This is a genomic window from Hahella sp. NBU794 (assembly GCF_050749805.1).
Taxonomy (GTDB): domain Bacteria; phylum Pseudomonadota; class Gammaproteobacteria; order Pseudomonadales; family Oleiphilaceae; genus Hahella.
The window spans coordinates 4,837,524-4,952,866 of record NZ_CP192738.1; the positions used below are offsets into that span (position 1 = coordinate 4,837,524).

Consider the following 115,343-nt stretch of genomic DNA (forward strand, 5'->3'; position numbering starts at 1 on the left):
CTGATCGCCCCTTTCATCGTACGCAAAAATTTCTATAGGTTTCTGATCTGCTGTTTTGGGTGGAATTAGTGTTCACTTTATTTCCATTATTCAAAGTCTCCATCATCAGAGTCTTTAAGTTTTTTAGCCATTTTTTCAGCTATTTCATCGAGATCGATATCATCATCTTCCATCTGTGACGGTATATCATTGACCTCAGTATCTCCCCGTCTCAAATAATCCAAGACATCTATCATCTCTTCATAGTCGTGCCTTTCAGAGGCATAGAAAACGATATTTCCATTAATGGTTATGGCAATCGCACTACAATTATATTTTTGAAATGCACCCACAGGATCTTTTGCAAAATCCTCCACCGACATAGAGTGTTCTGCGTACAATTTATCCAACATTAAATTACCTCTCTTCCAGCATCAGGAATCTGCGCACTTAATTTAAAACAAACTACGAATTATTAGATTTTCATATCTGACTAAAATTATATATTCAAACAGACAGAAAATGCATTCTTTTTAACCCCTAGCTCACACCAAATATGCTACATACTGTCTCGTAATTTATAGCTACTCTCATAAAAGGCATTTACCACTGTTTATATAGTGAACACGAAACAATAGCTACCATATCACCAATACAGTCGATACAATCGCTGAGTAATGACTAACCTTCATTTCTTACACTAACAATAAAGCCCGGAAATTGAGTCAGAGGCGACTTTCGCCCCGTACACGTCAAGGAAGTATCTGATATTTAACATCCATTCTCAGGAGGAGAATCTCAATGTCAGGATGCTTAGCCACCCTATTCCCAACGTCATTAATCCGGGCCGTATTTGCCCTCCCGTTGCTGTTGTTCTTCTGCGCAGAGTCCCCGCTCTGTCTGGCGGAGGCTTTTGGAATCAGAATCAAGGATTCCGCCAAAAACTGGGGGATGACGCAGAACAGTTATTATTCCTTCAGTGTCCATAAAGACGCGCTCTTCGCCGGCGGACGCGCTGTGTATGGTTCTGGAGGCCCCACCGCGCGCCTATTGCGCAGCGAGGATGGTGAGAATTGGGCGCAGGTGGACGTGCCTTTCAGCACAGATGATAACGAAGTCCGTCGGGTCTGGTCCGCCCCCGACGGATATCTCTATGCGGTAACACAAAGCGAAACGCCCAAAATCTATCGCTCGCTGAATGGGCGGCATAACTGGACGCGGGTAAAGACACTATCCGAGGCGGATGAATACGGTCGCTGGTTTGAATCATTTCAAGGCTGTATTTATCTGGCGGGACGCAGCGACAAACACACTGAAGCCAGGCTTTATCGTTCCTGCGATGGCGTCACGTGGAACGTAGCCGCCTCCTTCCCCGGCGTCACCGGCATTTTTTCCTTACTGGCTCACGAGAATACGCTGTACTTGACGACAGGACTCCCGTACTCAGGTGAAGTCAGCGTAATGGCGTCGAATAACGGATTAAATTGGGCGCGCGTGAATGAAACGACTTTCGCCAGCGATGAAACGCTGCATTCTCTGGTGGAGTGGCAAGGCGCATTTTGGCTGGGCACATTAAACAGCACGACTGGCGGAGCTGTCTGGCGCTCAGAGGATATGCGCGTCTGGGAGAAAGTCACCGGTGACGGCATGGGAGTGGGTCTTGATGAAAAAGAGGTGTATCGGCTGTATCCCTGGGGAGATCTGCTAGTCGCAGGAACCTACAATCCGGTGGATGGTGGTCGCTTATGGGCCACGGAGAACGGTCGCGACTGGGGCCAGATAGGCAGCCCCGGCGGCAACTCAGGCAGCGAATATAAAGGCGTATTTGATTTCATCGAGTTTCACGGAGCGCTTTACACCGCACACAGGGTCAGCTCCATCGCAACGAATATCCCGACTTTCCCGCAAGTCTTGTTGAGGCAGTAAGTCCTTCATAATAAAGGCGGTTTAGATGTCCGCCTTTATCTCCAGCCGCTGACTTCAGCGCACAATCTCACTGGGACAAAATACTCGAATTCTGTGTCCGTCCGGGTCCTGAACGACAAAGGTATAGCCGAAGTCCATTTGCGTGGGCGCTTGTATCACCTTCGCCTGCATCGCGCTCAAGTCTTCCAACGCTGCGTCGACAGTTTCCTTGCTATCCAGCATCAAGCCAATCTCCGCGCCACCGCCGGTCATATCCGCTGCAGGTTTCACTTCCTGTTTTGCCCACAGTCCCAGCTTCCAGCCGGACTCCAATACAAACAGCGAGAAGCCCGGGGAGGATTCCACCGGGGCTTTCCCCAATACATTTGAGTAAAACGCCGTACTGACTGGCATATTGCTGACATACAAAATGATATAGCTAGGTTCTTTCATAATCGTTCTCCAAATTCGATCTATCACTGAATCCCGTTATCGGGCGAAGCTGAAGCGCTTGCTTAGCTTCCATCGCTTCGTTGGAGGTCATCTTAGGCAGGCATACTGCCAGTTTCTGGCAGTAGTGTTTTATTGCGGCTCCACGCCTTTGTATTCACGCCATTCCTTCAACAAGTCATGACGACGCCGGGGAATGCGAGCCTCCAGACTGTGGAGTTCACCGATACGGTCAGTGCGAAAATGGCGGAACCCTTTGCGCAGTTCGCACCATGCAACCACGACTCTGATGGTGTCGAAAAAGCCAATCGCGAATGGCCAGATGATCCGAGTGGATGGGTTACCCTCGCTGTCGCCGTATGCAATGCATAGTTTGCGCTCAGCCCGAATCGCCGCCCGCACTCTTTCCAGTATGCTGTCGTCCTCGGGTTGCGTCGCTGCGGGTCCAATCAATAGCGTGGACGTCTCCAGCTCCTGGCGCAACTCAGCGGGAATCACCGCCGCAATTTTTGCAATCACATTACGGGCAGCTTCTCCCAACTTTGCATCGCCCCGCCGGGACACCCATCTGGAACCCAACACCAGGGCCTCAATTTCTTCATCGGAGAACATCAAAGGCGGCAACATAAAGCCAGGACGCAACAGATACCCCACGCCCGGCTCCCCCTCAATATGCGCGCCCTGAGCCTGCAACGAAGCAATGTCGCGATACAACGTACGAATACTGACGCCCAACTCAGACGCCAACTGCTTACCGCTCACCGGATAACGGTAGCGACGCAGAGTCTGCATGAGTTCAAGCAAACGTTCAGCTCGTGACAATTTTGGTGTTCCTATGAGGGGAATCTGAAAGCATGAAGCACATCCTGCCATAAACTGGCAGCTTGTGCTTAGGAAGGAAGAGATTTAGGAAGAGCTATTTGGCGTTGTTGTAGCGCGTAATCTCTTCGAGAGTTTCGGGGGGATATTTGATATTGACGTGTTCGAGGAACTCTTCGAGCAGCTTTTCCTTATTCGATTCCCATTCAGAAGCTGATGGAAATTCGTTATCTCTGAAACCGGTAAAAGAAACCCTAAAACTCAGGAAATGATGCGCAGTAATAGCTGTGTCTACAATATAGTTAATGCCTGTACTTGGGTGGCCAATGCGTCCCATTAACAAAGGCTCTTCCTTCAGGGAAAGTGTGCGGAAGTCGCCTCTTTCTTTCGGAAATACCCAATAATCGTCCTGATTCGGTGTACCGCCATTTTGAAGGAAGCTATTTTCCACATCACGATCAAGTTCTTCGTAGCTCCTGTATACTACTTCAATTAGCCAATCCTCAAACGCATTCTTGTCTAATAAAGAGCTAGATTCATCCTCAGATTCAAACTTGTAATATAAAGCCAAGTTAAGACTAAAGAAGCCTGCTGGATCTTGGCTGTCAGAATAAAAGCATTTCCAGTCACTGTCTGACAAAACTATTATGCCATAGAGTGGATTTGACCTTTTGTACAAGGATGCATCATAAATATCCATATCACCAAGAAGTAGAGACTCACATGATGCCTCATGCTCAGGCAGCCTCATAACAATGTCTGTTCCAGACAGAGCAAAACTCACAATGGGGCTAGTCTCATAGTCAACGCCAGATACTATATGTTTTTTCAGCATGGAAATCGCCACTAGCTCTGTAGTCTTTCTCTAACTCAATTACAAATCTAACATTGTAGCAGCGAAAGACCGAACTGTGTATTTTTGCTTTCTAGCTATGCTGATTATCAATAGTAAAACTACCTTGAAGATCTCTTATAACCATAAAATAAATCGACTCTTCGTCAAATAGTGTTGTAAAGGCATATTCCGCCACCCCATCATCATTTACCCAAATTCCAAACATACAAGGATCATTTTCCTCCAAAGGCTTTGAATTATCATAAATTTTAGGGTAATGGCTTCTTACGTAGGCTATACCAAGTTCGTTAGCTTTCTCTATATCTTTTAACAAATCCGCCAAAATGCTTTCCAAGAATTTTATGCAACTTTCACGCTCCTTAATATTTTTATTCTTCAAACAAACTCGAAAATTTCCATAACCTCGAACTTTGACATACCATTCAATGGTTTCGCCCAATCCATCAGCCCACGGAACAGTGCAAATAATAGTTTTTTCTATTTCATAGATAATGATATTTGAAAGCACTCCCAGCGCAGCAAAAAGCTCAGTCCTGACCGGACGGTTATACCTGGCCATGCTCAATTATCTCGCTCACAGCGCGTCTTCAACCGAGGAAAATTAAGAATTCAAGCCACTCATCGCCCCTTCTCCAATAGTAGACAACATCAGATGGTGCGCCAGCTAAGAGCTTCTTCTTATGTATATTTTAGCAATTTGGTAGGCGACGATTGCGCTCACAATAATTGCGACAGGGTTTGTTGACATAATGGCGGGGACGACGATATTAAAATAGTAACCGTTTGCACAGCCGCCAAACCCTCTGCAATCAGTAGCGACGCCCCAGAATGTATGGGTTGGAAAGACCATTATAAAAACAAATATTAATATCCGATTAGAAAAAGTTGAGTCAGAAAACTTTTTTTGTATTACTAACAGAACCCAAGACACCAAGAAGAACACTGTCGCATACAGAGAGTATGCCACGACCTGTAGCTTGATATCCCACTCGAATTTGCAGCATCCAATGTTTTTAGCTTGGCTATGAGTAATATGCAAAGCAAGAAACCGAATAGTATCTTTAGCTAAGAAATGCACGCCCAAAAACGTAATCAGCCATATCAGCGCACCAGCTACGAAATATGCGCCGTACTTAAAAGTCTTCAAGTTTTCTCTACCATGGCCGACGCCTAGCCTCTTGCTAAACAGCGCAGTAGTAGCCGCGTCCAATTGAGGCCACTTTTTCTGGCTGAAGCGGTGATTAACCTATTTATTATAGGATCTAAAATCTTATTTAAAAATATAGTCATAAACAAAAATCAGAACCAGGATAACACTCACTGCCGCTCCCTGACTCGCCGCTAGTTTTGTGGCCTTTCTCCAACTCAAATACAAAGTTAACACCGTGGTAAGGAACACATAAAGCGCGGCCTCGTGTTCCCAAAGAAATGGCGTGTACTTGACTACTTTGTTAGATGTTTGATGCTAATTGCGCGTAGATTGGAATCATGAGCCAGAAGCCGCCGAAGATACCGTTTTTTAACACCGAACCATGTGCATATTTTGAGCTTGAACCGAAATAGGCTGCAAAGAGCAAAATAATAGCAGCCAAGAACAAAACCCAAAACATACTTAGCCACATGCCGATACCGAGAATGGATATGCAGAAAATGCTGCCGAAGAAAAACCATTTTGATTCGGACTTTTTATTGGTGCGTAAACAGGTATACCAATACAACCCTGTATAGAGAAACAAAGCTACTACAGATAGGATGATAGTTTCCATTGGAAGGCGCATCACGTCTGGCTCAACGGTGGAGTCGCAAAACTCATTGGCTTATCCAGGGTTTTACTCGACCCGGCAAAAGTACTCATAGAATTCCCACTTATCATCCTTGATTGAGTAACAATCACCATCCAGGGTAATAATTCGAATTGAATGCTCAGGTGCGCCTTCTCCTGGGTATTCCATACTAAATTGCTTATCAGAAACCTTATGAATTACGTGAGGAATGAATTCAAGATTTTCTGGCTTTTCGTCAACAAAATACGCTATAGATTCGTTTTCCCTGGATACCACTATCAATTTCCCGAAAAATCCACTTCTAAAGAACGCACGAGTTTTTTCCGGAATTCCAGGTGCGGCCTCCATGCTACGCAGCGTCATCTCTTCGTTTGATTGCCATGTTCCTACTAAATCGCTAACTTCGTAGGCTGCCGCCAGCGGAGAAATAATAATACATAGAACTAGAATTGCGCTTCGCATGCTTTTACTTACAACGCTTAGGTTAAAGGAAGAAATAAGGTTTTAAGATTACAACGAGCAAAGCGAACGACTTTAAATTCTTTGTTAATTATTTGATTCATGTAACCTCTCTTTGCAGGCCTTGTAGTACCATGAAACACTTTCGAAATCCACGATTATATTCGTCACTACCAAAGTTTTCATGAATGAAGGGAAGCAGATAGAAATCTGCGGCGAAAGCGATTCAGAATAACGGCCTCTATTACCGCATCTCGAAAAATACGACGACGTTCTGGAGGCGCCTGAAGGAAACTGAAGCATGCAGATTCCTTCAGGCGTTTGTAGGCGAGAAAGGCGTTCTATAGACGCTTGCGAATGATGTCAAAGAGCGCGCTGGATTCGCGCTTTATAGGATCGGGTTCACCCTTCTCCATGGCGTCCCAGTATTTCCAGTTCACCTTCTTCGTTCCGAGTTCGTAATCCATCTGATCCCAGCTGTCCTCCCGAAACGCATAGAAAGCCCAATGCAGATTAAGGCTGTCAGCGGCTTCAAGAACATCCTTCAGATATTCGCCACAACCGGGAATCGTTCTGGCGCAGCCAAATTCTCCCATCACCATCCGATTAATCGGGATTCCCGACTTTTTCGCCCAGTTAATGGGTTGTGAAATATAGGCGGCTAGTTGCTGCGGGCCCCAATGCGACGTTTTCTCCCCAAATGGAATATCGCCTGGATACACATAGCGGTCTTCTCTATTAATGTTGGGAGAGCTGGTAAAGTCATAGGGCTCATACATATGGAAGGAATAAAGAATGTTTGAATCTTCGAGCCCGGATGGCCAATAGGAAAAAGCATCCGCAGCAGCGTACCAGCCGGCATCCAGCATCACCGGCACGCTCTGATCAACCTGTCGTATCGTTTTGACCAATGATTGATAGAACAAACGCAGGTCACGCGAGCTTCCCTGACTCTTCTTATACCACTGCGCCATTGCGTCAGAATCGGCATGCTCTTTCAGGTCGCTATTACGTTCCGGCGCGGGTTCGTTGACGAGGTTGAAGGCTGCAATGGCCGGATGCCCTTTCAAGGCTGTCGCGAGATCTTTCCAGAAGCGATTGGCGTCGTTCCAATGATTTTTGTCCGACCAGATCCTGTCATCAAAAACGTCATTATTGTTCTGCGACCAGCGCATATTGGGCAAAGACAATGGAGCAATGACCACTTTCAGATTCGCCTTGTGCGCCCGGTCCAGAACCTGCTTCAGTTGCGCCAGATCGGCGCTGTTCAGGGATTGGTAATGATCCGCATCGCCGATCAGAAAGTCCCGACCTTCAGAAGGCCACTTGTCATATGCCAACCTAACCCAGGTCGCGCCATAGGCAGCGAGAGCGTCAAAGTATTCCTGAGTCGGTGGAAGCCGGTTAAAGCTGTTTGCGCCATGCTGTGGGGAATCCCAGAAATTCGCCGTTTCAGCTCTGATGAAACAGGAAAATAGAATGAGTGAAATAAATACAACGCGTCGAAGCACCAATTAAAATCTCCATGTTTTTAAAATAGGGCGACAATAAAGAGCGAAAGATAGAAGAATTCTCCCTATTTAAATATCGGTATTTCTGCTGCTTCTTGGCGAAAATTCGCCAGGATCTACTCATTTTTATTAACTGTCAGCAATAAATGAAAACCGGAGGAAGAATTGAAACATAATGTCATCTTTATCAAGTCGGGAATGCTTGTCAGGGGATTACAGGAGAGGATCTAGCGGAATGACTACGGTTGGAAATGCTTTATGACTTTACTCTATCAAGCCCAACCGTTTATTTGTCGCTTTTTTTCCCAAATTTAGGCTTTCCAGCCTTTGCAAGCAAACCGACGATTGTTATCACAAGCATCGCAACAAAAGTGTATTGCCCTAATACCTGAAAGATCCCCCAGGCCAGAGCCGCCGCCACTAGACAGCCCACCAGGAATAATAGATTTTTCGCCATTATGCATATCTTGTTGATGAAACTTTCGCCATTACATAAATAATATACGATAAGGATTCCAGAGGCTGCCGTTATCGACGTTGAAAAAGTAGAGCGCCTGCGCTTGGAAGTATAATCTTCAGAGGTCGAACAGCCATTTTATGATAAGATCGGAAACTATAGAATATAACAGATCAATTAAGTAACTAAGACAGGTATCGGATGGATTATTCAGAAGAGAGAGCAACGCTTCATGATAAAGAAAAACTAGCCGCTCTCTATGTGAGATCACTCAAAGAAAGCTTAACGACTATAAACCGTTTCAATCCAGAAAATTTAAACCAACAATTTCTGGAATATTATGATGACTTTTGCTTTACAAAAATACTGGTAAAAAGTGAAATTGTTGGCTTATATAGCACTAAAAACATGCCCGACCACATTTGGCTAGTTCACTTATATATTGATCCTAAATATCAATCGATGGGCATTGGGACCAACATTCTGAACAACATCATTCGAGAAGCTAAAGAAAAAATGCTTCCTGTGCGACTAGCCACGATAGAAAAAAGCCCTGCCAATAATTTTTACATCAAAAATGGCTTTAAGCTGGATTATTCGGAAGACACCAACAATCACTACATCTATGAAGATTTGTAGGCCGTAAACGTCGCGCCTCCCAAAAAGCAGATCATTTGCAGCCATTCCTTTGGTAAACGCATTACCTGTTTTCAGAACATGCGGGAGGCCGTACGCAAGTACGCCACTCGGGCCGCCGAAAAGCTCCGAAAGAAGCAGCGTGCCTCCTTCGTTACCACGTTTATCCAAACCGGCATACTGAACCGTGCCACACCAATGCAGCAACCGTAAACCCGCCTTTTCCTTCTGACGATACCCGCGATTTTATTGAACTTGCCAGAATGTTAGTGGAAAGGACCTGGCAGAATAGCTACCACTATTTGAAAGCTTGAGTTCTGGAGGGGGCGTCAGTGTATGAAGAAGAAATAAGGTGCTGTTAATCGCTAGATTTAGTCGTTTCAATTATTACTATTGGAAGTTGCTGCAACTCTAATAAATCCTAAGACCGATAGTATATTTTTTCTTTCAAAGTAAAATGCCTCCCGCCCGCGCTTTGTCTTCAATAAGCGCCCAGGATAGTTGTATAAAGGAATCACTGCCTTCATGGCTAAGAACACAACACTCGTAAATTTGAGAAGCCCTGTTACTAAAGGAAGTAGCGGCATCATCGCTGGATTTCCTGATGTTCTGGTCAAATCCCACCGGACACTTTCTTTAGAGAGTTTTCATAATTAACCGGCGACATATCATTGTTCGCCGTATGCAGTCTTTCGAGGTTGTAATACCTCATGTAGGCTGCGACATCCTGCTTCATGTGTTCCCGGGTGGGCTGGGGGATTTTTAATATCCAGTCATGCTTAAGGCTACCAAAAAAGCGTTCAACCACCGCATTGTCCCAACAGGCTCCTACATCGCCCATACTTGCCCTGATTTCATACTTTTCCAGCAGTTTTCGATAATGTCCGCTGGTGTACTGAGAGCCCCGGTCACTATGGAATACCAGGCCCTTGGGCGGCTTCCGCAAATTGTAGGCCTTGATCAGCGCCTGGCTGACCAGGCTCGTTGTCATGCGCTTATCGATGCGCCACCCGACGATCCTTCGGGAATATAAATCCATGACAATGGCCAGATATATCCAGCCTTCTCCTGTTTTCAGATAGGTCACGTCGCCAGCCCAAACCTGATTGGGCGCGGTAGGATTAAAATTCTGATTCAACAAGTTATCCGCCACCGCATGATGGTGTTTGCGCCTTGTAGTGGCTTTGTAAGCAACGCGTTGCGTGACCTGAAGACCAAGCCGCCTCATGAGCTTGCGAACCCGGTAGCGTCCCACCTGAAAGCCTTCTTCGCGTAGCTTCTTCATCATCTCTCGACTGCCCAGACTGCTTCGAGAAGCGTTAAACAGTCGCTTCATTCGCCGATGCAGATGCAGCTCATCAAACCGGATCACCGGCGCGGAGCGCCGTCGCCAGGCATAGAATGCTGATCGACTTGCACGCAGAGCCCGGCAAAGCACTTTCACAGGGAAGCGATTCGACTCTGCCTGAATGAAGGCGAACTTTATTTCATTTCTTTCGCGAAGAAGGCCGAAGCCTTTTTTAGAATTTCCTTTTCCATGCGCAGCTCTTTGTTTTCTTTGCGAAGCCGTTTTAACTCGGCGCGCTCGTCTTCAGCCAGAACCTGATTTTCAAGTTGAGCTTCAATCTTTTCCTTCCACTTGTAGAGCATATTGGCGCTAATGCCGAGGGATTTAGCCGCTTCTGGGACGGAATAACCTTGGTCGCGCACCAAGGAAACGGCCTCTTCTTTAAACTCTTTTGTATACTGCTTATACGACTTTTTCTGACTCATGCTGACACCTTAATCGTTGACGGGTATTGTCTCTTATTAATGTGTCCGGGACTATTAGACCACTACATTCCCATAGCTTCGTGGTTTCCCTTTCAAGAAACTCATGCGCTCCTTCCCAAACCATCGCAATGAGAAAATAGTGATTATCAAGAATGGCCCTACGGGAATAAATCAGCACAGGAGAATGATGCGTAGGTGGTTTTCTCCTGCTTATATTACTCAATCGCCTGATATTCCAGAGGCTATCTAGTTAAAACAACAATCGTCCGTATGGAGATACAAAGAAATACGATTATTAGTAGAAAACAAAGCCAATAACGGAATGGCCTTTGCCTTCTTTCAAAGGCGGCAGAAAAAAAGTATGCCTTCCCAGATTTATGGGTAGAGTAAAGATCATAAAGAGAAACGAAAAAAACAACTACTGCTGCAGGAATGTAGGCCATAGTCACTGAAGCGCTGCCCATATTCACCGCCCCAAAGGCTACATTATAAGAAACGACAAAAGCGATATTGGCTGTAAGCAGCGGTTTTAGCATAGTTTCAAGCTTGCATTCAGATTAGGGCTCATCGGTACATCAGTCGATTATAGCCAATCATAGCTCCACGACTCTGGGGATTGCTGTAGCTCATACTGATAAGGCCACATAGTGTCGAAGTCAGGCAAATTGCACTATATGGTGAGTAATTGAGCCTATTTTTCTGCCATGAGAGCTGGAAATGGCACTCAATATCTCAAATTCGCTGCAATACCCACAATGCCATGGTTTCCGGGAATTATCTGCTACAGAGTATTTCCCTAAGATCGTATTTCAAGCAATTTCCTGCCGCTTTAATAAAACCTCAAGCAAGAAACGAAGGGAGATTCCCCCTAGTGCCCGGCCCTCTGAATGTTTGCCCAAGAAAGTCGAACGCGTCTTTCAGCAACTTATATAGATTACACATATAATCCCTCTAACAAACAGGAGGATGCGTGATGCCTGAATATCCTGACATTACCGTGTATATCGATGCGTTGGAGCGGCGGGTTCTTGGGCGGGTGTTGGAGTCGGTGGAGTTGCATAGTTATTTTTTGTTGCGGACGGCGGAGCCGTCTTTGGAGACAGTGGTTGGCGCGCGAGTGACGCAGTTGCGGCGGATTGGTAAGCGTATCGCCATTGGCTTTGATAATGACGTCTGGATGGTGTTTCACCTGATGATCGCGGGGCGGTTGCATTGGCGCGAGGCGGGTAAGAAAGCGCCGGGGAAAACTGCGTTGATCAGCTTGCAGTTCTCTAATGGCGTTCTGTTTTTGACGGAAGCAGGAACGAAGAAACGCGCTTCGCTGCATCTTGTCAGAGAGGAAGCAGGCTTGGCGCAGATCAATCCGGGCGGTCTGGAGATATTGGAGTCGGACCTTGCCGCGTTCCAACAGGCGTTGACTCGCAATAACCACACATTAAAAAGCGCGCTGACTGATCCGCATATTTTCAGCGGCGTCGGCAACGCCTATTCCGATGAAATTCTGCATGCGGCCCGACTGTCTCCCATCGCGCAAACACAAAAGCTGAGTCCAGAAGAAATTGAGCGGCTGTATCAGGCGTGCCGCACTTGTTTGACCACCTGGACGCAACGCTTGCGCGACCAGTATGGCGACGCCTTTCCGGAAAAAGTCACCGCCTTTCGCGAAGACATGGCGGTGCATGGTCGTTACAACCTTCCCTGCCCGGTCTGTGGCGGGGCCGTACAACGCATTCGCTATGCGACCAACGAGACCAACTATTGCCCCGACTGCCAGACGGAAGGACGCTTACTCGCGGACCGGGCGTTGTCCCGTCTGTTGAAAAAAGACTGGCCCAAAAGCGTTGAAGAGCTGGAGAAAATTCGCGGCAATAACGATCACTGATTTAAGCCGCCATGGCCGCCAATCGGTCGTTGGGGTCATTGCCAAAACTTCTCGGTCGGCTAAACTTTCGGCATGGATTCACCATTAACCAGGCTTCGCCCGTCTCCGCAGGGCAATGACCCAATAACAAGGACTCAGTATGCTGCAAGACCAGTTCGCGCCCAATTGGACGCTAACCCCTACATCCGGACTGCAAATCAACACCACCGCCATTTCCGCCAACGGCGCGCAACTTATCACCGGCACTTCCTCCGAATATGGAGAAAGTAGCGACTTCGCCATTTACAGCTACGCCACCGACGGCTCCGCGCCGTCACTGCAGTGGAGCGATCCACTGGGCGACAACGTCACCCAGGGCGTGTTCTGGGTCGCGGTCTCCGGCAACGGCGCCTATGCGGCCGCCGGCGGACAATACGGCAGCGGCAACGGCTTTCTGCGCACTTACAATGTCGGCGTCGGCGTCTCCAGCCGTCAGGAATTCAGCGTAGACAGCCGCATCAACGAAGTGGAAAGCAGTTACGACGGCTCCACCATTATCGCCGTGGAAGGCGCCAACGCCTTGCTGCTGACCCTCAACGGACAAAGCTATAGCGACTCCCAAACCAACGTCAGCGAATCCTATTTACGCAGTTGCGGCATCTGCAACACCGGCGAAATTGTGGTGGTGGGCGGTGAGCTGGACAGCTATTCGGAGAGCGTCGAATTCGCCCGCGGACGCAAGCCGGCGAAACGTGCGGAGGTCAGCTCCACCGGACTGGTTATCCTCTACGCCAATCAAAGCGGAACCCTGGTGGAATACGGCCGCTTCCATACCGCCACCGGCGTTCTGCGCGTGGTCATCAGCGCTGACGGAGGCTACTTCGCCGCTTCCACCAAGAACGGCTACGTTTATCTGTTCGCCACCCCGGACAGCCCTGTCAGCGGCCTCACGCCCCTCTGGTCCTACACGCCTTCCGACCAGTCTCTGGGACTGACTTACGCCCTGGCCATCGCCAATGTCAACGGACAGGTCTATGTCGGCGCCGGCGGCAATTACGACGGCTCCGGCGCGACCAAAGCCGCCTCTGACAGCCCCGGCTTCGGTTTCGCCTATATGTTGAAGAACGCCGGCGATTCCGGGGAATATTACCCGCAACGCCTGTGGATCAATCAGCTGGAGTATTGCCCCAACCCGGGCATGAATATGGACGCCAACGCGCAGTATGTGACCTCCGCCGACGGCGAGCCCATCTTCAGCGACAGCAACTCTTCGCCGCAGGAAGAAACGCCCGGCAACTTCTATCTGTTTAACGCGCAAACCGGCGAGCTGTACTGGAAATACGCCACCTCGCTGATGAACTGGCCCATGTCCATCAACGCCGAAGGCACCGCCGTCTTCGCCGGCAGCGATGACGGCAGCGTGTATTACTGGGGCAGCCCAGCGCTCTGATTGTTTGAGAAAGGAAGATCAGACCAGCTCAGGGAGTGAGCTTCACCACATTGGGGGCGCTGAATTTCCCGATGATTTCATGTAGATCGGCAGCTTTGGAGAAATAGAATCCCTGAGCGAGGAAGCATTGGTTTTCCTTCAGGAATTTCACCTGTTCGGCGTCTTCCACACCCACCGCCACCACCTTCAGCTTTAGATTATGCGCCATGGAAATCATCGCTTTTACGATTTCCGCATCATCGCCTTTCCTCAGCATGTTGTGAATGAACGACTTATCGATCTTGATGCAGTCGATGGGTAGTTGCTTGAGATTGCTCATGGAAGAATAACCCGCGCCGAAATCATCCACGGTGATACCAAAGCCAAGCCTATTCAAATCGTTGATGCTGCGGTTGCTTTGCTCCAGCTCTTCAATAATGGTGGATTCCGTCAGCTCCAGTTGAATATTGCAGGGCTCATTGCGATGGGCGGCGACAATGCGTCCGATATCCGCGATCAGTCCTTTATCCCGCAATTGGCGCGCCGACACATTAATCGCCACGCCGACATCAGCGAACCCCATCTTGCGCAACTCCTGGGTGGCGGAAATGACTTCGCTGATCACCCATTTCCCCAGCTCCACAATGAGGCCTGTCTCTTCCGCCAGGGGAATAAAATGATCGGGATAAACGATGCCCTGGCTGGGATGATTCCAGCGCAGCAGCGCCTCCAGCCCCACCAGTTTTTTGGTTTCCAGGTCAATCACCGGCTGATAGTCCAGGCGGAACTGCTTCTTGGACAGCCCCTGGATCATTTCCGCTTCCAGCGCCTGCTTCTTCTTGGCTTCCTCATTCATGGAATGAGAGAAAAACTGGATATCGTTGCGGCCATTACGCTTGGCCTGATACATGGCGGTGTCTGCGTTCTTCAATAACTCATCCAGCTCCACGCCATCGTCAGGCGCAATGCTGATGCCGATACTGGCGCCGACAAAATATTCTTTTCCGGCGAACTTGAACGGCTGGTTCAAGGTCCGCCGAATGCCCTGCGCCACACGCCGGGCGTCGGCATGCCCCCTAATATCCGACAGAATCACGGTAAACTCATCGCCGCTGATGCGCGCCACCGTATCGTTCTTGCGCACGTTCTGTTTGATGCGCGCGGCCACGGTTTTCAGCACTTCGTCACCAGCGTCATGGCCGTAGTTATCGTTGATCTCCTTAAAGTGATCGATGTCGATAAACATGAGGGCGATCATAGACTTGTCGCGCACGGCCCGGGTAATGGCGTTTTCCAGGCGCAGCTTGAACAGCAGCCGGCTCTCCAGTCCCGTCAGGTGGTCGTAAAACGCCAACTGCTCCATCTCATCCTTGCTCTTTTTCAGCAGGGTAATGTCTTCACAGGTCACCACATAGTGGCTGACTTTTTCCGGCGCGGGACGAAATACGCCATAGTTGCGCGCCGCCTGTTCATAAATGGGGAAAATGGAGATCTGCACCCAGTACTGATTGCGCGAGGCGTCGTAACAGTGCAACTCATCGCGGATCATTGGTTCCGGCAACTCACGGAAATTGATCTGATCAAGACGCGGAAAACAAACACGCTCTTCCAGTGAGGATATGTGTTTGTCGAACACCTGCATGCGATCGTAGCCGGACATCGCCAGAAACGCGTTATTCACGTAGACGATAATGCCATCCGCATTGGTGATGATGACGCCGCTGCGACTGCTATCCACCGCTTTGGACAGAAGACGCAGAGACAGCTCGCGCTGCTCCCTCTCCGCTATCTCCAGCTTCAATTCCTGATTGGCCTGCGCCAGGGCCTCGGTTCTCTCCTCCACTCGGGCTTCCAGCGCATGGTTCAGTTTGTACAGCGCCTGCTCTTTTTCTATCAGGGTTTGCGTCTGCTCGTACAGCGCCTCATTGGCCTCACGCAGTTGATGAGTGTGCAGCTCAACCCGGTTTTTAAGCCGGTTGTTAAACGTCACCAACAGAAAGATTCCCACCGCCCCGGCGATCACCACCAGACCGCCAATCCACAGCGCCGTGTGCAACACCAGCCTGGCGTCATTGCGGTCAGGTTCGAAGACAAACCCCTCCAGCCTGTAATCTTTGGGCGCCATGTCCAACGCGACGAAGGTGTCCGCGATATGCCGCCAGCGCCCCGGGTTCATATGCCCGACCTCCACCAGCTTGGGCACGATCAGATCAATGGTTTCCCGGGCTTCATACACCAGTTCATCGTATTCTTTGCGAGAGTTATATTTGCCTTGCAGCAAACGAATGATCTCTTCCGGGTTGTCCACCGCATAACGCCAACCTTCAATCGTGGCTTCGCGGAAACGCGCCACCTCTTCGGTATCGCTCATCGCATGATTTTCAGTGGTGAAAAGGGTGTCGCCGTAGAAATCGATGCCGTAACTGCGCGGGTCCATGATGTTGTAAGCGATCTGACGTTTACGCAGCTGATACGGCAGGTCAGTCACGTAGCCCACCATGGCGTCCACGCGGTGCTCCACCAGATCGTTGATATTGAAAGACAATGGCATCTGTTTGATCTGAGAGAGCAGCACGCCTTCTTTGCGCAGGATGCCAATGGTGTTGGCGCCGTATGGCCCATGGGGAAACATGACGCGTTTATCGATCAGATCCTGCGGACTGAGTATCTCCGACTCCGCCAGACTCACCAATACCAGAGGCGAATGCTGGATCATCACCGCTACGGCGGTAACCGGCGCGCCCTGCAAGCGGTAAAGCAGCAGTTCAGAATTGGCGACGCCGAAGTCCGCCCTGCCCTCCACCACTTCGTCGATAGGATTAATGTCCGGCGCCGCCTCGCGCAGGGTCACGTCAAAACCGGCTTTCTGATAGAAACCTTTTTCGATGGCGGCGTAAAAGCCGGCGAATTGGAATTGATGCAGCCACTTCAACTGCACAACGACAGGGGTAAGTTCTGATTCCGCCGCCCCACTGATTCTCGTGATCAGGCAAAGAACCAGAAAGCATATCGTCCGGACACGGCCAATAGGAGAAGATGAGTTCGGCATCTATGGCATTACCACCGGTTGTTTTCGGATGAAACGCGACGCCCGAAAAGCTGCTGTAACGCAACCCAATCACGGTTGACCGGAATTATCTCTTTAAGCTTAGTAGATAATGTTCCCGAGCACGTTGGATTTCCATATCTATGACACATTTTTTCACCTGTGGGGCGAATATTTTACTTCCATGATCGCCCTCATACTGTTTCAGTCAGTTTGATTATTATCCCAACAGCAACAAAAGTCCGGTCTATAGTTAAATTTCAGGCGATATTTTTTCATTCAACTCCCACATGGAAACGAAACGCCACTCCCTCTCTCTTGAAGCCGCCTGATCCGCAAAACAATAAAGCAGAGGTATATATACGATGAGCGTATTAAAACGGTTGTCTTGGCTAACATTCCTTTTAGGTTTTTCTCTCTTCGTCGGCGCCAAAGAACTGGCCTTTCTCATTCCCGGGGGCGAAGGCGGCGGTTGGGACACTACCGCCCGAGAGACCGGCGCGACGATGCAGACTATCGGCCTGGTGGATGGCGTCAAGTTCACCAACCTGTCTGGTGGCGGCGGCGGACGCGCCCTGGATGATCTGGTGCGTAACGCGCCCAAGTACTCGGAAACCCTGATGGTGCAATCCACGCCATTGATATTGCGTAGCCTGACCGGGGTGATCGACAAAGACTTTCGCGACATCACGCCCATCGCTACGGTGATTGCGGAGTATCAGGTGGTGGCGGTGAAAGCGGACTCGCCGATTCAATCAGTGTCGCAACTGGCGGACCTGATTCGGGACCATGCCGCGAAAAATCCGATTATCGGCGGTTCATCCAAGGAAAGCCTGGACCACATTACCGCCGCGCTCCTGCTTAAATCCGCCGGCATCGGTATTGATCAAATGCGTTATGTGCCCAGCGACGGCGGCGGCGACGCCCTGGAGAAGCTATACAAAGAAGTAGGCGTCGCCCTGGTGACCGGACTGGGAGAAGTGGTCAACGATTATAAGTCAGGCAAACTGCGCCTGCTCGGCGTCACCAGCGACGAACGCCTGGAAGGCTTTGACATCCCCACCATGAAGGAGCAGGGCTACGATCTGGTTTTCGCCAACTGGCGCGGCTTCTTCGGAACCCCCGGCATGCCCGCGCAGGACATCGCCCAATACGCCGATATGCTGGAGAAACTGTCGCAAAGCGATCAATGGAAGCAGGTGAGAAGCAAATACGGATGGTCCAACTTTTATCATCGCGGCGACGCCATGCAGCGTTTTCTGGAGAATCAGGAAAAAGATATCCGCGAAGTGTTGCTGAGCCTGGGCGTTAAGGTGCGCTGATTTTCCCGATCGGGCTTATTCAAGCGCCGACAAACGTCGGCGCTGTAGCGATGGAAATGTCTCTTTAGCGACTATCTATCCTTGGCGACGGACTTTCGCCACCGCCTCGATTTCCACCAATGTGCCCGGCGACGCCAGTGAGGCGACGCCCACGCCGGTCAGCGCTGGCCTGACGGTTCCCAGATAGTTGGCGAGAATAGGCGCCACTTTCGCCATGTGATCCGCCAGCTCTCCTCTGACATAGATGCGCACTTGCAGCAGGTTATCGACGGAAGACCCCGCTTCCTTCAGCACGATGTTCAGGTTCTCCAGCGCATTCGCTGTCTGGGCTTCAATCGTATCGTTTTTCAGTTCGTAGTCCGCGTCCCAGTCCACTTGTCCGGACACAAACACCCATCCTGACTCCGTATCAACCGCCGCCTGCGACAGCCCAAAAGGCGAACCGTCATACAGCGCGCTGGGGTTCACTTTATTAATGCTCATAAAGACCTCTAAAACCGACTAATAGTGTGCAGTCAGAGTAGAGCTTCAGAGGCGACCGAGCGATCAAGCTGCCGTTGTAACCGATACAAGCGCCAATGGATTGACCGATACGATCAGGCGCGGGAAAGGCGCTGTTTCACGGTACCGAGCGCCCACATGATCAGGGGATCGTTCCTGGCGCTGGGATGATAGGCCGCCACCACTTCGTATCCCGGCGGATATTTGCTGAGAGGAATTTCGAATAAGCCTGCACAAGGCAGCAGCCGCGACGGCAAAAAGGCCACCATATCCGTCGCCTGCAAATATTCCTGGGCGATGTGGAACGACGGCGCTGAAATCGTCACGTTACGGCGCAAACCCTGCTGCTCAAACCAGGCGTCCGCCGACCCGGCGAAACCGCCAGTTCCTGGCGAGGTGACAATAAAGTCACGCTCCACCAGCCGCTCCAGAGCAATCTCTCCCTCGCCCGCCAACCCCGCGTCGGCGGAGACGCAGAGATATCTTTCCGTGAACAATGGCTCAGACTGCAGGCCTTCCGGCACATAGCCATGGGAGGTGAACGCCAGATCAATCTCCCCTTGCCGCATTTTCCGGGTCAGACTGGCGCTCTCGATATTGGCGACCACGACTTTCACCTTGGGCGCGGCTTCTCGTAATTCCGCGATCAGCCCTGTCACAATCACTTTCTGGGTGTAATCCGTGGCGGAGATCACCAAGGTTCTTTCCACCTTCGCCAAAGAAAACGCCTCCGGCGCCGGAATCGCGTGCAGATGGGTCAACACCTGCTGGATATGCGGCTCGATCAGTTTGGCGTAAGGCGTCGGAGCCATGCCATGGCCGGTGCGCACGAATAACGGGTCGCCCAGAATGTCCCGCAGTTTTTTCAGCTGTTGACTGATCGCCTGCTGGGACAAGTCGAGGGACTCCGCTGCGGCGGAGATATTGCCGATGCGATACAATGCGTCCAATGTCCGCAGATGGTGGATTTCCAGTTTTTCGATCATGCATGCCTCAACAGAATCCGGGACGCCGTCGCCTGAGCAACGGATCTGAAATACCTGCCTGATTGTATGTGCATGGCGCGGGGTTGGCGACGCATAACTCGAAAATCCCCCAAGAACTGGCAAACTGAAATTGAGTTTGTCCCTGTGATCGTTTAGCTTCGTCCCAACTTTCACAGAGCAGTACGCACCGTGATAACGCACCTTTGGGTCAAAGAAGGATAAGTGTTTGAAAGATATACTGTCTTATCTCAATGAAGAACAGTTCAAAGCCGTTAGCGCCACCGAGGGAGCCACTCTGGTTCTGGCTGGCGCCGGCTCAGGCAAGACCCGCGTGGTCACCTACAAAGCCGCACACCTTATCCTGAATAAAAAAGCGCCGCCGAAATCCATTATCCTGGTGACCTTCACCAACAAGGCCGCGAATGAGATGCGATCAAGGCTCAGCGAGCTGATTGGCCCCATCGCTAAAATCATCCATATCGGCACCTTTCACAAGCTGTTCCTTGAGTTGATCCTGAAACCCAGTTCCGATCGCCCCGTCACGCAGAAATATGGATACAACCAGACAACGCGGGTGATCAGCGAACATGAGGCCAGAAGCTTCATCGAGTCATTCTGGTCCAACCTGGGCGAGGAACAGCAGCGCTTTGTCGCCCGCAACGGCATCTCTCTCAATGAAGTTCTCGCCTGTCTGTCCCGCGCCAGAGCCAACGGTTTCGGCTCCAACGACTATGCGCCGCCCATGGAGCTGACCAATCGTGAACGCATGATCGATCGCATCATGATTGCGCTGTGGAAAAACCTGGACGAGGAAAAAAGAAAGCTCAACGCCATTGATGCGGACGATATTCTCTATATCGCCTGCCACGTGCTGAAAGAAGACGCTGAGTTGCGAGACGCGCTGCAATACCATTTGAAGCACTTCATCATAGATGAGTTTCAGGACTGCAATTACCTGCAGTTTGAAGCCATACGCCTGTTGGCCTCTAACTCCGTTTCCATCACCGTCGTCGGCGACGCCAAGCAGTCCATCTACCAGTTCCGGGGCTCGGAGCCGTCGGTTTTCCAAGCGTTCCTGGAAGCGTACGAATCTCCCAGCGTCTGCGTGCTGGACACCAACTACCGGTCCTTGAACAAACTGGTGCAGCTCAGTAATAAGCTGGCTGACAGCATGCCTCATCGCCTGCAGGAAGACATCGCCATGCGCGCCCACAGAAGCGGCGACGGGACGGTGCAGTTCGCGTCGCCTATCAATGTCGTGACTGAGTCAAACGAAGTCGCCGCGAGTATTCAAACGCTATTGAACGCAGGGACGTCGCCTGATGAGATCGCCGTTCTCTACAGGGAGAACAGCCAGCGTCTGCATATCGAACAGGCGCTGATCGCCCGCCGCATCCCTTACTTGGTTAATGAAGGCGTTCCGCTGTTGCGCAGGCGCGGTCCGCGTATGCTTTTGAGTCTGTGTCTTGCGCCCTCCAGCAGCGAAAGTCCGTTGGAGGAGAAGAACCTGGAGTACGTCCTCAATAACAGCCGGATTAATCTGCAATGGCGACACAAGAAATCCGGCAAATATAAAGACGAAGCGATCTTCAAATATCTGCAGTTTATTTCCGACGCCGATGGCAGTCTCGGCGAAAAGGCGACGGACATCATTCGCGACGTGCGCCTGATCAAAAAGCTGAATCACTGTCCGCCATCGCAAGCGGAAGAGCAGTTATGGGAAATACTGCTGCGCCACACTTATTTCAGCCGGGAGGGCATGGAGAGCCTGCCCGCCAAAGTGGTGATTCAGCAGTTATTGGACGGCTTGAAGAAAGGCGTCCCTCTGGAACAAAGCGCCGAGGAACTGCTGAAAATAAACAGCGATAAAACCGAGTCGGATAAAATTCATCTGATGACCATTCATGCCTCAAAAGGCGCTGAATTCGATACGGTCTTCCTGATCAATGCAACCCAATCCGAGCATAAAGAGAGAGAGGAAAACAGGGAGGAGGAACGCCGGGTTTTCTATGTGGCGCTGACACGGGCCAAAAGCAGACTGCATATCTCCTGCCCGCAATATAACGAACGTGGGCTACCTCTGCAGCCTTCGCCCTATATTGCGGAACTCAGGCGCGTTTAGAAGCCCTTCGAGGTAATGGATAGAGGCCTGCGGCTTATTTTCGTTAAATTCAGGAATAACTATGTCATACGAAATTTTTTTTCAGAAATTCAAAAACGGTGAGGCCGGTGTCATTCCGTTTGAAGAAATAAATGCCGTACTAAAAAATTATGGTGAGATTATCGAAGACGATGGCGACTTTGAGTTTGTCTCGAAGGTTGGCGAAATCTGTGAAAGTGCATACTTATTCGGTGAATCCCGCGACGCCATTTCCGGGATAGTTTTTTTAAGACCCATGCAGCATGAACTCCTGCCCAAAATTATTTTTGATTTACTATCCATAGAAAACACCTGCTTTTTTGGTCCCGGTTTAGACTATCTTCAAGCAAGAACTGACATTTCTTCCCAGCTGCCTGAGTCATTACTTGAAGGCGCAGAGTCAGGCCTGCAAATCATAGATTCGGCTTTCAATTCATGGCCGTTATCATAGAGGGGCTATTTTCTATTCTTCAGTCATTCGCACTTTAAATGCATACGTATACCTAAACATAGCGCTCCCCATCGAACTTTCGCCGTCCGGGGGATACACTGATGCTTTCGCAGAGATCCAAATTATCCATTAGTAGTTACAGAGAAACGCGCCATGTCGACGCCTATCGCTTTGGACCTGCGGCGTTATTCGCCGGAAAAGCAATGCCATAGCCATGATTATCACCAGCTGGTGCTGCCGCTCAGCGGTCGCCTGGAGCTGGATGTGGCGGGCCACGGGGCGATGGTGGACCGGCGCACTGCGGCGGTGATCGAAGCGGGACGGGATCACGCTTTCGCCGGCGGCGAGGATAACCGCTTTGTGGTGGCGGATCTGCCGGTGGCCATGGAGCCTGCGCTGGGGCGTCTGCCTGCGTTCATCGAGCTGGACCCAGGATTGCGCTCCTATGTTCACTTTATCGCGATGGAGCTGGGTCACGGACACCTGGGCGAAGCATCCCGCGAGCGCATACTCGGCTTATTGCTGCAGTTGCTTCGGGAGCGCTATGGCGCGGCGTTGAATCTGGACAAGCGTCTGCACGCCGCCCGCGACTTTCTGGACGCACACCTGGGCGACACGATCACCCTCGATCAAGTCGCCAGCGCAGCGAACCTGAGCCGCCGCCACCTCTCAGATCTATTCAAAAACGCATTCGGTATGACGCCGATGGATTATCTGCGAGACAAACGTATGCGACTGGCCCTGGCGCTGTTGGAAAACAGCCAGCTCAGCATGCAACGGATAGCGCTCGATACCGGTTTTCAGAATCAGGCCGCTTTCAGTGACCGTTTCAGACGTCACTTCGGTAAATCCCCCAAGCATTTCCGCCCGCGCGAGAAAAACTAGCGCCGCAGCGACGAATTTTTCCCTGCGGCAAAACGCTAAGCTGACGTTTCCGAACCTTTTCTCTTATTCAACGAAAAACCTCATACAACGGAAAAAAGAAACGTCATGAACCGACAAGCCGCTACGTCCATAGGATTCACCGCCGTCGTCTTATGGGGCGCACTGGCGCTGTTCACGCGCTGGAGCGCAGGCATTCCTCCCTTTCAGTTATTGGCGATGACTTTTGGCATCGCCGCCTTACTGATGCTGGGTAAAACCGTGGCGCAGGGAGGCAGTCTGCTGCGCCTGTTGCGCCAGCCTGCGCGCGCCTGGTTGTTGGGCGTGGGCGGGCTTTTCGGATATCACCTGTTTTACTTCATCGCGTTGAATCAGGCGCCGGCGGTGGAAGCCAGTCTCATCGCCTATCTCTGGCCGCTGCTGATCGTCTGTTTCTCTGCAGTGTTGCTGAAAGAGGCTGCGGGAAAAGCGCTATGGCTGGGCGGACTGCTGACGCTGGCGGGCTGCTGGGCATTACTGTGGCGTCCCGGCGCAGGCTTCGATGTGCGTTACTTGAGCGGCTACGGCGCCGCGCTGCTCTGCGCCCTGATCTGGTCGCTGTATTCGGTGTTGTCCCGCACTCTGGCGGCGGTCCCCTCTGATGCAGTGGGGTTGTATTGCCTGGGCGTGTCAGTGCTGGCGGCGTTGTGCCATGGCGCGCTGGAAGAAACCGTCTGGCCGCTGAGCGGCGGACAATGGCTCGGCGTGATTGGTTTGGGGCTGGGCCCGGTGGGGATTGCGTTCTTTACCTGGGACTATGGCGTCAAACGCGGCGATATTCAGCTATTGGGAGTCTTATCATACGCCGCGCCGCTGATTTCCACGCTATTGTTGATCGCCTTCGGCGAAGCGGAATTCACGGTAACGGTGTTGCTCGGGTGCGGTCTGATTGTCGGCGGCGCCTTGCTGGCGTCCCTGGGACCGGCGCTGCTGCGCAAGCCGGCCCCGCAGACTTAGGCGCGGACTGCCCACGCCCAGGGCGTCACCATTTTCCGGGAGGCGCCTGATAAGACAAAATTGCGTCGAGCAGCTGCGCCGGGTTTTCTTTGATGATCAGGGCGTCGATATAGCCCTGACTCAGGAAGCGTTCGTCCTGCATGTGACGGATAAAGTCGAGCAGTTTGTCGTAGTAGCCAAAGGCGTTATAAAAACAGCTTGGCTTGCTGTGATAACCCAACTGGCTCCAGGTCCAGACCTCGAAGATTTCCTCCAGGGTTCCGGCGCCGCCGGGCATGGCGATAAACGCGTCTGACAGCTCCGCCATTTTCGCTTTGCGTTCGTGCATATCCGCCACCACGAACAGCTCGGTCAAACCGGTATGCTCGATTTCCTTTTCTTTCAGCGCCACGGGGATGACGCCGGTCACCTTGCCGCCCGCCGCCAGCACCGCATCAGCGATAACGCCCATCAGGCCCACATGGCCGCCGCCGTACACCAGCTCGATGGTCCGTCGCGCCAGCTCTTCCCCAAGCGCTTTGGCGGCGTCTTGGTATTCCTCTCTGGCCCCCATACTGGAGCCGCAAAATACTGCTATTCTCACCACTTTCCCCTTATAAATCAGATCGACAGCCAAGCGCCCACACTATAACGCCGATAGGCGCCTCATGCTATTAAGACAACGGCGTAGAAGGCCCGAAATGCACGAGCGCGCAGTGACTAACGAACAGTCAATATAAAGGCGAAAATCCGACGCGGCGGACAAGGTCGACGATCAGGTCTCAATAACGAATGGCGGAGTCCTGCTCATACAGGGCCAACGCAGCTTCCGCCGGCAACGGCGGTGAAAACAGATAGCCCTGCGCCAGATGAATGCCCAGGCTTTCCACTACTTCCAGTTGCTGAATCGTTTCAATGCCTTCCGCCACCACCGCCATGTCCATTTTTCTCGCCATCGCGATAATGCTGGAAAGGATAGCCTGGCCGGCTTCGTCGTCATGCAGGTCGCGCAGGAACGAGCGGTCAATTTTCAGCGTGTTGAAAGAGAATTTTTTCAGATGGCTGAGGGAGGAATAGCCCACGCCAAAGTTGTCCAGAGACACCCTGAACCCCTGGTTGCGCAGCTTGTCCAGGGTCATCGCGCAGCCTTTGCGATCTTCGAACAACGCGCTTTCCGTCACCTCAAACTCAAAGATGTTGCGGGACATGCCGGAATCAACCAGCAGTTGATTGATCTTGTTGAAGACCTCCCCCGTCACCAGTTGCCCGGCGGTGATATTCAGGGAAACGCTCGGTTGCAACTGATACTTCGCTTCCAGAGATTTAACGAACGCGCAGGCGTGTGAAGCCACCAACAAAGTGATGTGATCGATCATGCCGCGCTTCTCCGCCGCCGGCACAAAATCCAGCGGGCTGATCCAGCCGTACTGCTCCGAATACAGACGCGCCAGCGCTTCAAATCCGGTGAGATGACGGGTGCGCAGATCAATGATCGGCTGGAAGCAAATCGTGAACTCATCCCTATCCAGGGCTTTGCTGATCAGGTTATCCATCGCCAGACGGGCCTGCTCGCTGTGCTCCAACTGCGGCGAGAAAAACTCAAAACGCATCTTGCCGTGAGCCTTGGCGGAGTACATGGCGGTGTCCGCATATTTGATCAGATCACTAACGCTGTCGGCGTCGTCCGGGCACATTGCGATGCCGATGCTGGCGCCGATAAAGGTTTCCTGCCCTTCCACTTTGAACGGGGGCCTCAGCTGGTCCAGCACCCGTTGCGCCACCGCCGCCGCGTTCTTACGGGCGCCGATGTTGGGAACGATAATAGTGAACTCGTCGCCGCCAAGGCGGAACAGAATATTGCGCTCCTCATCCGTTTCCTCCAACGCCTCTTCTTCCGAAATCTGATAAATCACATCGGAGGGACGCAATACCGATGAGAGACGACCGGTCACTGCGGTCAGCAAGCTGTCCCCCACCTGATGACCGTAGACATCATTGATCTGCTTGAAGCCGTCCAGGTCGATAAACAGCAGCGCCAGCGATTGATCGCGTTCTTCATTACGCCGCATCAACAGCGCCAGCATATGCGCCATGGCGTGGCGGTTGGGCAAACCGGTCAGGCTGTCGGTGTAAGCCTGGGTTTTCAGCTCCCGCGTGTACTGACGAATCTGTCCCTCCATTTCCAGAAACGCCTGCTGCAGACGCCCTATTTCGCCGCTTTGCAGGCGCAGCGACTTGGCTTTGTCCGGCGCATGGAGAATGTGATAGGTGGCTGTGGCCAGTTCTTTCACCGGTCGCACGATCATGCGATCCATCTGCACGTAGATAAACCAGCCCAGCAGGACGAACACCACCACCAGCACCACGATGGCGGTGAACAGCAACCGATGAAACTCGCTGCGCGCCTCCGAAAACGGCATCGCATTATAAAGACGCCAGTCCCCGAGCAAGGGACGCGAGTCCACCAGATAATCTTCTCCCATCATCCGCGCCATGTATTGACTCGGCCCATCCACGCCTGCGCCGGGAATATTCGACAGCCCGCGCGCCTGCGTTTGGGACAGGCCCGAGGCATAGATCACGCCCCGCCCCCGGCTGGCGATAAAGGTGGCGTCCACTTCCGCCGCATCGCTTCCGGGGTCATGCCGCATTAACCAGTTCATGTCCACGGTGAATTTGAGCACGCCTTTCACTACCTTGTTGTTTTCATAGGCGCCCAGGGAGCGGTCGATCGTGTATAACGCGCGGTAAAACGTCAGGTGGGGTCCGTCGAAGCGTTCCTGGTTGATAAAGTCATAGTAGGTGTTGTAGGGGTCTTGCAACGCCTGCTGGAACAGACTTTCCCCGGCCGGCTCCGCTTCCGGGGAACGGATATCGTCGGCGATGCGGATATCCTCCACGCCGTCAGGCAACAGCAGGACGATCTCCAGATACTCGGGGAACAGCGTGGCGTAACGGCTCAACGCCTTGGCGGACAAGTCATACATGAGGGTGTAACGTTCCTCCCCCATGGACAAATATCGATCCAGCACATCCTCGGAAACCAGCAGGCGCATATTGGCCAGGGTATGCTCCACCGAGCCGTTCACATTGGCCGCCGCCAGGGAGGCGGATTCATCCAGCAAATGTCGGCTGCGGCCTTCCCAAAACGCGGTTAGCTCCACATACAGCGCGGTCGCCAGGCTCAAAAAGCAGGTGAAAGTCGCCACTACCAGCGTAATGATCAACCGCGCGCGTAACTTCATTGCAGAATCTGTTCGAAGCCGAGATTGTGCCAGATGCTCATCATGCGCCGCTTGTATAGCGTGCTTGGCGCTTTATGGGTTCCCATCCTGGGATTGATGGCGGGAAATACGGTCTGATTGGCCAGCAGTTCCTCCGGCAAAATTTTCAATGCTTCTTCATTATAGGTGGCGGAATAGGTGAATTCACAATTGCGGGCGGCGTTGCGGGGTTCGCTGATGAAATTCAAAAACGCATAGGCGGTTTCCGGGTCGGAGGCGTAACGGCTGACGATGAAGTAATCGAACCAGACAATACCGCCCTCTTCCGGCAGACGGTATTCAATATTCGGGTTGAACTGTTTCAGCATCAGCGCATCCCCACTGTAGGCCACGGCGGCCACCGCTTCCCCCGTCACCAGAAGCGATTCGCCGTTGGTCTTGAGCGAACGATAGGTCAGCACATGGGGCTTCTGGGCGGCGATCAGCTCCGCCGCCAGGGTCAGCGCCTGGGGAGATTCGTCATACATGTCGTAGCCCAGGGTTTGCAGGGCGATAGGCAGCATTTCCGTGGCTTGCGGCGTCATCACAATCTTGCCTTTCAGCTCTTCCGCCGGACGAAATAACTGCATGAAACGGGAGATCGGCCGCACCAGATCAGAGCGATAGGCGACGCCCTGCGTGCCCCAGGCATAGGGCGCGACATAACCCACCAACGCCGGTTGATGGCTGCGCCACAGATCATTATTGAATTTGAGATTGGGAACTTCGTTTTCGCTTAACGGCGCGGCCCAGCCCAGCTTGATATAGGCTTCCGCCGTCAGACCGTCCATCAGAATCAGGTCAAAACCCTGGCCGTTGCGCGTAGCCATGACGCGATCGCGCTTCTCTTCGTTCTGGAAATAGCTGAACTTCAGCTTGATATGGTGGGTTTTCTCGAACTCGGCGACAACCTCCGGGTCCAGATAGTCTTCCCAGGTGAAAATGTGCAAAACAGCGTCCGCGTGACTGACGAAACTGAACAGCGACAGCACACTGAAGAAAAAAAGCGCAACCATAGACCGTTTCATCAGACACACGCCTCCCCGCACAAACAGGCTGCATCAGTTTAAAGCAAGCGCACGAGGACGTTAGGGGGGCTCCTGTAAATTCGTGCAAAATCTGCGGCGCATAAATTTGGATGTCCGGCTGGCCGGACAGCTTTCAGGCGATGCATCCGTAACCTGTCAGCTCTTCTGAACATTTATTGAACACGCCCCACCCGCTTACGCGCAACCTGCTGAATTCACGGCGTTAATCATTCTGGCGCAGGATTTGATACGCCCTGAATGCGTTCATGGCAATGACACATACAACACAGAAAAATCCGGCGTGTCTTGTTGCGCGGACAGTCGCGACCAACAGACAACGCTCACCAGGGACGCACGACAACAACTCAAGGGGCCGACTATGAACAGATTCATGACGCTGAAAGGCGCAGTCGTTCTGACTTCCACACTGGCCGCCGGCGGCGCCGGACTGGCCGTGTCTCCCGGGCAGGAGAGCATTGATTTACGCAGTCTCAATGTCGACGCCGCCCAGATCTCCATCTCCGGTTTATCTTCAGGCGCTTTCGCCGCCATGCAGGCGCATGTGGCCTACTCCAAAACCTTCATGGGAGCCGGACTGGTGGCGGGCGGCCCTTATGGCTGCGCGGAGGGCAGTCTGACCCAGGCCGCCGGACGCTGCATGAGCCAGGGAGATTTGCCAGACGCCGACGCCATCGTCAGGCTGACTCAGGCCATGGCGGACGCAGGCAAGATAGATAACGTGGCGTTTTTGCGCGACGACCGCGTATGGATCTTCCATGGTAAGAGCGATCATCGGGTTAGGAGTTCGTCATCACAGCGGGCGGCGGAGGTGTATCAGCGGTTAAGCGGAACTCAGAATGTCTCCGTCAATATTGACCTCGTAGACGCCGGCCACGCCATGCCGACGCAAAATTTTGGCGCCGACTGTACGCTCAGCGACTCCCCCTACATCGGCGACTGTCAGTATGACGCCGCAGGCCTGTTGCTGAACCACATCTACGGCCCTTTATCGCCCCCTGCGTCGGAAAAACCGGAAAACCTGCTGACCTTCGATCAGAGCCTGTTGAGCTATTCGCAGTATCTGGATGAAACCGGCTATATCTACGTTCCCGACGCCTGCCGGGGCGCCCAGGCGGCCTGCCGCGTGCATATCGCCCTGCATGGCTGCAAACAGAATCGCTCGACGTTGCAAGACACCTTCGCCCGCCACGCCGGCTACAATGCCTGGGCGGAGAGTAACCGCATCATTGTGGTGTATCCACAAACCAGCAATGAGCCAATGAACGGCTGTTGGGATTGGTGGGGGTACGCAGACACAGGCCATGACACACTGGACTACCTCACCCAGCAAGGACCGCAGATGCAGTTCATCAAGCGTATTGTCGACCGCTTGACTGGCGAGGAGACAAATGGGTCCGGTTCTGTGGCGGCGGCCTGTTATCGAGAAGAAAATCTTAACCACTCGCTGGCTGGACGGGCGCAGTATTTCTGGGGGCTTTATTACGCGGTGGGGTCTATGGACTATCTTGGGTTTTCACCTTCTCATCGCACCAGTCTGCGTTGCGATAAAAAGGATTACTGTCGATCGATCAATACTTGCATATAGCGAAAAAAAAGCGGCGGCTTCCGTGAGAGGCCGTCGCTTGATGCAAGACTAATTGGCGTCGCATTTCACTTTATCGATATCGCACCAGAACGCATCGATTTTAGACTCGCATTGCTGCGCCGCCTTCCCCGTGGCTTCCAGCTTGGTCAAGCCAATGCCGGTAAAAGTGCCTTTATGGGTTTTCAGGATGCAGGAATATTGCGTCTGCGGCGTCGTAACTGGAGGAGGCGTCGGCTCGGCGTTCTGTAAATCGTAAACCGTATCCTGTAACTGCCTCACCGCCAGCTCAAGGTTCCTGACCCGCTCTCGAAGCTTGCGATTGGCGCGGTAGTGGGATTCATAGTCGTAGCCTCGCTCACGCATATACTGGTCGTAATCACGACGGTCAAATTCCTCGTCTCTTGAGGTTTCAATGTAGATGATCTTTTCACCGCCCATCTGCACTCTGAATTCTTCCGCCCCTGCGTTTTGCATTAGGCTTCCCAGCGCCACCGCCAACAACATCGCTTTTTTCATTTTTAATGGTTTCCCCAGTTGAAACGCTTCGTTAGTTATAGGGAAGCCATTGTAACGGCAAATCATGAACTTAAACTGAATAAATATCCCTTTTTCGGTTCAGCGTATCAGTCAGGCGACCCAAGAAGGTCTCAGGCCGCCATGCTGAAAAACAGAAGGGACGCGCTCTATTCAAAAGAGTCCATGATGACCCGGCCCATGGTTTTGTCGTCCGCATCAGTGATGTAACGGTATTCCCGGAACCAGTCCCACCATGCGTAGACAGAGTGATACTCCACGTCCAATCCGATAGTGCGCGCGCCAGCGTTGTAGCGATCAGCGCCGCTTAACGCGAAGGTCATATCCCGGCCGCGTTTGTTGGCCTGCATCTCGTTGTGGGCCATCTTTTCGCTCATGATGATGGGATAGTGATAGTCATACAGTTGACTCAAGGAAGGCGCCTTGCTGACGCTGGTGACGCGGCCGTCCACGCGCAAATCCCGCACGCAGGAATCCAACGCTCCGTCATAAGCGGCGCCGCAGGCGCTGTGCAGTGGCACAACGCTGTCGTCCCTGCCTTTAATGATGGGGTGCGTCGCGAAGCCGTAAAACTCGCTGCCTGTAGCGGCGATTCTCAGACGGGGAATGGCGGGCAGATTAGTGACGGCGGTGTTCCGCGCAACGGAAGTCTGCAGATCAATCATCACGCCTGGATTGATGCCCAGCGGAATTTCATAACCCAGAAACTTCAGCAGCGCCTCCAATACCTCTGCGCCATGGTTGACGCCATTAATCAGGTCCACCCCGAAGTTAGCCAGTTCAGTACCGCCGCCGGCGCCCGCCATGTCGATCACCGCGGCGACTTTAAAACGCTGCGCCAGGGACGAACCCAACAGCGAGTTCTTGTTGGACAGCACATAGCGCATCACCAGGTCGCCGGTGGAATGGGTAATAACCACGCATTCGTGATCACAGAAACCGGAGGACAGGATCGGCTGCAACTGATTGGCGATCAATGCGGCGATACCGCCCGCCCCCTGCAAACGATAGTGCGAAGGCCAATAAAGAATGCGGGTGGTGGCGGGGTCTTTCAGCGAGGCGTCAAAGCCGTCCCAATAACCAATGCCATCCGCCCGCCCCTGGTCGGTGGGGTTGAACAGAATATGCTGGGGTAAAAAGCCCTGAATCAAGAGGACGTTCTTGCCCGCCAGTTGCGCCTTGGCGGCGCCGCAGGCGGCGAACATCAACATTACAGTCAGCCATAGCTTGAGTGTTTTCACGTTAAATCTCCTTTTTTATCTTTGTTTTCGAGAATCGGTGGCGCTGCGGGCTAAACGCCCGCAACGTCGCGCCCGTTTACTGCACGCTTCCCAACTGGCGCAGAAACTCCAACCGCTTTTGCGCGTCTTCATCGACATAGGGAACATCGTCATAGTCAGAGAAAGGAAAACCGTTCACCGCAAAGGACGCCTGGGCGACGCTTCCGTATTCGGTTTGATAGGTGGGAGGGGCCGGCATCCGGGTCAAGGAAATGTCCCGCAGCCGATATGGTCCGGCGTCGCCTTTCTGTTTCAGCGCCGCTATATGAGCCCGCAGGTACATCAGGCCGTTTTCCACCTGAATCTCTTCCTGGGCGGATAAATGCACTAGAGGCTCATTGGCGTCAGCGCTGAAAAGAATGGCTGAGATCTCGTGAAAACCGGGGGCGTTCACCTGGACATGCACAGGAATATACAAATAGGCGCCGCGCACTTCCGCCGCGTCCACATAAGTCACCTGCGCCACGCTGGGGGTATAGGTAACCGGCGTTCCGATTTCGAAGACGCGGCCATTGATGGTCAGATTGGCGATGACGCGTAAATCGCTCCCCGCTTCCGCCAGCGCAGGATCGCCGCCGGAGAAGGTTAAATTGAACACGGAGCCGCTGCGCTGCACGCCCTCGGTGACGGCTAAGGTTTCAGCCTGCTCCACCAGACGTCCGTCCGCTTCCACCGTCGATCCGGCATTCAGGCCGGTGACGCTCACCGACGCGACAATGTCCTCGCCGATGAAGTACTGGCTCTTCGTGGTTTCGAGGCTGATGCGGGGACTGTTTGGATCTTTGAAATCCAATGGCATGCCTGCAGGAACGCTTTTATTGGGGAGATACTTGACGAGCGCCTCTTTATCTCGTATCGGATTGGAAAAACTTGGGTACTGAATCTGATCCTGATATTGATCAGCGACCTGCGTCAGGCGCGCTTTCACTTCCTTTTCAAAGAAAGGATTCTCGCCTGCTTCTGCCTCTTCTTCGGCATCCGCCGTCATGGATGGCGACGGCTGCGATAGCGCGACGACGCTCCCGGTTGGCGCAGCGGTCACAGCGGCGACAGGCGGCGTCTCGACGGCGGGCGTCACCGCCGCTTCAGCGTCAGGGATATCCACGCCCTGACCGCCAAAGAAAAAATAACTCAAAGCTAACGCGGCTATTGCGCCGCAGGCCAAAACAAGGCCCTGCTTTTCCTTGAAAAACATAACGATGAACCTTTGTCCTTTGTTATTTTTGTTTTAACGTTCGGCGGACCCTGTCTGCGCCAAACGCGGATATTTTTATTTCCTGTGGGCCACTATAAGCGTTAGAAAGCGGACGCGAAACCGCCCAAATAGGTGATTTCAAGCATTAGATATTAGATAAAAAGAGAAAGGGAGCTGACCGGAGGGTCAGTTTTTTGAGGCAGGAGAAGAAGAGGAACAGTCTTGATCAGCAGCGGCATGAACGGCGTTTGGGGAACAGTCATCCTCCGTCAGATATTGTTTCAGCTTCGGTATCGCCATCACGCCAATAATGCCCAGCGCAAACAAGATAACCGGAAACAGCAACATCATTTTTGCTTCGCGGGAATAGTGTTTACTCATCGTTTTAATTGCCTTGTAGATTGTCGATATCTATTTTGCGCATGAATTCGCCCAGGCTCTGCGAGACTAACCGAGGCTTATCTCCATCAAAGCAGTCGCTGTACACTTGAACGCTATATTCATCTTTAGGCTTTATCCGAAAGAGCTCGCTTTCCAAGAAAAAATCAGCGAAAAGCACGCCGAATTCATTCGTGTACTGAGCGTTTGCCTCAATCTCGGCAAGCGGCCAAAAACGCACAAGCCCGGCGCCACAATCGCTCATTCCATCGCATTCAAGGTAGAACTCCAAAATATCCTGTGTCGCAGCCATTCCCAGTCGGGAAAATACGAGTTTGATCGCCTCGCTTGTGGTGGGAGGATGGAATTGATGACCTTGTTCACGCCATTTCTGAATGAAGTCGGCAGGTTTGCTCAAGCCGATAATCTCCTGACAAATAACAATTCATGCAGCGGCTCGCCGGCATGCCCATAGTCCACCTTGGATCTGCCGTCGGGCAGAAATCCCAAGTTTTTATAAAACGCCATGGCGCGCTGGTTTCCGTTCAACACCCACAGGTATATGGCCTTGGCTTTTTTCTGCAGATAGTAGTCGCTCACATACTCTATTAGCCCTTTACCCAGGCCATGCCGCCAGTAGTTGGGGTCAATATTGATGGAGTACAGTTCGACGCCCTCTTCCCTGGCGAGTTGCTCGTCGCGAAACGCGCCGCTGCTGCAGAACCCGGCGACACATCCCTCATGCTCAATCACCAAACGCAATATCGGGCTGTCTTGCGCTAACGCCGCCGTCCATTGCTGCGTTCTTTTTCCACAGACAGAGACGCCAGAAATTCACTCGACATCAGCCCGCGATAGGCTTCCCGCCACGCCGCCACATGAATGACGGCGATGGTTGGAGCTTCTTCCACTGTAGCGGGGCGGATACGCATACCGGAGTCTTCCGACATTACACGGGAGCAAGGGGCAGATAGGGCTCCGGCGGCAGCGATACGGCGATGGCGTCGCCTTCTTTGATGACGCCGCCGGTCAGCACAATCGCCATCACGCCGGCCTTGCGCACCAGTTCGCCCTGCTCGTCCCGATCCAGCACCGCTGCGGTCAGCCCTTTTTGACAGTTATCCAGTTGTGCGCAGGGATTGCGTAATCCGGTGATCTCGACTTCAACCTGCTCTCCAATCGTTAATCTGGCGCCGGTTGGCAATGACAGCAGATCAAGTCCTTGCGTGGTGATATTCTCGCCGATAACGCCGGGCGCCACCTGAAAACCCTGCTGGCGCAGACCTTCCAACAGCTCATTGTGCACCAGATGCGCCTGCCGCAGATTCGGCGCCTGCGGATTCTTTTTGACGCGGGAACGATGTTTGACCGTCACGCCACGATGGGCGTCGCCTTCAACGCCCTCACCCGCAATCAGTGTGATGGAAGGAGTCTGTGTTTTGGAAAACACATGTTGATCACTCTTGCTTACCGCTACCATGACAGCCATGTTGCAATCTCCTTGCATGACCCAGGGAACCTCTGAAAAATACTGAACGCCTCACACTGGAACCAAAGGAAGATGGGGCTCCGGCGGCAATTCGACGTTGATGGCGTCGTCAACGCTTACGGGGCCGCCATCCAGCACAATCGCCATCACGCCGGATTTGCGGATCAGGTTACCCTGTTCGTCACGGTCCAGCACGGCGGCGACGAGTCCTTTCTGATGCTTATCAAGCTGTGAACAAGGGCTGCGCAATCCGGTCAACTCTATACGGGCGGTCGCGCCGAATTTAAGAATCGTCCCAACCGGCAACGACAACAGATCCAAACCGCTGGTGGTGATGTTCTCTCCGATCACGCCGGGGCTGACATTGAATCCTTTGCCTTGCAGTTCTTCCAGCAACTCATTATGAATCAAATGCACCTGACGCAAGTTGGGCGATTGCGCGTCTTTCTTAACGAGATGGATATGCTTCACCATGGCGCCGCGGTGGGCGTCGCCATCGACGCCTTCACCGGTGACCAGCTGAATAGTGGGGACCTGTTTCTTGGTAAACGTATGTTCAGCGCTCTTGCTGACAGATAGAACTTTAGCCAACGTAAACTCTCCTTTTACTCACTCAGTTCGGCAGGATAATCCTGCGCTCGTCAGCATACCAGCGCCCCTGCCTGAAAGTTAAGTCGTTGACCTGATTGCGATTGCGCCTTGGTCAAAGCGGGAGCTTTTACCAGCGTTGGATCAGGCTTTGCACCAATCGATTTTGGTTCCGCCTTCATAGGGCACAGCGAGCTTTTCCTTGATCAGGGACTGACCCAGACTTTCACCGTCGGCCACGACGTCCGCCAGCACCCGGAAATATTTATCCCGCTGGATATTTTCCAGTTTCACCTCTTTCGCGCTTCTCAGCTTCTCCACCAGAAACTGTTTGGCTTTCAGCGCCAAAGCCTTTTCTTTCTTGCAGGAACCACGCAGCTCAGGGGTATCGATATGTTTGATGCGCACGCCGATACGCTGCCCCACAATCGCCGGCCAGTCAGCGATGTCGGCGCGAAAGGTGTCGCCATCATAAATACTGGTGACCTGCGCAACCGTTGCAGAGCCAAAATTTTCATCTTTGATCCCTGCATTGGCGAGCATTGGCGCCGCCAGAATCAAACACAAAGCCAGACGTAACTTCATATGCATAACACCCTATTTATCAACAAGACTAGGGCGAATGCTAAAGTTGAGTTGTAGATTTATCCAGTAAATATTTGTTTAGACTGACTTCTCTCTATCAGCCAAACAAGAAGTCGCGCACTTCCTGGTAGATGCGCTGTTCGCTTCTCCAAGCGCTGGAGGAGAATATTTCACTGGGAAACAGAGTCTTGCTCTGCATAACAAAACCCAGACGGGTGGCGTCGTCATTAGTTTCCAGAATCACGTCGCTAATTTCATGCAGCGGACATTCGAAATGCTCCACGTCGCGCCACAGTCGTTTTCGCGTGCAGACAAACAGACCGCGCTCTTTGTCCAAGGTAACCCTGGCGTTGGCGGAAATCATCGCGAACCAGACAAACACCGGAACGGCCAGGCCCAGACCTGCTACGCCCACCCAGTTGAATGATTGGTACAGCAGAACGGAAACAAGCGCGGCGGCGACTGCAAACAAAATCAGCAACCAGCGCACTTCACGGCATTCCAATGTCATCAGATTGTTGGTTTTGCGCTTGATTAACATGGTTCGGATTTCTATCTATCAAGATGCGCTAATAAGCCGGCGCAAAAGCACGCTGCTGCCTCGACGGCTCTCACTTTTCAACGACCGCCGTTCCATAAGCCAGCACTTCGACTGTGCCCAGGGCGTTTTGTAACCCATTGGAAATGGTCGAGGTTTCCAGTTTTACGTTGTAGATCTCTTTGGAGCCGAGGGAAATGGCCTGTTCCTTCATGCGCAGAATCGCTTCTCGACGCGCTCTTTCCATCAAGGATTCATAGCTGAACAAACGGCCGCCGATCAACAGTCGCAACATGGCGAAGAAGCGTTTGAAATAATCAACGGACACCACCACGCTGCCGGTTACCAGTCGCGCCTCCACATTGGCGCGAGTCGGAGGAATATGCCGCCCCATGGATAAGATGACCGCTCGATGCTTCGCCTCGCGAATCCGCAATGACTTGAAGTGGGCTTTCTCAGCGCGACGCCCAAATCCATAGCCCAACGTCATCAATAGCAAAAACAAGCCAATATTGATCAGGATTTCCATGGGCGTTACTCCATGACCACCGCCGTACCATAGACAAACAGCTCCGCTGCGCCCTGCGCCACAGACGAAGTGGCGAAACGCACGTTAATCACCGCATTGGCGCCCATGCCGCGCGCCTGTCTTTTCATGCGCTCCAGCGCTTCGCCCCGGGCGTCTTCCAACAGCTCGGTATAACCGCGCAGCTCACCGCCGAATATATTCTTCAAGCCCGCCATGATGTCGCGCCCCACATGCTTGGAGCGAACAGTACTACCCTGCACCAGACCAAGATGTTTGACGATATTTTTACCAGGAATTGTTTCGATATTAGTGATCAACATAACTAATCCACAGACCTCTTGTTGGAAACACCTGCGGACATAATATGTCACAAATATTCAAAAAGGGAAGGACAAATATTTGCGTTGGGTAATTCGGGAGAATTGCGCTATCTCACCCGCCGCCAATCTCCTTCACTGCACCCTATTCCACATAGCCGTCTCCATTCAGCCATATTGGCGAGGGGTCTTTTTCGTCGAGAACGATGGCTCTGTATCGGGTCTCGCCGCTATCGTATCGGAGGGTCAGTAGATAGCCGTCGATTTCGTATTGGCCCTTTTGCTCAGGGGACACATGGTTGAAGGTCGAGCTGGCGCCAGAGATTTCCGTGCTGGCGTAGACCTGCGCGCCGCTGATAAATCTGCCGTCTGAGAAAAACTGAAAGTTTTTGATTGTCGCCACGGTGCTGTCGCCAGTGCTGGAGCCGCCGACATAGTGGAATTTATTGTTAATACGAAATCCTTTTGCTATCGGCGGATATTCCTCATCGTAAGCGAACGCCTTCCACTTATCCCCTTTCAGCCACTCATAATCGCCCCAGCTCTTGCGCCATTGGGTCCAGCGTTTGGGATATCTGGCTTTATGGGCGTCGACGCCGCCCGGAAATACTAACGCTCGAATATCCTTGCAGGCTTCGCCATTTTCAAAAAGTAATATCGGGTAGGCTTCCTTTAGGATCATTCCATAACTGTGGACGACCTTCTTGTCAAAGAGGACGGTCTCTATTTTGGCGATGTCTTTCTGGATCACCGCAGGATCAAGGGGCGGCTCCTTTTCCTTTTCCTTTTCCTTTTCCTTTTCCTTCAAAGCTTTGGCCTGGGGGGCGATGGCGAGCAACTTATCCATCAGGCCTTTGTAACGGGTCGCAGGCTGATACTCTTCGCTGGTCAGAATTTCTCCCAGAAGGTCGCAGCTCTTGGAGTCGAGACTGCTGACTTTTTCCTTCATCGCCTTGTCCGCTTTCACGACATTGTTCTGAAGTTTCTTATCCTTCGCTAACAAGGCCTGCATCACGATATCGATATCATCGATATGATTGCGTTCGCGCCAGGACTGATACTCTAAAACATGCTCAGTTGGGCATGCTTTGGCCAGTTCTGTGGCGAATCGGATATTCGTATATAGGTTGGGAAATTTTTCAAACCCCGAGCCGCCTAGCACAGAAGTAGAGAAGGCAGTGGTGGAGAAAATAATCCCGGACAGGAGTCGCTTCATTCATGAACGCCTTTGTTTGATCTCCTGATACCACGAGGGGGGGTCTGCATCAGCATGCGACCTACTCAGGAGAGATAATCAAAAACGTTATAAAAAACATAACCCTGTCCAGGTTACAACTATGATTTACCCCAGGTAATAATCGCCCCAACTCATCCTAAAGCCGACGGAATGCTGACAGTATGAGGCTCGGGAAAAGCCGTTTATTTCACATACTCATTCCCATCCAGCCAGGTGGGCGATGGGGCGTTTTTGTCACGCACGAGGGTTTTGTAGACGGTTTCGCCACTGTCAAAGTGCAACGTCAGCAGATAACCGTGGATCTCATAGCGCCCCTCATCCTCTGGATAATAAAAACTAACGGAAGAACTGATGGCGTCGTCGTGAGTCGGATATGAGTCCAATTGGCGGATGAACTTGCCGTCAGAGAAAAACTGGTAGCGGATGACGTTGGTGATGAGAAAGGCGCCGCCGTCGGTCTCCTGCTGAAAACGCAGGTCGCTTTCTAAGCGATAGCCTTCATCAAGAGGCGGGAGGGCTTTGTTAGAGACAAACTTTTGCCATTTCTCGCCGTTCAGCCACTCGCGTTCGCCATTGTTTGTTCGCCAACGCGTCCACTTGGAAGGGTTCTTGGCTTTGTGCTTCGCGACGCCGCCGCGAAATACCAGCGCTTGCATATCCGTGCAGAGATCGCCGTTTTTAAACAGCAGCTCAGGCGCATCCACCGCCGTCGACTTTCCAGCAACGCGCAGGGTGCGACGGTTAAACATCACCGCTTCTACTTGCGCGATATCCTGCTTGATCAGCTCCGGATTTATCGGCTGACTGTCGGCGCGCTCCCTTTCGCTGGTGAGCGCTTCCTGGGGTATTTCCTCAAGCAACTTCTGGCTTAACTCATTGAATGCGACAAAAGGCATAAAGTCGGGATTGCCGAGGACTTGCCCCAGATGAGCGCAATAATCCGCGCTGTGCAGTTTAACTTCCGCAGCGGCGTCCCTGGCGATCTCCGTCAAACGAACCTGAAGCTGCGCATCATTCACCGATAACACATTGACGGCGGACTCAATATCGTCGATGCGATTGAGTTTTCGCCAATTGAAGTATTCCGATTGATAGTTGTCAGGACAGGCTTCTGTCAGCTTGGCGACATACTGGATCTTCGCCAGCATGTCCGGAAGACGCTCAATACTGGCTTCATCGCCGAAAGCGAAAGCCGACAGACCAACGGAAAACAACAAGGATCTAGCCAGGATATTCTTCATTTATTCTCACTAACTTTGGTGGGATTCCTATGGTGCGCGCTCAAGAGCGCAACTGTTTTTACGGCCAGGAATATCGAGCGAATATATATTTTTTACAGCAAGTTACAACCATTCTTTAACAAACCTGAACCCACCCTTACAAAAATCAATTTGGCTATTTTTTGAACCATGCCTATGTTTTTTATTACTTGAAGAACGGAATAAAAAGTAACGTTTCGCTGACAAGGAGTGGGCTGATGGAAAACGCTGCATTGACCTTGGATGTCGCGATTGTCGGTGGAGGAGTTTCCGGCGTATACAGCGCCTGGCGCTTGCAGTCGGAATTTGGCGACAAGCAGGCGATCGCATTGTTTGAGTACAGTGACCGTATCGGCGGTCGCCTCTACAGCATCACGCTGCCCGGTCTTCCCAATGTGGTGGCGGAAGTCGGCGGCATGCGCTACATCCCCGACGCCCATATTCTGGTAGCCAATCTGGTCAAATACCTGCAGTTGCCGACGAAGGATTTCCCCATGGGAGCGCCCGAACCCGTCGGCTCCCAAGACAATCTCTTTTTCCTGCGCGGCGTACGTTTCCGCTATCGGGACTTCAGCAGTCATCCCGACAAGATTCCCTATAACCTGGCGTGGAGCGAGCGCGGTTATGGGCCCGAGGATCTGCAGGTCAAAATCATGAACTACCTGTATCCCGGTTTCGCCGACTTGTCTCTGTGCGATCAGATGCGGGTGAAAGTATTCGGCAAAGAGATCTGGAAGTACGGCTTCTGGGATCTGCTCTACCGGGTGCTCAGCAATGAAGGCTATATGTTCATGAAGGACGCCGGCGGCTATGACGCCAACGTAGCCAACGCCAATGCCGCGACGCAGCTGCCGGCGACAGAGTACAGCGATGAGACGAAGTTCCTCACGCTGAAACACGGTTTCCAGTCGCTGCCCCTCACGTTGTGCGAGCAGTTCGTGCAGGCGCCGGGGAGCCTGCTCGGAAGCAAGCGTCTCTACATGAATCATCGTCTGGCGGAGATTCGCTACACCGGCGACGACGATTATCCCTACAGTCTGCATTTTCAACATACGCATACGGTGGATGGAAAAACCACGGACCACCCCGGCGAAACCATCGTGCGCGCCAAGCGCATTATCCTGGCCATGCCGCGTCGCTCTCTGGAGCTGATCAAGTCGGAGTTTTTCGATGATACCTGGCTGCAGGAGAACCTGCCGTCCGTGTTAATCCAATCCGCCTTCAAGCTGTTTCTCGCCTATGAAAAGCCCTGGTGGCGCAGTCTGGGATTGGTGGCGGGACGCTCTGTCACGGACCTTCCGGTGAGACAGGTTTACTACATGGGAACCGAATGCGAGCAACCCGGCGGCGAGCCTTTCCTGAACTCTCTGCTGATGGCCTCTTATAACGATATTGGCACGGTCCCGTTCTGGAAGGGGTTGGAAGACGGACTGCCTTTCATCGGCTACAAACCGTCCTGCCTGGAGGCGGATATCAGCGCCGACAAGATCGTGCCCCGCACCCGCTATCAGGTCAGCGAAGACATGGTGCGCGCGGCGCAACAACAAGTGCGCCAGGTCCATGATCAAGTGGAGCTGCCGGAGCCATACAGCGCGGTGTATCACGCCTGGGACGACGATCCCTATGGCGGCGGCTGGCATGAATGGAAAGCCAATTATCGACTCGACAAAATCATGTGCCGCATGCGCCACCCGGTGGAGGATCAACAGATTTTTATTGTCGGCGAAGCCTACTCCTACGATCAGGGCTGGGTGGAAGGCGCGTTGACCGTCGCCGAGTCGACCCTGGAGGATTTTTTCGCCATGACGCGCCCCTCCTGGCTGCCCCCGGAACAAAAATTCTCCCTGATGCCGGTCCCCTGCCCCGACGGTTGCGCTGACGAATGCGACTGTCTCACCTGCGATGACTGCAAGAAAGTGTTGGATGAAGTCACTCAATTTGCGTACAAAGGAATCGACAATGTTGAAGGATAACTCATTTACCGTCGCCGACTATCTGCTCACCCGCCTGCGCCAGCTTGGCCTCGGCAAAGTGTTTCAAGTGCCCGGCGATTATGTTTCCGAATTCATGGAAGCGCTGGAAAAATTCGATGGCGTGGACGCCGTGGGAGACATCAATGAGCTGGGCGCGGGTTACGCCGCCGACGGCTACGCCCGTTTCGCCGGCATCGGCGCGGTATCCGTCCAGTACGGCGTCGGAACCTTCAGCGTGTTGAACGCCGTGGCGGGGTCTTACGTAGAGCGCAATCCAGTGGTGGTGGTCAGCGCCAGCCCGTCCGCCCAGGACAGACTGATCATTCGCGACAAAGGCGTGTTGTTTCATCATTCGACCGGCAATCTGAATGCGGATAAAAAGGTCTTTGAGCAAGTCACCGTCGCCGCGGAAGTCTTGAGCAACGCCGCCGAGGCCCCGCTGCAGATCGACCGCGCCCTCACCGCCGCCATCAGCAAGCGCCGTCCCATTTATCTGGAGGCGTGGCAAAACGTATGGGGCGAGCCCTGCCGGGAGCCGGAGCACCCACTGCGACCGCAACCTCCGGTCAGCGACAGAGCGTCATTGCGGGCGGTGGTGGATGAAACCCTGCAGAGACTGGTCAACGCCAAACGCGGCGTGATCATGCTGGGCATCGAGATCGCCCGTTATGGCCTGCAGGAACAGGCGCTGCGCATGGTCGAGGCCAGCGGGCTGCCCTTCACCACCACGCTGGAGGCGAAGTCCGTCCTCGATGAAAGTCATCCCCAGTTCATCGGCACCTATGCGGGCGCCGCGTCCTGTCCCGGCACGCGGGAATACATGAAGAACGTCGATTGCATACTGGCCCTTGGCGTGATTTTCACTGACGACTACCTGGACTTGATGCAGAGCGATTTCTCCGAGATTATTCTGGTTAACGATGAACAAGTGCGCGTGGGCTATGAATACTTCCGCAACGTCGCCATGACCGATTACATTGATGGCCTGTCAGCGCAGATCAAAAGCAAAAACGGATTCCCGCACCCATTGATAAAAGTCCATCTGGACGATGGAGAGTGCGCCGGCTGGAATACTGAACTGGGCGCACAGCTCACCTACAACATTTTCTTCGATCAACTCACGCACTTCTTCCAGGAGCGACGCTTACAGTCAGAAATCGAACTGATCCTGGGCGAAAGTTCTTCGCTTTATGTGGCCAGCAACATAAACGGATTGCCTCAAAACAGCTTTATCGCCGACGCCGTTTGGGGATCGCTCGGACATGAAACCGGCTGCGCCATCGGCGTCGCCATGGCCAGCGGCAAGCGGCCCTATGTCGTCGCCGGCGATGGCGGTTTCATGATGATGTGCCAGTCTCTGTCCACACTGGCGCGCAATCGCATTAACGCCGTCGTTTTCGTGATGAGCAATGGGGTCTATGCGATCGAGCAGGCCTTTGTCGATATCAAGGCGTTCACGCCGGAAGGACGTTTTGCGCCTTTCGACATCCTGCCGCAATGGGACTACCAGTCCCTCGCCAAAGCCTACGGCGCCATGGGATATCGGGCGCAGACCATCGACGAGCTGCAGAAAATATTATTGGATGTAGAGTCCCTGGTGGACTGCCCCGCGCTGGTGGAAATTGTCATTCCGCAAAAAGATCTGGCGCCGCAAATTCGTCGTCTTGCCAAACCGTCCTGAAGATAAGACCCGGAAGATAAGATAAGGAAGCTGAGTGCCGTGAGAGCAAGGCGGGCGTCTACGCCCGCCCGCTGACAATCACTAGGGCAGGTAATAATCCGCTGAGGAGACAAACTCAACCGTCGCGTCGACCGTCCGAGCCATCTGAGCGGAGACCCGACCAGGAAAGACAGATTCCATCACATCGATGCGATCGCCGCCGCTATGCCAGATTTCTCCCCACTTCTCCTCGGCGTCTTTATCGCAAGAGCCAATAGTCGCTTCGTCAAAACAGGTCCAGAACTGCGGGTTAACGGTTTGTGAGTATCCGTTTTTTCCATCTCTTCCGTTTATATCGAAATTAGTCGCTTCAACATAAGCGATGGGGATACCTCGGCAGGCGAACGCAACATGATCAGACCAGGAACCGGTCTCTCCAGGCAGAAATTCACCCTCCACCTCTGGATGGATAAGAAAATCGTTATCCCCTTCGAGAGCGATAGAGGCATTTAACATGGCCATACGCAGGGTATCGCCTGCTGCATAAGATTGGTTAGCGCCTTTGCACGTGTACGGCGTAACACTATTGGCGGAATGCACATACAGGTAATCGCCGCCAGCCACCGTATCATAATTAACCATACCAACGATTTTGCCTAAATCCTCAACTGGCAAATTTTCTACGTAATAGTAAGAGCCATAAAGGCCGACCTCTTCAGCGCCGAAGAACACGAAACGTAAGGTATACGGTAAGGTTTTATCTTTGACCCGCTTGGCTACTTCCAACAAGGCGGCGACGCCTGTGCCGTTATCCGTCGCGCCGGTGGAGCCATGATCTTCGCCGGTGGTGTCATAGTGAGCCCCCAGCACCAGTATTTTATCCGGGCTGGTCCCAGCCTTTTCGAAAAAGACATTGCTGGAGTTAAATTCGGTATCGCTTTCATGGTAGGTAAACGCTTGCGCGCTTGGCGTGTAGCCCAATGACTTAATCTCAGCCAGCAGATAGGCTTCCGCCTTACGTTCACTCTCGGTTCCGGCCACTCTGGCGCCGATGCCTTTGGTGGGATGAGCCAGATCGACCAGAAAGTCGTCCGCGGTTTTGTTGGCGTTAGCGCCGCCGTTGTTGGAATCATTATTATTGGAACAGCCAGTCACTAACATCAGGCAAGCCAGTCCAGGCAATAGTTTTCTTGTATTTATCTCGGAAAACATCAAATTTCTCCTATCGTAAAAAGATGCGCAAGGCATCAAAAACCCCGTCCGGCGATAAGCAAATATCGTGGAGAAGTCATTATTTTTATTTGAAAAACATCAAGATAATCGATGCAGCGACAGTTCACGGCGCACCTTGGCGGCGATGCTGATCACTGTCGTCGCACCATACTGCAGCATTCAACTCTGGCCGGATATCCCTCTTTTGCCTTAGGAACCGCTCCCACTGCTTCCGTCAACTACAGCTTCGTTATGCTCAGTGCTATAGTTTTTTAAGAGACTGTATAAATATCACCCAGCCCATTTGAGAAACTCATGCGCGCCCACATGACGTCTCCATGGTCGAAAATCCTGCTCCTGATCTTCGCGCTGATGGGAGCCGTCGGAGCGGCTCGCACTGAATCCGACATCGTTGAAATTAATGTCTGCGGCATTGATGTCGCGAACCCGCCCATTTATCGACTGACCATGGCGGAGACCACGGACACCACCGAATACAAAGGCGTCGCCTATGAGTTGATGGACGAGATTGAGCTGCAGGCGCCCATACGCATTATCTTTGAGCGCCGCCCCTGGAAGCGCTGCCTGTCGCAACTACAGACAGGTCAGTCGGATGCGGTGATCGGCTCCTCCTATGTGCCGGAGCGGGAGCAATACAGCCATTACCCTCGCAAACTGGACGGTACAGTGGACGCATCCAAGCTGGTGTACAGCAACACCCTGTGGCTGTATGTCTCAGACCCCGCAGTGCAATGGGACGGCGTGTCGCTAAAGCTGCCGCCGGGAGCCCAGGCCGCCGCCGGACTGGGCTACTCTTCCGCTGACTTGCTGCAACGCATGGGGGTGGAGGTCATTGAGCGCTACGAACCCAAACACCTGGCCAATCTGCTGACCAGCCGTCGAGTGGCGTTAGTCGCCAGCTACGCCATGCAGGTGGAGCCGTATCTTGACCTGAACGATCCCAACACCCCCGTACAACGTCTGCCCACACCTTTAATGCAGGACGACATGTTCATGGTCTTTTCGCGCCAGTTCTACGCCCGTCATCAGCACGTGGCGGAGCGTATCTGGGAAGTTTGCGCTGATATTCATGAGTCCGGCCGCTACAACGAAATCATGGCGTTATACTTCTCATTTCTGGACTCTCAGTAGCCTCAAGCCACTTCCGAATGAGCGCGGGCCAGCAACTGCTCCGGCGACAAAGGCAACAGGCTTTCAATCGCTTTACGTTCTCTCACCAGCTCTTCTTCCGTCACCCGCACCATACGGCGGCAGAAGTCGTCCAGGTCCAGCCCCTCCACCACTTCTACCCGACCTTGGCGACAGGTGACCGGGTAGGAAAAGAACAGACCCGGCGTCACGCCATATTCTCCCTGGCTCAATACGCCCATGCTGACGAAATCCCCTTCTTCCGTGCCGAAGCGCCAGTCTCTCAGGTGATCGATAATCGCCTGCGCGGCGGAGCTGGAACTGGTTTTCCCTTTGCAGGAAATAACCGCCGCCCCTCGCTGCTGCACTTGGTCGATCATAATGTCCCGATACCAGTTCATATCCAGCGCCATGCGAATGGGCTGGCCATCGATACGCAGATGAGAGGCGTCCGGAAACAAAGTGCTGGCGTGGTTGCCCCAGATCGTCAGGCGTTTGATGCGGCGGGGATTGATGCCGATTTTGCGGGCGAGAAAACCCAGCGCCCGATTGTGGTCCAGCCGCATAAGAGCGGAGAATTGCTGATGAGGCAGATAGCGCGCATTCGCCCAGGCGATCAGGGCGTTGGTGTTGGCGGGATTGCCCACGACCAGGGTTTTCACCGTCTCTTTGGCGACCTTGCCCAGGGCTCTCCCCTGCTCGACAAAGATGGATGGGTTTTCCTGCAATTGCTGCATGCGATCCATGCTGGGCGTACGAGGCTTGGCGCCGGTCAGAATCGCGAAGTCCACATCCTTGAAACCGCTGACGGGATCATCGTGCAGACTCACGCTCTCCAGCAAAGGCAGCGCGCAATCTTCCAACTCCATCGCCAGGCCTTCCAGGGCTTTCATGGACTCACTCTTTTCTATCAGTTGCAGACGGATGCTGGCGTCAGGTCCAAACGGCTCGCCCGCCGCCAGGCGGAACAGCAATGACTGACACACGTTGCCGGCGGCTCCAGTGACTGCGACAGTGACGGTTTGACTCATAGCGCGCCCTCCTTGAGGTGGATAAAAGATACGGCGACACTTTTATTCTAATCAGGGCTATCCTGGCGCGACCTCAGCAATAGGTCGTAATTTGTACAATCGAGACTTAGACTTCCGGCTAATTTTTAACGAAGAGATGCTCAGGGGTTTCATCCCGCGAGAAAATCTGAATACTTAATTCCCTTATCGCCAAGTACTTAGGCGCATTTGTATATGACCACGACTGAGTGAGGAGAATGCTATGAGTAAGCCGGGAAACCACAACGGAAAAGTTGCGCTGGTCACAGGCGCATCCGTCGGCTTGGGCGAAGCGATTGCGGAGCGACTGGCGCATGAGGGCTACGACTTGATCCTGCTGGCGCGCCGTCAAGATAAACTGGAGGCGCTGGCGGCCCGCTTGCCGACCAACTGCCATATCATCGCCTGCGATATCTGCGATCAACCAGCAGTGACGGCGGCGATCGAAAACCTGCCGCCCGCATTCGCCGCCATAGATCTGCTTATCAACAACGCCGGGCTGGCTTTGGGATTAGGTCCGGCGCAAAGCGTCTCCTGGGAAGACTGGAGCCGTATGATTGAAGTGAACTGCACCGGACTGGCGTTCATGACTCATTTGCTGTTGCCGGGCATGGTGGAGCGCAATGCCGGACATATCATCAATATCGGCTCCATCGCTGGTTCATACGCTTACTTTGGCGGCAATGTCTACGGCGCCACCAAAGCCTTCGTCGAGCAGTTCTCCCGCAACCTGAAAGCCGACCTGTTGGGCACGGCGCTGAGAGTCACCAACATTGAACCCGGCATGGTAGGCGGCAGCGAATTTTCGCTGGTTCGTTTCAAAGGCGATGAAGATAAAGCGAAGGCGACATATGAGAACGCCGATGCGTTGACGCCGGAACATATCGCGGATTGCGTGGCTTGGGCGGCGACCCGTCCCGCCAATGTGAACATCAACCGCATCGAAGTGATGCCGGTGTGCCAGGCCCCCGAGCGACTGGCGATTCACCGGAATAAATCCGAAGGCTAGCCCAACGTTCGCATAGATAATCTACTGCGCCAACGCAAAGCGCTAATTGGACCGGATGAAGTTGGCGACAATGTCGCAGAACTCATCCGGCGCTTCCAACATCATCATATGCCCAGTATTTTTCTGTCGAACGCTTTGTCGCGCCGCTGCACGCGCATAAGCAGGCGTATCCCACCCGGCGTCGGAGCGCTCGCCTGAGAGCAGGAATAACGGCAGGCCGCTATCCACGACGCGGCGAACAGTACCCTGATATTCCTCTCCAGCGGTTTCCTTCACGACGGCAGTAGCCACCGCATGGACTGTTTCCGCCGATTGGTTAAGCAATACTTCGCGCGCCCATTCGAGCCGCTCAGGGGTTGCTTCAATCTCCGCGCGAGCCAGCCAGCTCTCTGGATCGCGCTGCATTTCCGCATAATTTTCTCGCCACTCCGGCATAGACATCGCGGCGACTTTCCTGCACCAGAACGCATCATTAAGAGTGAAGTTGCCTTCCACGCTAATAAGGCCGCGCACCAGCTGCGGATACGCCTCAGCCAACAACATCGCAATGGCGCCGCCCACACTGTGCCCCACTACCCAACAGGGGCCATCATCCAAATTCAGTATCAGGTCGCGGACATATTCGGCTTGGCCGCGTAAAGAAAAACCTTCCTCTCCATACTGCATTGGGGTCGCGGCGTATCCCGGCAAATCCGGCGTTAACCAGCGAAAGTCAGGAACACGCTTTTGCGGCTCAAAGTAGCTCAGGGAACCCATTAATCCGTGGATCATCACCACATTCGTCGTATGCGCCATCGCGTTATGCCTGCTCTGAGTGGGAAACGTTTGAATTCGACGCGAAGCGGGTAAAGCTATCATCCCAAGGCAGAGTCAACCGCTGCTCAGGCATAGTGGAAAGCGTAACATTCGCGAAACGACCAGAAGGGCTGATAGCCCGTAAAAACTGAGGCGCGCCAGCAGGCAACAGACTTGTAGTGGATTTGATTGCGCTGATATCGCTCCAGGGAATCGCCAGCGTTGGGTTACCCAGACGAAATAGAAACAACGTTTTTAAATATAAGCACTGCTCATCAGCCCCTACAAACAAGATATTTTTGTACGACATCTTCCCTATCATGCCGCTATTGGGACCAATAAAACGGGTCGCGACATTATTAGCCGAATATTGATAACGCTCGGCCAAAGCCTTCCAACCGCTCCTCGCTCCCATAAATAAAAGCATCAGCGGCCACGTAAGAATAACAAATATAAATACCGGCAGTGCAAAATATACCGGGGAGCTTACTGCACTCGACAACGTGCTTTTGATAAAAGCCAGAGGTAACGGCAGCTCTTGAGGAAACATAGATGGGGACACAAGAGCGAGAATCACTAACAGGACAAACAAAGCCCATACTGCACTCAATATCCTAAACATCCACTTCATGCTGGCGCTCCAACTTGCTCCGCAATGGCCGCACGCCAGCTATCCCGCCCAAACAACACAAAGCGAAAGACCGTATTGTCATGGGTGCTGATAGCTAGGGAATTAGGATAAAGAGGAACCACGCCAAACAGCTTGGTCCAGCATTTGGTTAACTTACAAACCTGCGCCAAAGGAATCTCCGTCACACCGCCCTGCACATTCAGAGCATGCGCCCGAAAAACCAGACGCTGATTAGTCAAATAAAGCTTACCGCCCACCGTCTCAACGTTCTTCTGCAAATTGGCGGCGCCTTCCTTCAGAATATCTTCACCGGGCGCGAGATGTATCATGGAGAAACTTCCAAGTAGATGGCTTTAAAAAATCGCCCGAATCATAGCGTCACCGCGCAAGTCTGGGCAATGGCTTTGCTTTGCTTTGCTTTGGCCAGGTACGTTAGAGACTGTGCGAGATGAAAAGCCTTCGTACCAACTCAAACTTCACAAGGGAAATTTTTCATAAGCCTTTATTGTATCAAACTCAAAAATGTCTACATATTCTTCAATTCCTTTTATAGCATCATCCTCACATAAAAATTTCTTTTGCAAAAATTCCACTGCATCTGAATAAATAAGATCTAAGCAGTTTTCAACATCGGACTTTCTAAATCCTATTAAACAAACAATATACTCATCACACTTTTTTGGGCTGTAACCCAGTAATAACAATCTTCAGATAATCCATACACCTCCCCCACCAACAAGTCACCATTTTTCAGCCGAGATGAAACCGACCTTCTTTTAGTTTCAATCGTGACTGGCAAAGACTTTTTTCTCTCTTCATCAATACACCTTTCTAGAGAATAGCCATAGTATTCATAAGCACACACTGCTTCAGCCTCAGTTATACAAAGGCTTTTCTTAATTATATCTAAGTTTTTATTAATTTCGTTTCCCAAAATAAGTTTAGCCTCTTCGTAGCCATCACTCATATCAACAGCTTTCTTTACTAGAGAGAGCGGATATTCTGCCTCATTTCTTAGCTTGTTAATTAAACCTATTTTTTTCATTTTATTGGTATCCGATATCATCGGGCCTGAGCTCCTATTAGCTCCATACAGAACCATCATGCCGGTCAAACCCAAGAACGACTATAAAAAATCAAAAAAAAGCTATCCGAAACACTCTCGCATAAAAAAATCACTCATGGATTATCCTGCATATATTCTTTTATGCAGACCAAGTTGTCTATATACCTATCAATATGAGGAATCAAATCATCTCCTGCGAATTCATAACAGGAATTCCTCATCTGCAAACACAAAGAATTACATCTATCGCTACCGCGATCTTCATATATATCGAACTTATAATAACAAAACGGAAAAGTAAAAATAAACCTTTTCCTCATATCTAAAACAACACTCAAACTCTCTTCAGAAAGAGTATTTTCAAACTCAAAAAGTGAGTTCCTATACGCCATAGCATCACATATACAATAATCTATATTTCGCCTATAATAATCCACATAATCTTCAACAGACTTCTCGTCCTCATCCCAATCATAGGCATACGGAGGAATAACCCAGAACCTTCTTTCTTTAATCCGCTTAATCGCATCAATCACAAGATTTAAAAAACAGTTCCCAGAATAATATTATTTTCAAATCTTTTACCAACATTGACAGCGAAGATACCGTCTACTGCATAAAACAATATCAAGTCTCACTCATCTAGCTGCCTAAAACTATCATACCCTCCATACTCATCCGCCTTCCAGCCTATGAAGATCCACTCTCCAGAACTCTCATAATCATACTCAAAATGAGAAAAGTGCTTAAACCCATAAGTTTGATCAAGGCGCACTGATCCACTATAAACCATCACATCTGCGATGATTGATGGTCTATCTCCGCTGCAGTTCACAATTACATTCACCAACAGTGAAACATCAAGGCAACCAAAACTAGATTCGGCTGTATACCCAATGCAGCCAACGATATAATTGTTAGTTATAGGCTGAACATCAAAAAGAATTTTAACGCCTAATTTTTGCGCCAAAGACATAGTCAGCAGAGAAAACAATTGGTAGCATTCATCACCCTCACAAAAACCATTAACTTTAATTTTATTTAAAATAGAATCCATTTTTTTCATAATCAACCCCAAAAATAAATTCATTCTAGCTCAAATAGCGGATAGTCCTTATTATTAATTCTAACATTCCTATCATTAGGATCTATCTCCGCATACCGTTCGTTAATATCGCTACCGTCATCCCCTTTATGCTTCCAGCCAACGACTGACTCTTGGCCGTCAACGGTCCTTTTATATTCAGGGTCAACCCATTGATCAATTTTGACATCTTGAGCATCCCGCCAGCGACCTCTTGTTTTCTTCTTCCCTTCTATACGTCCATATACAGAAATAATACTTCTTTTATTTCCTGCATCAGTGAAAACGGCACTACCTTCTTTATAATATATATCAACGTGATTACCCCACTTATTCCTTCCTGTAAAAATTCGCTCCGGGCTATTCAATATTTCCAACACCTTAGGATCTTTTATGTTTATTTTATGTTTATCTCCAGAGTGTCCTGGCGTCCTGCCCGGCATATCAAAATCATAAACATCATTTTTATCAATTATTTCAAACACATGATCATTCGAAAATGGTATTACACCTCTGTATACTCCATTTTCATCAAACCCAATTCCATTTTCAATGCGATAATTATCAAGCTCTTTACCTTCTTTACAAGTCAACCCAAACGGGTCCACCCATCCTGTGGGGTTTGGCGCATATTGATAATTGTTGTCTCCCCCCAACAATCCAACGGGGTCCTGGTTGATAAACCGTGCGGCGCTGGGGTCATAATAACGGTGCCGGTTGTAATGCAGGCCGGTTTCTTCGTCGTAGTATTGGCCCTGGAAGCGCAGTGGGTTCTGTACTTCTTCGATGTCTTGCAGCGCCAGGTTTCCGTAGGCTTTGTAGCGGGCGGACCAGACGACTTCGCCTTCCGCATTGGTCATTTCCTGTGGCGTGCCCAGGTGGTCCAGGTGGTAGTGGTAGACCTGCTTGTCCTGGATGAACGCCAGCGGACGGAAGCTGTTGGGTTCGTAGACGTAGACTTTGTTCAGGTGGTTGCGCTGTTCCGAGAGCAGCACGTCGCCGTTCCAGAGGAACTCGGTCTTGCCGAAGGCGTCCTGTTTGGCGATGCGACGTCCCAGGGCGTCGTATTGGTATTCGGTCTTTTGCCCGTCTTTTTCAATAGCGACCAGTTGGTTCTGTTTGTTGTACTGGTAACGGGTCTCCAGCTTGCCGCCTTTGCCGCGTTTTTCGCGGATCAGGTTGCCGGCGGCGTCGTATTCGAAGTGGCGGTCGCCGTGGAAGTTCAGGCGGTTGCCCTTGGCCTGATTCTGGCCGTCGAGAATATTGCCCGCCGGATCGAAGGCGAATTCTTCGTTGCAATAGCCTTCGACTGTTTTCAGGCGATCAAGGGCGTCGTAACGGTAATGGGTGGTTCCTTTTTTCAGGTCGTCGATCAGCGCCAGATTGCCGCTGGCGTCATAGCCGTAGCTGCGCTCGATGATGCGCGCTTTGCTCTGACGATGACTGACCCGATGACGAATCAGGCGTCCCATGACGTCGTAGTCGTAGCGGGATTCCGCCGCGCCCTGGCGGCGACGCAGTTCGCGCCCGTCCTGATCCCGTTCGATACTGGTCAGGATGTCACCGTTGTGGCTGACCTGGGTGAACAGGCCGTGACGGTCATAGCCAAAGCCGAGGACGCCGCCGTTTGGCAATAGTGACTTGATGCGGGCGCCCAGCGGGTTGTATTCGTGACGCAGACGTTGCCCGTCCTGGATTTCCTCCGCCAGACGCCCTGTCGGCGTATAGGCGAACTCAAGGGTGCGGTAAGGGTTGCTGGCCTGCGTCAATTGACCGTTGGCGTTGTAGGCGAAGCGACTGATGTCGCCGTCCGGGCTGTGCTTTTCACGCAGGCGGCCCATAGGGTCGCGCTTGAACAAGGTGGTGTGTTGCGCGCGAATGCGTTCGTCTTCGTGTACGCCTTCGATATGCGCCTTCAGATGGCCCGCCGGGTCATACTGATATTGCTGCACCCGACCGTCGAAGCCGATTTCCTGAATCAGGCGCTCGTTACGGTCATAGGCCAGTTCATAGCGCTCGCCTTTTTCGTTGATCAGGCCGATCAGGTTGCGTTCTTTATCGTACAGGTACTCAAAGGTCTGACCAGCCGGGTCGATGCGTTTGCGCACCTGGGCCAGGCCATCATACACATATTCGGTGCAACGGCCGGCGGCGTCGATAAAGTGCGTCAGCTGGTCGTTGGCGTTGTAACGCATTTTGAGGACGGAGCCGTCCGGGCGTTTGACTTCGGTGACGTTGCCGTTGCGGTCGTACTGATAGGCTGTGGTTTGCCCCTGATGATCGGTGGCGGCGCGGACCTGTCCCTGCGCATTGTAGGCGTAACGGGTGGTGTGCTGGTTTTCCGTTTCGCTGACCAGTTGGCCTTCCCGGTTCCACTGCAGTTCCCGGGCCTGTCCCAGGGCGTCGATAATCTTTTGCGGCAGGCCCTGGGCGTTGTATTCGTACTGGGTCTGCGCGCCTTCCGGGTCAGTGATGCGGGCCAGCAGGCCCTGTTCGTTGTACTCGCGACGCCAGACATGGCCCAGAGCATTGGTGATCGCCACCGGCATGCCGTCGTCGTTGTAGTCGATCTTGTAATGGCCGCCATTGGCGTCGATCAGGGCGGTTAACTGACCGTTGTCATTGTAGGCGTAGTGGGTGCTGTGGCCGTTGGGATCGGTCTGCTCCACCAGATTGCCGGCGTTGTCGTACAGGCGTCGGGTGATTCCACCCTCGGGATCGATTTCTTTAACGATCTGGCCGCGATCGTCATAGTGGAAGGTGGTTCTGCCGCCGTTGCTGTCGATGGCGTGGGATGTCTTGTTGGCCGGGTCCCATTCGAAACGGTAGTCATAGACGCTCTGGTCGCCCCACTGACGCACGCAGCGGGCGGCTTTGTCGTAGCGGCTCCATTCGAAATAAAAGCTGAAGCCGGTTTTCAGGGTGCGGCGGGTGATGACGTGATTACGATAGGCGTAGGACTCGCCCGCGCCGGCGGGGTCCCGCACCTGCACCAGATCCTGGGCGTCGTCGTATTCGTATTTGGCCAGGGTGTCCACATCGCCGTCCGCGCGCAGCGACTGGATCTCGCAGATCAATCCCTGCGCGTTGTGTAGCACGTACAGGCGTTTGCCCCAGCTGGTCTGAATAAGGGTGACCGGTCGCTCGTAGCCGTCCAGGTCCTGCCAGTATTGAATGCGCACGCCATTGCCGACGCCATCCAGCAATCCTTCCAGACGGTAGACGCCGCCGGCGCCTACGAACAAGCGGGTGGGTTCGCCGCGTTGTTTCAGTACGTAATGAGTGTCATCGATCCGACGCAGTTCCAAATGTTCAGCGGCGTTGCGGACTGTCTGGCCGGGTTCCGCCAAAGGAAAATCAATGTAGCGGCCTTCATCTGTGGTGAAGACCAGACGCCCTTCCTGCTCCTCCAGCTGCTGACACAGCATATGAGTCCAGCCTACGCCCAGACCGCGCTGATGGGGGTTGGAGGATTTGTAGGTGCGTTTCCAGATGATAGGCAGAGGACCTGCGACGGTGAAATCGGTCAGATCCAGCAATTCCTCGCCGGTGACCATGCTGATGGGTTCGCCTCTTTTACAAACATTAGTGACTCCAGGCGAGCATATACTATTGTCATTGAAGCCACTTTTCTTGCTACTTACTTCCTTCATATCAGGGAGCTTTCGGGTGATGGCTGTTGCGCTGATTAACGCTCCCGCCTCAATCATCAGAGGGGTCCACTCACTGAGAGAGTATTCACTTACAACATCCCAAGCCTCCCCTAGCTCCTCCCTGAATATTTCACGGCTTCGCTCATCGCTAGCCAAGCGTCCCATGACAAAGCCCGCTTCCTGCTCTTGGGCATCCATTTCTCCCACCGATTGCTGATCAAATTGTGCTTGCCTTGGGCTCCAGTTTTCATCAAACTCGTTCGGCAGCCCAGCCTTGTTGAACAAGAAATTAATGGTTTTTCTGGCTCCCTCAGCAACCGTACCCAGAGCGCCTCGCTCAGCCACTGTTGCCTTATGATCAAGAACTACTTGTTTGACTGCCGCCCCATAATCTCGAATCAACTGCTGAGCAGCTGCATCCGTCTTAGGTACAACAAAACCACTATTGGACACCGATGGTGGGGACATTTGCTCCCGACCAGCATCCTCTATTTCCTCCGAACTCTTCGGTAGTGACCCTTTAAGATAGTTGCTCACTGCCTTGGGTTCACTAATCCATCCCGGGTTTCCTAATAAAGGGGACACCTCCATGACTTCACCTGTAAGCGCAGGAGGTGGCGGTGGTGCGGGATTCGCTCTTGTGATTAGTCGCTCCGCCAGTAATGGCTCTGCATTAGTGGGGACGACCCCTTCATCATCTTTAATAGCAATCGGGCTGAAAGGCTCTTTACCATCCTTAAAAACCAGAAGTATCTCGCCATATTCCATTTGTCTAATGAATCTGTCTCTCCACCATTTAAAGTGCCGTGATCCCCTCCCAGGAAATCCGCCAAACGATGAGCGAAAGTGTGAGCCAGAGAGGTAGTTAACGACTTCCCCCACTTTAAAGTCATTTCTCAAACAACGGTCGGCATAGTTGGCGGCAAAGAAAGGTGATTCAACAAACGGCAGGTCAGCAATGGTAATGTCAGTCCAGTGCTTGAACTCATAGGAGCGAGAGGAAAACATTTGAAAACATCCCTAGTATTACGCCATTCCCAGCCATGTAGAAAATATGGCGATGAATTTTGTGCGGACAATAAATAGCCACATTCTACGTTTCAAAGATGCACGCATGAATCATCCACATCACCTAATACAGAGTGAGTAACGGACAACTATCATGAAGACTTATGTGACCCAGTCTCAATAAAATTCAAGAGCTATATAACGTGACATTCTCAATATCAATCAACGATTTGCAAAAGGCGCCATAGCCGGATGCCTGACGTTCTCCCAACCTCTCAAAACCACATTGTCGAACGCTGCTCGCATTTGCGTCGCTGACTCGACTGCGTCCATGCCTCCCACGCCAGTGCAAAGGCTGGGTATGGCGATATGCCTGATTTTGTTATCCGACTTCGCATTGTATCGGACAAGCGTCATTAACAAGCCGCGCATGGCCAGATAGGCGTTGAGTGTAGCGCTGACGTTGCCGGGAGTTCTCATTGTCGGGGCCAGGATCAGCACCGGAAATTGCTGCGTGCGCATATCCAACGCCAACCCAGCGCCGACGGGCAGCTCACCGAGGTATTCCTGACGAATCGCCGCACAGGCTTTTGTTTGCGCCTGGCCGTCATAAAAGTCGTCTATCGCTTTATCTAGACCGCCGCTCATTTCACCAAAACTGTTGCTGGGACTGCCCAACGCATCGCACTTAAAACGCAGGATGTCGCCCTGCGCCACCTCAACTTGATCAACCTCAGAAAACGCAACAGCCAACGCCTTCGCCGTCATTTCATCGTATCCACACAGATGAAACGCCACCGCTTCCTGATCCTTATTATCACCAAAGGGTTTCACCACTTGCGGTCGTTTCCCGGTGATGGAAGCAATCATCGACTTGAACATATTTTTGTTTGTCTCCCTTAACGAAAGATCTTTAAAATGCTGCACTCAATGCATTGCTACTATGATCAAGCCTGAAGCCCATGTCCTACTCCGAGCATTATATTGACTCTCATCATTTTACATATGGCGCATCACATTTCCGAGGCGGTCAACTTCCAAGCATAAAGAGTTTATTAAACAAACAGCTTGTAAGAGTCAGAGGCTATCAAAAGTTTATACCTGAATATCCACAAGTGAGATGTTTACCTCTGGAGTTCTTCTATACCTGCTATCACTGTATCTGCGCCATGGACGCCAAACTTTTCGAAGATATAACAACTAGGGGCAGCCGCAGTCTGGCGTGGGCCTCCTGGCTTGCCCTCGCCACGCCATACCCCGAGAGCTATATGCTTCAGCAACTGGAGCAGCTTATCGAAAAAAACGCTGACTATTCTGAGTTTTACATCTTAACTATGGCGATTCGAAGGTTGAAGGAAGAGGAGCTGGAATGCCAGGAAACAGCCGATATGTTTAGCGAGTATGGTAGTTTCCTATCCTTGCTTCCAAGAATAAAAATCCCTTTACGCGCCACCCCGACTGAACACTACTTCAAACAACGTAAATATAGAGCGGAGACCATCAACAATATTTATAAAAACAAAGGGACTGACGCCGCAATAGCGTATATAAAAAGCCTTCCTGTGCAGGAAGAAGATATGGACTATAAAGAGTGGTTGCGACTACAGGCTTTGCGAGAAGAGCATCAGCATAAAAACAGTAGCTTCTTAGCCAAACTTCTCCATCATACAACGTAGGTCGGAATAAGTTCTTCTATGCCCATATGACTAAATAGCACTGGGTCTAGAGACCCCTTTACTTCGCATTTTGGCATCGACTTTCGATACATGTACTCTCCCTCAGAAACTAATCCGGCCCCCATCGACGTCATCAAGCTTCACGCAAAGGCGTCAATTTCTGCTTCATACTCCAATCAATCTGAAACGCCAATCGTCGCGGCGACGCCGCCAGTGAGCGACAGCAAGTCTTGAGGAGCAAGTTCTATTTCCAGGCCTCGTTTTCCTGCGCTGACGAAGATGGTTGCGTAGTTGAGAGAGGTATCGTCAAGGACAGTAGGAAGGCGCTTTTTCTGTCCCAGAGGGCTGATGCCGCCGACAATGTATCCGGTGGCGCGCTCCGCTTCTTTTGGGTCCGCCATCTCTGCTTTTTTGGCGCCTAGCGCCTTCGCAACGGCTTTCAGGTCCAGCTTTCCGGAGACCGGCACTATTCCCACGGCGAGCTTTTGCGCGCCGCCGGTCAATGACACCAGCAGCGTCTTGAATACGCGCTCAGCAGGCGCTCCCATTGCCTGTGCGGCTTCCTCTCCGTAGGATTCAGAACGCGGATCGTGCGCGTATTCATGAACTTGGTAGGTTACCTTGGCCTTCTTGGCCTGATTGATCGCTGGCGTCATCGGACTTCCTTTTACTGCATGGCTATTTGTTTACGATTGGGTAGTTTCCACCATTTTCCGGAATCGTCCAAGCGCCGCCATAAACAAGGCCAATCCAATCGCCGTGATGGCGAGAAATTGAGGCCATACCGCGGAGAACCCGGCGCCGCGATAGATAATCGCCTGCGCAAAACTGACGAAGTGCGTGGTCGGCGCCGCCAGCATGATGTATTGCACGATATCCGGCATGCTTTCCCTCGGCGTGATGCCGCCGGACAACAACTGCATGGGCAGTATCACCAGGATAATCAGCAGTCCCAGTTGCGGCATGGAGCGTGCGACCGTGCCGAGGAATATCCCCATGGAGGTCGTGGAGAACAGATGCAGCGCCACGCCAATCAGAAATAGCGGAATCGATCCTGCAATAGGCACATCCAACACGCCCTGGATCACCACATACAGCGACATGGCCGCCCCCAGCAGAACGACCAGCCCATTGGACCACACCTTCGCCGCCATGATTTCCAGGGGCGACAACGGCATCACCAACAGATGCTCCAAAGTGCCGTGCTCTTTCTCTCGGATCAACGCAGCACCGGTGAGAATAATCGACAGCAGTGTGATCTGAGAAATAATCTCCATCACGCCACCGAACCAGTATCCCGTCAGATTAGGGTTAAACATGACGCGTACATTCTGCTCTATCGGCAGCGCTGCTTCGTCGCGGCGACCGCTGACGAACTCGTTCACCTCCGCCGTCACGATACTGCGAATATAGGTAGCGCCAATGAACGCCTGCGTCATGGCGGTGGCGTCGATATTCACCTGTACATCCGCACTGCCTCCCGCCATCACGTCCTTCTGAAAACCGGACGGAATAACCACCACAAAGGTGTAACGCCCTTCATCCATCCCTGCATCCACTTCCGCATAAGAGATCAACTCCGGTTCTTTGAAATGCGGGGGGTAAAACGCATTGGCGATGCGTAAAGACAGTTGGCTCTGATCTTCATCCACGATTGCGAGCGGCGCGTTGCGCAGTTCCCGTGAGGCAGCCGTCGCGGCGCTGTACACAATGATCGTGAACGCCGCCAGGACAAATATCAGCAACGCCCGATCATGCAGAAAGCTGCGAATCTCTTTCACTCCCAGGCGACGTATGTTGGCTAATCTGGTGCTCATATCAACGCCCCTGCTTTTTCAGAGTTAATACCGACAGCACAGTAACCACCGGAATAAAGGCGGCGAGAATCAGGAAGTAACGGTACAGATCCGCAAACTCCAACGCCTTGGTGAAGGTTCCCCGACTGATAATCAGAAAGTAAGTAGTCGGATACAGGCTGCCGATCCAGGCGCCAGCCCCTTCCAGGGAGGACACCGGATCTGTCATACCGGAAAACTGCACCGCGGGAACCAGTGTGGCCAGCGCCGTCCCCGCCAACGCGGCAATCTGGGTCCGGGTAAACGAAGACACCAGCAATCCCAGCCCTGTCGTTGCGGTGACATACAACAGCGCCGCGACGCTTAACGCAGCGAAGCTGCCTTTGATGGGCACATCGAAGAAAAAAACAGACTGCGCCACCAGCAACAAAAAGCTGATCATACTGACAAGAATGTATGGCGCCTGCTTGCCCAGCAGAAACTCCAACCGCGTCACGGGCGTGACATACAGATTGACGATGGAGCCCAGCTCCTTCTCCCGCACCACCGCCAGCGCCATCAAGATGGCGGGGATGAAAATCAGCAGCATGGGTATCACCGCAGGAACCATGGCGTAGATGCTGCGGAAATCCTGGTTGTATCGATAACGCATTTCCAGATTGACCGGAGACAACGCTGGCGCCGAACCCCATGAACGTATGGCGAGATCGCCAAGATAAGCGTAGTGGGCGGCGGACAAATATCCTTTGATCGTCTCGCCCCGGAACGGCATGGCGCCATCCAGCCATACCGCCACGCCTGTGGCCCTTCCCCGGCGCAGATCACGCCCATATCCTGACGGGATTTCCACTACAAAGCTGAGTTCGCCGCTGCGCATGCGACGGTCCACATCCTCGTAGGTAGACGCCTGCGGCTGCTGAATGAAATAGCGCGATCCCGCCAGATACTGAATGTAGTCACGGCTTTCCGGCGTTTGATCTTGATCGTAGACGGCGAACGCCAGATCCTCTACATCCAGACTGACGCCATATCCCAACACAAACATCAAGATAACCGATCCCAACAACGCAAACGTCAGGCGAATCGGATCGCGCAAAAACTCCAGCGACTCCCGATGTGCATAGGCCAGCATTCGACGCATATTGAAACCTCGCGCCATGTGCGGTTTGGGACGCTCAGGCGATGGATTTACATCCGAAGGAAGTTCATCGCCAGCGTCGCCATCAGCGTCCTGACCCTCGCTGGCGGCTTCAGTCAAACAACTGACGAACGCCTCTTCAAAATTCTCTGCTTGCCGTTGCGCCACAATGTTCTGAGGCGTGTCACAGGCCAATACTTTACCGGCGTGCATCAACGACACGCGGTCACAGCGCTCGCCTTCATTCATAAAGTGGGTGGATATAAAGATGGTCACCCCATCCTGGCGGGAAAGCTGAATAAGATGCTCCCAGAACCGATCCCTCGCCACCGGGTCCACGCCGGAGGTGGGCTCATCCAGAATAAGAATTTTTGGCTTGTGGACGACAGCCACCGCCAGCGAAAGACGCTGCCGAATCCCCAGAGGCAGAGATTCCGCAAATTCATTTTCATAGGCCTGTAGATCAAACCCGCTCAACAGCTCCTGAGTTCGCGTTTCCGACTGGCTGGCGTCCAGTCCAAATATGCGCGCGTGCAGCATAAGGTTTTGGCGCACGGTCAACTCAGCGTAGAGTGAAAACGACTGCGACATGTACCCCACGTTTCTCTTCGCAGACAGGTCGTTCGACGCCATTTCGGCGCCAAACAATCGCACGGCGCCAGTGGTGGGTGGAGACAACCCGGTCAGCATCTTCATCGTGGTGGTTTTACCGCAGCCGTTAGAGCCGATAAAACCGAAGATTTCTCCCTGACGAATACTGAAACTCACATGATCTACCGCCGTGAAATCGCCAAAGCGTTTAACCAGCCCTTCCGCTTCAATGGCGGGGGTTGACGAGCGCTCTCGCCAGGGGGAAATCGTCAGCTCACGATGCCCTTTGCGGATTTCTTCCGGCAGCAAACGAATAAACGCCTCATCAAGATTTCCCGCCCCGGTTCGCGTCTTCAACTCCTGTGGCGTTCCCGTCGCCAGAATTCGGCCCTTATCCATCGCCACCAGCCAGTCAAAGCGTTCCGCTTCATCCATGTAGGCCGTGGATACCAGCACGCTCATGCGACCAGCATCGCCCCGCAGCTCATCAATCAACCGCCAGAACTGGCGACGGGACAATGGATCGACGCCGGTGGTCGGCTCATCCAGAATCAGCAGGTCCGGGTCATGAATCAGGGCGCAGCACAACCCCAGCTTCTGCTTCATGCCGCCGGAAAGCTTACCCGCCGGCCGCTCGCGAAACCGGCTCAAACCAGTGCGGCGCAACAAGGTATTGATGCGCTGATGACGCTCCCTCTTATCCAGACCAAACAGGCGGCCAAAGAAGTCCACGTTCTCGAAAACAGAGAGCGAGAAGTACAGGTTTTTCCCCAGCCCTTGCGGCATATAAGCGATGCGGGGCGACAGTTCATCGCGCACATTATCGTCGCCGATGTCGCCGCCCAATACGCTCACCGAGCCGCACTGAATACGCGCGGCCCCGGATATCAGGTTCAACAGACTGGACTTGCCGACGCCATCGGGACCAATGATCCCGGCGATGACGCCAGCGGGAATACTCAGGCTCAGCGTTTGAAGCGCGAGAAGGTCGCCGTATCGATGTTCGAGCCCATTGATTTCGATGACCGGCGCCGCCGGGTTCACTGCAGCCTCACTTGCAGATCTTCCGGCCATTCAGCAGCGTCTTCCAGTTTCACAAAAGCCACGCCGGTGACCCCGGTTTTGACTTTTTCCTGATGCGCTTTCAGCAAGTCAGGATCAATTTTCACTTTCACCCGGAACATCAGTTTCTCACGCTCCGTCTGCGTCTCCACCTGCTTGGGCGTGAATTGCGCCCGGGGCGCCACATAAGAAACCCTGGCGGGAATACGCAAGTCCGGCAAGGCGTCGACTACTACTCGCGCATCCGCGCCTACTGACAACACGCCAGCCTGATAGGTAGGGAGAAAAATCGTCATGTAGACGTCGGTCAGGTCCAACAAGGCCACCACCTTGCCGCCGGAGCCCAGCACCTCTCCCGGCTCCGCCAGTCGATAGAGCACCCGGGCGTCGATCGGCGCTTTCAACTCGGATTCGGCGATATTGGCGTGCAGGCGCTCAATGGCCGCTTGCGCGGCTTCAATCGCCGCCTGAGCTTCCACCACCTTGATGCGGGCGGCTTTGAGTGCGGCTTCAGCACGTAGCTTGGAGGTCTTGTCCAGGTCCAGCTTCTCTGCGGAGACGTGGCCTTTCTGACTCAACTGAGTAGAGCGAGTCAGCTCCTTTTCCGCAAAGCTCAACTCACTTTCATACTGATCCACCACCGCTTCCGCGTATTTGGCGGATTCCTGCACCTGACGCAGCGTAGCCTGGGCCTGACGCAACTCCGCCTGCAGATCATCCACATTGATGCGCGCCAGCACCTGGCCGGCTTTCACCATTTCTCCCTCTTCCACCAGAACTTCCTCCACCCGTCCCGGCAACTTGGTGGCGACATCAATTTCCTGCGCTTCCAGACGCCCATTTCCCCGGGCGATGGAGTCCGGTAGACTGTCCGGCTGGTAGGCCATGTAGGCGAATCCGGCCGCCGCCAGCAATAGCGCCGGAGCCAGAAACCTGATCCACTTTTTTTGCGATTCGCGCTGCAATTCGCTGTTCATTTCTCCTCCTCCCTCGTACAAATTCGAAAACGAAAGGAACAATAAAGAAAAATGATCGCGACAACGCTGACGAGCGTCAAATCCGATTCGCAAAGGCGCTTAGTTATCAGAAACTTAACGAACGGCGGCGCCTGTCCGCCATCCCGGAGACTTGGACATGATCAGACATTTTGTATTCGTGAAGTTTAAAGACAGCCTATCCAAGGCGGATGTGGCGGAAATGGTCGAGCGTTTCGCCAGAATGGCGGAGGAAATGGACGAAGTCGCCGCGTTCGAATACGGCCCCAACAATAGTCCAGAGGGACTGACCAAAGGCCTGGAGCATTGCTTCAATCTGTCCTTCGCCACCCTTGCGGACCGCGACGCTTATCTTCCTCACCCCAAGCATGAAGCGTTCAAAGAAGTTTTCGTTCCGACCATCGCCGATGTCATGGTGTTCGATTACGAAGTAGCGGAATAAAGCCTTAAAAATCCCGAGACCAGCCAGGAGATTTCCCCAGGGTTCGTCTCGGGAATATGGTTAACCCATTACTTAGCCTGCCCTTTCCCTGAGCCTTGCGCTTTCTCCAGCGTCTCCTGATCGACAATTTCCCGTAATTGCTGAATAAATGGGTCTATATTCGCGTACTTTTTGCCGTATTCCAGGTTGAACGCGTAATCGAAATCCTGAGGGTTTTTCCCCTGGTTGTGCTGCAGGATGGTTTCCATCTTATCCAGGGCTTTGGCGACTTTAGCCTCAATGGATTGCACTTGGTCATAATCATCCCACAGCGCCAGAATTTCCTGCTGCTGAGCCTCGGGCAGCGGCGTCAGTAACTGCTGCAGATCTTTGCGTTCCTGAATGGACTTATCGACATCCGGAGACTGTTCCGTCGCAGGAATGTCTCCGCTGATGGCCTCTCCAAGATCGTGAATAAGGCATATTTTTAGCAGCTTGGCGAAATCCAGCTCCGGCAGCGCCTTTTCAAACACCATCGCCATCAGGCAGAGGCGCCAGGTGTGTTCCGCAGTGCTCTCTTTACGGCCCGCAGAAGTCCAGGCGGAGCGGATGACGTTCTTAAGCTGCTCCGCCCCTCTTAAAAATTCCAATATTCCATGAATGTCGGATTGCAGCATTCGTCTTCTCCTTTTGCTGTGAGTACTTCAAATGTCAGCGGCTGCGCCAGTCGAGATGTAGCAGACAATCAGAAAGACGCGGTTTGTCTGCTAAATGAATGGCTTAGTTGTCGCAGTCCAGCTCGACCGGTTTCCAGGATGGCGGCGTCTGCATGGTATCCGGATAGCCGCCGTTGGAATTACGAATCGCCGAGTAATATTGTCCCTTATAGCTCACCAAATCGGAGACATAGTAGGACTGCGCAAAGTTCCAGGGTTTGATGTCAGCGCATTTCGGTCCATCGGACTCAGGCTCAGGGCTCAACAGATTTTTTATCTGCGAAATCAGACTCTCTTTCTCCCGCCAGTCGTCTGAGCCGACATCTTCCACTTGCGCTTCAACAGGCTGCTCGACCACCGACGCTTCCGTCACTGTCGATGCGCCGCCCTCAATCCCGCCATCGGCTTCGCCATGCTCATCAACGTCCGCAACAGCCGCTTGCGCATCGATAGGATGTGTATTTTCAGAAGGGGTCGTCGGATGACCTGGCTCCAGCTTCTTGGCGGACTCGCCATCACTGGCTTCCAGGATGGCTTCACAAGGCGGCAGATCCAGTTTCTCCCAGGTAAACCCGATACCTGGCTGCATTCCTGAATGGCGCATACGAGATCGATACCAGACGCCATCATAGAAAGTCAGGTCGCCAGCTTCATAGTTCTTGCTGGAAAACCACTTAATGACGTCGCTATCGCAAGAGATCATATTGTCTTCCGCCGCCGCCAGGGAGGAAATTAAGGCGAGCGCCATAGCGGCGCTCCGAATCGTTTTTGCAGTTTTCATAAACGCCTTAAAATCTGGAGCGTAGAACGAGATGGCATTCAAGCCCGTTCCACGCTGAGCTTTATTGATACTGAATGATTGGCCACATCATACAGAAAAAGCGGCGACAAAGACCTCCTACCTCTGAGCCCAATGCAAAAATATTTCCTACTAATCAAAAACTAACTAGAATGCCGCTCCCGGCTAAACGCCGTTAAGCTCAATTCTTACGCCCGCTCGGATATCAGGCGCCTTCTTTCGTGCACTCATCGCCATTGTACGTATTCAGAGGTCAGTTTCCTCGAGGGATAGTTTTACACAGGAGTATTACATTGATGCAGAATAGATTCTCAATTATCAAAGTCAGCTCAGCCGTTTTAATAGCCTCTAGTGCTTTGTTGGTAACAGCCTGTGGGGGCGGCGGCGGTGTTAGCGGAGTCGCGTCAAACGGTGGTGGCGGTAACTCTGATTCACCAAAAGCGCTGGAGATTACAGAATCCAACGCACAGAAACTGGCTAGCGTTGCAGTCAGGCTGGAAGCGCTGATACCAGATTCCAGCACCTATAATTCCGGAGTCGATAAGTGTCCAACCTCCGGCCAACTTAAAGCTGAAACGCAAAAGACTTACAACACTGCGACCGGCAAGACAGATATAGCTGGGAAGATAACAGCCACCAGCTGCCACTTAGACAGCAAAGTCGGTATTAACGGCACTCTCAATATAACGGGCTCATCATATCAAAATGCCGTGGATGTGCTTCTTACCGGCCAACTCAATATGGAATTCTCTGGCGTTACGAAAACATTGAGCGCTTCTGACATAAAGCTACTCGTCAATGACGATAAATTGAAAACCTCATCTAATTTCAGCCTGACATTAAGCGGATCAATGATGAAGAGCTCTTACGTTAAAGTGCAAACCAGCACCAATATTGAAACCGGTAACAACTCTGATAATCCAAGCGTTGGAGTGATACGGATTACAGGAGATAAAAATAGCTTGGTGGTTGTAGAGTATGACTCTTCGGAAAAGGGAGTCTATATCAGCGTCAATGGAGGCCCCACGGATTTTTTGAGGTGGAGCCAGCTTAATAGTGTAAGCCTGACATCAATCAATTAACTGGGTTCGCCGTCAGGGGTTCGCCTGACGGCTTTTTATTTCCTGAAAACCCCTGCCACTCGGAACGCCACCCGCGCCGTCTTACCCGCCTGATCCATAACGGACACAACATGCGGGCCGTTAGTCAACGAAGCCAACGACCATTCCTGACCGGGTTCTACTGAACCGAGCCATACGCCGTCCAGAAACCAGTGGTTTTCTCCTTGGGCGCCGTCCGCTTTTAGCTTAACTTCCGGCAGTTCGCCTTCGCCGGGAAGCGGGGTTAGTGTGGAGCCTGGGCGAATGCCCTCCATCGCCAGGACGCCGATCGCCTGGTCTGCTTCCGCGCCACAGGCTGGGTGTATTGGCGGCAGGAGCTTATCCCTTTGCCGACGCCTGGGCAGCCATGGCTCCAGGGACGCAGGCCAGAGAGTCACTTGCGTTTGGGTCACTTTCGGTTCAGTACAATGGGGCGTTATTCGATATTGCCCGGAAGCATCCAGGCTCACCGCGACAGACAGAGATTCCCCGAGGGATTGAAATGGGTCACGCAGGGTTGGCGGGGCAGCCTCATCCAACAACCAGGCATGGTGTATTTGCTGACAGGCGTCGCTTGACTGCAATTGTTGTTGCGTTCCCAGGGGCCAGCATATCGGAGCCTGTCGGACATTCGCTGGCTGTGGAGAGGGTTGCAATGATTCCACTGGCATCAGATGCAGCAATCGATCCAGCAGAGGCACCGCTGAAAAGCGGCCCGTATTATGGGGCAATGCAGTGCCATCGGGCCTGCCGACCCACACGGCTACGGTCACCGCTTCAGTGGAAGCCAGCGCCCAGGCGTCGCGAAATCCAAAGCTGGTGCCGGTTTTATAGGCGATCTTCGGCATCCAGGCCCGGCTTTGCCGGTACAGATTGTTGCTGCGTTCCAACGGCATGCGCAATGCATTTTGAATAATCCAGGCTGCGCCAGTGGAGAGCAGTCGGCGCTCCGTTATAGGATCATCAGGCTGCAGCCGCAGACGCCCGGCCATTCCTTGTCGCCCCAATGCAGCATAAGCGCCAGCAAGCTCTTCCAAGGTCGCTCCCGAGCCGCCTAACGCCAGTGACAAATTAGGACGCGCCCCCGCCGGCAAACGCAAAGGCGTTCCCGCGTTGGCGAGTCTTGCGTAAAACAACTCCGGCCCCAGGGCGTCCAGCACCTGAACTGCCGGAACATTCAGCGAGCGACGTAGCGCTTCACTGACGCCGACAGGGCCGGAAAATCCGGTATCGAAGTTCAAAGGACGATAGCCTGCGAACGCAAGTGGCGCGTCCGTCAGCAAAGACTCCGAGTGAATCAGCCCTTCATCAATGGCCATGCCATATAAAAACGGTTTCAGCGTGCTTCCAGGGGAGCGCACCGCCTGAACCATGTCCACGTGCCCCGCTCTTTCCTCCGAGCCGAACTCCGCGGTTCCCACATACGCGCGCACCGCCAGCGTCGCGTTATCCACCACCAACACCGCTGCTGAAGTCTGCTCCGGGAACTGGCGGATATAATCCGCCACCAGTCCTTGCGCAGCAGTCTGTTGCGCGCTGTCGATATTGGTTTGAATCAGCGCTTGTTCTGGAAACGCCTGACTGAGTCGCCGCGCCAATAATGGCGCCAGCATGGGATGGGGATTAAAAAACGCGCTCACCGGCTCCTGCAACGCCTCGCGGGTTTCCTGCTGCGTCCATAACTCAAATGTACGCATGCGCTGGATAACCTTGTCGCGAGCCTGACGCGCGCGCTCTGGAAAGCGGTCCGGCCGCAATGCGGAAGGCCGCTGCGGCAACACCGCCAATAACGCCGCTTCGGCATGGGTCAGTTGCGCAGCGGGTTTGCCCAGATAGGTATAACTCGCCGCCTGAACGCCTTCCACAGCGCCGCCAAATGGCGCGTAGTTAAGATACAGCGTGAGGATTTCCTCTTTGCTGAAATGCGCCTCCAACTGCAGCGCCCGAAACATCTGATATAACTTGCCCGGCAATGTCCGTGAATGCGGATGCAGGACTCGCGCAACCTGCATGGTCAACGTGGAGCCGCCAGACACCGTTTCACGATGATAGATCCACTGTCCAAAAGCGCGAATCAACGCCAGCGGATTAACGCCAGGGTGATAGTAAAACCAGCGATCTTCGTATGACATTAAGGCCTGCAGGTAACGTGGCGACACCTGCTCCGGCGTCACCGGATAACGCCACACGCCGTCCTGATCCGGAAACGCCCGAAGCGGCTGCCCCCTGGCGTCCACTACCACCTGGGCGAAGCGACGCCCCTGTTCCTGAGGCGCCTGCAAGGGAAACAAGGCGTCGGCGGCGACAAACACGACAATCCAGAACACCAGGGCGCAACCCAACGCCATCAGCAGCTGAAGAGCGCTCTTGCGCCGCCCTCTTCCACTTTTCCGTACAGATTGCGCCCTACCCATCATTGCGCGGAGCGCTCCTTGATGGTCACTTTTCCTGGCGTATTGCTGATCGCCCGATAGTACGGGCGATACATATCCTCCACAACCGTGGGAGGAATCACGTACTCACCCGGCGACACCGCGCGCGCCAAATAAAAGATCACGGAAGTGCTGTAAGCGTCCAGAGGGACTGCGGCGACATAACGGTCATCGCGGTATTCCTGATGCAACACTCTGGTATCCGCCACCCAGTCTCTGACCATCTTATTGCGCACCACCACTTCATCGAAGCGCGTGGCGTTAGCCAGATTCTGGTTTTCCAGCTCCAGACCCGCCGGCAGCAGATCCACCAGCAATGCGTCCGGCAGGTAACGATGGCCTTGCGTACGCACTTGCAGCATCACCAACACGAAGTCGCCGCTTTCCAGCTTCTTCACGTTGAGGGGCTGACCGTTCAGGTCGAAGAACTCCCGTTCGACTTCGATTCCGTCGAAGGTCTGTTTCGGCGCCTGCGTCGGATAACCTTGCGCCTTGAAGGTGACGAACAGCGGGAAGTCGTTCATGTTGCTCAGTTGCGTATCGCCGGGCCAGGAACCTTTACTCCAGGTGTTGATCCATTGTTGCGTCTGCTCCAGCACCTCGCTTTCGCCATTTAACGCCAGAGAGGCTTTCCATTTAGCGCCAGCTTTAGTGTTCAAAGCCAGGGACAGGCGATACAGGGCCATTTGCTCCTGGGTGGACAACCAGAGCCGGTCACGCAGTTCATCCCGCAACGGATAGATCAGATCCCAGGGCTGCTTGGCGACGGCGCTGTCCAGAGATAGCAACAGCGTCCAGGCGAGATCGCGCACTGGTGAACCGTAATCACCGGCATAGTAACGTCCGAATTCGCCCCAATGCAGCGCCTTGTACCAGGCTTCCTGCGCGCGTCGCGCGTCGCCCAGTTTCTCCAGCGCCAGCGCCAGTTGCGCCAGCGGTAAGGGCGATTTGGCCCATTTGCTGTAGTTATCGTACAGGGTGCGAACGTCCGCCAGCTTGGCTTGCTGCACCGACGCCAACACCAATGCGGCGTAGGCGCGATAAGCCAGGTGGTAATGATCGCGGGCTTCGCTGTAGTAGCTGTTCTCAGTGCTCAGGCGACCTTGCGTGGTCAGATAGGTGCGCAGACGTCCCAACGCGTTATCGAGCAGCCCCTGATCCACGTTATAGCCGCGCTGTTTCGCAGCCAGCAGCAGATCCGTGGCGTAAACGCTCAGCCAGTGATATTCATCGCTGTCGTTGCCCCATAGCCCAAAGCTGCCATCGTAACGCTGCATGCCGGAGATGCGTCCCAGGCCTTTCTCAACCCACTGATCGCGCTCTTGGGCGAGCTGCTTGCCGCTGCTGCGGTCGTACTTGAACAAGTCCTGCTCCGTCGCCAGCAGCAACGGCCATACCCGGCTGGAAGTCTGTTCCAGACACCCATAGGGGTATTGAATCAGATACTTCATGTATTCGTTGGAATCCAGCGGCGGCACAGGGCCGACTGACAGCTGCGTTTCCAGCGACGAACTCAGGGCCATATCAATCAACGGGTCGGTCAGCGACATGGCTGCGCCGGACTCCAATACATGGCTTTGCACGTTCAATTGCGCCGGATAAGGCGGACGCAGGCCGAGCTTCCATTCACGCTGAATATTGATCGCCGGCTCCAGGCCATCCGTCGACGTGACGCTCAACGACAGTTTGCCCACGCCTTCAGCATCCATCGCCTCCAGAGGCAAGCGCACCCATTCGCGGCCTTTGCCCGCCAGGGTTATTTCCGTGGCGAATTCGCCGCTACCCAGAGGGTTGTCAGCGCTGACTTTGACACTCAGTTTACGTTGTTCCGGCAACAGGTTTTGCAGATCCCAGAGCGCTTCGGTTTTGTCGCCAAACGCCAGGAAACGCGGCAAGTTGACTTCCGCCACAACCGGCGCGGCGATAGTCATCGGTTTTTCCGCAGAACCGCTGCGCGCGTCGTCAAACGCCACTGCCATCAAACGCACTTCGCCATTGAAGTAAGGCAGTTGCAGTTCTATGGTTCCCTTCCCTTCCGCATCCAGCGCCACTTTGCCTGAATAGAGAGAGACAATCTGCACATCGCTGACGGGGGCATCGCCGCCACGGGACATTTCATCCGCGTCGCCGCCGAAACGTTGTCTGGCGCGGTCCGCGCTGCTCATTTCGATCAGACTGGAATAGGTATCGCGAATTTCCGCAGAGTAACTGCGCGGGCTGAAGAACCAGGCGAATGGGTCAGGCGTTTTGAAGCGGGTCAGGCTGAGGACGCCGGTATCCACCGCCGCCAGAGTCACCGCCACAGTCTTGGATGCAGTGGCGCCCGGCTGCACCTGAATCTGCACCGCAACCTTGCTCTCTGGCTCAACGCGCTCCGGCGCTTTCAGTTCGATCTGCATTTTTCTGGCTTCGCGGTCCAAAGGCAGATGACGCATACCCCAGGCGCGACGCGGCATTTCCATGGCGGACTGTTTTCCAGGACGCAGCACCAGCGCTGTCGCGAACATATCGTGACGCGTCCAGACATCCTTAACTGGCACATTAATTTCCGCTTTGCCGTCTTTGACGTCCACAGCGCCACGCCACAGCAACTCGTTCGCTTCAACCGTGACGATAGCGCGCCCGTCAAACGGCGCCTGCAACGTCAGCTTGGCGGTGTCGCCTCCCAGATAGGCGTTTTTGTCCCAGCGCAGCTCCACCTGCTCAGGGCGCGGGCCTTTGCCGCCTCTCTCGCCATCCCAGGTCCAGCCTGCAAAGAACTTATAGGCATTAAGCAGATTCTGCTGCTTGTCGCGCAGCTCCAGACGATAGTTGCCGTACTCCACCGGTACGGACACCGTCAAACGTTGACCCGGCTCGATTTTCAGCACGCGATTGTAGACTGGCTGGTTACGCTCCGTGGTCTCGTAGTCCCACCCGTCATCACTCCAGCGCCAGTAATAGGCGGAATCTTCCCGAACCAGGGTGGCGTCCAGGTATTCCATGCCCAGTAATTCATCCGCCTGATTAATATGAATCAGCTCAAATGCCGCACTGGTTTCAGGGTCGGCGATGTCGCCATCCCACAAAGGCCGCACGCCGACCAGGCTCTCGCTGGGCCACAAAGACTGTTGCCATTGTCTGGCGACGGGGCGACCGCCGGACTCAAACACGCTGACATTAGCGCGCACCCGCACAGGCATAGTCGCATCAGACCAATGGTTGGGGAGCTCCAGGGAGTAATGACCTTCTTCGTCCAAGTCTACAGGCGGTAAAGACAGCGTTTCTTTCAGCGCATCGTTATCTTCGCCGAAGATAAAGTCGGAAAAGGTTTCAGAGACAGTACGCGCCGGCGCAATCTGCAAGGTGGTTTCCGCACGATTGCCGGACGCAGGCGCTCCCCAAAGGTATTCCGCCTGCAACTGCAGATTGATGGTATCGGTCGTGCTGTAGTTTTCCGCATCCGGTTTGATTTCCAAACGCATACGTTCAGGCAGGAAGTCCTCCACCTGCAGGCGATACAGGAAGTAGTCGCCATTGCCCAGGGTGGCCTTGAAGAACCAATCGCCTGTCAGAGTGTTTTCGGGCAAAGAGAACGTAGTGGTATAGAAGCTTTGCTCATCACCCTGCCAGGTGAACGAGGTATGCACGCGTCCGTCGGGACGGGTCAACTCCGCCTGAATCGGCATGGCGGTAACCTTGCGGCCATCATGGTCGCGCAACAAGGCGTTGATATGCACGGTCTCGCCGGGACGATAGAGATCGCGCGGGCTATACAAAAATAGCTCCAGCGGGTTTTGCTTGCGACTCGGCAGTTTGAACTCAGTCAAATCCATTGCCGGTTGGTTCAACCGCACCAGCGCCAGTTGCTTGTCCGTGCGCGCAATCGCCAGCACCGCAGAGGTTTCAGCGCCTTCGAAAGTAGCCACGCCATCGGAGTCGGTCTTGGCGTTTCTCAGCATTTTGCCTTGCTGATTGATCAACTCAATGCTGACGCCGCTGCGAGGCTTGGCGTCAGCCAGTCCGTTCACCCACGCCAGCATCTGATTTTGATAGGTGCGCACCTGTAAGCCGATGTCGCTGACAGTGAACCAGGTCGTGACATATTCATAAGGGTAATGCCCCGCGCCTTTCATAATGGCGACAAAGATGCCCGGTTGCTTGAGAGGTTCCACAGAAGAAAGATCGATCAGGCGGCGTTTGCGTTTGTTCACATCGATATTGAGGTCGAAGCGACCGCCGTACACCAGTTCGCCCCAGGAGCGTAGTTGCTCCAGCTCGTAGTAGCTGCGACCCAGGTAGCCGCCGACGAAGTCAGTCATTTTATCGTCGCTGATGCGCCAGATATCCATATCGACGGCGTCGATATTCAGCGCTTCGATTTCCAGGCCGTCGGTCAGTTCCGGCGACAATTGCGCGCCGCGACTGATAAAACGCACGCTAGGGTCTAGACGACGCGTGGTGATCTCCTGACTCGCGCCCTCTTCCAGCATACGTCCGGTGATGGCTGACAGGCCTTGCGATACGGTGACCTTATAACGCTTTTCCGGCTCAACAAAAGGAAAGAAGGCCGTTGTGCCGACGGGGTTGAGAATCCAGTCGCCGGCGACAGGCTGATTCTGCTCATCCGCTACGGTCAGATAACGACCCAGCATCGTGTCCTGATCCAAAGGCGCAGAGAAGGTGACAGAGAGTGCGGGACCATCGTCCCAGGGCTGCTCGCCGATACGTAGAATTTTGAACGGCGTTTGCGCGTATTCTTTCTTCAGCGTTTCTCGGTCCACTTTAACCGGCGGTTTTTTAGCTTCGGATTGCGGAGCCGGAATGACGGGTCTTTTCTCAGCAGCGGCCGGCTGCGACTGTGCGGTCTTACCGCCCTCGTCATTACCGGACTCGCCGGAGCAGCCGACCATCAACACCAATAGTAAGCCCCATGCCCAGCGGGTTAGAACTTCTCTCATACACTGTCCTTTAGAAGAGGTTAGTCGTAGCGATTTTTGATAAGCGTTTTTTTGAAGGATATCGCCGCACTCTGCCACCGCCTGATACCAGACGATCAATATCAGCGTAACAAAGGTTTAGGGAATTTTGCGGGCGAATTATGGCGAAAAATGGCAATAAGGGAAGCGGATTCTTGCGACAGGCCAACACGCTAAGCCTGCAGGGCTTGCGCCGAGCCGCTCAGCGCCAGGATACGTAGTTCCACCTGTCTATGAGATTGAGCGGCCGCTTCCCTGCGGCCAAGCGGAGTCTGAACGATCAGTCGTCCAATGTATAAGCGGTTTTCTCTAAGGTGTTTTCCGCGCCTTCGATATAGGTAAAGGCGTTCCAGGCTACTCTGACCACATCATTGTTATTCAGACGGCGTCTGCCGCTGACTTTTTCGTCATTAACGAAGGTGCCGTTCGTGCTGCCTTTATCGGATATAAAGACATCCAGCACACCTTCCATATATTGGTTTTGCTCCACCTCAATCAACGCATGTTTACCGCTGACGGCGATGTCATTGATCTGGATATCACAGTTGGGATGCCTGCCGATCACGATTTCCGGCTTCTCCAGAAGAAACTTATTCGCCACCACATCATCAATCAGTTGCGCTAGCATGGGCATACTCACATTTACCTCACTTCTTGCGGTCCTTCCGCTGAACATAATCCTGTTTATCACTTCTTTTCTCTGCGGCGCATCACATCAAGCGTCGATGGCTACACCGCTCACTTCGACCATTAATACGGAGACGTTATCTTCGGCGCCCTTGTTCAAGGTGGCCGCGATCAGACTGTCGACGCGCTCTTCCTGCGGACGCACGCCGCTGGCCAGCTCGCCGATCACGCCCTGAGGCAGCATGTTGAACAAACCGTCGGAACACAGCAGGAGGCGCTCTCCCTCTTTGAGACTGACATTGATGCAACTGAACAGCAGGTCTTCCTGGCACCCCAGAGCTTTGGTCAGCATATTGCGGTACGGCACATGCGGGGCGTCCTGTTCCGTAATGGAACCGTCATCCAGCATTTGCTGCACCACGCTGTCGTCCCGGGTGAGCTGTCGCAGTTCCCCGGATTGCGACACTAAGTAGCAGCGCGAATCTCCGGCGTGGACCACGCAAGCCTCGCCATCATAAGAAAACGCCGCCACCAGCGTGGTTCCCATGCCGGACAAGGCCTCGTTCAGCCTGCGTTCGACGCACACCGCCTCGTTGGCGGCTTCCGCCGCATCCAGTAATCGTTCACGGATCAGGTATTCGGATAATTCGACATTGCGCCACATCAGATCGATGGCGCATTCAATAAAGGCTTCGACTGCAATGCGACTGGCTTCGGCGCCCCCCGCGTGACCGCCCATACCATCCGCCAACACCGCCAGCGCTCTTCTTCCATCGGTGGAAACGCGCCACCCAATATAATCTTCATTCGCCCGACGGACACAGCCCACATGGCTCTGCCCACTTACTTTATATGTCAGCATAAGGCGGTTTTTCCAAACTCGTTCATGCAACATCTCCTTAGTTGTTCCGCCATCTCGCCTGCATTGGCATATCGCTTGGCAGGGTCCTTTTGCAACGCCTTATTGGTAATTCGAACAGCGCTTGCGGGAAGCTCCGGCCTCAGTTCTCTGACGCTGCGGTGCTTTTTGTTCAGAATCTGCTGAGTCAGTTCAGGTAGAGAATCCGCGTTGAACGGCGGCTCCCCCGTCAGCAACTGATAAAATGTCACACCCAGGCTGAATATGTCCGAGACCCCGTTCACTTTGCCGCCTTTCAACTGCTCCGGCGACATATACAACGGACTGCCCAGCATCTGCCCTGTGCGGGTTTTCGACTTGTCGGAGATCCGCGCAATGCCGAAATCAGTTACTTTAACCTGTTGGTTATCCGGGTTGAAGATGATATTTGCGGGTTTGATGTCACGGTGCACGATATTTTTCTGATGGGCGTATTCCAGAGCCTCCGCCACTTTCGCCATCAGCATGTATACCACTTCCACAGGCAGCAGCCGACCCGGTTTGGCGTAGGCGTTGAGACTCTTGCCCTGGATATAGTCCATGGCGATAAAGGCAAGATCGGCTTCTTCGCCGACATCATAAACCGTCACGATGTTGGGATGGTCCAATCTGCCCGCCGCTTCGGCCTCACGGAAGAAACGCGCTTTGAGATCAGCCAGGCGATGGGAATCGAATTGCCTGTAATTCAGTGTTTTAACCGCAACCTGACGGGAGATTTTAGGATCGCGCCCCAGATACACCACGCCCATGGCGCCGCGTCCCAGTTCCCGCACGATTTCATAGCGCCCCAACACCGGACGGGATATGTCCGCCGGCGTAGCCAGCGTTTGTGTCGCCGCCCATTCGGTGTCTCCCGCCTGCTGCATGGTTTCGAATTTCGCCAGTTTCTTCGCCCGTTCCGCCGCATCGCGGAATTTGGGATTGGCGGCGGCAATGGACAAGTAGGTATTGGCGGCGGCGTCATACTGACGCTTTTTTTCCTGCTGGACGGCCACGTCGTACACAATGGCGCAGGCGTCTTCTCTGGATAGACACGGACGCAACGTCGTGAGCGTTTCTTCCAACATGCCTTGTTTCAGCTGCATTTTACCCAGACGTAAACTGACATCCTGGCGCGCTTCACGCAACGCTTCGATTCGCTTTTGCTGTTTCAGCCAGAACGCCATCACCAAATAGCCCGCCACCAGGAACTGGATCGATACTCCCAGCGGCAGCCATCTTGATTGCGCTACCTGCATACCGATCTGTATGACAGCGAGGGAAACCACAAACACAGCAACGGTAAAAAAACCCGCCGGCCACGTCATTCGAGGCAATGCGGCCACCAACAACAACATGCAGATCAAAATGAGCGCTTTCTCGGCCAGGAAAAACCAGGGCGGCGTCTCCAGTCCGGGCGCTACACGAAAAGCATTGGTCTCAATCTGGCTGGCGGCGTCCCACTTCGCCGGAGCCAGATAGGGGTCTAAAAAGAATACGGGGGACGGCGCCAGTCCCGGCATCAGCCTTTGCGCCAGAGGCACATCATCTGCCGGCTTGATGGGAGTGTTCTTGTTGACGCTCCAGGCGGCGTTATATAACCAGGTATCCAGAGAAGGAAGATGACGGGCCAGTTGTGGCGCGACCACAATAAGACAAGCAGCCGCAATGACCACTGTACGTAAGCTGTATGCGCGCGCCAGCAATCGGCGCACATTGTTGAAAACCGAATGACGCTTCGCCGCCACGCTGAGTATCCCTGCTTTAATTCTGATGAAAAAGGCGATCAGCCGATCATGCAGAGATTAACGGACACTTAGAGAAACTTATAGATAAATTAGTTTAAGTTTCGTTACATATTGTTGTGTTACGACACGACTAACGAAGAGCTGCTCCGGTTAGAAGCAGCTCTTGTCGCTCAATGAAGGAATTAAGCCAGCTGGAAAGGATACAGCGAGCCTAATTGCAGCAGTTGCGTCAGTTCATCCAACGCCGTGCGGCATTCAGTCAGCAGCTGCGGATCAGCCAGGTCCTGCTGGGAGATGCGGTCACGGTAGTGCTTGTCCACCCAGGCATTAAGAGTGTCGAACAGTTCCTCCGACATCATCACCTGGGGGTGCACCGCCGCCAGCTCCGCTTCATTCAACGCCACACGCAAGCGTAAACATGCGGGGCCGCCGCCGTTTTTCATGCTTTGCTTCAGATCGAAAACTTCGACGCGCTTGATGGGGCCGCCGCGAGTAACCAGATCATCCAGATAGGCTTTGACGTTGGGATTGTCGCGGCACTCATGAGGCACCACCAGCATCATGTCGTCGTCATTCAGACTCAACAATTGGCTGTTGAACAGGTAGCTGGACACCGCGTCCGCTACGGACACTTCGCTGTCGGAAACCTTGACGGCCTTCAGCAGACAGCCTTGCAGTTTCGCTTCCAGCTCGGTCAGCATTTGCGACGTATTCAAAAACGCTTGCTCGTGGTAGAACAGCACATTGCGGTTACCTACCGCAATAACGTCATTGTGAAACACGCCCTGATCGATGACCGCCGGGTTTTGTTGCGCGTACACCACCGACGAATCGGCCAGACCGTGCAAACGCGCCACCGCCTGACAGGCTTCCAGGGTCTGCCGCGCAGGATACTTCATCGGGCGCGGCGCGTTCTCGTCGAAAGCCACGCGTCCGTATACAAACAGCTCCACGCCCTTGTCTTCATAGTTTTTGCAGAAGCGGGTGTGGTTGGCCGCGCCTTCGTCACCGAACTGACTGGTAGGCGGCAGCGCCTTGTGATGGGCAAAGTGCTGCTCATTATTGAAAATGCCCTGCAGAATACGGGTCGTCGTCGGATGCTCAATCGAACGATGGAACTTCGCGTTCAGGTTCGCTGCGGTGAAATGCACCCGACCGTCGGTGGTGTCGGCGCTCGGCGAAACGGTCGCCGCGTTCGCCGTCCACATGCAGGAGGCGGAAGCGACGGCGCCCAGAAACACCGGGGCCTGATGCGCCGCTTGCAGCAGCACTTCCCGATCTGATCCGGTAAAGCCCAGACGACGCAGCGTCGCGATGTCCGGACGCTCCTGCGGCAGCAACACGCCCTGCTTGAAGCCCATGTCGTGCAGCGCCTTCATCTTGCGCAGCCCTTGCTTGGCGGCTTCCTTGGGATTGGACACATCGCGAATATTGGTTTCTGAGGCCACGTTGCCGTAGGAAAGCCCGCTATAGTTGTGAGTCGGCCCTACCAGCCCGTCAAAATTGACTTCAAATGCCTTCATCGTCTATCCGCCTCTTCTACTCGTTTAAATTCGTTGCTGTTATGCATGCCATAAAACTTATAAGGACATGCCCGGCGATAACTGCCCAGGCGCCTGCGCCTGATCCGCTTCCAGAGACGCCACCGGATACGCGCAGTAGTCCGCCGCATAGTAGGCGCTGGGACGGTGATTGCCGCTGGCGCCCACACCGCCGAAGGGCGCGGCGCTGCTGGCGCCGGTCAGAGGCTTGTTCCAGTTGACGATGCCTGCGCGCACTTCCAGCCAGAAGCGGTCGTACAGTTCGCGCGAGTCGCTGATCAAGCCCGCCGCCAGACCAAATCCAGTCTTGTTGGCCAATTCCAGGGCATGATCGAAATCGCGGTAGCGCAATACTTGCAGCATGGGTCCGAAGTGTTCTTCGTCCGGCAGTGCCTGCACATCGGTGACGTCGATAACGCCTGGGCTCAACAGGCTCGCGTTTTCCTCCAGGCTGCGCATCTCCAGCAGAATGCGTCCGCCCTCCGCAGCCAGCTTGCTCTGCGCGGCCAGCATCTGATCCCGCGCACGCAGGGAAATCACTCCGCCCATAAAAGGCTGAGGGTCCGCGTCATAGCGTCCTACCTGCAAATTGGCCGCCGCTGCGACCAGCTCATCCAGAAACGCCTTTCCTTCCGCCGTATCCGGAACCAGCAGACGACGCGCGCAGGTACAACGCTGGCCCGCCGAAACAAATGCCGAGAACAGCGTATGATGCACAGCGCCTTTCAAGTCATAAGGAGGAGCAATGATCAATGGGTTATTGCCGCCCATTTCCAGCGCCAGGATTTTCTCGGGGCGACCGCCGAACTGGCGGTGCAGGCTGTGTCCGGTCGGAGAACTGCCGGTAAACAGCAAACCGTCTATGTCCTCGCTGGCGGCCAGGGCCACGCCGGTTTCCCGCGCGCCTTGCACCAGGTTCAACACGCCTTCCGGCAAGCCGGCTTTCGCCCAGATACGCACGGTTTCTTCTGCGAACCACGGGGTCAACTCGCTTGGCTTGAAGACGATCGTATTGCCGGCAATCAGCGCGGGCACGATGTGACCGTTGGGCAAATGACCTGGGAAGTTATAGGGGCCAAAAACCGCCAACACGCCGTGGGGGCGATGTTTCAACACCGCATGTCCTGCCGCCACGTCCTGCTCGGTGACGCCGGTGCGCTCATTAAACGCCTGAACGGAAATACCTACTTTGGCGATCATGCTGGCGACTTCGGTGCGCGCCTCCCACAGAGGTTTGCTGGTCTCTTTGCCGATCACTTCAGCAAGACGTTCTTTGTCTTCTTCCAGCAAGGCTGCGAAGCGCTTGACGATATCGATACGCTTGGCGACATCCAGACGTCCCCAGCTGCGAAACGCCTGACGCGCCGCCTGCACAGCCTGCGCAACCACCTCATCGGAGGCCGCCGCGCCTTTCCACAGACAATCCTGGGTCACTGGGTCCAGGGACTCGAACACTACGCCGCCGCCGGCTAACCAGCTGCCGTTTATAAATGCGCTTTCACGTACAGTCATGCATCGCTCCTCTTCGCTTTCAACGCAACCACCCGTACAGTGTCGCCTGCGCCCAATTGCAAATGATCCATCAGATCATGATTGAGGGAGACGGTGTCGGATTTGATCTGGTCGCTGTCGAGCAGTCCCACCCTGAAGTTGGAGAAGGACCGGTTGGAAATCATATAGGGTTCGGCAATCTCGTCGATGCCGGTTTTCTGTACCGGCATGACGAAGCGTTTGGCGCTGTCGCGCACGCTGCGAATGCCATGGACAAAGGACTCCACCAGCGGGCCGGCGTCAAAAATGTCCACCAGACCGTTGAAGTTGAAGCCTTCGCTTTCCAGCATGGCCAGCGCCGGTCTGGTGTGCTCATGCACCTGACCGATCACATCGCGGGCCTCCTGGCTGAAAAACGGGACATAAATCGGATACTTGGGCATCAGTTCAGCGATAAACGCCTTATTGCCGATGCCGGACAAGTAGTCCGCCTGAGAAAACTCCAGACTGAAAAACTTGCGGCCCAGGTCTTCCCAGAACGGAGATTCGCCCTGTGCGTTGGTGTAGCCGCGCATTTCCGCAAAAATCTTGTTACTGAAACGCTCGGAGAAGTCCGCCAGAAACAGGAAGCGGCACTTCGACAACAGCTGGCCGTTAAAGCTGTTGCGATATTTTTCATGCAGGAACAACGTGCAGATTTCACTGCAGTTGGTCATATCGTTGGTGAGGTACAGGGTTGGCGTCTGTTTGTGAATGCCCAGTTCTTTGGAGGCGTTCACCGTGGTGGAGACCCGATAGTTGTACCACACTTCATCCAGGCCAACCCGCGCCTTGATCGCGCTGACGCCCACGATGGTTCCGGCCTCAGTGTCCTCAAGCCCGAACATGTAATACGCATGTTCCTGCTCGATGCGCTCAGAAAAAGAGCGCTCCGATTCTTCAATTCTCTGTGACAACAGTTCGCGGTTGGCGGGCAGCGTCGTTACGCCAATGCCTGCGCTTTTCGCCAGTTCGTATACCGCATCCAAATCTTTGCTGCTAATGGGACGAATAATCATCATGTTGAAATCCTCTTGCTCCGGCCCTGTCTTATACTTCGCTTAAAGTGTTAGTCCCGACGCCGATCACAGGGGCGCGAACTGAACGTTGTCGCCTTCCGACACCAATATCGCCTCGGCGGTGCTGCGCTTCAGACGCAACAGGTCGCCCATGCCGTCCGTCACATTGGCCAGCGTGGCGCGGAAATCTTCGAACAGGGTGTTGCACATCAGGTATTGCAGGCCGGTCTGGTTGTCCGACAGCTTGACCTGTTTGGTTTTAGTGGATTTCACGGTGGTCAGATTATCCAAATCCGCCTCCAGAGTCGGGCCGCCGTCGAAAATATCGATGTAACGGCCCATGCGGAAGCCTTCCCGATTCAGGAACTGGCAATTGTCCCTGGCCGCCGAATGCGGCTGTGCGATCGCATCCTGAGCGTCTTTGGTCAGCAGGTTCACATAAATCGGATGGGGCGGCATCATTTCCGCGATAAAGGTTTTGCTCTTGATGCCGGAGTAGTAATCCGCCGTCGCAAAGTCCATATCGAAGAAGTGGCGGCCCAGACTGTCCCAAAACGGAGAATCGCCGCTATCGCCCTGCTTGCCCTGAATCTCCACAATAATACGGGACTGGAAGCGCTCACGATGCTGTCCCATAAACAGGAAGCGTGAGCGCGACAGCAGATCGAAATACTCCGTTTTGCGATAACGGGGAGAAATAGTCAGCGAGCACAGCAGCGGAGAGCCGGTGAGCTCATGGGTCATATAAAGGATGGGAACCTTGTTGAACACCCCCAGTTGCTGCGAGGAGTGAATGAGTTCATCCAGCCGGTAGTTATAAAACGGCGCGCCGTTGCCGGCGCAGGCGTCGATGCCTGATGTCCCCAGGATCTCCTTGCTTTCGGTATCCTCAAGCACGAACAGGTAGCGTTCCTTGCCCGCCATGGACTCATCACCGGCGAAGGAGCGACAGGACTGGTCGATTTTCTCGCCCAGTTTGTCGCGGTCCGCAGGCAGGGTGGACACCTGCGCTGCGCTTTCGTTTATTAACTTCTCAATGCCGGGCAGGTCGGCGAAGCGGCTGGGGCGAAAAATCACCATTCTCATTCCCTCCAAATTAATCAGACTGACAGGTTGTACAAGTTAGTTCCCTTTAACTTTCCTTATTGCCCTTGCGCGACGCGGGCTACCGCTCTTTCAAAGCGCGCCAGTCCTTCTTTGATCTCGTCGTCGCCGATGATCAGAGAAGGCGCCAGTCTCAATACATTCGGTCCAGCGATCAACGCCAGTACGCCCTCTTCTAGCGCCGCCGTCATGAACTGCTTGGCTTTGCCCTGCCACTCGTCAGTGAGCGCCGCGCCAATCAACAGGCCCATGCCGCGAACAGCGCTGAATATGCCATATTTCTCATTAATCGCCTTCAGGCCGGCTACCATCAGCTCATGCTTGCGCTCAACGCCTTGCAATACTTCCGGTGTGTTAACGATGTCCATGACCTTGTTCGCTACCGCGCAGCCAAGCGGGTTGCCGCCGTAGGTGCTGCCGTGAGTGCCCACTGCAAGACTCTTCGCTACTTCCGTGGTGGTCAACATAGCGCCGATAGGGAAGCCGCCGCCCATTGCTTTGGCGGTGGTCAGAATGTCCGGCGTCACGCCGTACTTCATGTACGCATACAGCGCTCCGGTGCGGCCAACGCCAGTCTGAACTTCATCAAAAATCAGCAAGGCGTTGTGCTGGTCGCAAAGCTCTCTGGCGCGTTTCAGGTAGGCTTCATCCGCTGGCGTCACACCGCCCTCGCCTTGTACGGGCTCCACCACGAATGCGCAGGTGTTTTCATCAATGGCGGCTTCCAGAGCGGCGATATCATTGAAAGGCACATGCTTGATGCCGCCGGGAACCGGCTCGAAGCCTTCGCGATACTTAGCTTGACCGCCCACGCTGACGGTGAACAGCGTACGACCGTGGAAACTGTTGTTACAGGCCACGATTTCATGTTTATGAGGTCCGTGTTTTTCCCAGCTGTAACGACGCGCCAGCTTGAACGCAGCTTCGTTGGCTTCGCCGCCGGAGTTGGAGAAAAATACGCGATCTGCGAAAGTCATCTCTGTCAGTTTTTTAGCCAGCAGAATCGCCGGCTCGTTCGCCAGGACGTTGCTCAGGTGCCACAGTTTTTGCGCCTGTTCAGTCAACGCCGCCACCAGTTCCGGGTGAGCATGGCCCAAACCGGTTACTGCAATGCCGCCCGCCAGATCGATGTATTCCTTGCCAGCCTGATCCCAGACTCGGGAGCCGATGCCGTGAGTGGGAATAATCGGGCCCGGCGCATAGTTGGGAACCATTACCTGATCAAACATTTCTCTGGTGACTTGGCTAGAGGTCATTCATCTTCTCCATTCGGGTGAGCCGGCCAACGCTCCGCAGCGTCTCCGGCGAAGTTATTTTTTACGGGCCTGTCAGGCCCAATGTCAGTTAGTTTAGGAACAAAAGAAATAGAAGGATTTCGCAAAGGCGACATGAATTTACAGATTTGCGCACCCCGACGCAGGCCGCCATACGTAATTAAGGCAATTTCAATGGGCTATAGCGTATTGATTCGCCAGAGAATAATACTGTCGCGCGACAGTCCCCGTCTCGCTTAGTATAGAAAGGCTTTCTATAAAGGGTGTGAATAACCATGAAAAATACGCTCGCCAAGATCAAGGACGTAAAAAATCGACATAAAGAACGCCGCACGCCTCTGGGACTGGAGTTCGCTATCGCCGACAGCATCAACTTTCTCAATGCGACGGACTGGGACCGCGTCGCCGCCTCCGCATCCGTATTTCTGCAACGGGATTATCTACAGGCGCTGGAACTCAACGCGCCGGACAACGTCTCTCCCCGCTACGGCCTGATATACAAAGATCGCTCTCCAATCGGCGTGGTCAGCTGCCAGATCGCCGATGTGTCCGGCGACCGAATGATGAAAAGCGAAAAGCCCGACAACGCTAAAGCCAAACTGAGTCAAAAATACCAGGAGCGCATTTTGGTCTGCGGCAATCTGGTGTCCTGCGGCCTCCATGGCGTCGCCTTCGCCGAGGGCGTCGATGCGGAGCTGGGATGGCGCGCCCTGGCTGAGCTGCTGTACCGCATCCGTCGGGGAGAAAAACTGGGCGGCTCTATCGACTTTGTCATGCTGAAGGACTTCAACAGCGACATGCTGCCGCAGTCTGACATCCTCAAGCGGTACAGTTACCGATCCATTCAGACTGACCCGGAAATGGTGTTGACGCTGGAGCCGGGAACCCGGACCTTCGAAGATTACCTGCAAAGCCTGACCGGCAAGTACCGCAAGCGCATTACCGCCATCATCAAGAAACTGCAGGACGCTGGCGTGGAAACGCAGCCCCTGGACAGCATCAGCGATGAACAGGATGCCGCGCTGCACGCCCTCTACCTGCAGGTGGAGAACCGCGCCGCCGCCCGTCTGGCGACATTGCCCAAGGGGTATTTCAAAGCGTTGTCGGATTCGCTGGGAGACCGTTTCGCCTGCACCACATTGTCAATGGATGGTCGGATTGTGGGCTTCGTCACTTCGGTTAAAGACCGCGATACATCCATGGCCTACTACGTGGGCATGGATTACGAGATCAATGCCGACCTGCCCCTGTATTTCCGGCTACTGCAGCTTTCTATCGAGCATGGCTGCCAGTTTGGCTGCAGCAAAGTGTCCTTGGGCAGAACCGCGCTGGAGCCCAAGGCCAATCTCGGCGCCAAACCCGTGGATTGCCATCTGTGGATGCGGCATCGCGCCGCGGCGGTCAACTATGTGGTGCGCAAACTGTTTCGCGCCATCCCTCATGCAGAAGCTCCCACTCGCAATGCATTGAAGACCGTCGAGCAGTAACGTCTATTGTTCGCCGGCGGCCATCAAGGCTGACCGGCTCTTTCTTCACTGGGCGTCAGCCCATACAGATTTCGATATGCAGTAGAAAAATGCGCGCCGGAGGAAAAGCCTGTTTTCAAACCAATTTCGGTGATGCTCAAGGCGGAAGAGCAAAGCATGTCCCGCGCCTTTTCCAGACGAATCTGCAAGTAATAACGGGAAGGCACGGAGTCCAGGTAGCGTTTGAATAGACGCTCAAGCTGGCGTCGGGAGATCTCCAGGTGCTTGGCGATATCGTCCGTGGTTAACGGCTCTTCGATATTGTTCTCCATCAACTGCACCGCATCGCAGAGCGCCGGCGCCTCTCTTTTCGCCACGAGGTCGGGACGTTTGCGCCCCGTGGTTTTGGCGCCGCCTAGACGCTCCCGCATGATCGCTTGAGAAGCCATTTCCGCTAACTCGACCCCGTGATGACGCCCAATCATAAACAGCGCCATGTCCAGCGCAGCGGTGCCGCCGCGGCAGGTCCAGATATTGGCGTCAACGGAAAACACATCCTGGGACAGAAAGCAGGCTTGCGCATGCGCTGAAAAAGCGTCGGGAATCTGTAAAGAAGCTTTTTTTCCGCGCAACAGCCCCAGTTCCAGCAGCAAAGCCGCGCCGTTAGCCACGCCTCCCAGCCAGGACAGGCTTTTGCCGTGCGTGGAGAGCCATTCTTTTTCCAGAAGCGGCGTTTTATAGAGACCAACTGAGCCACAGACGACCAGCGCGTCCAGGCCGGCGGCATGAGCCAGAGAACGGTCAACGGACACCGCCACGCCGTCTCCCGACGTCACCACCGGCTCCGCTCCCAGCCGCACCAGCCGATACTTGCGCTCGTCCAGCAGCTCGTTACATACCCGCAACGGCTCCACCAGGCTGGCGTAGGACAGCATGGAAAATCCCGGCAGTAACAGTACGCCCAGTTTGCAGCTCAAAACCGATTCCTCATACCCGACAGCCCGCCGCCGGGCGGAGCTGAGAATTTCTGCTATAAATAAGAGTAATAATAGATTAAGCGGCTGCGACAAAACCATCTAAAGACCGCCACGGCGATGCCGGGATGGCGAGATCGCGTCCAGCGGTTGCGGAGCTTATCTTATTCGTCCGCGAAGTATAACTCCCGCCGCCAGTTGAACTAAATTCAAATACGGAAGCGACATGGCTCACATCTTCAACCGGGTAACCCGGCGCATCACCATTTTCCATCGCGCATTAATGATGAGCGCCGTGTTCGCCATCATTCTTACTTGCGCACTGGTTTACTTGCTGGGGGCGGTGCATGACATGCTGAGCACCATCGAAGGCCAGCGCAGTATGGTGGAACAGCAGAACACCGCTGTCGCCAAGCAGAATCAGCTGGTCAGTCAGCAACAACACCTCAATGCGCTGCTGGCGGAGAGCCAAACCGCCTTCGCCCAGTATTCCGAGTACCTGTATTGGCGCCTGGACTCCGCCACCACCGCCGAAGAGCGCTCCATCAGTCAGGGCGATCAGGCGGAGAAAAACCTGCGCGACACCTTAGATAAAATCGCCGGAACTGATGAGGAAATGGCCGATGTCGCAGATGTCGTACTGATGTATCTGGATGACTTCAACAAATCCATCGCAGAAGCTGTCGACCGCACCCGTAACAATGACTCCCGCCAGCGCGTCAGCGCGATGATCGGCGAAGCCCGCACCGCCAGCATGGCCATGAGCTCCACCTTCAAAATCATACTGGAAGAAGCAGCCAAAGCCGCGGCGGCAGCCAACGAAGGAGTTGGGCAGGCAGCGCAGGAAGTGTCCGTCGCCGCCAACCAGGTATTGGAGGCGAACGATTCTGTCGCCGCCAGCGGCCGCAGCCTGCAGCAGGAAGTGTTGTTTATCCTTGTAGTGTCGGTGACGGTTTCCCTGCTGGTCGGCTTTTTGTTATCCCGCTCCATCACCCAGCCCATTCACCGTCTGCGTCGGGTGATTACGGAGATTGAGGACACCAACGATCTCACCAAACGAGTGGATTACAGCCGCCAGGATGAAATTGGCGCTATCGCCCAGGCGTTTAACGCCATGATGGATAAATTCTCAGTCATAGTGGGCGATCTGGCGAAGACCACGGACGAACTTTCCGCCTCCTCAGAACAAAGCGCTCGCATTAGCGCGCAAACCAAAGAGTCCGCCGAGCAACTGAGTCATGAAACCGATCAGGTGGCGACGGCGTCCAACGAAATGACAGCGACCGTCAAAGGCATCAATGAAAATACGGATAACGCCGCCAATATCGCCCTGGAAGCCCGCAAAGCCTGCGAATCCGGTAAAACCTCGGTGGACGGCGCCACCACACGCATCAATGAGCTGACCCAGGCGATCAATGAAACGTCAGACTCGGTCAGCCAGCTCGCCAAGGAAAGCGAGTCCATTGGCGCCGTACTGGACGTGATTCGCGGCATCGCTGAACAGACCAACCTGCTGGCGTTAAACGCCGCTATAGAAGCCGCCCGCGCAGGGGACCAGGGGCGCGGCTTCGCCGTAGTGGCCGATGAAGTGCGCACGCTCGCGCAACGCACCGGCAACTCTACCGATGAAATACAAAAAATGATCGAACAGCTCCGCGCCGGGGTAAATAAAGCCGTCACCCGAATGGAGCAAAGCTGCAAGCGCGCGGAAAGCACAGTTTCTCAAGCAAGTCAGGCCGCCGAATCCATTGACAAGACGCTCTCCGCGGTCACATCCATGCATGACGCCAACCAGTATGTGGCGCAGGCCACTTATGAGCAGCGCGAAGCCGCGGAGAGCATTGATCGCAGCATCGTAAACATCAGTGAGCTGTCGCAAACTCTGCATACCGCTGCGGAGGAAAACTTCCAGTCCAGCGACAACCTGAAGCAAATGGTGACCCGACTCAGACAGCTAGTCGTGCAGTTCAGGTACTGAACAAGAAGTATGGCGACGCTTGCAGAAAGCCATGTCCTTATGGCGTTCACACACAGCGAGAGCGGTCAATGCGTCGACAGGGGCGAGAGACTAGTGCAGCGTCCCGAGTCTCTCTCTTTTATAGCGCACCCACTCGCCATCTACGCATTTGTAGTAGAACGCCATCATGTATGTGCTAACCGGCATTTGAATGCGAATGATATCTCCGTCAGACGAAACCTGCATAATCAAGCCCTCATATAACAGTGCCAGCGTTCCTGCTTGTGCGGCGACGCCGGGAAGTGTTTAAACATACAGTACTGTAACTATATACAGCATTTTTAATTCTGTCTACACTTTGTTCAACCCTTGTCTTGTTGGCATCCCCTTTCGCTTTGGGTAAGGTACTGACGCCCGCTCGGAACAATCCGGCTTACCGATGGATAAGGTCTCAATACATCATGAAGAAAAAAATACTGACTGGACTGCTGATCACCCTGATCATCGCAGTTCTTTCGTTTTTCGCCCTGGTTCCGCCACTGGTGGATAACGCCAGCAATCAGCTCACGAGTTCACCGCCGCAGCCGGCGACGGATAAAGTCAAAAGCCTGCACCAGTCTCTGTTCATCGCCGACCTGCACTCGGATTCACTGCTATGGGGCCGCAACCTGTCCAAAGGCTATCAGCGGGGTCACATGGACCTGCCGCGGCTGCGGGAGGGGGGCATGGCGTTGCAGGCGTTCTCAGTGGTGACCAAAGTTCCTTTCGGCCTGAACATCCAGAAAAATGCAGGCGATAGCGACATGATATTCTGGCTGGGACTGTCGCAGGCCTGGTCGCCCAGCGCTTTACAGAGCCTTTTGAGTCGCGCCGAGCGTCAGGCCGGAATGCTTCGCGACCTCGCCGACTCGCCCGCCAACAAATTCACACTCATTCTGAACCGCAAGAATCTACAGGATTTCATTGCGCAGCGAAAAACCGACAAGGACGCCCTCGCCGGCTGGCTCACCTTAGAGGGCGCGCAAGCGATGGAAGGCGACCTGAACAATCTGGATGCCCTGTATGCGGCGGGTTTCCGCATGATCGCCCCAACCCATTTTTTCGACACAGAGCTGTCCGGCTCCGCTCATGGGGTCAACAAAGGGGGTCTGACGACCTTAGGAAAACAATGGGTCAAAGCCATGGAAAGCAAGTCCATGATCATTGATCTGGCCCACGCTTCCGCCAAAACCATATCCGACGTGCTCGCCATGGCCAAGCGCCCCGTTATCGTGTCGCACACGGGCGTCAAAGGAACCTGCAACAACAACCGCAACTTGTCCGACGCTCAGTTAAAAGCCATCGCCGCCAACGGCGGTATCATCGGCATCGGCTTCTGGTCGACGGCGGTCTGCGGACGCGATGCGGCGTCCATCGCACGCGCGATCAAATACACGGTCAATCTGATTGGCGTGGAACACGTGGCGATGGGGTCAGATTTCGATGGCGCCGTGGCGACGCCTTTCGACGTCACCCGACTGGATGGCTTAACTGAAGCACTGATGAAAGCGGGGCTGAACGAACGTCAGATTCGCAGGATCATGGGCGAAAATATCCGCGACTTCCTGCTTAAAAACCTGCCGTCCGCCTGATCTTTCCAACCTCAGGGCGCCGCCACCGGCGCCCGTTTAAGGCGATACAACTGCCGGTCGTGAACCCGCCCAAGGGTCACTAAAGCGGTAATAGCGCCCACCAGGGCGTAGCACATGTCTGACTGGGTATCCCACTCGTAGCCCTGGGTGCCCAGGAAGGCGACGGAAGAGTCTCCACTGGCCACCGCCACCCACCATTCAATCAGCTCATAGAAGGCGCTGATCGCCAGGGCGATGCAGACAATAAAGAAGTTCATCCATCCACGCCCTTTCACAACCCGCAGACGTAGCAGAATTTCCCGGGCCACCATCGCAGGAATAAAGCCCTGGGCGAAATGTCCAACCTTATCGTAGTTGTTTCTCCCCCACCCCATGATTTCTCCGATGCGGTCGAACAGGGGCACTTCCGCGTAGGTATAGTGCCCGCCCACCATAAGAATGACCGAGTGGATCAAGATCAGCCAATACAACAGGGGCGTCAGCGGAAATCGCTTGTAGGTGGACGCCAGAATGAAGGCGGCGATCACCGCCGGCGCCACTTCCAGCATCCAGGTAAACCGATCTTTCGGCCATAGCCCCGACCAGACCAGCACGCCCAAGAAGATGAGAATCCAAACTACGCCGGCTCCAACGCCGCCCCGGCCATGCCCCATATGATTGATCCTTAGCAGTTATAAATGCGGATCAACAACATAACGCATTCTGCGGCGGGATTCGATCCCCAGGGGGATTATCCCGCCTCCCTGACTTCCGACGCCGGTTGCGCAGGTTGCGGCCCCTGCTTCAGCAGACGCCCCAGCTTGTAGCCTTCTTTGCCCAACATGGCGAAGCTGGTCATGACGCCTCCCATCAAGGCGCCGCCTACTCCAGCGGTGACTATATCCGCACCGGTCAGATAGAAGTTTTTGATGGGGGTTACCGGGTGCAGCCAGTCCTGCTGGAAGCGTTCAACGGTATGATCCACCCCGTAAATTTCTCCCCCCATGTTCATCTGGAACCACTGCGTCGACAGCGGCGTGGATAGCTCGTAAAAGTCCAGCGCCGACTCCAACTGCGGCAGGCGCTTATACAGTTCATCGAGCATCCGATGAGAAAACTGCTCCTTCAGCTCGAGATAGTCTTCACCGCGCTTGTTCCACTGCGATCCCGCCCATTTATCAAACCATTGGTTGTTGACGGGCACGATGATCTCCACGGTGGAACGGTCTGGGTAGCGCGCATTCCAGGTGGGGTCTTTCGCTGAAGGAAAGGACACATAGGTGACAGGAAAAGGCGCGGATGGATCGTCCATAAAGCGGGCGACGTTACCATCATGGTCATCAGAGGGATAAATCCAGAAGTTGCTCCGCGGCATGCCTAAACTTTCCGGGGAACCGCGAAATCCTGCATAGAGACACAGGTGAGACGCGGATAGCGCCAGTCCCTCCAACTTTTTCAGCAAGTCGCCTTTCGCCGCTGCGGACTCTGGCAACAGGTGCTTGATCGTGGGAATGACGCCCGCGTCGCTGACCACGGCGTCCGCCTGCAGCTCATCGCCATTGCTCAAGCGCACGCCGTAAGCGCGATTAGAGCGCACCAGGACTTCCGCCACTTGCGCGTAGGTGAACACCTCACCGCCGCTACGGCGAATCACCGGAATAATTTCTTCAGCAATGCGCCAGGAACCGCCCACAGGATAATTGCCCCCCGTGATGTAGTGCTTCGCAACCATGGCGTGCATCATAAAAGACGACGTCGTGGGCGGCAGGCCGTAATCGCCCCACTGCGCCGTCAATACGGAGATCAGACGCTGATTTTGCGTCAGGCCTTCCAGTACTTCACGGGTGGTCTTGAAAAAGTAATCCGGCAGCAGAAAACGGCGGGCCTTGTGATAAGCCCAGGCGGCGATTTTGGGTAACGCCTGTCCGGCGAAAAATTTGGGGATGCGTCGACTTACCGAATACAGCAAATCGACATAGCGGCGGATGGCGTCTTCCTCGCCGGGAAAACGTCGCGCCATTTCGTTGATGAAAGGTTCTTTGCCGGCGATGAAATCGTAATTGTCTTCGCCAATGAAAATACGATCGTAGCAGGGATCCATCTCCGCCCACTCAATCTTGCCGTCGCTGATCAGATCGAACACTCTACGGATCATCGACCAGGGTTTATGCACCTCGCCGATATAGTGCACCCCGACATCCCATTCATAGCCGTTGCGTTCGTAGCTATGGGTATAACCGCCCGCGGTGTAGTGCTGTTCCAGCACACAGACTTTCTTGCCGATCAGGGACAACAACGCGGCGTTGCATAATCCGCCAACGCCCGATCCGATGATGATCACGTCATAGTGATCGTCCGCTCGATTCTTACGGTAACGCTTTCCCGTTCTGACCATATTCTCCAGCCTCCTTCCTGATTATTGTTTTAATACGACGTCGCCAGTCCAATGCATCATACTGCTCCCACCCGAAAGTGTGAACTGTCAACATTGCTTTTTTAGGCCTACGCCGCATTTACAAAACCGATCGCCAGTTGCTAGGGTCTGTTGTAATTTTACCCCGTTTCAATGTCGGAGACGCCTATGTGCGAGATATACGCCAACACCGATCCACAATTATATGAAGCGCATTCGAAGTCGGTGCGTCTGCGTGGGTTTGTCACCAGCGTGCGACTAGAGCAGCGTTTTTGGACGCTATTGGAGGAAATCGCAGATTCTGAGGGCATGTCGACCTCTCAGTTCATGGCGAAGCTGTATGACGAAGTCGTAGAGAAGAGAGGCGAAGTCGGTAACTTCGCCTCTTTATTGCGCGTGGTTTGCGCGACCTATCTGGAAAGGAAGTACAGCGCGGGGCTTATAGCAGTTTGACGAACTGCGCCAGCCATGCCGGATGAGCAGGCCACGCTGGCGCTGTAACGAACTGGCCGTCCGTCACGGATTGATCCACCGCGATGTCAGCATAGTGCGCCCCCGCCAGCTGCACTTCCGGCGCGCAGGCCGGATATGCGGAAATCTTTTTCCCTTCGATAACCTTGGCCGCCGCCAGAATCTGCGCGCCGTGACAAATCGCCGCAATGGGCTTGCCTTGCTGGGTGAATTCCTGCACCAGACTGATCACTCTCTCTTTCCGGCGCAGATACTCGGGAGCGCGCCCGCCCGGCAGCAACAGTGCATCAAACTGCTCGGAGCGCACGTCCGCGAAAGTGGCGTTGAGGGTAAAGTTATGCCCAGGTTTCTCCGTATAAGTTTGATGCCCTTCAAAGTCGTGAATCGCCGTGGCGACGCTGTCGCCCTGCTTCTTGTCCGGACACACCGCCGCCACTTCGTAGCCCATCGCCTGCAGCGCCTGGAACGGCACCATCAGCTCGTAATCTTCAGCAAAGTCGCCAGTAATGATCAGTATTTTTTTAGTCATACCTTTGTCTCCTTGTCGTCTATGGTTGCGGACATCGCTCGCCAGTCAAAACACCCGCCCGTCTGGCCGGAAGTCATTCAGCAGACTACCAGTCTAGGCTCCTTTTTCCCGCATTGGGTAGTAGTGGGTTACTACAGAGCCCATCAGCGTCAAAAAGCATGTTGGTAAACAAAAAAAGGAAATAGAAAAAGACAGAGAGAAAAGGCGGCGCTCTATGCAAGAACGCCGCTTTTGACAGGATTATTCGAGATGATCGGACTTATTCGCGGAACGACGCTCCGCCAGCCACTCCTGGTAAGTCTGCGCGGCTTCATCTCCGGGCATGCTGTCGATGATTTCGAAGTAGTCTTCGTTAAATTCATCCAACATGACTTCCGAACGAGGCTTGCAGCGCACGGCGTATACCGTCTGCACGTTCTGATGGTCGAACTCGCGCCAGTACTGTTCGTCTTTCAACAGCGTGTAGCGATGCCCTTCCAACTCTTTGATGACAGACGCGGTTCTGAATGTGCCGGCGCGCTCCACCGCTTCTTTGTATTGCCACAGAATGCTGTAGGCGGAGGCGGCGGATGAGGAAGGCCTCAAGCCGTACAGCTCAGAGAATCTCTCGACGAACTCTTTCCCCTTGGGATGGTTGAAAATGTAGGGCACCTCCCAGGTCCAGGGCGCCGCGCCGACGACGCCTTCCATAATCGCTGGCCCCGCCGACTTCGCCATGCCCAGCGTCAGGTTCGGCACGACGATTTTCATCTTGTCCTTCATGCCCATAGACGTGGCCAGCTCCAGGGCGCGCACCATATCGTCGCCGAACAATACCAGCACCAGTATCTTGGCGTCGCTGGCCTGCGCCTGATTCAAAGCGTCGACGAAATCTTTCTGCAAAGCTGTGGGGAATGGCGTCAGCACGCCAGGATGACTCTCTTTATCCTGAGTGTTGCTGAAGATCCGAATCGACCGCTCTGTGCTCCACCCCCAGGTGTAGTCGGCGGTAATAAAGAAGTATTTCTGACCGGCGTAATTGGTTTTCAGGTACTTGGACAGCACCTTCGCCCCCATCCAGGCGTTATAGCTCTCCCGGAACATGTGGGTGTGCCCTTCTGTGCCGGTGGTTTCATTGGAGTAGGTGAGCGTACCGAAATAGATGCGGTCCCTTGATTTGGCGGCCTTACCGCCAGAGATCGCCACCGCGCTGGATGATCCGCCGAATATGGCGACAACGCCATCTTCGTCCACCAGTTGCTCAACGTTTCGCACAGAGCGATCAGGTTTGGAGCCGGTATTTTTAATCACCAGTTCCACCGGCCGACCAAGAATGCCGCCGGCGGCGTTTATCTCATCCACAGCCATAAAAGCCGCCCTGCGTTGGGCCAGACCTTGTTCCTGGTATCGTCCAGTCTGGGGATAGTTGAGACCAATTTTAACGGATGGAGCAGCGAGTAATTCACCACTAACTAACAGGCAAAGCAGCGCAATGCTCTTCCAGATATAGCGCATACAGAGAACCCTCAATTTTTTTTGTAAGCAAATCGGGTTGATAGAGGTTTTGTGATTACCGGCTTCAAACATTCCCTGAAACCGGCGTGCTGACTACAGTAGTTGTAACCAGGAGCGGGGTAAAGTAGCGTAATAAAAATGACGACCTTATTAGCCTTTAGTCTAATATGAAAATGCAGAAACAAATCAAAACACACCTCCATCGCCCGATAGCGCTATACTCGCGCCGGGTCGCCTCGGATGGACGCCGACACACGTCGGTTGACGGATTTTCACGCAATTTCCATTAGGCTTTTAAACTCGCGGCCTGACGACGGACGCAATAACGCCCGTTATCAGCGCCCTGTTTAACGGGCTAAATAAGCAACAAACCATGGACAAGTCGGAACCCTGGATGCCGATGAATACGACAAGATGGCGCTTTTTTCTCGGACTTGTGATGTGCGCCACATTTTCAACTTCTACCGCCGCGATCAAACTGACCGTCGGAGAGTGGCCGCCCTACGCGTCGGAAAGCCTGCCCTACAAAGGGTTGCTACCCAAACTGGTGACCGAAGCCTTCGCTCTTGAAGGCATTGAAGTCGAATATGACTTCATGCCCTGGGCCCGGGCCTACGAGTTCGCCCGCAAGCCCGGCTGGGACGGCGCCGTCGGCTGGGTCGACAATGCGCAACGACGGCGCAATTTCTGGTTCAGCGATCGCATCATTTACAGCAGCAGCGCGTTATTTCACCTGAAAGATCAGGATTTCACCTGGAACGAGCTGAAAGACCTTGCGCCCTACCGGGTTGGAGTCAGCGTCGGCTACAGTTACGGCGAAGCGTTCGATAACGCCATCGCCAACCAGAATCTGCAGGTCATCCCCGCCGTGAATGACCGGCAAAACCTGGTCAAACTGCTGCGACGTGAAATCGATTTGTTTCCCCTGGACGCCAAAGTAGGGGAATATCTGCTGCAACATGAACTGCCGGAATATCAGCGCCTGTTCACCTATGACGAGAAGCCCCTGATTCAGGACGGTTTATCGGTAATGTTCCCCAAAAATGGCCCTAACAGTCGCAGCTACGTCGCGATCTTCAATCAGGGTCTGAAACGCCTCAAGCGCAATGGCGATTACTCGCGCATTCTTAACAACATTGACGTCATCAACGGCATCTCGCAGCTCAGTTTTTACAGCGAGGACTACGCTCCTTTCAATTACCGCGAAAATGGCGTGGCCAAAGGCATCGCCCTGGACCTTTTCGATGCCATCATGGAAACCATTGGCGCAGACAAAAGCCGCAGCGACGTGCATTTCATGAACTGGCCGGAAGCCTACAAAGCCGCAACCAGTCAGAACCGCAGCGCGTTGTTCACCATGACGCGCACGCCGCAGAGAGAGGACAAATTCAAATGGGTCGGCCCCATCTACCGCTCCAAAGTCGTATTGATGGGGAAACGCCATGACGTTGAGGACGAAGAATCAGAGCCGATCCACCTGAAAGAACTCGGCCATAAGCGCATCTGCGTCATTCAGGATGACGTTGGCCATCAACTGATGGTCAGCGCCGGCGTCAAAGAGCGAAACCTGACCGCCACCACGCACCCGCTCACCTGCGGACAAATGCTGAACAACGGCGAAGTCGATTATTGGGCGTACGGCTCGCAGACCGCCAATTGGTATCTGCAACAATTAGGACTGGACGCCCGCGACTATCAAGAGGTGATGACGGTCACCGAGTCTTCTGAATATTTCGCTTTCAACCTGGACGTGGACGACCACATCATTGAATCATTTCAGAAAGCGTTGGATTACCTGAAGCTCAGCGGTCAGATGCATGACATTCTGCAGCGCTATGTTCCCAATTAAACGCCGCACATAGCGGATGAAAAAGCGAACGGACGGCAGTCGGGTCTACCGCCCATTCGAGGAAGAAAACAAGTTCCCGACTTACACTTTGAAGCGCGCCACCTGCTGACGCAGATGCTCGCCCAACTCCGCCAATTGCGTACTGGTATTGGCGGTTTCCTGAGTTCCTCGCGCAGTCTGCTCCGCCGCATCGGCGATGGAGGTGATGCTGCGGCTGATATCTTCGGTCACCGCAGTCTGTTCCTCGGAAGCAGCGGCGATCTGGGTATTCATGCTGCTGATAGTGGTGATGGCGGAAACAATCGCATTCAGTGACGAGCCCGCCGACTGCGCCTTATCCACCGCCGCCTGCCCGTTGTTACGACTTTGCTCCATACTGCCCACGGCTTTATTGGAGCCATCCTGCAAGCGACTGATCATAGCCTGAATCTCTTCCGTACTTTCCTGGGTTTTGCTGGCCAGCGCCCGTACTTCATCGGCCACGACGGCGAATCCGCGTCCCGCTTCCCCTGCTCGCGCCGCTTCAATAGCTGCGTTCAACGCCAGCAAGTTGGTTTGCTCGGCAATGCCGCGAATAACGGAAAGCACTGACACAATCGAGTTCACATCCCCTTCCAGAGCGTTGATGACTTCCGATGCGCTGCCGATTTGAGTGGAAAGTTGCTCGATAGACTTGATGGCGTCGTCCACAATGCGCTTAACATTGGCGCTTTCGTCGTCCGCCTCTTGCGCCGCCTCCGCCGCCTGTTGCGCATTCTGGGCGATTTCCCGCGCAGCGGCGGACATTTCATTCACCGCCGTCGCCACCATTTCGGTTTCCTGCTGCTGTGAGGCCACCGCCTCGCTGGTTTCCGCCGCAAAGCCTTTCATCTCCCGGACAGCGGCGGACATGCTCTCAATAGAGTTTTTGATATCGCCAACCAAGTTCTGCACTTTGGCCACAAAAGCGTTGAAGTTGGTAGCCAAACGGGTGAATTCGTCTTTGCCGGACACATCCAGACGCTGCGTCAGATCGCCCTCGCCTTCCGCGATATTCTCCATGGCGTCGCCCAGTCGAATCACCGGGCGCATCAAGGTATTCAGCAACAATGTCATCAGAACACAGACCACCAGCACCCCAATAACCGCATAAACAATGGCGGAGTTACGGAAGTCCGCCAGTGAGGCGAACGCTTTCTCTTTGTCTATCACCACCCCCAGTCGCCAGGACACCGAGGCGATGCCGGAAATGGGGAAAAAGCTGACCAGTACGGACTGCTTATCACTCGTAGTCTCTTGCAAGTCACTGGCGTTAAGCTTGGGTGTTTCCTTGGGGAATAAGTCTGTGACATTTTTGTCGACCATCTTCACATCGGGATGCACCAGAACTTTCCCTTTATCCGTCACTAAAAAGGCGTATCCCAAACCAAAGAAGTCCACGGAGTTGACCATCTTCGTGACCACATCCAAATTAAGATCCGCCCCCGCAACACCTGAACTGGAACCTGAAAACGGCGCCGCCGCAGTGATCAACAGTTCTTTCGTCAACACATCCCGGTATGGCTCTGAAAAAGTCGGCGAGCCTTTTTGCTGTGCAGTGGTGTACCAGGGGCGTTTACGAGGGTCGTAATCTGAGGGGAAGGATTCGTTGGCGTCGTTGTATATAAATGTCCCATTCGACAAGCCTGCGTACATACCCGCCACTTCTTCGGAGACCGACCCGACCTGAGCGTATGCCCTGATGGTCTCCACATCCGTGGTTTGCGCCGCCTTCAAGGCCACGCCGCGCACCAAATCCAACTTCCCATTCAGCCAGCTGGCGATGCTGCCGGATACGGCTCCGGACAACTCCTGCATGCCGCCTTCCAGGTCTTTCTTGGTTTGGTCGGCCAAAAAGTAATAGTTGTTGGCCGCAAATGCGACAATCGATAGCAGCAGGATTCCGCCGCTCAAAATGATAATCTTATGCCGGAACTGCATAGCTAAATTCATGCGTCAGAACTCCAAAATAAATCCCGTGGAAGAAGCCCCCTGAGCCATGCTCGGCCGGAGCCGATAAAGCGCTTTGCGAACAATGACGTAAGCGAAATCGGAGCAAGCTTTATTCTTTAGCTTAGACGGATTTTGAAATAGTGCACTGCGCCGGTTATATCCGGCGCCTGTTGAGGAGGGATGATCAGTAAGAGAAGGTAAGCGCTAACGCACTCGACGCAACAATACTACGCCTAGCAAAGCGCATATGCAGATCGGCGCCAGCGTTGCAATCACAGGGTTGAAGCCGAATACGAGACTTGCCGGGCCCAACAGATCCTGCATGTACTTGAACAGCAGACCAATGATAATGCCGCAGAAGACGCGAAAGCCCATGGTGACCGAGCGCAACGGTCCAAAAATAAAGGAGATCGCCACCAGCACTAAGACTGAAGTCGCCACTGGCTGCAGCACTTTCTTCCAGAACGCCATCAGATAAGAGTTGGCGTCCAACCCCTGCTCTTCCTGGTAGTTGGCGTAGGTGTAGAGGCCTTTGATAGACAAGTATTCAGGCTTGATGATCAGCACTTCCAGAATGCTGGGGGATAAGCTGACATTCCAGCGCAGAGAGTCGAACGTCTGTACATTGCTGCCGTCATCTTTGATCTCGGTGCGTTCAATGTCCTGCAATAACCAGTGGTCGCCCTGATAAATCGCGCGCTTGGCGAAAGTCGAGCGCACCATGCGGCGCTCATCATTGAATTCAAACAAGCTCACGCCATGCAGCACGCCTTTCGGCTCCACTGCATTGAAGTGCATAAACACATTTCCTTCACGCCGCCACATACCGGCGGAAGAAGCCACGTTCTCAGCCGCGCCCTGCTCCAAGGCCTTTTGCGTCTGCGCAATACGCTCCGTTTGCGGCGCCACAAACTCGCCCACCAGGATACCCACTACCACCACCGCCAAAGCTGGCTTCATGGTGGACCAGACCACCCGCACCACGGAGACGCCGGCGGCGCGAATCACCGTCAACTCGCTGTTGTTAGCCAACACGCCCAGCCCTACCAGACAACCAATAAACGCAGCCAGGGGCAAGTAATCATAGATGCGCCTGGGTACGGTGAAGACGATGTATTTCATCGCCTGGAAGGTTTGGTAGTCGTTCTTCAATTCATCCATTTCAGCGATGAACGCGAACACCAAGTCCAGCGACAGCACCACCAGCAGCACCAGCAGCATGGCGGAGGCGACGGTTGCGACAATGTAACGATCAATTCTGCGCACGGGCCGCTCTCCTCTTCTGTCGCCAGTCGGGACCGAACATCAATACCAGCGCGATCGCCAGAAATGTTCCGTGCACCCACCACATGCCGACCCACTCGCTGATGCGCCCTTTCTCCAGACTCTTACGGCTGGCGATCAGCAGCCCCAAATAAGTGATGTAAATCAGCATGGCGGGCAGCAAGTGGAAGAAGCGCCCCTGCCTAGGGTTCACCCGACTCAGCGGGATCGCCAGCAGCGCAACGATAGGAACCAATAAAGGAATGGAGATACGCCATTGCAGCAAGGCTCTGTCCTTAGGATTGTCGGAGCGCCACAGCTCACTGGTGGGCTTGGCTTCATCCCGGGTTTTCTCCGCCTCTGCGTCAGGCTCCGCGATCTTGATGCCATAAGCGTCATATTCAATAACACGGTAATCCATTTCTCCCGGACGCCCTTGATAACGGGCGCCTTCGTGCAGGACCACAAAGCGACTGCCGGTGTTGGGGTCGACCAGCTGAGTGCCCCGTTTTGCCGCCAAGACAGAGATGCTGCCGTTTTCTGAGTCCCGCTCCGCGATAAATACGTTCTGCATTTCACGCTTGTCGCTGCTCAGTCCCTCGGTGTAGGTCACCCGTTCACCGGAGCGCAGGCTTTGGAAGCGCCCCGGCGCCAGCAATTCGAACTCCGTGACTTTGGATTGATCTGAAAAAATTTCATCCACCTGACGTAGCCCCCAAGGGCTGACGTAAAGACTCATGGAGCCGACCACCAGCATCACCAGCAGCGCGGAAACCATCGTCAGCTTGATAAGCTGAAAACGGTTCATGCCGCAGGCGAACAGCACCGTCATTTCACTTTCCAGGTACATGCGGCCGTAGGCGAGCAGAATGCCGATAAATAAACCCAGGGGCAGAATCAACTCAAGAAAGCCCGGCAGGCGATATCCCATGATGGCGAACAACACATCCGCCGACAGCTTGCCCTGGGCGGCGTCAGCCAGATACTTGATAAACCGTCCGCTCATAAAAATAAGCAGCAGCACGCCCGCGACAGCGACCATGCTGACCAGCAACTGCCTGGACAGATAACGAAGGATAATAAACAACGAAATTACCTATTTACGTTCTACCGCAATATCAACCGAAGCGCGCGGAACGGCGCGTCAGGAGAGGTTAAGCGGCGCAGCGTTTTTGAGCGCGCGTCAAAGTGACGCAAGATACCAGACTCACATGCAAATTTCATAGCCTTAACGTAGACTTGATTGCGTATAGGATACGTCTCATATAGATTGCCTCTTGCAACGGCGGGCGACGCTCCCGCATCGAATGAGACTTCTGCGGCGCCCCAGGGAACGCCTCCGGCGCCTTCCATCAAGCGGACGTTGGTCCGGCATGGAGAACAAAGCCAAATGTATTTAGGTTAAGAGGATTCGCAACCACTATGAATTATTCCGCTCTTTCCACCGACCCGATAAAACAAAAAAGCGACTGCCTTGTGGTCGGCGTTGTCGAAGGCAAATCCCAGTCAGCAGTTTGGACAGAACTCGACCAACAGTGCAAAGGCGTTCTGGGCAAATTGCTCTCTTCCGGCGACATCTCTTCCAAGCTGGCGGCCACCAGCTGGTTTTATCCGCAGGAAGGCGGCGTCAAACGTCTTTTGTTCGTCGGCCTGGGTAAAGAGAAAGAATTAAGCGAAGCAGGCTTCCGCAAAGCCGCTAAATCCGTCATGCAAAGCCTGAGCAAAAGCGGCGCGGGCAACGCAGTGGTCGCGCTATCCAGCTTGACCCTGAATGCATTGAAAGCAGGCTGGGCGACGGAGCAACTGGTGATCGCACTGGAATCCGCCTGCTACATTTTCGACAACATGAAAAGCGAGAAAGCCACGCCAACCAAAGTCAGCCAGGTTAAAGTCGCTGGCGACAAGCGTGACAAAAGCGCCATCGAGGCGGCTATCGCCAAAGCCGGTGCGGTCGCCAAAGGCATGAGCTTGACCAAAGACCTGGGCAATCTGCCAGGTAATGTCTGCACCCCGGATTATCTGGCCAAACAAGCCAAAGCGCTCGCCAAGGAGTACAAATCTCTGAAGGCGGAAGCCCTGGGCGAAAAAGAGCTGAAAGAACTGGGCATGGGCTCCTTCCTTTCTGTCTCCGCGGGAAGTGATGAACCCGCCCGCCTGATCGTCATCGAATATAAAGGCGGCGACGACAAACAGAAGCCCCATGTCCTGGTAGGTAAAGGCATCACCTTCGACAGCGGCGGCATCAGCCTGAAGCCCGGCGAAGGCATGGATGAAATGAAATACGACATGTGCGGCGCCGCCAGCGTATTTGGAACTCTGTTAGCATTGGCGGAAATGAAGGCCCCTGTTAACGTCGTCGGCGTTATCGCGGCGGCGGAAAACATGCCCAGCGGCAAAGCCACCAAACCCGGCGATATCGTCACTACCATGTCCGGCCAGACAGTGGAAATTCTCAACACGGACGCCGAAGGCCGTCTGGTGCTGTGCGACGCCCTCACTTATTGCGAACGCTTCAAGCCAGAAACCGTAGTGGACATCGCTACTCTGACCGGCGCCTGCATTATCGCGCTGGGTAACCACGCCACCGGTCTGCTGGCCAACGACGACAAACTGGCTGACGCACTGCTAGCCGCTGGCGAAAGCACAGGCGACAGAGCCTGGCGTCTGCCACTGTGGGACGAGTACCAGACCCAGCTGGACAGCAACTTCGCTGACATGCAGAACATCGGCGGCCGCCCCGCTGGCACCATCACCGCCGCCTGCTTCTTGTCCCGCTTCACCAAGAAGTATCGTTGGGCTCACCTGGACATCGCCGGCGTCGCCTGGACATCAGGTAAAGACAAAGGCGCTTCCGGCCGTCCGGTGCCTTTGCTGACTGAGTATCTGCTGGGCCAAGTCAAAGGCTGATCGCGACGCATATAAAGCGATCCCTGTCACAGACCATGGTATTCGATTCGGATACCATGGTTATTTAATTATTCCGATTAATTATATACATTACATGCCAAAAGCCGACTTCCATCTGCTTTCTTCCGGCGACATTGCACAAAGGGATTTTTATCTTTGTAGACTTTGCGAAAAGATATATCGATTAGGACATCGGATATATATCCTATGCAAAGACTCAAAAGAACTAGAACATTTGGACGATTTATTATATTCCTTTCGGCCGGAAAGCTTTATTCCACATAGTATTGAACCTGAATCCCCCTCTTCCGACACTCCAGTTTTTTTATGCACCCGCCTGCCGGAAACAATTTCCACCGAAGTTGTTATAAATCTCACCGAAGCCCCGCCAGACAAGGCGGACAGGGTGGTAGAGCTCGTAACCGGCGATCCTGACGCCCGTGCGAAATCCAGAAAAGTGTATAAACTGTATAAACAATTAGGCTTCGAGTTGCAGACTTATAACATCGAATCTGCTTAAATATTGAGTAGGAAACGGGAGTCATTTCTCGGCGACGAGCAAGTCATCGTTTCCATAAAGACCCAAAGAGGTCTAAATAATAATTAAATTAATCGGAGCCTGATTAATAACTACAATTGAAACTTGGGATTTACGAGGAATATAACCGATGAGTTCTCCTGTAGCTGACAGTGAAAGTGATCTCATTCCCTTGTTGGATGAAATAGTGATTGATGACTCGGAGCTGGCTTCTTCCCATCCCGGCCTTACCGAAATTCAGAACAATCAACCCCAAACGCAACTTAGCAAGGAGTGTGAAAGTATGGAGATGACACCCGCGAACGGACAGGTTGACGTAAAACCGACCAGTCTGCGGGGCAATAATCCATTCTTGCCCTATGAGCACTTGGAAAAGCTGGCGCTGGAGCGCATGGAGTTTCAGAAGGAGTTTGAGGCCTTTTTCAAGAAACAAAGCACGCACGCCGCAGCCAGCTCGGTTTTGAAAGAAACCAAAGATCTGGAGCGGATCGTCCACCTCACTACGCAGAAAGTGGTGGCGGAGTACATGCCGCAGATCGAGCAAAGGGTCCGCGCCGAGGTCATCCGTCATATGAACAGCCTCAACTTATCCAAATAAGCTGAGCATCCCCTCCGATAACGGCCACGCTGCGGGATGCGGCGCGGCCCGATATGCGCCCATGCGGCTATCAGAAGATCCCATGGGTGTGTATAATGCGGCCTTTTCCAGGGCCGTCTGATCAGCGCTAGCACCCACTATTCCGCACCCGTGCGTTCACCCGTTGCAGACGCCCATTTAGCGGCCTCTTTCGGCTATTATTCTTAGATCCTAGAATCAAGCACCTGAGCGAAACGAATACATATACGTCATGATGGAAAAAACCTACCAACCCGGCCAGATTGAAAGTCAGTGGTACGCCTTTTGGGAAGAGCAAGGCTTCTTCAAACCCAGCCAGCAGGGCGAACCCTTCAGCATCATGATCCCACCGCCCAACGTCACCGGCAGCCTGCACATGGGGCATGCTTTCCAGGACACGATCATGGATGCCCTGACCCGCTACTATCGCATGCAGGGCCGCGACACATTGTGGCAGGTTGGAACGGACCATGCTGGCATCGCCACTCAAATGGTGGTCGAACGCAAACTGGCGGCGGAAGAAGACAAAACCCGCCACGACCTGGGTCGCGAAGCGTTTCTTAATAAAGTCTGGGAGTGGAAAGCGGAATCCGGCGGCACTATTACCCGTCAGTTGCGTCGTATGGGCGCATCCGTAGACTGGTCCCGCGAGCGCTTCACCATGGACGAGGGCTTCTACAAAGCGGTGCAGGAAGTATTCGTTCGCTTGTATGACGACAAACTCATTTACCGCGGCAAGCGTCTCGTTAACTGGGACCCGAAACTGCACACAGCCATTTCCGATTTGGAAGTTATCTCCGAAGACGAGAAAGGCAAGCTGTGGCACTTCCGTTATCCCTTGGCCAACGGCGTAAAAACCGCGGATGGCAAAGACTATCTGGTTGTCGCGACGACGCGTCCAGAAACCATGCTGGGCGACACCGCCGTAGCCGTTAACCCGGAAGACGACCGCTACCGCGACTTGGTCGGTAAGACCGTAGTTCTACCTGTGGTTAATCGTGAAATTCCGATTATCGCCGACAGCTACGTAGACATGGAATTCGGCACCGGCTGCGTAAAAATCACACCGGCTCACGACTTCAACGACTACGAAGTAGGCAAGCGCAACCAGTTGCCGATGATCAACATCTTCACCATTGACGCCAGCATCCGCGACGAAGGCGAAGTGGTGAACAGCGACGGCACGCCCAACCTGGACATGCAAGCGGCGATTCCCGTCGGCTATCCCGGTCTGGACCGCTACGAAGCGCGCAAGAAAATCGTCGCCGATTTTGAAGCGCTGGGCTACCTGGAAGAGATCAAAGATCACGCTCTGAAAGCGCCTCGCGGCGACCGTTCCGGCGTCGTGATCGAGCCTTACCTGACCGACCAATGGTTCGTAGCGGTGAAAGCTCTGGCGGAGCCCGCTATCAAAGCCGTTGAAGATGGCGATATCCAGTTCGTGCCCAAGCAATACGAAAACATGTACTTCGCCTGGATGCGCGACCTGCAGGACTGGTGTATTTCCCGTCAGTTGTGGTGGGGCCACCGTATTCCCGCCTGGTATGACGACCAGGGCAATGTTTACGTCGCCCGCAACGAAGAAGAAGTGCGCAGCAAGTACAGCATCGACGCCAGCGTCGCGCTGCATCAGGACGAAGACGTTCTGGACACCTGGTTTTCCTCCGCGCTGTGGACGTTCGGCACGCTGGGCTGGCCGGAAAATACTCGTGAGCTGCAAACCTACCACCCCACTTCAGTGCTGGTGACCGGTTTCGACATTATTTTCTTCTGGGTGGCGCGCATGATCATGATGACCATGCACTTCATCAAAGACGAAGACGGCAAACCTCAGGTTCCCTTCAAGACTGTTTACGTGCACGGCTTGGTGCGGGACTCCCAAGGCGCCAAGATGTCCAAGTCCAAAGGCAACGTGCTCGACCCCATCGACCTGATTGACGGCATCGAGCTGGAGCCGCTGGTCACCAAACGCACCAGCGGTCTGATGCGGCCTCAGGATGCGCAGAAAATCGAGAAAGCCACCCGCAGCGAATTCGCGGAAGGCATCGCCTCTTACGGCACCGACGCATTACGCTTCACCTTCTGCTCCCTGGCTTCCACAGGTCGCGACATTAAGTTCGACGTGGGCCGTATCGAAGGTTATCGCAACTTCTGCAATAAGATCTGGAACGCAGCGCGCTACGTGCTGATGAATACCGAAGGTCAGGATTGCGGCCAGAATAACGAAAGCTACGAGCTGGGTCTGGCTGAGCGCTGGATTATCTCCCGTCTGCAGGAAACAGAACAGCAAGTGGAGAAAGCCGTTGCAGCCTTCCGCTTTGACCAGGCCTCTCAGGCCATTTACGAGTTTATCTGGAACGAATACTGCGACTGGTACCTGGAGCTGTCCAAGCCGGTACTGTGGGACGACGCTGCTTCCGCCGAACTGAAGCGCGGTACGCGCCGCACTCTGGTGCGTGTGCTGGAAACCGCTCTGCGTATGGCGCATCCGTTCATGCCTTACATCACGGAAGAGATCTGGCAGAAGGTGAAAGAGCTTGCCGGCAAGTCCGGGCCCACCATCATGCAGCAGCCGTATCCGGTGGCGGACGCCTCTCGCATCGACCCGGAAGCCGCCGCCTCTATTGAATGGCTGAAGGGCGTCATCCTGGCTGTGCGTAACATTCGCGGCGAAATGGATATCTCTCCCGCCAAAGCCATCAACGTCATTCTTGCGCAAGGCGATGACAGCGACAGAGCACGCCTGCAAGCCAATCAGTCGTTCCTGATGAAACTGGCCAAGCTGGAGTCCATCCGCTGGTTGGCGGCGGACGAAGAAGCGCCTATGGCGGCCACTCAGTTGGTGGGAGCCATGCAAGTGCTGGTGCCAATGGCGGGCTTGATCGACAAAGAAGCCGAGCTGGCGCGTCTGGGCAAGGAAATTGACAAGCTTTTGAAAGAACAGCAGCGCCTGCAAGGCAAACTGGGCAACGAAAGCTTTATCAGCAAGGCGCCTGAAGCCGTTGTCGCAAAAGAGAAAGAAAAACTGGCGGATGCGGAAGCCGCGCTGGCTCAGCTGCGTGAGCAAGTGTCCCGCATCGAGTCAATCTAACTCTCCAGACTAAAGGGGCTGCGACTGACGCACTAAGGACACACCGGTATGCGACACCGGATACATATTCTGGGAAATGGATCGCTGGGAGGCCTGCTGGCCTGCCGGCTCTCCCCTTTCGCCGATGTGCGCCTGATTCTACGCAGCCCCCCTTCTCTTCACGCCCAACCCAGCGATGAGCATATTGCGTTAACGCTTGATCAAGCAGGCGAAAGCAAGACAAGGTTACTAAACTGGGAAACCGCAAATGCGGCGGAGCCGATTTCCACCCTTTTTATCACCACCAAAAGCTACTCTGCCGCAGCCGCCCTGAACTCAGTCAAACACCGACTCACTCCCGCATGCCGCATTCTGCTATGGCAAAACGGCATGGGCAGCCAAACGCAGATCGCACAGGAATACGCCGATATGGCGGTTTACGCCGCCTCCACAACAGAAGGCGCAAATCAGCCGAGGCCAGGACATATCATTCACGCCGGCCATGGCCAGACCTGGCTGGGACCTCTCACCGCTAACGCCACATTTCAGGAAGCGCAGCATCTGGCCCACCTGCTGCAGCAGGCGGGTTTCCGCAGCGACGCAACGGCGGATATCGGCGAGCAGCTCTGGCGTAAACTCAGCGTGAATTGCGGCGTGAACCCTTTTACCGCCCTGTTGAACTGCCGCAACGGGGATATTCTCGAGCACAGCTACTTCCAGGAGCGTATTGATGCGCTTTGTGAGGAGTTGTCGGCAGCGCTATTCGCGGCGGGATATGGCGAACCCGCCGCCAGCATCAAAGCGCGAATTGTCGCAGTTGCTCAAGGCACCGCGAACAATATTTCATCCATGCTGCAAGATATTCGCGCTGGCAGGCAAACTGAGATCAGCGCCATCAACGGATTCATTTGCGATTATGCGGACGCGCACGGCCAGCCTCACCCTATCAATAGCGAGCTGACCGCAGGCGTTCTTGCTCTGAGCGCCCATTCGGACCAGAGCGCGTAGACCACAGCAATTTTACCCAAGGGGGATATATGGGCCACAGGCTTTCCAAGATTTACACCCGCACAGGGGACAAGGGAACAACCGGACTGGGCAACGGCGAACGTATCGCCAAGAATGCGCTGCGGGTGGAGGCGATGGGCGCCGTCGACGAAACCAACAGCGTCTTGGGCGTGGTCATCTGCGAGCTGACACAAGACGACCCGCTTCACGCCCAATTGCAAAGCATTCAGAATGATTTGTTTGATCTGGGTGGCGAACTGTCCATTCCCGGCCACCTCATCATTATCGATAAGCACATTACTCGACTGGAAGAGTGGCTCGACCAGCTAAACGAAGAACTCCCGCCCCTGAAGAATTTTATCCTGCCGGGAGGCGACCGCGCCGCCAGCCATTGCCATATGGCGCGCAGCATCTGCCGTCGCGCAGAGCGCACAGTGGTTAGCCTGGCGCAGCAGGAACAATTAAATCCTTGCCTGCAGGGCTATCTGAACCGACTCTCCGACTACCTCTTCGTCGCAGCGCGAACACTGGCGCGACGCAAAGGCGGCGAAGAAATATTGTGGACCCAGACCAAGTGGGAAGCCTAGCGCGCTATATTTTGAATCCCCCCAGCAGATCGTGAAGGGCTCCGGTTAGCGCAGACAATTCACGACTGGACGCCAGGGTTTCCTTGGCGTTCTCCGCCGTCTCCCGACCCAGTCCGCTGATATGGCCGACATTTTCATCAATGGTTTTGGCGACGGCGGACTGCTCCTCCGCCGCCTGAGAAATCTGATGACTCATATCCACAATGCTGGCGATAGCCGCCACAATGTGATCCAGAGCCGCTGCGACATCCTGGGACTGCGCCACAGTCGCGTCCGTCACTGAGCGGCTGCTTTGCATTGAGTTCACCGCCTCCTTAACGCCAGCCTGCAATTGCGAGACCATCGCCTCAATCTCCTCGGTGGACTTCTGCGTACGTTGCGACAACGTGCGCACCTCGTCCGCCACCACCGCGAAACCGCGCCCCTGCTCGCCGGCCCGCGCCGCTTCAATGGCCGCATTCAGAGCCAGCAGATTGGTTTGCTCCGCAATCGCCTTGATCTCCACCAACATCTGGGAAATATTTTGCGAATCCCGCGCCACGCGATTAATGGTCTCTACCGACGCCGCGATTTCCCCCGATAAACGACTGATAGTCTGCAATGTCGCGTCCACCACCTGCTTGCCTTTGGTCGCTTCGGCATCCGCCTGATGCGCCGCATCTTCAACGCTTTGCGAACTGCCCGCCACTTCCGCCACCGTATCCACCATCTGATGCATCGATTCAGATATCTGTCGGGTTTCCTGCATTTGCTTTTCCGAGGCTTCGCTGCTCGACACCGCCACCGCATTCACTCGGCGCGCCTGCTGATCCACGCTACCCGCCGTCGCCACCAGATTGGTCATAAGAGTGTGCACTTTCTCCGTCATATGATTGAAAGCGCGAGTCAGATCGCCCATTTCATCCCGGTTATCCAGCTTTAAACGCGCGGTCAGATCTCCATCGGATACTTTTCTGGCGCCGATGGAAAAACGCTCGATGGTGGATTTCACCGACACAAAAAAGCCCATGTACAAGTAAACGATGATCAGCAACAGAACGCCCAGCACCAGGAATATCCATAGCATGGCGGTCTCGCGTTCCTGTAAACGCTGATCCAGGATAGTTTCCGTCAGTTGGTAAATGCGACCATTGAATTGCAGCAGCGCATCAATGTTTACGGTCAGCGCCCTGTCGAATACAGGCCACTCAATTTCCGGCGCCACAGGCGTGACGATGTTCTGATCCAGATAGTCCCGGGTCTCAATAATCACATTGCGGACGCTGTCCGCATCCGCCGCAAGCTCCTCACGGATCATCGGGCTGGCGTTGAGCGTGACCTCCAATTGATTGGTGAAGCTGTCGCCAAGGGCGGTCAAGTTATCGAAAATTTTGTTCAGGACGTCGCCTACGTCAAAGCCCACCTGCCCTTCCAGGGCGGCGTAAACGCCGCTGGCGCGAGCGCGCCCCATGACATTACTCGCGCGAATGATTTGTCCGTCTGACAACTTCATCAAAAACTGCACTTCACGAGACAGGTCCTGCGCCACGCCGGAAACCTGCGTCGCGCTGCTGAGAAAGCTCTCGACTTTGCTGACAAAAGCACTGAAGTAGGTTATCTGCGGATCAAGCGACATCTGGTTTTCATCCCCCTGAGTCAGGCTGCGCCAGGAGGCGGTGAGATCTTCCAGTTGCTTGCGTAAATCATGATTGACGTCGAAGTTTAGCTCTGCGGCGTCCAACTTGGCCAAAACGCCATCAATGGAGGAACGAATTTCCATGGTGCGCTGCTCCAGTTCAGGCGCCTGTCGCAGCTTCGCCACGCTGCGATAGTCCCTGTACTGTTGCGCCAACTTCAACAGCTCAGCAGACTGCTCAATGACCGCCATGCCTTCGACTTCATTTTCGATTTGTCTGACGTCATCGTAGAGCTGACTGACCAGGCTATAACCCAACGCGATTATCGGAAGTAAAAACAGAACGCTGATCAGCAAAAATTTGTAGACCAGTTTCAACTGGTTCATGAGCCTGATAGCAGGCCAGAGAATCTGCCTCACTCGATCACCTCTCCGCCTTCTTCTGCAAGGAAGGACTTATTATTGAACGCATTTCGACGCCCACTGCGCGCCGCTTAGTTATATCCGTATTTTTATCGTTGCTTCCTTTCTGCAAAGTTTAGCTTAAATATTGGGAGGAACTTGCAGGATCCCGGCGAGTCCTGCATTCTTTCGCAAGTTTTTTGTAATCTAACGCATCTTTAGAAAGGTTATATGGGCCAACATGAAGTTACTGCGCGCCTTGGCGAGCTGACCAATACGTTTATCGAGCGCCACCACTCTTCGTCGCGACAACGTCCCTGCATTCCACTCAATGAGGAGACTCGCTACATGCTGGATTCTCCCTGCGTGGAGCAAGTTGATGAAGACGCAGGCGTATTCTACTGGACGCCCAAGCCGCACATGGACTTCACCCTTTTCGATGGGTTGGAGCAAGGCCTGGAAGTCGCCATTCACCCATCCATCACGGCGTTTTACGGCAGCTATTGGAGCGACGGCCTTTGGTGCTCAAGTCCGTTTGGAGAAGTCAGTCTGATTCAACTTTGGAATGAAGAAGACATGGAAACTCTGCGAGAGAATCTATTGGGTCACGCCTTTCAAAAAAGCAAACGCCGTCAGGGATTAACCCTGTTCATCGGGCTGACGGCTGACGACCGCATCGTCACGGTGGACAATCATTCTGGAGAGGTCTATCTGGAAGAAGCCGGCCGGCCGCCGCAACGCACGCTCGCCGCCAGCCTCGGCGAATTGCTCAGAGAACTGGAGCCGACGCTTACGCCCTACACGGCGTAAGCCATTCACCTCGGCGGAACATCTAACCCATATGTCCCGCTACCGTCAGCAACGCGATGAGAATGAACCAGATAATCATGGCGCGATTGAGCAAATCTCTAATCGCGCACATTTGCTTCACTTCCAGATCGACGTCCTGAGTTCCGCCTGCGCTGGGCGCCGCCAGAGGATAAATCTCCACCGCGCCGCCCGCCGCCTTGCGCAGAACGGTAAATGCATCGGAATGGGGATCGATCATATCGTTGGCGGACTGTTTAATCGCTCCGCCAAAGTTGCCCGCCAGCGCAAAACTCAGCGCCAACAACCGGGAAGGTATCCATTCCAAAGCCTTGTACACGGTCGTCATCTGCTGCGGTACATAAACGGAGGGATCACGTCCGGCGACATGAGCCAGTCTTGCGAGCAGCGCCCCAACAGGCCCAATCGCCATATACCAGAAAATCACCATGAAATAGCGCACAAAGGTTTGATACAGATACTGCGAGCAGGCGGCGTAATGGAGCTGCGCGGGACTCATATTCTGGGCCTCGTCAATGTGAATCTCCGCCTCTTCCAGAGTTCGAAAAGCCGACTGAAAACGCCCCTCTCGCCATTGCTGCAGGTAGATATCCACCGACTGTTTGAGAAAGCCGCATCCCAGACAAAGAAACAGCATGACAATGTGTACGAACAAAGTCAGAAAGCCGAAGAAGACGTCATCGGTCAGGCGCAGAACGATAAACAACGCCAGCGCCGGCGCCGCCAGTGCGATCAGCAGATAGAAAGGCGCACTGTTGCGGATCACCGGCAGGCGCAATTCGAAAAAGGTCAGGAAACTTTTCGCCCACTGGTCGTGCCGCCGGCTCAGAGTCAGGTTCAGCCTCTTCTGCATGATGTACGTCAGCAGCAAAACCAGAAATTTCATTTGATTATCCTTCTTCGTTCGACATCAGTTTTCTAAGTTTAGGCCAATCAAACGCAGGTCCGGGATCGGTTTTACGGTCCGGCGCGATATCGCTGTGGCCAACCACCCTATCCTCCGTTATCAGGGGAAAGGCCTTGCGTATGCTCTTCGCAATGCGGGCTAGTCGACGATATTGGATCGCCTCATAGGGAATATCGTCCGCGCCTTCCAGCTCAACGCCAATGGAGTAGTCGTTACAGTTATCTCGCCCAAGCCAGGACGAGCGCCCCGCATGCCAGGCCCGGTCATGCAGAGACACAAACTGGATAACCTCGCCGTCCCGACGGATGAACAAGTGCGAGGAAACCTGTAAATGGCCAATCTCTCTGAAATAAGGGTGAGCCTCGCAATCCAGGCGATTCAGGAAGAAATCACAGACATACTCGCCACGAAACTGAGCGGGCGGCAAACTAATATTGTGAACCACCAACAGGCTGATCTCCGCATCTGTCGGTCGTTGATTGAAATTAGGCGAAGGCATTCGCTTCACCAGACTCAACCATCCCTGAGCGTCTATTGTAAATTCAGAATTTTCCACAGGTTTTGGCCCAGCTTAGGAAGCGCAGCGAAATCAGAACTTTAGATAGAGTTTAGGCGTGGATCAAGCCTGTCGAAAGAATTAGGCTGGGGAGAGTGAGTATGAGAGGGAATACAATGAGGATAAATTGTCACTTTTATGCCGACACCGATCCCTTTTATGGGACCGGTGGGCAAATCAGGATTTCTTGGGAGTTTCCTTGCGCAGGGTGCCGATAACGGATTCCAGCGCACGGTCAAACAGCAGGCCGTCATCCAGCAGCGACATAACTCCGCTCTTCAGTGCGATCGCCAGACCCATACGGCTCTTTTCCGCCACTTTGACGCCCATGCGGTTTACGAAGATGTACTTGCCAGTTGTCTGAATAATCGCCACCAGCTTGCAACGATACTTCTTGTCATCACCCTCATTGATCTCAACCCAGGTGCCGATCTTCAGTCGATCAACCAGCTTCAGACTGTCTTCATCCGCCTCTACTTCCACCGCCGGCTCTTCGTTGTCCTCTTCAATCAGGACAATACGGGCGGGCGCTTGCGCCACTGGCTCAGCCTGTTCAACGTCAGCAACTTCCGCGACCTGTTCAGGCGCAACCTCTGGCTTCAGCTCCTGCTCTTTGCGCAGCGCCACTGGCGGCTCTGGCGTTTTCAGCACTCGCATGGCCGCCTGGATGTAGGCGTCTTCGTTCTTAACGGCGGGCGCGGACGCCACTTCCAGCGTCTCAACCTCCACCATGTCTTCGTCATCCAGCGTCATCTCTTTAGCCAGACGCTGCTGCGTGGTTTCCGACAACACTTTCTGCAACAGACGCAGGGTCTTATCCAGCTCAAACGGCTTGTAAGCGGTTTGCTGCAGACCTGCGCGCAGCTCTTCCATCAATTTATCCACCGCCGCGACTTCCGGCGCTTCCGCGCTGGTGTCATCGGGGTCGCATCCCTGAATCAATCGGGCCGCCACAGACTGAGCCTGCAGCCAATCGGGATGCTCTCTGCCGCTTTTCAGCTGCAGCAACACCATATAATTGCTCCAGCCTTCCTTTAATACTTCCATGACCAGAGCAGGAATATTCTTGCCAGCCAGCATATCGTTCAGGACATCCTGCACCACTTTCTTGGCGGCGTCGGATTTGGCGCGCCCGACTTCCGCGTCGCGCGTGCGCTGCTCCAACAGGTGGCGACGCTTTTTATCGCTCTCACGGAAACGAATGAAGTCTTCCAGCACTTCGTCAAAGATGGTGATGTCGTTGTCGAACTCCGTCACCAGACGCTGCACCACTTCCTCCAGCTTGGCGAGGAACGGGTCAGATTCACCTGGCGCTTTTTCCGTCCAGCCAATAGAGGCAGTGGCCATTTCATTCAGCAATCTACGCGCCGAGTGACCGCCCTGATTAAAGAAGGTGCGATCCAGCAACGCTACTTTCAGAATGGGAATCTGCAAGCGCGCAATCACTGCACGAATCGCCGCAGGTATTTGACGGTCATCCAAAATAAATTCGAACAACATGGTGACCAGATTCATCACATCCTGGTCCAAACGCCCCACGGAAGCGCGGGGCTGCCCTTCCTTACCAAGGACGGCGCGCTCCATCAGGCCCATGAAGTTGATCAGACCGTTTTCAGACAACGCGGCTGTCGGCGCCTTATTGGTTGTTTGCAGGCGAGACAGTAAATTTAATAACGCAGTTTGCTGTACAACAGGTAAATTTACCGCCGCCCCCGCTGCGCTCGCCATTTGAGCGTCAGAAAATTGACGCATATATTGCAGCGGATCAATTTGCGGGTCCCACCCGCCTTCGTTGTATTCACCGACGGCGCCCGTGTTCTGATCAATCACAGAACCGCTGGCGTGGGGCAAATTAACCCCTGTGCGGCGCACGCTGCGACTGGCGCTGAGGTCAGGCATTACGCCCTGCTCCGCCAGAAACTTGTTGGCGGCTTCCAGCACGGCTTTATTCTGCGTCAGCACATGTTTTTCAAATAGTTTGAAGAACACCAGCTTGGCGCGAATCCCCATATCCAGTTCGGCGCAGGCGGTAACGAAATTGGTGACCATGCGCTGGGGGCCAAGCGGGTTGTTTTCCTCTTCCACGCTGACATCAAACAACAGCGAGTCCAAACGAATGGTCAGGTGCTCAAGGTCACGGCCAATTTCGCTTTTAAAGCGGTTCACCATATTGTCGATGGCGACCTGCTCTTCCAGCTTGTCTTCCTGCACCAGCGTCAGATTTTGAGGATCGAAGTTGGCTTTCAGCATCCCTGGCTTATGCGCGTCAGAAAACTGAAAGTCGCGATTGTAATACTGCATGAAAAGCGCAGCGATGCGCTCTTTTTTCAGGCGGATTTCACGCATGGCGTCAAAGAACAACGCCTGCTCAGAGTTGGTCGCGGACTTATCCGCCAAGTCAAAAAACGAGTCGTCAACTTGTTCGAATAACCTGTCCAGGAGTTTACGGTTGTGCTCGCCACAACGGTCGCGTAACTTGATTAACAGTGCCGGTAACTTCACACCCTTGACAGCCTCTTGCTGACTCCTTGAAACGTCAAGACGGACAACTTTTGAACTCGTTGACATACT

General features: G+C 53.9%; 99 protein-coding genes. 30 read left to right on the forward strand and 69 right to left on the reverse strand.

The features are described from left to right. Positions 1-86: 86 nt before the first annotated feature. On the reverse strand, positions 87-392 hold the full coding sequence (locus ACQYWX_RS21100) for a hypothetical protein (protein WP_431686237.1): 306 nt from the start codon (positions 390-392) through the stop codon (positions 87-89). 388 nt (positions 393-780) lie between these two features. Between ACQYWX_RS21100 and ACQYWX_RS21105 the strand changes: the two genes are divergently transcribed. Further along, a complete protein-coding gene (locus tag ACQYWX_RS21105) occupies positions 781-1,905 on the forward strand; it encodes a hypothetical protein (protein ID WP_431686238.1) in 1,125 nt (374 codons plus the stop codon). A gap of 54 nt (positions 1,906-1,959) precedes the next feature. On the opposite strand, the gene ACQYWX_RS21110 is transcribed toward ACQYWX_RS21105, so the two are convergent. The 8 genes from ACQYWX_RS21110 to ACQYWX_RS21145 all read right to left on the reverse strand — a co-directional run bounded on the left by ACQYWX_RS21110 (position 1,960) and on the right by ACQYWX_RS21145 (position 8,220). Then, positions 1,960-2,337, reverse strand: a complete 378-nt coding sequence (locus ACQYWX_RS21110; protein ID WP_431686239.1) for a VOC family protein — start codon at positions 2,335-2,337, stop codon at positions 1,960-1,962. A gap of 129 nt (positions 2,338-2,466) precedes the next feature. After that, positions 2,467-3,156, reverse strand: a complete 690-nt coding sequence (locus ACQYWX_RS21115; RefSeq protein ID WP_431686240.1) for a helix-turn-helix transcriptional regulator — start codon at positions 3,154-3,156, stop codon at positions 2,467-2,469. 94 nt (positions 3,157-3,250) lie between these two features. Further along, positions 3,251-3,988 carry a hypothetical protein gene (locus ACQYWX_RS21120; protein WP_431686241.1) on the reverse strand — a complete coding sequence of 246 codons (738 nt, stop codon included), beginning with the start codon at positions 3,986-3,988 and terminating at the stop codon, positions 3,251-3,253. A gap of 91 nt (positions 3,989-4,079) precedes the next feature. After that, a complete protein-coding gene (locus ACQYWX_RS21125; protein WP_431686242.1) occupies positions 4,080-4,568 on the reverse strand; it encodes a hypothetical protein in 489 nt (162 codons plus the stop codon). An 892-nt stretch (positions 4,569-5,460) separates the two neighbouring features. Next, positions 5,461-5,775 carry a hypothetical protein gene (locus ACQYWX_RS21130; RefSeq protein WP_431686243.1) on the reverse strand — a complete coding sequence of 105 codons (315 nt, stop codon included), beginning with the start codon at positions 5,773-5,775 and terminating at the stop codon, positions 5,461-5,463. A 63-nt stretch (positions 5,776-5,838) separates the two neighbouring features. Beyond that, positions 5,839-6,255 (reverse strand): hypothetical protein, encoded by a 417-nt coding sequence (locus tag ACQYWX_RS21135; protein WP_431686244.1) that lies wholly within the window; start codon positions 6,253-6,255, stop codon positions 5,839-5,841. A gap of 338 nt (positions 6,256-6,593) precedes the next feature. After that, positions 6,594-7,763, reverse strand: a complete 1,170-nt coding sequence (locus ACQYWX_RS21140; protein ID WP_431686245.1) for a glycoside hydrolase family 5 protein — start codon at positions 7,761-7,763, stop codon at positions 6,594-6,596. 286 nt (positions 7,764-8,049) lie between these two features. Then, on the reverse strand, positions 8,050-8,220 hold the full coding sequence (locus ACQYWX_RS21145; RefSeq protein ID WP_431686246.1) for a hypothetical protein: 171 nt from the start codon (positions 8,218-8,220) through the stop codon (positions 8,050-8,052). Between the two features lie 201 nt (positions 8,221-8,421). Here ACQYWX_RS21145 and ACQYWX_RS21150 point away from each other — a divergent pair, with 201 nt between their 5' ends. Continuing rightward, positions 8,422-8,859, forward strand: coding sequence for a GNAT family N-acetyltransferase (locus tag ACQYWX_RS21150; protein ID WP_431686247.1), 438 nt, complete (start codon positions 8,422-8,424; stop codon positions 8,857-8,859). A gap of 78 nt (positions 8,860-8,937) precedes the next feature. Next, positions 8,938-9,069 carry a hypothetical protein gene (locus ACQYWX_RS21155; RefSeq protein WP_431686248.1) on the forward strand — a complete coding sequence of 44 codons (132 nt, stop codon included), beginning with the start codon at positions 8,938-8,940 and terminating at the stop codon, positions 9,067-9,069. Positions 9,070-9,469: 400 nt separating this feature from the next. Here ACQYWX_RS21155 and ACQYWX_RS21160 read toward each other — a convergent pair. Beyond that, positions 9,470-10,629, reverse strand: a protein-coding gene (locus ACQYWX_RS21160; RefSeq protein ID WP_431685671.1) for an IS3 family transposase whose coding sequence is annotated in 2 segments (ribosomal slippage) — positions 9,470-10,365 and positions 10,365-10,629 — 1,161 coding nt in all. Because the reading frame shifts where the segments join, the coding sequence is not laid out codon by codon here. A gap of 973 nt (positions 10,630-11,602) precedes the next feature. Here ACQYWX_RS21160 and ACQYWX_RS21165 point away from each other — a divergent pair. Continuing rightward, entirely contained in the window at positions 11,603-12,511 is a 909-nt protein-coding gene (locus tag ACQYWX_RS21165) for an Fpg/Nei family DNA glycosylase (RefSeq protein ID WP_431686249.1), read from the forward strand. Between the two features lie 139 nt (positions 12,512-12,650). Beyond that, on the forward strand, positions 12,651-13,940 hold the full coding sequence (locus ACQYWX_RS21170) for a hypothetical protein (protein WP_431686250.1): 1,290 nt from the start codon (positions 12,651-12,653) through the stop codon (positions 13,938-13,940). Positions 13,941-13,968: 28 nt separating this feature from the next. On the opposite strand, the gene ACQYWX_RS21175 is transcribed toward ACQYWX_RS21170, so the two are convergent. Beyond that, entirely contained in the window at positions 13,969-16,968 is a 3,000-nt protein-coding gene (locus ACQYWX_RS21175) for an EAL domain-containing protein (RefSeq protein ID WP_431686251.1), read from the reverse strand. Between the two features lie 362 nt (positions 16,969-17,330). On the opposite strand from ACQYWX_RS21175, the gene ACQYWX_RS21180 reads away from it, so the two are divergent. Continuing rightward, positions 17,331-18,287, forward strand: coding sequence for a Bug family tripartite tricarboxylate transporter substrate binding protein (locus tag ACQYWX_RS21180; RefSeq protein WP_431686252.1), 957 nt, complete (start codon positions 17,331-17,333; stop codon positions 18,285-18,287). Positions 18,288-18,362: 75 nt separating this feature from the next. Here ACQYWX_RS21180 and ACQYWX_RS21185 read toward each other — a convergent pair whose 3' ends face one another. Beyond that, positions 18,363-18,770 carry a RidA family protein gene (locus ACQYWX_RS21185; protein ID WP_431686253.1) on the reverse strand — a complete coding sequence of 136 codons (408 nt, stop codon included), beginning with the start codon at positions 18,768-18,770 and terminating at the stop codon, positions 18,363-18,365. A 113-nt stretch (positions 18,771-18,883) separates the two neighbouring features. After that, complete coding sequence (locus ACQYWX_RS21190; protein ID WP_431686254.1) at positions 18,884-19,774, reverse strand: LysR family transcriptional regulator; 891 nt, start codon at positions 19,772-19,774, stop codon at positions 18,884-18,886. Positions 19,775-20,000: 226 nt separating this feature from the next. Between ACQYWX_RS21190 and ACQYWX_RS21195 the strand changes: the two genes are divergently transcribed. The 4 genes from ACQYWX_RS21195 to yddG all read left to right on the forward strand — a co-directional run bounded on the left by ACQYWX_RS21195 (position 20,001) and on the right by yddG (position 24,243). Beyond that, positions 20,001-21,896, forward strand: a complete 1,896-nt coding sequence (locus ACQYWX_RS21195; protein ID WP_431686255.1) for an ATP-dependent helicase — start codon at positions 20,001-20,003, stop codon at positions 21,894-21,896. 61 nt (positions 21,897-21,957) lie between these two features. Then, a complete protein-coding gene (locus ACQYWX_RS21200) occupies positions 21,958-22,365 on the forward strand; it encodes a hypothetical protein (RefSeq protein WP_431686256.1) in 408 nt (135 codons plus the stop codon). Between the two features lie 153 nt (positions 22,366-22,518). Beyond that, positions 22,519-23,250 carry an AraC family transcriptional regulator gene (locus ACQYWX_RS21205; protein WP_431686257.1) on the forward strand — a complete coding sequence of 244 codons (732 nt, stop codon included), beginning with the start codon at positions 22,519-22,521 and terminating at the stop codon, positions 23,248-23,250. A 105-nt stretch (positions 23,251-23,355) separates the two neighbouring features. Further along, the gene (yddG, locus tag ACQYWX_RS21210) at positions 23,356-24,243 is read left to right on the forward strand and encodes an aromatic amino acid exporter YddG (protein WP_431686258.1); all 888 of its coding nucleotides are present in this window, start codon (positions 23,356-23,358) and stop codon (positions 24,241-24,243) included. A gap of 25 nt (positions 24,244-24,268) precedes the next feature. Here the strand turns inward: yddG and ACQYWX_RS21215 are convergent, their stop codons facing one another. From ACQYWX_RS21215 to ACQYWX_RS21225, 3 genes are all read right to left on the reverse strand, one after another. Next, positions 24,269-24,826, reverse strand: coding sequence for a TIGR00730 family Rossman fold protein (locus ACQYWX_RS21215; RefSeq protein ID WP_431686259.1), 558 nt, complete (start codon positions 24,824-24,826; stop codon positions 24,269-24,271). Between the two features lie 178 nt (positions 24,827-25,004). Further along, positions 25,005-27,467, reverse strand: coding sequence for an EAL domain-containing protein (locus ACQYWX_RS21220; protein WP_431686260.1), 2,463 nt, complete (start codon positions 27,465-27,467; stop codon positions 25,005-25,007). After that, a complete protein-coding gene (locus tag ACQYWX_RS21225) occupies positions 27,464-28,513 on the reverse strand; it encodes a polyamine ABC transporter substrate-binding protein (RefSeq protein WP_431686261.1) in 1,050 nt (349 codons plus the stop codon). Before ACQYWX_RS21225 ends, ACQYWX_RS21220 begins: the two co-directional genes overlap by 4 nt. Before the next feature lie 379 nt (positions 28,514-28,892). Between ACQYWX_RS21225 and ACQYWX_RS21230 the strand changes: the two genes are divergently transcribed. After that, positions 28,893-30,119 (forward strand): extracellular catalytic domain type 2 short-chain-length polyhydroxyalkanoate depolymerase, encoded by a 1,227-nt coding sequence (locus ACQYWX_RS21230; protein ID WP_431686262.1) that lies wholly within the window; start codon positions 28,893-28,895, stop codon positions 30,117-30,119. 48 nt (positions 30,120-30,167) lie between these two features. On the opposite strand, the gene ACQYWX_RS21235 is transcribed toward ACQYWX_RS21230, so the two are convergent. The 15 genes from ACQYWX_RS21235 to ACQYWX_RS21305 form a co-directional block, all read right to left on the reverse strand. Then, positions 30,168-30,635: a hypothetical protein gene (locus ACQYWX_RS21235; RefSeq protein ID WP_216738303.1), complete on the reverse strand. Its 468-nt coding sequence runs from the start codon at positions 30,633-30,635 to the stop codon at positions 30,168-30,170. 167 nt (positions 30,636-30,802) lie between these two features. Further along, the gene (locus ACQYWX_RS21240) at positions 30,803-31,894 is read right to left on the reverse strand and encodes a hypothetical protein (RefSeq protein ID WP_431686263.1); all 1,092 of its coding nucleotides are present in this window, start codon (positions 31,892-31,894) and stop codon (positions 30,803-30,805) included. Between the two features lie 76 nt (positions 31,895-31,970). Further along, on the reverse strand, positions 31,971-33,128 hold the full coding sequence (locus ACQYWX_RS21245) for a hypothetical protein (protein WP_431686264.1): 1,158 nt from the start codon (positions 33,126-33,128) through the stop codon (positions 31,971-31,973). A 186-nt stretch (positions 33,129-33,314) separates the two neighbouring features. Further along, positions 33,315-33,509 carry a hypothetical protein gene (locus ACQYWX_RS21250; protein WP_431686265.1) on the reverse strand — a complete coding sequence of 65 codons (195 nt, stop codon included), beginning with the start codon at positions 33,507-33,509 and terminating at the stop codon, positions 33,315-33,317. A 4-nt stretch (positions 33,510-33,513) separates the two neighbouring features. Then, the gene (locus ACQYWX_RS21255; protein ID WP_431686266.1) at positions 33,514-33,924 is read right to left on the reverse strand and encodes a hypothetical protein; all 411 of its coding nucleotides are present in this window, start codon (positions 33,922-33,924) and stop codon (positions 33,514-33,516) included. Then, positions 33,921-34,259: an N-acetyltransferase family protein gene (locus ACQYWX_RS21260; RefSeq protein ID WP_431689527.1), complete on the reverse strand. Its 339-nt coding sequence runs from the start codon at positions 34,257-34,259 to the stop codon at positions 33,921-33,923. Before ACQYWX_RS21260 ends, ACQYWX_RS21255 begins: the two co-directional genes overlap by 4 nt. Positions 34,260-34,285: 26 nt before the next feature. Further along, positions 34,286-34,438 carry a hypothetical protein gene (locus ACQYWX_RS21265; RefSeq protein ID WP_431686267.1) on the reverse strand — a complete coding sequence of 51 codons (153 nt, stop codon included), beginning with the start codon at positions 34,436-34,438 and terminating at the stop codon, positions 34,286-34,288. A gap of 17 nt (positions 34,439-34,455) precedes the next feature. After that, positions 34,456-34,995 (reverse strand): MOSC domain-containing protein, encoded by a 540-nt coding sequence (locus ACQYWX_RS21270; RefSeq protein WP_431686268.1) that lies wholly within the window; start codon positions 34,993-34,995, stop codon positions 34,456-34,458. A 51-nt stretch (positions 34,996-35,046) separates the two neighbouring features. Beyond that, positions 35,047-35,586 (reverse strand): MOSC domain-containing protein, encoded by a 540-nt coding sequence (locus ACQYWX_RS21275; RefSeq protein WP_431686269.1) that lies wholly within the window; start codon positions 35,584-35,586, stop codon positions 35,047-35,049. 141 nt (positions 35,587-35,727) lie between these two features. Next, positions 35,728-36,168, reverse strand: a complete 441-nt coding sequence (locus ACQYWX_RS21280; RefSeq protein WP_279507816.1) for a thermonuclease family protein — start codon at positions 36,166-36,168, stop codon at positions 35,728-35,730. A gap of 97 nt (positions 36,169-36,265) precedes the next feature. Next, positions 36,266-36,709 carry a hypothetical protein gene (locus ACQYWX_RS21285; protein WP_431686270.1) on the reverse strand — a complete coding sequence of 148 codons (444 nt, stop codon included), beginning with the start codon at positions 36,707-36,709 and terminating at the stop codon, positions 36,266-36,268. 70 nt (positions 36,710-36,779) lie between these two features. Further along, positions 36,780-37,235, reverse strand: coding sequence for a YbjQ family protein (locus tag ACQYWX_RS21290; RefSeq protein ID WP_216738295.1), 456 nt, complete (start codon positions 37,233-37,235; stop codon positions 36,780-36,782). A 5-nt stretch (positions 37,236-37,240) separates the two neighbouring features. After that, on the reverse strand, positions 37,241-37,555 hold the full coding sequence (locus ACQYWX_RS21295; RefSeq protein ID WP_011395889.1) for a YbjQ family protein: 315 nt from the start codon (positions 37,553-37,555) through the stop codon (positions 37,241-37,243). A 142-nt stretch (positions 37,556-37,697) separates the two neighbouring features. Beyond that, positions 37,698-38,768 (reverse strand): hypothetical protein, encoded by a 1,071-nt coding sequence (locus tag ACQYWX_RS21300; protein ID WP_431686271.1) that lies wholly within the window; start codon positions 38,766-38,768, stop codon positions 37,698-37,700. A 203-nt stretch (positions 38,769-38,971) separates the two neighbouring features. Continuing rightward, positions 38,972-40,030 (reverse strand): hypothetical protein, encoded by a 1,059-nt coding sequence (locus ACQYWX_RS21305; RefSeq protein ID WP_431686272.1) that lies wholly within the window; start codon positions 40,028-40,030, stop codon positions 38,972-38,974. Positions 40,031-40,266: 236 nt separating this feature from the next. Here ACQYWX_RS21305 and ACQYWX_RS21310 point away from each other — a divergent pair, with 236 nt between their 5' ends. Beyond that, positions 40,267-42,021, forward strand: coding sequence for a flavin monoamine oxidase family protein (locus tag ACQYWX_RS21310; RefSeq protein ID WP_431686273.1), 1,755 nt, complete (start codon positions 40,267-40,269; stop codon positions 42,019-42,021). After that, on the forward strand, positions 42,008-43,702 hold the full coding sequence (locus ACQYWX_RS21315) for an alpha-keto acid decarboxylase family protein (RefSeq protein WP_216738291.1): 1,695 nt from the start codon (positions 42,008-42,010) through the stop codon (positions 43,700-43,702). Before ACQYWX_RS21310 ends, ACQYWX_RS21315 begins: the two co-directional genes overlap by 14 nt. 81 nt (positions 43,703-43,783) lie before the next feature. On the opposite strand, the gene ACQYWX_RS21320 is transcribed toward ACQYWX_RS21315, so the two are convergent. Then, positions 43,784-44,893, reverse strand: coding sequence for a M28 family metallopeptidase (locus ACQYWX_RS21320; protein ID WP_431686274.1), 1,110 nt, complete (start codon positions 44,891-44,893; stop codon positions 43,784-43,786). 327 nt (positions 44,894-45,220) lie between these two features. Here ACQYWX_RS21320 and ACQYWX_RS21325 point away from each other — a divergent pair, with 327 nt between their 5' ends. Then, positions 45,221-46,045, forward strand: a complete 825-nt coding sequence (locus ACQYWX_RS21325; RefSeq protein ID WP_431686275.1) for a substrate-binding periplasmic protein — start codon at positions 45,221-45,223, stop codon at positions 46,043-46,045. 2 nt (positions 46,046-46,047) lie between these two features. Here the strand turns inward: ACQYWX_RS21325 and ACQYWX_RS21330 are convergent, their stop codons facing one another. Further along, positions 46,048-47,073: a malate dehydrogenase gene (locus ACQYWX_RS21330; RefSeq protein ID WP_216738288.1), complete on the reverse strand. Its 1,026-nt coding sequence runs from the start codon at positions 47,071-47,073 to the stop codon at positions 46,048-46,050. Positions 47,074-47,314: 241 nt separating this feature from the next. On the opposite strand from ACQYWX_RS21330, the gene ACQYWX_RS21335 reads away from it, so the two are divergent. Then, the gene (locus tag ACQYWX_RS21335) at positions 47,315-48,100 is read left to right on the forward strand and encodes an SDR family NAD(P)-dependent oxidoreductase (RefSeq protein WP_216738287.1); all 786 of its coding nucleotides are present in this window, start codon (positions 47,315-47,317) and stop codon (positions 48,098-48,100) included. A gap of 42 nt (positions 48,101-48,142) precedes the next feature. Here the strand turns inward: ACQYWX_RS21335 and ACQYWX_RS21340 are convergent, their stop codons facing one another. The 7 genes from ACQYWX_RS21340 to ACQYWX_RS21370 all read right to left on the reverse strand — a co-directional run bounded on the left by ACQYWX_RS21340 (position 48,143) and on the right by ACQYWX_RS21370 (position 57,219). Further along, positions 48,143-48,895, reverse strand: a complete 753-nt coding sequence (locus ACQYWX_RS21340) for an alpha/beta fold hydrolase (RefSeq protein ID WP_431686276.1) — start codon at positions 48,893-48,895, stop codon at positions 48,143-48,145. Positions 48,896-48,899: 4 nt separating this feature from the next. Beyond that, a complete protein-coding gene (locus ACQYWX_RS21345; protein WP_431686277.1) occupies positions 48,900-49,526 on the reverse strand; it encodes a hypothetical protein in 627 nt (208 codons plus the stop codon). Then, positions 49,523-49,855, reverse strand: coding sequence for a GRAM domain-containing protein (locus tag ACQYWX_RS21350; RefSeq protein WP_127972527.1), 333 nt, complete (start codon positions 49,853-49,855; stop codon positions 49,523-49,525). The genes ACQYWX_RS21345 and ACQYWX_RS21350 overlap by 4 nt, the downstream gene beginning before the upstream one ends. Before the next feature lie 320 nt (positions 49,856-50,175). Continuing rightward, complete coding sequence (locus tag ACQYWX_RS21355) at positions 50,176-50,592, reverse strand: hypothetical protein (protein ID WP_431686278.1); 417 nt, start codon at positions 50,590-50,592, stop codon at positions 50,176-50,178. A gap of 634 nt (positions 50,593-51,226) precedes the next feature. After that, complete coding sequence (locus ACQYWX_RS21360; RefSeq protein WP_431686279.1) at positions 51,227-51,658, reverse strand: hypothetical protein; 432 nt, start codon at positions 51,656-51,658, stop codon at positions 51,227-51,229. Between the two features lie 20 nt (positions 51,659-51,678). Next, complete coding sequence (locus ACQYWX_RS21365; RefSeq protein WP_431686280.1) at positions 51,679-56,337, reverse strand: RHS repeat-associated core domain-containing protein; 4,659 nt, start codon at positions 56,335-56,337, stop codon at positions 51,679-51,681. A 222-nt stretch (positions 56,338-56,559) separates the two neighbouring features. Next, positions 56,560-57,219, reverse strand: coding sequence for a macro domain-containing protein (locus ACQYWX_RS21370; protein WP_431686281.1), 660 nt, complete (start codon positions 57,217-57,219; stop codon positions 56,560-56,562). Positions 57,220-57,506: 287 nt separating this feature from the next. Between ACQYWX_RS21370 and ACQYWX_RS21375 the strand changes: the two genes are divergently transcribed. Then, positions 57,507-58,013: a hypothetical protein gene (locus ACQYWX_RS21375; RefSeq protein ID WP_431686282.1), complete on the forward strand. Its 507-nt coding sequence runs from the start codon at positions 57,507-57,509 to the stop codon at positions 58,011-58,013. A gap of 176 nt (positions 58,014-58,189) precedes the next feature. Here the strand turns inward: ACQYWX_RS21375 and ybaK are convergent, their stop codons facing one another. From ybaK to ACQYWX_RS21395, 4 genes are read right to left on the reverse strand one after another with little or no spacing between them, the layout of a single operon-like run. Then, on the reverse strand, positions 58,190-58,669 hold the full coding sequence (gene ybaK, locus ACQYWX_RS21380) for a Cys-tRNA(Pro) deacylase (RefSeq protein ID WP_431686283.1): 480 nt from the start codon (positions 58,667-58,669) through the stop codon (positions 58,190-58,192). A gap of 30 nt (positions 58,670-58,699) precedes the next feature. Then, positions 58,700-59,830, reverse strand: a complete 1,131-nt coding sequence (locus tag ACQYWX_RS21385) for an ABC transporter permease (RefSeq protein ID WP_431686284.1) — start codon at positions 59,828-59,830, stop codon at positions 58,700-58,702. A 1-nt stretch (position 59,831) separates the two neighbouring features. Further along, positions 59,832-62,612: a ribosome-associated ATPase/putative transporter RbbA gene (rbbA, locus tag ACQYWX_RS21390; RefSeq protein ID WP_431686285.1), complete on the reverse strand. Its 2,781-nt coding sequence runs from the start codon at positions 62,610-62,612 to the stop codon at positions 59,832-59,834. Beyond that, on the reverse strand, positions 62,579-63,577 hold the full coding sequence (locus tag ACQYWX_RS21395) for an HlyD family secretion protein (RefSeq protein WP_253938484.1): 999 nt from the start codon (positions 63,575-63,577) through the stop codon (positions 62,579-62,581). The genes rbbA and ACQYWX_RS21395 overlap by 34 nt, the downstream gene beginning before the upstream one ends. A gap of 157 nt (positions 63,578-63,734) precedes the next feature. On the opposite strand from ACQYWX_RS21395, the gene ACQYWX_RS21400 reads away from it, so the two are divergent. Next, positions 63,735-64,037, forward strand: a complete 303-nt coding sequence (locus ACQYWX_RS21400) for a Dabb family protein (RefSeq protein WP_431686286.1) — start codon at positions 63,735-63,737, stop codon at positions 64,035-64,037. Between the two features lie 68 nt (positions 64,038-64,105). Here the strand turns inward: ACQYWX_RS21400 and ACQYWX_RS21405 are convergent, their stop codons facing one another. Both ACQYWX_RS21405 and ACQYWX_RS21410 read right to left on the reverse strand, forming a co-directional pair. Then, entirely contained in the window at positions 64,106-64,693 is a 588-nt protein-coding gene (locus ACQYWX_RS21405) for an HD domain-containing protein (protein ID WP_279507899.1), read from the reverse strand. Between the two features lie 103 nt (positions 64,694-64,796). Further along, complete coding sequence (locus ACQYWX_RS21410; protein ID WP_431686287.1) at positions 64,797-65,480, reverse strand: hypothetical protein; 684 nt, start codon at positions 65,478-65,480, stop codon at positions 64,797-64,799. A 347-nt stretch (positions 65,481-65,827) separates the two neighbouring features. On the opposite strand from ACQYWX_RS21410, the gene ACQYWX_RS21415 reads away from it, so the two are divergent. Next, entirely contained in the window at positions 65,828-66,613 is a 786-nt protein-coding gene (locus ACQYWX_RS21415) for a hypothetical protein (RefSeq protein ID WP_431686288.1), read from the forward strand. A gap of 35 nt (positions 66,614-66,648) precedes the next feature. Here ACQYWX_RS21415 and pbpC read toward each other — a convergent pair whose 3' ends face one another. From pbpC to ACQYWX_RS21465, 10 genes are all read right to left on the reverse strand, one after another. After that, positions 66,649-69,048 (reverse strand): penicillin-binding protein 1C, encoded by a 2,400-nt coding sequence (gene pbpC, locus ACQYWX_RS21420; protein ID WP_431686289.1) that lies wholly within the window; start codon positions 69,046-69,048, stop codon positions 66,649-66,651. Continuing rightward, positions 69,045-74,003: an alpha-2-macroglobulin family protein gene (locus ACQYWX_RS21425; RefSeq protein ID WP_431686290.1), complete on the reverse strand. Its 4,959-nt coding sequence runs from the start codon at positions 74,001-74,003 to the stop codon at positions 69,045-69,047. The genes pbpC and ACQYWX_RS21425 overlap by 4 nt, the downstream gene beginning before the upstream one ends. A 298-nt stretch (positions 74,004-74,301) precedes the next feature. Further along, the gene (locus tag ACQYWX_RS21430) at positions 74,302-74,655 is read right to left on the reverse strand and encodes an FHA domain-containing protein (protein WP_216738273.1); all 354 of its coding nucleotides are present in this window, start codon (positions 74,653-74,655) and stop codon (positions 74,302-74,304) included. Positions 74,656-74,736: 81 nt separating this feature from the next. Continuing rightward, a complete protein-coding gene (locus tag ACQYWX_RS21435; RefSeq protein WP_216738272.1) occupies positions 74,737-75,510 on the reverse strand; it encodes a PP2C family protein-serine/threonine phosphatase in 774 nt (257 codons plus the stop codon). Then, a complete protein-coding gene (locus ACQYWX_RS21440) occupies positions 75,504-77,273 on the reverse strand; it encodes a serine/threonine-protein kinase (protein ID WP_431686291.1) in 1,770 nt (589 codons plus the stop codon). The genes ACQYWX_RS21435 and ACQYWX_RS21440 overlap by 7 nt, the downstream gene beginning before the upstream one ends. 182 nt (positions 77,274-77,455) lie before the next feature. Continuing rightward, positions 77,456-78,796 carry an N-succinylarginine dihydrolase gene (astB, locus tag ACQYWX_RS21445; RefSeq protein ID WP_216738270.1) on the reverse strand — a complete coding sequence of 447 codons (1,341 nt, stop codon included), beginning with the start codon at positions 78,794-78,796 and terminating at the stop codon, positions 77,456-77,458. 57 nt (positions 78,797-78,853) lie between these two features. Beyond that, positions 78,854-80,326 carry a succinylglutamate-semialdehyde dehydrogenase gene (gene astD / locus ACQYWX_RS21450; RefSeq protein WP_431686292.1) on the reverse strand — a complete coding sequence of 491 codons (1,473 nt, stop codon included), beginning with the start codon at positions 80,324-80,326 and terminating at the stop codon, positions 78,854-78,856. After that, complete coding sequence (gene astA / locus ACQYWX_RS21455) at positions 80,323-81,366, reverse strand: arginine N-succinyltransferase (protein WP_431686293.1); 1,044 nt, start codon at positions 81,364-81,366, stop codon at positions 80,323-80,325. Before astA ends, astD begins: the two co-directional genes overlap by 4 nt. Before the next feature lie 63 nt (positions 81,367-81,429). Next, the gene (gene aruF / locus ACQYWX_RS21460; protein ID WP_216738267.1) at positions 81,430-82,443 is read right to left on the reverse strand and encodes an arginine/ornithine succinyltransferase subunit alpha; all 1,014 of its coding nucleotides are present in this window, start codon (positions 82,441-82,443) and stop codon (positions 81,430-81,432) included. A gap of 62 nt (positions 82,444-82,505) precedes the next feature. Continuing rightward, positions 82,506-83,723: an aspartate aminotransferase family protein gene (locus ACQYWX_RS21465; RefSeq protein WP_216738266.1), complete on the reverse strand. Its 1,218-nt coding sequence runs from the start codon at positions 83,721-83,723 to the stop codon at positions 82,506-82,508. A 293-nt stretch (positions 83,724-84,016) separates the two neighbouring features. Between ACQYWX_RS21465 and ACQYWX_RS21470 the strand changes: the two genes are divergently transcribed. Then, positions 84,017-85,228, forward strand: a complete 1,212-nt coding sequence (locus ACQYWX_RS21470; protein ID WP_431686294.1) for a GNAT family N-acetyltransferase — start codon at positions 84,017-84,019, stop codon at positions 85,226-85,228. Positions 85,229-85,251: 23 nt separating this feature from the next. Here ACQYWX_RS21470 and ACQYWX_RS21475 read toward each other — a convergent pair whose 3' ends face one another. Further along, a complete protein-coding gene (locus ACQYWX_RS21475) occupies positions 85,252-86,184 on the reverse strand; it encodes a GlxA family transcriptional regulator (protein ID WP_431686295.1) in 933 nt (310 codons plus the stop codon). A gap of 223 nt (positions 86,185-86,407) precedes the next feature. On the opposite strand from ACQYWX_RS21475, the gene ACQYWX_RS21480 reads away from it, so the two are divergent. Further along, the gene (locus ACQYWX_RS21480; protein WP_431686296.1) at positions 86,408-88,159 is read left to right on the forward strand and encodes a methyl-accepting chemotaxis protein; all 1,752 of its coding nucleotides are present in this window, start codon (positions 86,408-86,410) and stop codon (positions 88,157-88,159) included. 90 nt (positions 88,160-88,249) lie between these two features. Here ACQYWX_RS21480 and ACQYWX_RS21485 read toward each other — a convergent pair whose 3' ends face one another. Beyond that, complete coding sequence (locus tag ACQYWX_RS21485; RefSeq protein ID WP_255509291.1) at positions 88,250-88,384, reverse strand: hypothetical protein; 135 nt, start codon at positions 88,382-88,384, stop codon at positions 88,250-88,252. A 215-nt stretch (positions 88,385-88,599) separates the two neighbouring features. Between ACQYWX_RS21485 and ACQYWX_RS21490 the strand changes: the two genes are divergently transcribed. Next, positions 88,600-89,769, forward strand: a complete 1,170-nt coding sequence (locus tag ACQYWX_RS21490) for a dipeptidase (RefSeq protein ID WP_431686297.1) — start codon at positions 88,600-88,602, stop codon at positions 89,767-89,769. Positions 89,770-89,780: 11 nt separating this feature from the next. On the opposite strand, the gene ACQYWX_RS21495 is transcribed toward ACQYWX_RS21490, so the two are convergent. Further along, complete coding sequence (locus ACQYWX_RS21495) at positions 89,781-90,422, reverse strand: DUF2238 domain-containing protein (protein WP_127972581.1); 642 nt, start codon at positions 90,420-90,422, stop codon at positions 89,781-89,783. Positions 90,423-90,499: 77 nt separating this feature from the next. Continuing rightward, positions 90,500-92,143, reverse strand: coding sequence for a phytoene desaturase family protein (locus ACQYWX_RS21500; protein WP_431686298.1), 1,644 nt, complete (start codon positions 92,141-92,143; stop codon positions 90,500-90,502). 186 nt (positions 92,144-92,329) lie between these two features. On the opposite strand from ACQYWX_RS21500, the gene ACQYWX_RS21505 reads away from it, so the two are divergent. Then, positions 92,330-92,614, forward strand: a complete 285-nt coding sequence (locus ACQYWX_RS21505; RefSeq protein ID WP_431686299.1) for a ribbon-helix-helix domain-containing protein — start codon at positions 92,330-92,332, stop codon at positions 92,612-92,614. On the opposite strand, the gene ACQYWX_RS21510 is transcribed toward ACQYWX_RS21505, so the two are convergent. Next, on the reverse strand, positions 92,601-93,161 hold the full coding sequence (locus ACQYWX_RS21510) for a DJ-1/PfpI family protein (protein WP_431686300.1): 561 nt from the start codon (positions 93,159-93,161) through the stop codon (positions 92,601-92,603). The two genes, ACQYWX_RS21505 and ACQYWX_RS21510, sit on opposite strands and share 14 nt — an antisense overlap. Positions 93,162-93,401: 240 nt before the next feature. Next, positions 93,402-94,655: an ABC transporter substrate-binding protein gene (locus ACQYWX_RS21515; RefSeq protein WP_431686301.1), complete on the reverse strand. Its 1,254-nt coding sequence runs from the start codon at positions 94,653-94,655 to the stop codon at positions 93,402-93,404. A 373-nt stretch (positions 94,656-95,028) separates the two neighbouring features. Here ACQYWX_RS21515 and ACQYWX_RS21520 point away from each other — a divergent pair, with 373 nt between their 5' ends. Continuing rightward, on the forward strand, positions 95,029-96,504 hold the full coding sequence (locus ACQYWX_RS21520; RefSeq protein WP_431686302.1) for a substrate-binding periplasmic protein: 1,476 nt from the start codon (positions 95,029-95,031) through the stop codon (positions 96,502-96,504). A gap of 81 nt (positions 96,505-96,585) precedes the next feature. On the opposite strand, the gene ACQYWX_RS21525 is transcribed toward ACQYWX_RS21520, so the two are convergent. The 3 genes from ACQYWX_RS21525 to lptF form a co-directional block, all read right to left on the reverse strand. Further along, positions 96,586-98,475, reverse strand: coding sequence for a methyl-accepting chemotaxis protein (locus tag ACQYWX_RS21525; protein WP_431686303.1), 1,890 nt, complete (start codon positions 98,473-98,475; stop codon positions 96,586-96,588). 204 nt (positions 98,476-98,679) lie between these two features. Beyond that, positions 98,680-99,741: an LPS export ABC transporter permease LptG gene (gene lptG / locus ACQYWX_RS21530; protein WP_216738255.1), complete on the reverse strand. Its 1,062-nt coding sequence runs from the start codon at positions 99,739-99,741 to the stop codon at positions 98,680-98,682. Next, positions 99,728-100,825 carry an LPS export ABC transporter permease LptF gene (gene lptF / locus ACQYWX_RS21535; protein ID WP_431686304.1) on the reverse strand — a complete coding sequence of 366 codons (1,098 nt, stop codon included), beginning with the start codon at positions 100,823-100,825 and terminating at the stop codon, positions 99,728-99,730. The genes lptG and lptF overlap by 14 nt, the downstream gene beginning before the upstream one ends. A gap of 335 nt (positions 100,826-101,160) precedes the next feature. Here lptF and ACQYWX_RS21540 point away from each other — a divergent pair, with 335 nt between their 5' ends. The 6 genes from ACQYWX_RS21540 to ACQYWX_RS21565 all read left to right on the forward strand — a co-directional run bounded on the left by ACQYWX_RS21540 (position 101,161) and on the right by ACQYWX_RS21565 (position 108,464). After that, positions 101,161-102,645, forward strand: a complete 1,485-nt coding sequence (locus ACQYWX_RS21540) for a leucyl aminopeptidase (RefSeq protein ID WP_431686305.1) — start codon at positions 101,161-101,163, stop codon at positions 102,643-102,645. A 94-nt stretch (positions 102,646-102,739) separates the two neighbouring features. Continuing rightward, entirely contained in the window at positions 102,740-103,165 is a 426-nt protein-coding gene (locus ACQYWX_RS21545) for a DNA polymerase III subunit chi (RefSeq protein WP_279507917.1), read from the forward strand. Between the two features lie 148 nt (positions 103,166-103,313). After that, positions 103,314-103,781: a hypothetical protein gene (locus ACQYWX_RS21550; protein WP_127972603.1), complete on the forward strand. Its 468-nt coding sequence runs from the start codon at positions 103,314-103,316 to the stop codon at positions 103,779-103,781. 253 nt (positions 103,782-104,034) lie between these two features. Next, the gene (locus tag ACQYWX_RS21555) at positions 104,035-106,890 is read left to right on the forward strand and encodes a valine--tRNA ligase (protein WP_431689528.1); all 2,856 of its coding nucleotides are present in this window, start codon (positions 104,035-104,037) and stop codon (positions 106,888-106,890) included. A 48-nt stretch (positions 106,891-106,938) separates the two neighbouring features. Continuing rightward, on the forward strand, positions 106,939-107,877 hold the full coding sequence (locus ACQYWX_RS21560) for a 2-dehydropantoate 2-reductase (RefSeq protein WP_431686306.1): 939 nt from the start codon (positions 106,939-106,941) through the stop codon (positions 107,875-107,877). A gap of 29 nt (positions 107,878-107,906) precedes the next feature. Further along, positions 107,907-108,464, forward strand: a complete 558-nt coding sequence (locus ACQYWX_RS21565; protein ID WP_431686307.1) for a cob(I)yrinic acid a,c-diamide adenosyltransferase — start codon at positions 107,907-107,909, stop codon at positions 108,462-108,464. A 4-nt stretch (positions 108,465-108,468) separates the two neighbouring features. Here ACQYWX_RS21565 and ACQYWX_RS21570 read toward each other — a convergent pair whose 3' ends face one another. Next, a complete protein-coding gene (locus ACQYWX_RS21570) occupies positions 108,469-110,499 on the reverse strand; it encodes a methyl-accepting chemotaxis protein (RefSeq protein ID WP_431686308.1) in 2,031 nt (676 codons plus the stop codon). A gap of 213 nt (positions 110,500-110,712) precedes the next feature. Between ACQYWX_RS21570 and syd the strand changes: the two genes are divergently transcribed. After that, positions 110,713-111,291 (forward strand): SecY-interacting protein, encoded by a 579-nt coding sequence (gene syd, locus ACQYWX_RS21575; protein WP_431686309.1) that lies wholly within the window; start codon positions 110,713-110,715, stop codon positions 111,289-111,291. 22 nt (positions 111,292-111,313) lie between these two features. Here syd and ampE read toward each other — a convergent pair whose 3' ends face one another. From ampE to ACQYWX_RS21590, 3 genes are all read right to left on the reverse strand, one after another. Continuing rightward, positions 111,314-112,195 carry a regulatory signaling modulator protein AmpE gene (gene ampE / locus ACQYWX_RS21580; protein WP_216739774.1) on the reverse strand — a complete coding sequence of 294 codons (882 nt, stop codon included), beginning with the start codon at positions 112,193-112,195 and terminating at the stop codon, positions 111,314-111,316. A 4-nt stretch (positions 112,196-112,199) separates the two neighbouring features. Next, positions 112,200-112,715: a 1,6-anhydro-N-acetylmuramyl-L-alanine amidase AmpD gene (ampD, locus tag ACQYWX_RS21585; RefSeq protein ID WP_253938674.1), complete on the reverse strand. Its 516-nt coding sequence runs from the start codon at positions 112,713-112,715 to the stop codon at positions 112,200-112,202. A 234-nt stretch (positions 112,716-112,949) separates the two neighbouring features. Then, positions 112,950-115,274 (reverse strand): DUF1631 domain-containing protein, encoded by a 2,325-nt coding sequence (locus ACQYWX_RS21590; protein ID WP_431686310.1) that lies wholly within the window; start codon positions 115,272-115,274, stop codon positions 112,950-112,952. Positions 115,275-115,343: the final 69 nt, after the last annotated feature.

Coding starts and splice junctions, on each gene's coding strand:
- ACQYWX_RS21290 (WP_216738295.1), bottom strand. CDS start 37,235: ATGGAAATCCTGATCAATATTGGCTTGTTTTTGCTATTGATGACGTTG.
- ybaK (WP_431686283.1), bottom strand. CDS start 58,669: ATGACGCCAGCGATCAATCAGGCCAAGAAGGCCAAGGTAACCTACCAA.
- ACQYWX_RS21345 (WP_431686277.1), bottom strand. CDS start 49,526: ATGAAGTGGATGTTTAGGATATTGAGTGCAGTATGGGCTTTGTTTGTC.
- ACQYWX_RS21180 (WP_431686252.1), top strand. CDS start 17,331: ATGAGCGTATTAAAACGGTTGTCTTGGCTAACATTCCTTTTAGGTTTT.
- ampD (WP_253938674.1), bottom strand. CDS start 112,715: ATGCCTTCGCCTAATTTCAATCAACGACCGACAGATGCGGAGATCAGC.
- ACQYWX_RS21150 (WP_431686247.1), top strand. CDS start 8,422: ATGGATTATTCAGAAGAGAGAGCAACGCTTCATGATAAAGAAAAACTA.
- ACQYWX_RS21250 (WP_431686265.1), bottom strand. CDS start 33,509: ATGAGTAAACACTATTCCCGCGAAGCAAAAATGATGTTGCTGTTTCCG.
- ACQYWX_RS21350 (WP_127972527.1), bottom strand. CDS start 49,855: ATGATACATCTCGCGCCCGGTGAAGATATTCTGAAGGAAGGCGCCGCC.
- astB (WP_216738270.1), bottom strand. CDS start 78,796: ATGAAGGCATTTGAAGTCAATTTTGACGGGCTGGTAGGGCCGACTCAC.
- ACQYWX_RS21170 (WP_431686250.1), top strand. CDS start 12,651: ATGCTGCAAGACCAGTTCGCGCCCAATTGGACGCTAACCCCTACATCC.
- ACQYWX_RS21410 (WP_431686287.1), bottom strand. CDS start 65,480: ATGGCGCTCGCCTTAATTTCCTCCCTGGCGGCGGCGGAAGACAATATG.
- ACQYWX_RS21435 (WP_216738272.1), bottom strand. CDS start 75,510: ATGCTGACATATAAAGTAAGTGGGCAGAGCCATGTGGGCTGTGTCCGT.
- ACQYWX_RS21155 (WP_431686248.1), top strand. CDS start 8,938: ATGCGGGAGGCCGTACGCAAGTACGCCACTCGGGCCGCCGAAAAGCTC.
- ACQYWX_RS21565 (WP_431686307.1), top strand. CDS start 107,907: ATGGGCCACAGGCTTTCCAAGATTTACACCCGCACAGGGGACAAGGGA.
- ACQYWX_RS21205 (WP_431686257.1), top strand. CDS start 22,519: ATGTCGACGCCTATCGCTTTGGACCTGCGGCGTTATTCGCCGGAAAAG.
- ACQYWX_RS21360 (WP_431686279.1), bottom strand. CDS start 51,658: ATGAAAAAAATGGATTCTATTTTAAATAAAATTAAAGTTAATGGTTTT.
- ACQYWX_RS21370 (WP_431686281.1), bottom strand. CDS start 57,219: ATGTTCAAGTCGATGATTGCTTCCATCACCGGGAAACGACCGCAAGTG.
- ACQYWX_RS21285 (WP_431686270.1), bottom strand. CDS start 36,709: ATGTTAATCAAGCGCAAAACCAACAATCTGATGACATTGGAATGCCGT.
- ACQYWX_RS21125 (WP_431686242.1), bottom strand. CDS start 4,568: ATGGCCAGGTATAACCGTCCGGTCAGGACTGAGCTTTTTGCTGCGCTG.
- ampE (WP_216739774.1), bottom strand. CDS start 112,195: ATGAAATTTCTGGTTTTGCTGCTGACGTACATCATGCAGAAGAGGCTG.
- ACQYWX_RS21265 (WP_431686267.1), bottom strand. CDS start 34,438: ATGCGTATCCGCCCCGCTACAGTGGAAGAAGCTCCAACCATCGCCGTC.
- ACQYWX_RS21305 (WP_431686272.1), bottom strand. CDS start 40,030: ATGAAGAATATCCTGGCTAGATCCTTGTTGTTTTCCGTTGGTCTGTCG.
- ACQYWX_RS21340 (WP_431686276.1), bottom strand. CDS start 48,895: ATGGCGCATACGACGAATGTGGTGATGATCCACGGATTAATGGGTTCC.
- ACQYWX_RS21245 (WP_431686264.1), bottom strand. CDS start 33,128: ATGTTTTTCAAGGAAAAGCAGGGCCTTGTTTTGGCCTGCGGCGCAATA.
- ACQYWX_RS21335 (WP_216738287.1), top strand. CDS start 47,315: ATGAGTAAGCCGGGAAACCACAACGGAAAAGTTGCGCTGGTCACAGGC.
- ACQYWX_RS21235 (WP_216738303.1), bottom strand. CDS start 30,635: ATGAAAAAAGCGATGTTGTTGGCGGTGGCGCTGGGAAGCCTAATGCAA.
- aruF (WP_216738267.1), bottom strand. CDS start 82,443: ATGGTGATTTTTCGCCCCAGCCGCTTCGCCGACCTGCCCGGCATTGAG.
- ACQYWX_RS21320 (WP_431686274.1), bottom strand. CDS start 44,893: ATGTTTTCCGAGATAAATACAAGAAAACTATTGCCTGGACTGGCTTGC.
- ACQYWX_RS21405 (WP_279507899.1), bottom strand. CDS start 64,693: ATGCTGCAATCCGACATTCATGGAATATTGGAATTTTTAAGAGGGGCG.
- ACQYWX_RS21310 (WP_431686273.1), top strand. CDS start 40,267: ATGGAAAACGCTGCATTGACCTTGGATGTCGCGATTGTCGGTGGAGGA.
- ACQYWX_RS21520 (WP_431686302.1), top strand. CDS start 95,029: ATGGACAAGTCGGAACCCTGGATGCCGATGAATACGACAAGATGGCGC.
- ACQYWX_RS21555 (WP_431689528.1), top strand. CDS start 104,035: ATGGAAAAAACCTACCAACCCGGCCAGATTGAAAGTCAGTGGTACGCC.
- ACQYWX_RS21120 (WP_431686241.1), bottom strand. CDS start 3,988: ATGCTGAAAAAACATATAGTATCTGGCGTTGACTATGAGACTAGCCCC.
- ACQYWX_RS21280 (WP_279507816.1), bottom strand. CDS start 36,168: ATGAAGTTACGTCTGGCTTTGTGTTTGATTCTGGCGGCGCCAATGCTC.
- yddG (WP_431686258.1), top strand. CDS start 23,356: ATGAACCGACAAGCCGCTACGTCCATAGGATTCACCGCCGTCGTCTTA.
- astA (WP_431686293.1), bottom strand. CDS start 81,366: ATGATGATTATTCGTCCCATTAGCAGCAAAGATTTGGATGCGGTATAC.
- ACQYWX_RS21295 (WP_011395889.1), bottom strand. CDS start 37,555: ATGTTGATCACTAATATCGAAACAATTCCTGGTAAAAATATCGTCAAA.
- ACQYWX_RS21400 (WP_431686286.1), top strand. CDS start 63,735: ATGATCAGACATTTTGTATTCGTGAAGTTTAAAGACAGCCTATCCAAG.
- ACQYWX_RS21375 (WP_431686282.1), top strand. CDS start 57,507: ATGGACGCCAAACTTTTCGAAGATATAACAACTAGGGGCAGCCGCAGT.
- rbbA (WP_431686285.1), bottom strand. CDS start 62,612: ATGGCCGGAAGATCTGCAAGTGAGGCTGCAGTGAACCCGGCGGCGCCG.
- ACQYWX_RS21300 (WP_431686271.1), bottom strand. CDS start 38,768: ATGAAGCGACTCCTGTCCGGGATTATTTTCTCCACCACTGCCTTCTCT.
- ACQYWX_RS21525 (WP_431686303.1), bottom strand. CDS start 98,475: ATGAATTTAGCTATGCAGTTCCGGCATAAGATTATCATTTTGAGCGGC.
- ACQYWX_RS21190 (WP_431686254.1), bottom strand. CDS start 19,774: ATGATCGAAAAACTGGAAATCCACCATCTGCGGACATTGGACGCATTG.
- ACQYWX_RS21185 (WP_431686253.1), bottom strand. CDS start 18,770: ATGAGCATTAATAAAGTGAACCCCAGCGCGCTGTATGACGGTTCGCCT.
- ACQYWX_RS21165 (WP_431686249.1), top strand. CDS start 11,603: ATGCCTGAATATCCTGACATTACCGTGTATATCGATGCGTTGGAGCGG.
- ACQYWX_RS21395 (WP_253938484.1), bottom strand. CDS start 63,577: ATGAACAGCGAATTGCAGCGCGAATCGCAAAAAAAGTGGATCAGGTTT.
- ACQYWX_RS21480 (WP_431686296.1), top strand. CDS start 86,408: ATGGCTCACATCTTCAACCGGGTAACCCGGCGCATCACCATTTTCCAT.
- ACQYWX_RS21465 (WP_216738266.1), bottom strand. CDS start 83,723: ATGACCTCTAGCCAAGTCACCAGAGAAATGTTTGATCAGGTAATGGTT.
- ACQYWX_RS21545 (WP_279507917.1), top strand. CDS start 102,740: ATGCCAAAAGCCGACTTCCATCTGCTTTCTTCCGGCGACATTGCACAA.
- ACQYWX_RS21425 (WP_431686290.1), bottom strand. CDS start 74,003: ATGAGAGAAGTTCTAACCCGCTGGGCATGGGGCTTACTATTGGTGTTG.
- ACQYWX_RS21365 (WP_431686280.1), bottom strand. CDS start 56,337: ATGTTTTCCTCTCGCTCCTATGAGTTCAAGCACTGGACTGACATTACC.
- astD (WP_431686292.1), bottom strand. CDS start 80,326: ATGACTGTACGTGAAAGCGCATTTATAAACGGCAGCTGGTTAGCCGGC.
- ACQYWX_RS21430 (WP_216738273.1), bottom strand. CDS start 74,655: ATGCCCATGCTAGCGCAACTGATTGATGATGTGGTGGCGAATAAGTTT.
- ACQYWX_RS21325 (WP_431686275.1), top strand. CDS start 45,221: ATGACGTCTCCATGGTCGAAAATCCTGCTCCTGATCTTCGCGCTGATG.
- ACQYWX_RS21355 (WP_431686278.1), bottom strand. CDS start 50,592: ATGATATCGGATACCAATAAAATGAAAAAAATAGGTTTAATTAACAAG.
- ACQYWX_RS21100 (WP_431686237.1), bottom strand. CDS start 392: ATGTTGGATAAATTGTACGCAGAACACTCTATGTCGGTGGAGGATTTT.
- ACQYWX_RS21230 (WP_431686262.1), top strand. CDS start 28,893: ATGAACAGATTCATGACGCTGAAAGGCGCAGTCGTTCTGACTTCCACA.
- ACQYWX_RS21540 (WP_431686305.1), top strand. CDS start 101,161: ATGAATTATTCCGCTCTTTCCACCGACCCGATAAAACAAAAAAGCGAC.
- ACQYWX_RS21130 (WP_431686243.1), bottom strand. CDS start 5,775: ATGGAAACTATCATCCTATCTGTAGTAGCTTTGTTTCTCTATACAGGG.
- ACQYWX_RS21105 (WP_431686238.1), top strand. CDS start 781: ATGTCAGGATGCTTAGCCACCCTATTCCCAACGTCATTAATCCGGGCC.
- ACQYWX_RS21500 (WP_431686298.1), bottom strand. CDS start 92,143: ATGGTCAGAACGGGAAAGCGTTACCGTAAGAATCGAGCGGACGATCAC.
- ACQYWX_RS21510 (WP_431686300.1), bottom strand. CDS start 93,161: ATGACTAAAAAAATACTGATCATTACTGGCGACTTTGCTGAAGATTAC.
- ACQYWX_RS21135 (WP_431686244.1), bottom strand. CDS start 6,255: ATGCGAAGCGCAATTCTAGTTCTATGTATTATTATTTCTCCGCTGGCG.
- ACQYWX_RS21470 (WP_431686294.1), top strand. CDS start 84,017: ATGAAAAATACGCTCGCCAAGATCAAGGACGTAAAAAATCGACATAAA.
- ACQYWX_RS21200 (WP_431686256.1), top strand. CDS start 21,958: ATGTCATACGAAATTTTTTTTCAGAAATTCAAAAACGGTGAGGCCGGT.
- ACQYWX_RS21505 (WP_431686299.1), top strand. CDS start 92,330: ATGTGCGAGATATACGCCAACACCGATCCACAATTATATGAAGCGCAT.
- ACQYWX_RS21175 (WP_431686251.1), bottom strand. CDS start 16,968: ATGCCGAACTCATCTTCTCCTATTGGCCGTGTCCGGACGATATGCTTT.
- ACQYWX_RS21385 (WP_431686284.1), bottom strand. CDS start 59,830: ATGAGCACCAGATTAGCCAACATACGTCGCCTGGGAGTGAAAGAGATT.
- ACQYWX_RS21415 (WP_431686288.1), top strand. CDS start 65,828: ATGCAGAATAGATTCTCAATTATCAAAGTCAGCTCAGCCGTTTTAATA.
- ACQYWX_RS21145 (WP_431686246.1), bottom strand. CDS start 8,220: ATGGCGAAAAATCTATTATTCCTGGTGGGCTGTCTAGTGGCGGCGGCT.
- ACQYWX_RS21515 (WP_431686301.1), bottom strand. CDS start 94,655: ATGCGCTATATCTGGAAGAGCATTGCGCTGCTTTGCCTGTTAGTTAGT.
- ACQYWX_RS21315 (WP_216738291.1), top strand. CDS start 42,008: ATGTTGAAGGATAACTCATTTACCGTCGCCGACTATCTGCTCACCCGC.
- ACQYWX_RS21495 (WP_127972581.1), bottom strand. CDS start 90,422: ATGGGGCATGGCCGGGGCGGCGTTGGAGCCGGCGTAGTTTGGATTCTC.
- syd (WP_431686309.1), top strand. CDS start 110,713: ATGGGCCAACATGAAGTTACTGCGCGCCTTGGCGAGCTGACCAATACG.
- ACQYWX_RS21330 (WP_216738288.1), bottom strand. CDS start 47,073: ATGAGTCAAACCGTCACTGTCGCAGTCACTGGAGCCGCCGGCAACGTG.
- ACQYWX_RS21485 (WP_255509291.1), bottom strand. CDS start 88,384: ATGCAGGTTTCGTCTGACGGAGATATCATTCGCATTCAAATGCCGGTT.
- ACQYWX_RS21225 (WP_431686261.1), bottom strand. CDS start 28,513: ATGAAACGGTCTATGGTTGCGCTTTTTTTCTTCAGTGTGCTGTCGCTG.
- ACQYWX_RS21220 (WP_431686260.1), bottom strand. CDS start 27,467: ATGAAGTTACGCGCGCGGTTGATCATTACGCTGGTAGTGGCGACTTTC.
- ACQYWX_RS21490 (WP_431686297.1), top strand. CDS start 88,600: ATGAAGAAAAAAATACTGACTGGACTGCTGATCACCCTGATCATCGCA.
- ACQYWX_RS21560 (WP_431686306.1), top strand. CDS start 106,939: ATGCGACACCGGATACATATTCTGGGAAATGGATCGCTGGGAGGCCTG.
- ACQYWX_RS21550 (WP_127972603.1), top strand. CDS start 103,314: ATGAGTTCTCCTGTAGCTGACAGTGAAAGTGATCTCATTCCCTTGTTG.
- ACQYWX_RS21270 (WP_431686268.1), bottom strand. CDS start 34,995: ATGGCTGTCATGGTAGCGGTAAGCAAGAGTGATCAACATGTGTTTTCC.
- ACQYWX_RS21110 (WP_431686239.1), bottom strand. CDS start 2,337: ATGAAAGAACCTAGCTATATCATTTTGTATGTCAGCAATATGCCAGTC.
- pbpC (WP_431686289.1), bottom strand. CDS start 69,048: ATGATGGGTAGGGCGCAATCTGTACGGAAAAGTGGAAGAGGGCGGCGC.